Here is a 115343-nt window from a genome sequence, read left to right on the forward strand (position 1 = left end):
CCGTCTCTATGAGTTGATCTGGAAGAGAACGATAGCCTCACAGATGACAGATGCGACGGGTACATCCGTTTCGGTTCGGCTGAGTGCACCCTTAGCTTTGGACCAAAGTATAGGAAGTGACCAAGGCGCACGTTTGAATCCCACTCGCGCACTACTTTCTGCTAGCGGGCGAACCATCGATCACTTTGGCTTTCTGCGCGTCTATGTAGAAGATAGCGACGATGGCGATACATCTTCTGATGAAAATGACGTCATTCTTCCCCCTCTTGTTGAAGGTGAAGCGGTTCCCGTCCTAAGTACAAATTATGAAGGTCACACGACGAGCCCTCCGCCTCGATTTACAGAGGCCTCCCTCGTAAAGACGTTAGAGGAATATGGGGTAGGTAGGCCTAGCACCTATGCAAGTATTATCTCAACGATTCAAGATAGAGGTTATGCCTTCAAGCGGGGCAATACCCTCATTCCTTCGTTTGTAGCATTTTCCGTAGTTGCACTTTTGGAGCAATATTTCGGCGAACTTGTTGACTATAACTTCACTGCCGAACTTGAGAACTCATTGGACAAGATTGCCAATGGCGATATACCCGCGGTTCCGTACCTTCGTGACTTTTATTTCGGTGCAAATGATCAAGGTCTAAAATTCTTGGTAGATAGTCAACTTGACGCAATTGACCCTCGGGCTATTAACTCAATTTCAATAGGCGACGACGAAGAGGGAAATCCTATCGTAGTTCGCGTTGGTCGTTTCGGCCCCTATTTGAGCGTAGGCGACACAACGGCCCCAGTTCCCGATGGGATAGCGCCAGATGAGCTGACAACAAAACGAGCGATTGAATTGTTGGCTGCAGGCAGTGGCGATCGTTTTCTAGGTCTTCATCCGGAGATAGGCGATCCGATATTCGTCAAAGTAGGGCGTTTCGGCCCATTTATACAGTTGGGAGATCCCGAACTCCTACCCAAAGGTGAAAAGCCAAAGACGGGTTCTCTGTTTTCTACCATGACCCCAGAGACCGTGACTCTTGAAGATGCAGTTTCGATTCTCTCGCTTCCTCGAATTGTAGGGCGTGACCCAGAGACAGGCGATGACGTTGTGGTGTCGAATGGGAAGTTCGGCCCCTACGTCAAAAGAGGGCGTCTCTCTAGGAGTTTAACTAGTGAGTCGCAACTTCTATCTATTGGTCTGGAAGATGCTGTAGCTATCTTGGCTCAACCGGCTACGGGTCGCGGTAGACGAACTGCCACATCGATCGAACTTGGGGTCGATCCAGATGGACGATCAATCGTCCTTCGCTCGGGACGTTTTGGACCATATGTATCCGATGGAACTATCAATTGTACGGTAAAGCAGTTTGAAGTCGATGAGGGTCTAACCATGGAGCGGGCAGTCGAGCTTTTAGCCGAAAAGCGTGGGTCGATGCCCGAGGTTTCGAACGAAGATGGAGAAGGCGTAAAACCTAAAAAGCGCACAACTAGATCGACCGCTAAAGCCACATCGACCGCTAAAGGATCTACGAGATCTACCGGCGCAAGGGTTTCTGCTAGAGCGCCTCGCGCAACCACCCCAAAGACTCCCAAAAGTAAGAACTCCTAAGGATAAGGTCGTGGCCAAGGAGCTCAAGGGACGTTTTTTTGTTTTAGAAGGCCTAGACGGTGTTGGTAAATCCACCCAAACCCAACTTGTCTCTGAAGCGTTGCGCCAACGAGGGGTCGAGGTGGTTGAAACGCGTGAACCAGGTGGAACACCCCTAGGCGAGGCACTTCGGGATCTTATCTTTGGAAAATATAAGATAGGAGCTAGAGCGCTAGCCTTGGCGATGGCGAGTGCTCGTGCCCAACATTGTGAATCGGTGATCTTGCCGGCACTGGAACGTGGGGCTTGGGTCGTGTGCGACCGTTTTTCAGGGTCGTTCTTGGCTTATCAGGGATTTGGCTATGGGATTGACCTTGACAAGTTGATGCTTTTGGACTCCTTTGCCACCGACTCTCTGGTTCCAGAAATGGTCTTTTATATAATGGAACCGACGAATCGAGCAATGCGAGAGCTCTCTTCTTCGGATCGTTTTGAGGGTCAGGGACAGACCTTTCAGTCGCGTGTCAGGGATGGCTTTGGTCAACTTGCACTTAGATCTGGTTGGGTTTGCATAGACGGTGATGGTGAAGTCTTTGAGATTCGAGATCGGATTCTTAACGTTATTGACGGCCATAGATCGGATCCATAGGTGCTTATTTGTCAGATCTGTGACGTTGTTTCGTGAAAGTTACTAGCTTCGCCTAGAATTTTCCTTAGTAACTGTGGATAGTGATGGATTATGTCAGATTTTGAAAGCGATTCGCTCGTAATTTCGCCGGTATTGAAGTCGGTCTCTGTCCACCGTGATTTAGCACCTGTTTTAGGTGCTCACCTATCTCATCCGAATAATAGTTACCTTTTCTATGGTCCGCCTGGTAGCGGAAAAGAGCTTTGGGCTTTGGCCTTTGCGGCGGGACTTCTGTGTTCCAGCGGAGGGTGTGGAAGCTGTGGGATCTGTCTTGCGACCCTTGCACGGCGATCTCCGGATCTGAACTATTTTGAGAAGTTCAAGAGCTCGCTCTCGGTTGACACAATCCGCGATGACATAATCCGATTGGCTGTTTTGTCGCCAAACCAATCTTCTCGTAGGGTTGTCATCATCGAAGAGTTTGACAACATAGCAGAGGTAGCCCCTGTGCTCTTGAAAGTTATAGAAGAACCGCCGGCATCTACTGTCTTCATTATTGTGGCTCGCACCATCCACAAGGCCCTGGCCACAATCGCCTCTAGGTGTGTTCGGGTGGAGTTCTCGGGCCTTTTAGACCAGGAGGTCACTCAGTGGTTAGAAGATCAAGGACTGGGTTCTAAAGAGGCGAAGCTTACTTCATCCTTTGCTAGAGGAAATCTTGATTTAGCTCGAGATTTAGGTCTTGATGGAAGGTTGGAGAATCGCCTTGAGGCGTGGGGGGAGCCAGCTGGCAAACGCTACACAAATGCAAAAGAGCTGATTTTAGATGCGTCACGTGTAACCAATCTTATCGATAGCGTTACGGCTGATCTAAAAAAACAACAGGAGATAGAGCTTTCTAGCTTCAAGGCTACGAATCAAAAGAGTTCAGGAATGAAAGGGATCTTTAGGGAAGTCGAGAACGAACATAAGCGGATTTTGCGATTTAGACGGAAGGTTGAATTCGATGCAGGGATCTCTATATTTCTAGCATATTATCGTGGATCCCAATTTTTTGAAGGCGCAGACCCCGTCCAAGCAGCGGAAAACTATCAGAAAGTTGTTGACGCCTCGAGGACGACATTGCGCCAACTCAATGCCGGGGTTTCAGAAACCATTGCACTAGCTAGCCTTTTTGGCCAGAGACGCTAAATCGCTAAAAGTTCGCTATGATTAATACGGCGATAATGCCCGGGTAGCTCAGTCGGCAGAGCAGCTCACTCGTAATGAGCAGGTCAGGAGTTCGAATCTCCTCTCGGGCTCCAGGCCAGAGACTATTTTTACTCTTTTTACTTGACACCAGTACATAAAAAATACATAATTGTTTTGTGACAGGCCACAAGAAAGAGATACGACCGGGCGTCTGGAAACTGCGGGTAAGCGCCGGCCTCGATCCTGTGACGGGGCACGAAGCTGTTCGCATCTAGTTCGGCAGACATAAGTACTTATCAGTGTCGCACTGATGTATTGTACTTTAGGTCATGGGACAACTGGTACCTATCGCCATAGCAGCAAAAGAGCTTGGCGTGCATCCTGACACACTTCGGCGATGGGAAGTAGAGGGTCGCATAGTTCCAGCCGAGCGCACTGCTGGTGGCAGAAGACGCTACGACTTAGCCAAGATGCACCACCTCGCTCCACGCCAGAGACCATCAGCGAGAGCGACGATTGCCTATGCCAGGGTATCCACAAACCAACAGAAGGACGACCTGGTGCGCCAGGTGGCACTGCTCGAATCCTTCTGCGCGGCAAACGGGTGGATCTACGAGGTCATCTCCGATGTGGGATCAGGACTCAACTACCATAAGCGGGGACTCAAACAGCTTATCTCCAGGATCTGTTCAGGCGAGGTCGGTCGGCTTGTGCTTAGCCATAAGGATCGACTGCTTCGTTTTGGGTCAGAACTCGTCTTGTCCCTTTGTGAGCATTTCGGAGTTGAAGTCGTTATCATCAACGCTAGCGAGGATTCCACCTTTGGAGAAGACCTAGCAGACATGTCATCGAGATCGTAACCGTCTTCTCGGCCAGGTTGTGCGGGTCGAAAAGCAACAAGAACCAAAAAGTGATGGAAACACTCCAAGCGAAAGCCAGGGAGATCTCACCATGAGCGGTGTATCTGTGTGCTGGTGCTTAACTGAATGGTATTGAGGCTAAATCCATACCCCAGGCTAAAAAGAGGACCGTACGACTCGGAACGCTCCCTCTGTCCACACATAAGCGTGCGCAGATAGACGAGGCGCTCCGCAGTTACAGAGATGCCAAAGATCGTTTCTTGGTGGAGTTGGCTCCTATGGGGATGTGGAGTTTCCTCGATTCCAAGCGGGACTTCCGAGACGCTATGAAGAAGGCGGACGTCTACCCACAGGACGTCAACGTCCACTTGGTAGACCAGGCAGCCTTCGACGCTGTGGACACCTGGGTGCGCCACATCGAGTCAGTCCTGGCCATAGAAAACGTGAAGGCCAAGATCCATAAGCACTATAGAGACAACGAGATGCAGCAACATTTTGCCTATACCTGTCTCACTCGTTACGCATGGATCGGAGAAATCACACAAGGTAGAGTTCCTGCTATCAATTTGAAGGTACTTGTCGGCTTAGGAGGAAAGGAACGCGCCCAGGTTGTGCGTTACTTGCATCGGGTACTGCGTAAGGCACTCTCCAAGCACAAGAACCCGAGGGCACACGCGATGCGGTCGATGGCTCTGGCAGAAACCCTGTACGCGACATTCACCACGATGGCAATTCCCAAGAACCATACCTGTAACCCCGAAGACCGCAGGTGCAGGCAGCCCCATCTTTCGCAGTACGTGAAGATCATCGGAGCCAAGACCAATGCACGGATCGCACTTTCACTTGTTGGGGTCTCACGCGTGTCGGGCGACATCCGTCTCGTGGCGGAAAAGGGATCGAAGTGCGCAACGGTCCATGTTGTCTATGGCATCAAGGCCCCGGAGAAGGCGACCGGACCAATTGATGCCATCGACTGGGGTGTTACCGAGGTGTGCACGGACTCAAAAGGACACAAGCACGGGATCAGCCTCGGTGAGATCCTTGAAGAGTTCAGTGAAAAGAACAACGCAACAGGCAAGGTCCGAGGCAAAGCACATGCGAGGACCAGGTCTCTTCGCAAGGTAAACACCAAATCGAAGAAGGCCCCCAGGATAGCGAGGAACAACCTCGGCCACAAGAAGCAGGCTCGTCGACGTGAACGTGCCCAGGCCAGCGTACGCACGCTGTCGGGTCAGGCGACAAAAGAGGTTATCTACGGAAAAGGCAACCGGACCAGGGCGAGGGGTAAGGTTCCCCAAGACCCAACACAGCGCCCGCGCCTCCTCGCTACTGAAGACCTCTCGTACTTGCGCGGCAAGGCCAAGTCAAAGAAGATGTCTCGGATATGTTCCACATGGATGCGATCCGAGAACGAAGGTCGTATGGTGGTGCATACGAGCATCGGCGGTGTCGATGCCAAAACGGTAAACGCGGCCTACACCAGCCAAACGTGTCCCGAACCGACCTGGGGGTATGTCTCATCGGACAACCGCCAGGGGGACACGTTTCACTGGCGCAATCCATATTGGGATTGCAACTGGCAGGGTGATGCAGACCACGTAGCCGCCACGAACCTCAAATCCAGACTCACTGATCGACAGATCAGTGTCTTCACCGCCTACACCGAGGTGAAGGTGATCCAGAACGAGAGGTTCCGTAGCCGAAAGGAAAGCCGAGTTGGAGCACGTATCGTCCTTCAGGGGATCACCGGCAACGGTGTCCAGGGTGCGTGTATCGAAGACAGAGCTACCGCTCACGGCAGGACTCCAAGCAAACCACGAAGGCGCAAGCCCGTTGTGGAAGGTGGTAATGTTTTCGATGCCACCGACTCGCATAGTCCCGAGCACACGGTGTGAACGGGGGAGACTCAGCGGCTGGAGAGCGAAAATAAAAGGATACCTAGAAATGCCTAGGTTTTCTGGAGCGGATCAAGTAGATCTTAGCGGTCTTTCTGTGGGCAGAGAGAAAGCATTGGCAGAGATTCCAAACTTGCGTAGGAAGCTGAGCGGGTCAGGAAGTATACGAGAGTACTTAGAATATAATAAAGTTGTTATGTTTAGCAATATCTTAGGCAAAAACTCAGTGGGAGAGTATGGCAGAAACGCTGTGGTGCAAAGAAGCGGTAGCCGAATTCGAAACGCTGCCGGTCAGTGAGAAAAGAGCGATTGCAGATGCTCAAGTGAAATTAGAGACAATGGGTAGTGGACTACCCTTCCCCCATCAGAGTTCAATTCGGAAACTGACGGCCTGAGAGAGCTCCGACCAAGAGGAGGGAGAAGCCGTTGGCGGGTTTTTTACCGACGCGTAGGGCCTGAGCTGTTTGCAATCGGAGCGGTTGGACCGGAGGCCTCGGTGAGTCCGAAAGGTTTCCGACGGAGTGTTAGGTTGGCTGAGGAGCGTCTTAGCGGGTTTAAGGAGTACGGAGAATGATGGATAGGACACCAAAAGGAACAAAGACTGGCAAGGAGGTCTTAGAGGGTCTTCTCAAGGATCCCGAGTTTCAGGAGGAGTGGGAACGTACTGCCTTGGCGCGTGCCGTGGCGGTTCGAGTAATCGAGTACCGCGTGGAGCATGGCATTTCTCAGACGGAGTTGGGTAGAAGGCTCGGGATGCACCAACCTGCTATTGCGAGACTTGAAGAAGGAGAACACAACCCGAGTATAGATATGCTCAGACGACTTTCAGAGAAACTTGGGATTGACTTCAATATAAGCATCCATTTGGGATCGTTAGAAGTCGAGGGGTCAACGAAAGCATCAGCATGATTGCGGGCAGCCTGGCGAACTCTCCCAGGGATTCATAGGGTTTGGGAGTGCACACTCGCAGGTAAGTGTTTCGCGTTGGTCGCGGGTGGAAGCAAGTAGGGTACGCGTTATCAAGATCAGCGGCTTTAGGAAGCCTCACGGGTCTAAGCGAAAGAATATCAATGTCTTTGGCAAAGCTGGAAACCGCAATCTTGGAGGGTATTGCATCGAAACGACTGGATGAAATAAGGTTATAATTCCGCAGATTCTCGGTGAGAGTCAGGTCTTAGGCTCCATTACAGGTGGCGACCTTGTTGCGCGAATACGGATGCATATCGCACTCATGCACGCACTAGTGTCTGTAGCAAACAAACGCGTAGTTTTCCTTTAAGATGTAGCACACAAGTACCAGGAAAGAATTACGGAAAACATTGAAGCCCATTTACGGAAAGCCCACCTCTGACTTACAGTAGCCCGCTGCTTTGGAGTGCCGATGACCTACTCAAGTGGTCGACGGAGGTTTCAATGAGTCCAGGAAGATCGGGGGAGCTCCCGATCAAGGGTGAAGAGGGCCTTTATTATTCCCGTAAAAATCAGCACTACATAAATCAGTACATAATTTTTGTAAACAATAGCGTTCTTGGTTGTCCATATGTAGTTGGGACACCGCCTATGACATGCGTTTTTGTAATTTAAGGTTTCTTCTGATCTGATATAGACCTCACTCGTAATGAGCATGTCAGGAGTTCGAATCTCCTCTCGGGCTCCAGTCCAGAAGCCGTTTTTACTCTTTCCGATTGACACCAGTATAAGAAAATACATAATTATTTTGTGATAGCTGTGTCCTTGTGATCTTAATTCAATTAAATTCATTAATGTCCTGCCCTTCAGCATTTGATGACTCCTCCGTGGTTTTGAATGTTCCACAGACAAGTCTTACTGGAGGGTGGGTCAATTTAATGTTGCTGATCCTGGGTCAATTTAATGTTGCTGGCAACAGGAAGGTCAAGGCCCCATGGGCGTCGTCGTTGTTTACAGTCATTGACGGGTTAGGACACGTCTGGTTTCTGGGCTCGGGTGTCGGCGTATGGTCACTATCGATGGGTTGATAACTCACTTGCGGCCACCAAAAGCTTCGAAGCACCAAGGTGCGCCGAGTCTGTTGTGTTATACTTCATGGATGGGCGAATTCAACGTGTTGGGTGGTGAACTGGAGCCGTGCGGCACCGATCCGCTCACCGGCTTCTACCGGAATGGATGCTGTTCCACCGGACCTGAAGATCTGGGTAGCCACACTATCTGTGCCGTGGTAACAGCCGACTTCCTCGAACATCAGCGCAATATCGGCAACGATCTCGTCACTCCAGCTCCGCAGTATCGCTTCCCGGGCTTGATTCCCGGAGACCGCTGGTGCGTAACCGCGGCAAACTGGTTCCGGGCCCACCACGATGGTGCTGCGGCCTACGTGGTACTCGCATCCACCCACGAGCGCGTCCTGGACATCGTGCCGCTCGCCGTGCTGCAAGAGCATGCAGTCGACATTCCAGAAGGACCGGATTATCTCACGGGTTGACTATATTTGCTCGACTCGGCGCTGTTTTTCCCTCTTGAGAAGGACGGTTGATCTTCCGCAATCTGAGCCAGCCATACCCCAAACAGGCCGTGTCTGAACTGCTCCGGCAGAATAGAAAGGTCAATACCCAAACGGTTTGCATGGTGAATTTTGTCAAGCGCTCTAGTTCCCAACGTATCAGTGTCAGGGAATGATAAATCAGCGGCTATGGAAATCCCCGCACCCAGGATGAAGACATCCGGTGCCTCCTCGTCCCACGCACCTGTCAAGGTTGCGAATCCAGGTGACACCAACCGACTTCCTTATTATTAAAGCTACTTTAAATAGGACCTAGCTTCATCCGTTTCTTTCTTTCCCTGAGGCATCCTGAATTTGTAATGTTGCTGGTTCAAGATCATAACTTGAACCTTGGATTGCCAAGTTATCAAGCCGACGACTCCACCCATGTCGTGAAGGTAAACTCGTATTGCTTTGGCTTGGACTTACCTGGCTAATCACCATTATGCCGAATTGTATTACTGCCATTCTGGCAATAAGGTACACTCGAGGTTATGGAAACTGTAACTGTACATGGATCGGGAAGACTGACGGTACCAGCATCTGTAAGAAAGCAGCTTGGACTGACCGAGGGCACGGAGCTCGAGATCGAGGTGGACATGGAGCAAGAAGCCCTTGTCTTACGACGAGTCGTTTACCTAAGGTTAGAAGATGCTTGGGCGTACACTCCTGATCACCGTGAACTCATGGAGAGGGCACATCGAGATTCCAAAGAGGGCCGCGTCAAGAGACTTAGCGAAGAGGACCTGGAATCTCTAGGTAGCTGAGGAAGTGCTCCACGAATATCAATCTCTCGAATTTACAGAAACCTTCCTCCTGACGTTCGCGTCTCGGGATTTTACCCCCTCCGATCGCAAAACTTTCCTAAAAGCATTACGCCTTCTCGACGAAAACGAGAAACACCCTTCCGTCCGGGTGCATAAACTTGAAGGCGACCGAAGTGGATCATGGTCAGCGTCCGCGAGTGTTGTACTAAGACTAACGTTTGAGAGAGCAGACGATGGAACCAAGCGGTTACTAACTTGGTCAAAACACTATGACCGATAAATTTGGTCGGTAGTTGGGAAAATATTATCCTTGTACGCTAATAGTAGGTCACGATAGGTATTGCACGAAAGTACACTCGAATCGTTCCTGGTAAAAGCCCTGTAACTTATAACTGGCAGTCAAAAGGTGCACGTTTGCAGTTCTTTTTGGCGAAATTACAGCATGTAGCTTTTCAACGAGAATTCCCCGACACCACTCACCTGGTGCACCTGAGAGCATTTACGCGGTAAGCGGCAAGTTCTGTCTAGAACCAGGTTGGACTGCAAACTATGGTCAGGCACCGCTTGTCCGCACTCTTACCTAATACTTTGCCACCATCAACTATACGAATTTCCGAACATGCGCCGACGCTCATTGTCACAGCTAGCTCCACCAACATGGCGACCTCCTCGATGGCCAAGTATTAGGCAATCCAAGTGATTGCGTCGCCAATTTTCAAAGAAAAAACTGTAACACAGGTATCGGAGCCAGTGTCGCCCAGCTACCAAAGCCGATCTGGAAAGTGTAAAACAGGTGGTAAGGCCAATGTGTAACAGAGGTACCGAACTCTTACATTAGAAAAAACTCACAACTACCGACCAAACGAAAGTCAAAGATTGACGGGCTCCCCTAGAAATAGGCTTTTAGCTGGACATATGTAGCGAGTTCGGAGGGATTCGAACCCCTGGCGTTCTGATCCGTAGGTGCGCCGGGATAAACCGGTATGGAGGAAGAGATGAAAGAGCTCTACATCGAAGGTCTAGCGAACCACGATGACCCCGAGTCATGCGTCGGCGTCCGCGAGGACGCAGGCGAAGCGTTGACAGGGGCACGTGCAGGCCAGGCTATTGAGGCGCGTAATCAGAGAATTCGAGGTGCCGACGCTGTCTATGGAAGCGGAAGGCAACACCACCGCTAGCGCTATCGCAAGTTGCTTGTGGGCCCCGCGCGGTCAGAGAACCATGGCACCTACGGAACCTCCATGCGCGAGAACCGGGAGATCCCGCGCTCGCCAGTCGGGTTGATCACCCAGTGGGCCGCTCAGGAAAGGCTAAGGTCGTACGCCTGAGATGAACGAGCGCGGGAAGTCAGACAACCCCATATTACCTACGAAGCTGTCGAACAAAACCGGGGGACCGGTAGCGGAGGTAGTGGAGGAAAGGAGGTAGTGGAGGAAAGGGGGTTGGCCAAGGGGAACACGACCGACCTAACACGCCCCGGACTCAGAACCGGACCCACTTGCGGACAAGGTGTGTCAAACGGGCTGGATCGTGTGCGCGAAGTAGCAAGAAAGGACAAGCAAGCAAAGTTCACAGCACTTATTGCACCACATCGACTCAGACCGCCTGAAGGCCGCCTATTTAGCGATTAACCCGAAGGCTGCGCCATGAAATCGATAACGTGACATGGCACTCCTACGAAGAGAATCTGAGGGAGAACCTCGAAGATCTTCTTCAAAGGGTCCACAACGGTGCCTATCGGGCAAGCCCTTCTCGTAGGGTATACATACCAAAACCAGATGGACGACAACGCCCACTCGGTATCGCAACGCTGGAGGACAAAATCATCCAACGTTGGGTGGTGGAGGTGTTGAACGCTATATACGAGAAGACTTTCTCGGATTCTCCTACGGGTTCCGACCAGGACGTAGCCCCCACGATGCGCTTGATGCGCTGGCGGTCGGGATCTTAGAGAAAAAGGTGAACTGGATACTCGACGCTTATATCAGCGACTTCTTCTCCAAGTTGGATCGAACGTGGTTGAGGAAGTTTCTCGAGCATCGCATTGCGGATAAAAGAATCCTGCGACTGATCGACAAATGGTTGGCCGCAGGAGTCATCGAGGATGCGAAGTGCACAAAGACGACCGAAGGATCAGCACAAGGGGCATCGGTTTCACCATGCTCGCTAACGTGTACCTTCATTGTGTCTTTGACCGCTGGGTCCGACAGTGGAGATACAAGCATGCACGGAGCGACATGATCGTCTCGAGGTTTGCCGACGACTGTTGCCAGCAACCTATTTTTGACCCACCCCACCCATTCATGGTAGTGCGTTTGAGCAGATTGAGATATCGCTGGTTGTAGATTTTTGAATTCTCTTGGGTCAAAGTCCACTGCGATAACTGACATTTGCCACTGGGTTAAATCTTGACTGGTTGAATTGGATTGCTTGGAAAACTTATCCATTTAGGCGTTAGGACTTAGGCAAGGCACTGGTTGTCGTATATCCATGGATCAACTCGAGGCTCTATGGCTTCATAGTTATAGTCTTTGGCCCAAACGGTCATGATCCATAAGTATTGGTCTTCGAATTAATTGGATTGTTGGTTCTAGGACGTGGGGCTAATGCTACGGCAGCATCTTGATGATTAGGAAAGGAAGAACTTTTTGTTGATTTAGTAGTAGCTACGGGCTGTGGGTCTTGTTGACCAAGAGTCGCCGATTTCAACTCGGTAGGCGAAAGTTACAAATTTGACTACCTGTAATATTCTTGGTCCACAAATCCACAGTCCATTAGGACTTGTTGTAGTCATAGGATCTTAATATGTAATAGAAATATCTCAGAGTGCATTTTGGCAATCACTGATCACCTGTGATTGGGTTCTCAGCTTTGGAATGATCCTCTTGTTATCTCAAGGTCCATCCTCGATTCGACGGCAAATGTGTGGAATGCGACCCTTAGCTATCTTTTTCGATCGAGGGGCCAGAATGAGGTGCTTATCCAAAATGTCCTAAGACAAATGTCGACACAGGATGCTGAAGCGACCTAGCCCAGGAGATACCTCAGTTCCACGATGAATACTAATTGTACGTAGCATTCGAAGACGTAATGGAAGAGCACAGTGTATTAGATATATGATTTTGGCCATGGCCCGTTTCATTCAAAGTTGTGGAAAGTTCAGGGCGTCACATATTTCCAAAAGTGGAGCTGGCAGGTGGAAAAATTGCAGATTCTGATTTTGGGGTATCGTCTGTCTGGTACCCACCGGATGAGACTCCTCGCTGTCGGCTAGGCACTGCTGGCCGCCAGTTGTGGCACCACCAGTGGGAATACGCCTGCTGGTGAGTCTGTGGCGACCACGACCAGCAGAACTGCGTCTTCTGGGCTCAGTCTGAGTGTCTCTCCGGACACCGGTCTTGTCGGCGGTCAGCAGCTGCAGGTAGGCATATCCGGGTTCCCCCATGATGCCACTGTCATGGTCTACCAGTGCGCAAGTGCAGCATCGGCCACCAACTCGAATACGTGTAGTGGCTTTATCTACCTGTATACCGCAAGCAGTGGAGGTGCATCGGGGCTATTCATCGCGCAACCGTCGGTGGGTGGCGCACAGTCGAAATCGACGTGTCAGGATCAGTGCGTCTTGGTTGGCATGGTGATCAAGGAGGGCGCAGGAGTTCCTCCTAGCCCACCACCGATGGCTACGTCTCCGTTGTCATTCTCAACCACGGGGACGCAGGGCCTCAATGGTGCATCTCTACAGGACTTGAGCTGGATAAGTAGAACCGAGGGTTGGGCGATGGCCTCCCAGCCATGTGTCACAGGTTTGTGCGTCCGCCTCGAGCACACCACCGACGGTGGGGCGCATTGGCAGCCGCTACCGGATCCACCTGCCCTGGTCCAGGGCGGTCCAGTCAATTGTTCCAAAGCAGTCTGCGTAAGCCATGTACGTTTCGCGAGTTCAAAAATCGGGTACCTGTTTGGGCCTGGACTATTAATGACCACCGATGGAGGTCATACCTGGCAAGTGCAGCACGGCCTGAATGTGGAGACGTTGAAGGTATCGAGTGGCAGGGCGTACCGAATCGCTTACAGCCAGACGGGGTGTCCAGGTCCGTGCGCGCCAACCTTGCAAGAGTCAGAGCCTGGTTCCACCTCTTGGAAGACACTGATAAGCCAGCTCACCAGCCCGGACCGCAGCGCCACAGCGCAGATCGTCAGCTCTGGTTCAGCCATACTCGTTGCCCTATATGGCAGCTCCGCGGGACCGGTATTGGCGCAGGCTGTTGTCTACCGCTCAACCGACAACGGTGTTTCATGGCAGCCTATGAACGATCCATGTTCTGGTCTTGGCCCTAGCGGCAAAGGGCAAGAGGAGGACCTGATTGATCTGGCCGCAGCACCGCAAGGCCACTTTGCCGGCCTATGCAGTCCACATAGCGGGTTCGCCACTTTCGTAGTCAGCTCTGCCAATGACGGCCAATCCTGGAATATTGCCGGAATTCTGCCGAAGACGCAGGATCTGACCCAGATTGCTATGGTAAGTCCCTCTGTCATTGTCGTCTCCACTGGTTCAACCGGGGGCAGTGGAACTTTCACGGCCCGACTCCTGGTTTCGACTGACGTAGGCCAAAATTGGACTACCGCAGCCACCGATACGCAGCAGATCACTCAAATGGGTATTCCGGCTTGGCTGGGAGTCGAGACTTCACTGGTCGGTAGATGGATCAGTGGCCCCCACTCCATATGGAGGACCAATGATGGCGGACTGCACTGGACGAAAACCGCCTTCAGCTGAGTCCTATTGTTCGCCGATTCCCTAAACATTATTGCGCTGGTAGGTGTTGGTTTATCGTGCTCAACTCTCATGGCACGAAAGCGGGTATCGGGTCGCCTACGAAATCCGGTGCGGAAATCTAGGGCTAGTTGCCTAAACCCAGCGCAATCTCTAGAGCAGAGTTGAAGGCTTCTAAAGCCACAGGTCCGAGGCATCCACGTCTTCTTGTCAGCATGGTCTTTGGTAATGTGAAGATATTGTCGCAGTTTGTCGCTGATGTGTGAGAAAGTCCTTCTTCGCGACCAACCTCAACTTCAGCGACATGGCCTCGGTATTTCGAGGTCACCAGCACGCAAACTAGGTTGGTAAGGAGAGGAACTGCGGTATCTCTAGTTGCAATAACAACTGGGTGCCTACCCACTCCGGGTATTTCGGCATCCCAGATTTCCCCTCTGAAGATCACTTATTGCTTTCAATCGCTATCGTTGCCGAACTTATCCCCAACTTTGCGATCAGTTCCTGCTCGTCAGGGTCTATAGCCTCGTAGCGCTTCCGGTACGAATCCTTTATTGCCTCTTCAGAGTGATGGCTCAGCCATTCCCGTACAGCTCGAGATATTATCGCACCTCGGTTAGGAGCGACCCCACAAGCCACGGCATTGTCGATGGCTTGGACAACATCTTCGTCTAGGCGAGCTGTTATAGGCTGACTCATGAATACAAGTATACACATTGTACACACTGAATCCTCCAATGAATGAGAGAAATTACATATGGCGGGTGTGACGGTTGCAGTTCTCATAGATTTACGAACCGTGACGGATTAGCGTCCGTAACATTTTCGAAAAGGTTACAACTTTTAGGGCCATCTAACAGCGTAGGTTGAATCTGAGCTGGGCAATGGCACATGTGGTTAGAGCTTGATCGGTATATGCAGTGGCGGCGGCTTCAAAAGCTGGTTCGGCAATTGCTGCGCCTTGTTCAATTTCTGAGATGTAGGCCGGTCGCGCAAGTATGAGCGCCTCGGCAAATTCTTTATTGGTGTTGACTGCTTTGTGAATATCTCTTTTGAACATGTATGCAGGATTATCAGAAGTTGATGCGAAATTGCCTTTGTGAAGGTGGCATTGGGGCTGGAATAGGGGAGAAATTCAAAGACTCTAATGTGACCACACCTTTGCAGTTCTAAAACGCATAAAAATTAGAGGTGTCGTTTCATCGATAGCCCTTCAGAAAATACTGAGCATTTTCATCAAATAGGTTGCTTCAAGATGTCAACCGAAATAGCAAGAGTTTCACTTTGCTACGCTTTTGCGAGAAGCCCCTTTTAGAATGTTTTCCCCATAATATTTACCGAACCATTCCATGTGTCACTGCCAGAGAGGCTCGACTTCATTCCGTAAAAAATTCGACATATTAGGTTCACTGGCATTACAACAATTGAACGCCATGTGGGTCAACTTCCATAGACCTTGGAGACTCGCAACACGCTTATTAGTCCAACCGGAGCATGAGATACCTGTGTACTAGAAGGAAAGTCACCTATTCCACGTTGGCCCGCGGGAAATAATCTAACTTCAGTCGTTTTCTGATCAGCAATACAACCTGAAACGTTTATTGGCTTGGCGACCTCTATCGAAACTTGAAAGTTTCCAGTCTTCATATTGCCATTAGCAGCGGCCGAAAACAGCTTCTCACAGGAGCTTGAGTCATACCTAATGGAAAGCTTTCGACTAGTAGAGCCGCTCAGTTCCTGCCAATTAACTGACTCCACCACGCTAAGGGGCTCAATAGTTGGCCCTACAACCTTGCCTGCGCAGGGAAGCGGACCTTGATTCTTATAAACCACCGAATTGCTCTTTGAATTACCATTAATAATCACTGCAGTATATATCTGGTCTATTTCCGTATTTGGGCTTGCTTTCTGAGAGGAAACGCTCTGAGCTGGACAGCCAGTTGTACCTCCCCAGGCAATACCTATCCAAGCGGGCGTACCAGCAATTGCAGGTAACCCATGAGGCAGTGTCATAGAGCGGATCGTCGCTAACCCATATCCCAAGATGGCAATCTGATGGCTACCCTGGACAGCCGAAGCTGCTTTAAATATTGACTCTGACTCGCTCCAGGATATATTCGACTTTGCGTTTGCATTACCTTTTTGAATGGGTGATATTGAAAGGTTTCCCAAGGCAACCTTTTGGACATATAAAGTATTTGAAACCGCACTTCTGCTGGGTAATCCTGCTTTACTGGAGGCAGCCGTATTTCCACAGTCAGAAACCATAACACCTGGAACTAATAGCAGCAGAAAATAAAGTTTCAATGGCCATATTTTTCTATTCACTGGCACCGCAACAGGCCCTTTTCATCTCATCGCAGAATAGCCCCATTTCCCCCACTCTCTAAGCACTCGTTACAATCCCATTGAATCCCCGGTGAGACTGCAAAGTTCGGTCTGCAATTGGTTCAAATGTCATAGGATAAGTCCCCAAGCCCCCCACTGTTGGAAGTTCGATATATCGGATATTGGGAATTACCTAGAGCCCAGCCGTTCTTGCCCGGCGCAAATGCCATCGATAATATGCCCTGGTTTGCCAAAGTGGACGGCAGGGTGTAGCGAACAAATGAATGTCCACCATTAGAAGTGTGATAGAGATAATTACCGGCCCATACGTAACCGTCTTGAGTGCTCAGGAAATCAATCCCACCAATGGTTTGCCAATTTGTGACAAATTCATTCCAAGATTTTCCTCCGTTGGTTGAGTTATAGAGGTTCCACTCCATTTGGTAGACGTTCTTTGTCGGATTATTGGTAGCAGGAACCTTGGTTCCTCCCAATACCCACAGATCGTTTTTAGAAATTGGATCGACAACCAGTGGTCTAAAAGGAGTACTCACTTTATTCCAGCTAGTGCCCGCATTAGTTGTCCGGTCAATTGCCGCTGAACCGGCCGGACCATTATTGTTGGCAACGACAAAGCCCAAACTGGAATTGACAAACTTCCCTTGAAGCAAAGACCATCCCTTGGGAAGTGGAATCCGTCTCCAGTTCGTGCCACTGGTACTCTGATAGAGGCCACTAGTTCCAAGTGCCAAAAGCTTTTTTCTAAGGGGGTCAATTTCCGTAATTCCGGTAGGAGCATTGCCAAGTCTCTGCACTGAGCTGGTGTTACCTATTGTTGAAATCCCCTGACTAGGCGATAGCGCGTACAATCCGGTTGCACCTTCGAAGATGCTTTGCGCGCTATAGGGAGGATAGACAAGTGTCATCCGTCCTGAAGAATTGGTCTGCCAGAAATTGGAACATACTTATCAAATTTCGTAAGTTTCGCCTTCACCGAGACCAGATTGGAGCTAATCCTTAGTAGAACAGATGTTCTACTAAGGTGGCATGGTGGATATCTCAGGCTTTATGGTACGCTTCGCTTCAGAGGAAGCATGTGAAGATCATTTGATCAAATTGCTATTGCTATGAGGGATTTAGATGCCCAAAGTGTGACTCTGACCAGTTTACCTTAATCAGGCCAAACCATCGAAGAAATGCAGCATCTCGAGCTCCACTTTTTCAATGTAAATCTTGTCACCGTCAAACTAGCGTTACCTCCGGAACCATCTTCCATCGAAGCCATATCTCTTTATCCAAGTGGTTCTCCGCTATCTATCTATTGTCCAACGACAAGCGTGGTCTTTCGGCTACTACCATTGCTAAATTCGTTCAAGTATCTTATTCGACTGGCTGGTTGATGCTAAATAAGCTACGAAAAGCAATGGCTGACCGAAATGGTTTATATAAACTTGGAGGAAACGTCCAGGTAGATGAGTTCTTTTTAGGTGGTGAGAGCCATGGCGAAGGCAGAAGAGGAAAGGGAACAAAACAAACCAATGTCCTAATTGGAGTGTCGATTAGCAATGGTGCTCCTACTCATTGCTTCATGGAAGTAATCAAAGATACCACTGCTAAATCACCCAAAGATGTTTTTGTGAGACGTTTAGATTCCGATACCAAGCTGATAAGTGATGGTAACCCAAGTTACGGGGTATGTGCTGAAAGACCTTGGACTAGCGCATTCGATCACTCTATCCAAAGACGAACAAGCACATGTAACATTCAAATGGCTCAACATCCTGATAGGGAACTGCAAGAAATTTATCGACGGAACATACCACGGACGTGAGGAACATAAGCAACTTATGCCTCGAGGAATTCGCATACCGATTCAACCGAAGGCACTTTGAAATGTCCTTGGTAGAGCGACTTCTCAATACATGTGTGTTTGCGTCTCCACATCCGCTACTCCGCGAATCTGATTCCAAAATGGCTCTTGCTTACGAAACTTGATAAGTATGAATTGGAATTTGCTGTTACAAACGAAAAGTCTGTTCGGCTCCAGGCGGAAAAGCCCACCACATTGCGTAGAGAGTGAGCACTCATTGGAGTTTTGCTCATAAGGTTCCAAGTCAGCCCACCATTGTCGGTGGCATACATGCCGGAGCGTGCAAGTGCCATAAAGCCCAGTTGGGGTGAGATGAATTGAAGCTGCGTCACATAGCCAGTGGCAGGCATCACTCCGCTAGTAACTAGGGTCTGACTACTAGAGAATTTAGATTGAGCCGCCAGGCTCCAGCTTGATCCCCCATCTGTCGTTTTGTACAGATACTTATTCTCTGAGCCTGCTGAGGGTTGGATTCCAACCAGTAGCCATCCATCACTAGGTGAACTAAAACTAAACGATCCGTATGTAGCTGCGGAATAGAGCGGGGATGGAATGAGTGACCAACTTATGCCACCATTTACGGTCTTGTAGATTCCAGCTGAGTATGGCTGGGAGCTAGAACTGGGAGTGCGAAGCATGGCGAATCCGGTAGTTGGAGATAGAAACTTTATTGTTGAAATCGAACCGGCAAATATCTGATTCCAGGAGTTGCCACCATTTGTGGTTGAGTAAATATAGTTATTCGCTCCTCCATTGACCGGACGTGAAACGAGATAGCCGATTTTATTAGTGACGAAATCGATTGAAGAAACTGTACCTGGTACAGATGAAAGGTCTTTCCAGCTGGTACCTCCATTTTTGCTCAGCAAAATAGATGAGGTGGGACCCGAACCATTCTGCTGTGACACGTAAACAATCGATTTAGAGAGATAGAAAGCATCATTTACCTGCTGTGGAACGTTCTTCCCAGCCACGATCGACGAAGACTTGTTGGCCGATATTTGAAGGGTGCTTTCATGCTTTATGACGGCAGTGGTAGAGGTAGATGGATTCGGGGACGCTGCCGAAGTGCTACCGCATGCTGCGATTATCAGTCCAAAGCTGAGCAATAGTGCAGTCCCTGGCTCTCTTCGCATCAATACCTTCCTTGCTAAGTCGTTTTGTATGTTTTAGCTAAATTAGTCTTACCCGTGGATTTGATATTCCGGCGACGGTTCTAACTGTATGGGGTCCCGTCTCACTTCAGAAAGAGCTCACCTATTATCTCAGATTAACCTTCAATTGGACGAAGCAGGGTCTATGGATCAGTTGTTTAGATGGAGCGTTGGAGGCTTTTCTTCTTTTTCTTGATCGGTTTGGTTGCTTGTTTGCTGACTCCGGAGATCAAGTCTTTCAGAACCTCCACTTCGGCCTCTAATGCTCGGATGCCTTCTGGGCTTATTTCCACCATGGTCTGCGGTTTGCGCCCGGAATAGCCCTTCTCTACAATTACCAGACCGGCATTCTCAAGCACCTGGATATGTCTGCTGAGATTCCCATCTGTCAGTCCTGTTGACTGATGAAGGAGGCGAAAGTCTGCCCTTGATAGTTCATAAAGAACCGCAAGGATGGCGAGGCGACTTCGCTGATGTACTGCATCGGATAAGTTGATTACTGATTTTGGAGTTGTTGAGTCTGACATTGGTCATTCACCTTTAGGTTGATCGAGGCAATTTGGCTGGCGGTATTTGGTTTCTTCTGGCTCACCTAGACAACTAGCTGCAACAAGCGGCGGTCTTCTTCGCTTGTAAAGAAGTGCCGCTCCAGCAACGAGAACTAGTCCGGCAGCCATATCACTGATCGAGTCTGGAGGTATCCAGATATTGAGTCGGCTAAAGAACTCACTAGAGCATCTAGAGAGTGCGATTCCGACGAAGAAACTTAGTCCTGCAAATAGAGCAAGCATCTGACTGCGGGCTGCAAATCCAGCAATGCAGATAATCACCGCCACAGCTAAAAGGTGGGAAAGCTGACTTGGAAGACCCAATTGATCTGAAGCCAAAAGCACAAATACGCCGATAAGACCGGGAAGTAAGTAAGTGAGCGTAAAAGTCCGCAGACGACCACTGGAGTGCTGGCAAAGAATCGGAATAGTCAGGTGGCGTGATGGAAGCGATGTTAGGAAACCCCAACCAAACAGACGGAGCCAGAAGCCCCGTCCGTAAGGGCGGGGAGGTTCACCTGCTCCGGCCGAATAGAAAGGTCAATACCCAAACGGTTTGCTTGACTAATTTTGTCAAGTGCTCTAGTTCCCAATGTATCAGTGTCAGGGAATGATAAATCAACGGCTAAGGAAATCCCCGCACCCAGGATGAAGACATCCGGTGCCTCCTCGTCCCACGCACCTGTCGAGGTTGCGAATCCAGGTGACATCAACCGACTTCCTTACTACTAAACCTGGATCCACCGAAAATTTAGCCGATCGACTTTGATTTAGACATAGAAAAGGTGCTCTGAACATGTTGAATGATGTTTGAAGACACTTCAAATCTATCAGTTCAAGGAGCACCTTTTAGATGCGAGCATCTGCTAGTGCTTTAGAGTGTTTGATAGTCACCTTTGACGATTCGAACGCAGTTTCCAACAGTGGATTAATACTCCCTATCACCCTTGCTGAGAGACTTGGCCTTAGGGATCTCTTTGATTTACACATTGACCTAGAGGATCGTCCTGGACGAGCAAATGTTGGCAGAAAAGCTATGGCTATCGTCGCATCTATCTTGGCCGGTGGTGATTGCATTGATGACACTGCAATCCTTGAAAGCCCAAATGCACAAGTGATTCTTGGTCAGATAATGCCAGCACCATCTAGGTTTGGTGTCTTCTTGCGTAGTTTTGAGACCAGTGACATCGCAGATGTTGAACGAGTTGCAGCTTTGTTGCTAAAACGAGCCTGGCTAGCTGGAGCAGGTCCAGGTGATGAGCCGCTCACCATTGATGTTGATTCCACGATATGTCAGGTATATGGAAACAAAAAAGAAGGAGCTTACTTTGGTTATACCAACCTAAGGGGGTATCACCCACACCTAGCAGCAGTTGGTAAAACAGGTGACATTCTTGGAATAGTGACTCGTGAAGGCAATGCCAATACCGCTCGTGGTGCCGGGGAGTTTGTAACCCAGGTAATCAACAATGCCAGAGCCGCTGGAGCAACTGGTGAAATAACCATGCGTTTTGACTCTGGGTTCTACTCAAGAGCCGTAAGAGACACAGCCAGCCAAGGCAATGTTCGCTTTTGCATTACAACACGGATGTCAAAACGATTGAAGCAGGTTACTGCAGCCATACCAGAAGAAACATGGACTTCAATTCCTTATTGGCTTGAAGGTGGAGCTGATGTAGCCGAAGTTGAATACAGGGAAATACAGGGAAATATCGCGCATTTGCAAGAGATAGACAAGACGTTCGTCTTATCGTAGGAAGAACAAAGCCTACTCCAGGGTCTCAGCTGGCACTATTTAGTGACTATGACTATCACGCATTTATTACCGATCGACAAGGCGAAACGCTTTTCCTTGAGGCTGATCACCGAGCACATGCCCAGATCGAACTAGTCATCAAGGATCTCAAAGGAGGTTCTAGATGGAATCATGTTCCATCTAGATACATGAACGCTAATGCCGTTTGGTTGGCTCTGGTCTGGTTAGCTCTGGTCTGGTTAGTTATTTGTGTAACTACATAACCTGGCACGGTGCAACTGCACACAACCTGGCACGGTGCAACTGCACACAACCTGGCACGGTTCACTGCACGAATAGGTGCTATTACACAAACTGTTATCACCACACCAAAGCTTCGACGGTGTTACTTTCAGATCGCAGGACATATCACTCGTTCAGCTAGAAAAGTAATACTGCATCTTGAAGAACACTGGCACTATAAGGATAAGTTCTTAGAGGCTCTTGATCGGATCAGAAAGTTTGAGATCGCCATCACCTGAACATCTGGTTACCTAACACACTGAATATTACTTGAAGGAACTGCGCTAGAAGACAAGGGATTAGGTCGCTATACCCAAAATGAGATTTCACAATCTCAAAAATGACCAAACAGGCTCAACCACAAAGGGAATAGGTCATATTTGGCACTCTGAAACCAGATTTAAGCCATAGACCCTCCGTCAAACCTAAATCAGATCCTAAAAACCGACTTGGATTCACACCGAGGGGCTCAAGCTGGTCCATTTCTGTGGATTCAGGTTAAAGCTACGCTAGCTTGGATGCCGGGATAACTTTGGTCACAGTATAGGGGTCGAGCTTTCAGTCTTTAATTTAAGGTTGGAGACGCTTGGCGCTCAACCTTTTTATCTCGCACAAGGATCGCGCCAGCAACGCCCAAGCTAATCAGGAGACCGCCGATGATCGTTCCTTGGCTGATATGTTCACCGAGGATTACTGCTCCCAGGATGACTCCAGTCAATGGCTGGAACAGTAGCATCACGGCGCCTTTTGAAGCGTCAACGTGTTTGAAGCCCGAAACCCAAAGAAAGAAGGCAATGACCATGCCCATTATGGAGATATAGGCGACTTCGCCCCAACCTAAAAGGGTCGTTGGAAGTGGCGAGTTGGTGTTGGCGGCAGATATAAGGGCCAAAGGCAAACTGGTGATTGCTCCGACTGCCGACGCTAAGGCAACGACCGTGATTGCGTGGTAGCGATCGAGAAGGCGACGGCTCCAAATCGTATAGATCGACCAGGCAACCATGGCAATTAATAAAAGTACGATACCTTTGGTCGCTTGGCTACCTCCAGAGGGGGTTCCAAGGACGACTATCACTCCCACAAAGGCTATTGCAATGGCGATCCACCGCAATAGTGGAACGTGTTCTTTTAACACCAACACGCCCAACACTGCGATCAGGATAGGTGAGGATGCAGTGACCAGAGATCCAAGGCCCGCACCGGCATCGTGGGTTCCAGTAAATTGAAACCCGATAGAGATGGTAAATCCCACGAGGCCAACTCCAAAGAACGAAAGATAGTCTTCGCGCTGCACGTGCAACAGGCCACGCCTTTTTGCAATGGCGATTAGAACTATTGCAGCTAATAATTCCCTTAGTTCTAAAGCGACAAAGGGAGGAATTTGTCGCATTAGCGCATCGCTTGCTACGTACATCCCACCCCAAATTACAGATGCACTGGCAAGAGATACGAATCCACGTCGAGCGGGGGAATTAAACACGTCATCCATTCTAGAGCGAGGTTTTGGAACCAAATGGCGTAGTTGCTTGGGATAAAAATCCGGATTAGTCTTGGTGGGAAACCAATCAAGTCACCCAAGTCGTCTTTTGTCCTATGCGGATCAACTTTGAGTTTTGGCGGAATGTACACGACGGGATCCTTGGGATTTTGATAGTTGAGAAGAAATAAAGTGAGACCAAATTGCGAGAAATTAGCACTAGCTTCCAATAGTGGGAACTTTAAGGCTCAGGATCAGCTTTAATGTTTATTTGAGGATTTTTTAAAGGTGAGAGCGCCTTTATGAATTTTGGACGACCGGTACCTTTCACAGGATCTGCTTATAAAAGACCGTAGGATGTTTAACCATGGCAGAACAAATCAAGTTTGTTGAAGACGCGATGGGGTTTATGGACGCGTTATTTTCAGCAGCTTTACGTATGACGCGAAATGCGGCTGAAGCCGAAGATCTCGTTCAAGAAACTTACCTTAAAGCCTACAGGGGGTATGGTTCATTTCAAGAAGGCACGAATTTGAAGGCATGGCTCTATCGAATTCTGACAAATACATTTATCAACTCCTACAGAGCAAAAAAGAGACGACCAGACGAAAGTGATCTAGACGACGTAGAGGACCTATATCTATATCGTAGACTCGGAGGATTGGAGGCAGCCCAAGCAGGGCGCTCCGCCGAAGAGGAAGTGCTAGAGTCATTTACCGACGATGAGGTAAAGGCGGCGATTGAATCGCTTCCTGACCAGTTTCGTTTAGCCGTTTTATTGAGCGACGTGGAGGGTTTTTCCTACAAAGAGATAGCTGAAATTATGGATGTTCCAATTGGAACCGTAATGTCGAGGCTTCATCGTGGAAGAAAAGCGCTTCAAAAAGAGTTGTATCAGTTTGGTACGAATCGAGGATTGGTAGCAGGCCGAAGTGGGAATTAGTTTTAATAGCAACTCTATGATCGAGTGTCAAGAAGTGATATCTAGGTTGTATACATTTCTAGATGGGGAGCTCACGGAGGAGCGTCGCATTAAGATTCGTCATCACTTAGATGAGTGTTCACCGTGTCTAGAAGCCTTTGAATTTGAATCCGAGTTGAGACAGATGGTCGCCAATCGACTCCGAGATCGAGTGCCAGATAGCCTCCGGATAAGGATTTCTAATTTGATCGATTCGGAGCGAGGATCCGCCCGATAAAGGCGGAATATTTTTATTTAGTTTGAGTTAGTCCTAATATGGCAAATAGAACTGAAGCGGTGGGTGGAGCCCCGGCAAGCGGACTGTCGAGACCTTCTAAGGCATATCCAAAAGATCGGATATGCAAAGAGGTAAACTGCGACACAAAGTTATCCATATACAACAGTGGAAAGTTTTGTTACTCTCATCAGCCCCTTACAGTGCCGCGCACTAGGGGGCGTAAGATCAATTAGATAAGCCTCGTTGGCTCCTACGAGACTAGTTTAGGCAAAGCAACGGAGGTGCTAATTTGATAGCGTGGGATACGGCAGCCAAGGTTGCCAAAGGTCTAATTTCAACTTTTCCAAAAGAGGATAAGGTCGCGCTCGAGCGAATGAGCGATTCGTTATCCGATTTTGGAAGTCAAGCGCTTGATCTCGTTGAGAATGTGAGCGGGCTAACTCTTTTGGATAAGACTATTTCCGTAAGATGTACTACTCGATCCGAGTGGGTAGATTCAAATGTTTTGTCCATGGCTTCGCTAATGGATCCAATGTTGAATAAGTTTGCACCCAAGCTTCCAGGCGGTCTTTCAACCATTTCCGCCAACGCAGGTGCGGTTCAGTTTGGTCTCTTGTTTGGATGGATGTCCAAAAGGGTATTGGGACAATATGATGCGGCGCTCTTTGCCAACGTAAACCCTGACGAGAATACGACTGTGCCAATTTATATGGTTGGTTCTAACATATTGGATCTAGAGGCTAAATTTGGCTTCCCAAGAGCTCAATTTGAGCGATGGGTTCTGTTGCACGAGTTAACACACAAGGTCCAATTTGAATCTGTTAGCTGGATGAATAGTTATTATCGTTCACTGATATCTTCCTTGATTGACGGCGTCAACTTGGGTCCATCGGATCTTTTTGGGGCGATTGTACGCGTAGCAGAGGACATTAGAGTGGGTAGAAATCCCCTTGCCGAGGCGGGTTTAGCGGGAATCTTTGTCTCCGAAGAACAACGTAAGTCGCTCTCGAAGATAGGTGGCCTCATGAGCGTTCTCGAAGGACATGCCGATTTTGTAATGGCTCGTGCAGCAAGAGGGATAATTGAAGAGGCCGATCACTTCGAGGAGGTACTTCATGATCGACGTGAATCTCCGAACTTTGTTAGCAAAATCGTTTCGCAGCTCTATGGACTAGATGCCAAGGTGAAACAGTATGCGGCCGGAAGATCGTTCCTTGAAGCCATCGACGACGCAGCTGGCAGAGATGGCATCAAAACTCTGTTTATGGCGAGTGAAAATATGCCGACTTTGGATGAGATTTCTAGGCCAGATCGCTGGATGGAGCGAGTTTTGACGCCATTGGTCAAGTCCTGATTTTGATTTGATCTAGCCTTTTATCCGCCGTTTTTAGTTCGCCTTTCCTCACATCTCACACTGCTTGCATTAGCATGGTTGAGTTATGTCGATCGTATCGAGCCAAAGCCGAATTTTATCGCAAAGAGTCATTCGAATGGCAATCTCCCTTGAGGTTAAGCCCATCGATCAGATCTTGAAACGGTGTTTTTTCCCCGATCCATCGAATGGGATTTTGAATGTGGCAGTCTCGGGAGGCTCAGATTCGCTCTGTCTAGCCTCTTTGGCGGTCGCGGCGGGTCACAAGATCAAAATATGGCATTTGGATCACAAGATTAGGGACTCCTCTTTCGAAGAAGCACACTTTGTGAGCGAGTTTGCTGAGATGATTGGGGCTCAATTCCAACTGGTTGAAGTAAGCGTTAAAGGGCGATCCAATCTTGAAGCTCGTGCTCGCAACGAACGTAAAAGTGCATTTCCCCAGGGGATCGCGACGGGTCATACCATGGACGATCAAGCTGAAACGCTACTGCTAAATCTGCTCAGAGGAAGTGGGATGCGAGGCTTGAGCGCAATGGCGAGAGATCCGACTAAGCCTATATTAACGTTGAGGAAGTCCGAGACCATCGCTATTTGTTCTGCACTTCGACTAAATCCAGTTATAGATTCGTCTAATTTTTCACCTGATTTTTTACGGAACCGAATTCGAAATGAGGTCATTCCTCTATTGGCGCAAATTGCGCACCGTGACATAGTTCCGATTTTTGATAGAACCGCAACTCTTCTATTCGATGAAGATCGGTATCTAGATAGTCTTGCTCTTTGCCTTGATGTGACAAGTACAATAGCGCTTTGTGGTGCCGATTCAATTCTGAGGCGTCGAGCTCTGCGGTTGGAGATCGAACGGCGAACTGGATACCCGCCATCGTTAGCACAGATAGAGGAGCTAGAAGGTAAAGTTTTGGGACGTTTGGATTTTAGGATTCAATTGCCCCGGGGCTTGGAGATAGCGGGGCGTCGAGGAGTCATTGACTATAAGACGATTGAGTAGATTAAATCTGCGTTCAAATAGCCGAGACTCTTCTTTGCCTTGATCTTGAACTAATTAAGATTTATGGGCTCATTGCGTTGTAGCAGGTTCATAAAGCGACGAGACTCTCTAAGCAAAAGTATTCGGGATGGGGGTCCTTAGCTTTAGGCGATGAGTTTTCTCCTAAAGCGAGAGTTCCGCCAGAAAAATCAATGCGTAATTGTTGAATTCTTCTTCGAGATGTTGGGATTTGAGGATCTGAACAAGAGATCGTCCGCGGATATTGCCTAGGATCTTCTAGGATTAATCATTTATGATGAGCAGTTGGGATTTTTATGGTGTCCGGTCCTGAAGTGTGGAGTCGCAACGACCCCAATTTGGTTGGTGTTGTAGTCTCGCAGGAAGATTTGAATCGCCGCGTTCGAGAACTTGGTAAAGAGATCTCAGAGGTCTATAAAGGCAAGAATCTGCTTTTGATAGGGGTTCTCAAAGGAGCATTCCTATTTATGGCAGATCTGGCGCGCCAGATAGAAGTACCGGTGGAATTTGATTTCATGGCGGTCTCCTCTTACGGATCGGCTACGAAGACCTCGGGAATAGTTCGAATCTTAAAGGATCTAGATATCGATCTTACAGATCGCCATGTCCTGATCGTCGAAGATATTATTGATTCCGGCCTTACTTTGTCATATCTGATTCGTAATCTGAAGTTTCGTAATCCGGCCTCTTTGTCAGTCTGCGCTTTGTTGGTAAAAGAGGGTGTTGACGCGACCGAATTGGATCTTGGCTTTGTTGGATTTACAATTCCAAATGAATTTGTCGTTGGGTATGGTTTAGACGTCGCGGAGAAATATAGGAATTTGCCATATATTGCAACGCATAAGACCGATTGATTGTGGATCTATTTACTAAAAGCTCCAGGGTTGCTCTATGAGACGGTTAGGGGTTACCAGTGGATGTTAAACGTGTCGTTCAGGCGGCAGATGCATTTCTGGACGCCCTAGGGGTTCCCCTCGACGATGAGGCGCGTACTGCTACTGCCAGACGGGTAGGCGAGCTCTGGTGTGATTTGCTTTCAGGAGAGAGCGATGACCCATCACGATACCTAAACGGCGGATTTGGCGGTGAGTTCCATGAAATGATCGCAGTCAATGACATTACCTTTCATTCAGTGTGCGAACATCATTTGCTGCCATTTTACGGCAAAGTCAGCTTATGTTATCTTCCGGGAGAGGCAGGGTTGATCGCGGGTGCATCAAACCTGACCCGAGTCGTCGAAGTAGTTTCAAAACGCCTCCAAATTCAAGAGAGACTTTCAAGTCAGATTGCCCAGGCTATTGAAGATGGAATAGGTGCAGCCGGAGTTTTGGTAGTGGTGCGAGGTACTCATTTTTGCATGACAATGCGTGAGACTAAAGACACAGGTTCTTGCCTTGTGACTGTGGCATCCAGGGGAGTGTTAACCAGTAATAGCGATCTACGCCGTGAAGCTAGATCTCTTATCATGGATGATTTCCGATCTGACTCAGATGATCTTTAGCTTTTCACTTGGATTGGAATTGTGATTTTGCAAGGAAGTAACTCTGGCTCCTTTGTCGAGTTGTTTATGGAATTGGAAGAAGAGATCCGATGGTTGGTCAGAGCCATGGCTAAAGGTCAATTGAGGGGTGATTAAAGATGAAGTTAGTTATGGGCGTTGTAAATGTCACGCCCGACTCTTTTTCCGATGGTGGAGAGACCTTCGATACACAAAAGGCGATTTCTCGCGGGCTTTCTTTGGCTCAAGCCGGTGCAGATATCTTGGATATTGGCGGGGAATCTAGCCGTCCAGGGGCGCTTTCGATAGATGCTCGCGAAGAGATGAGACGGATAATTCCAGTCGTTGAGGCACTTAGCCCCATTGTGCGAGTCTCAGTTGATACCACCAAGGAGGAAGTGGCAAGGCGTGCCGTTTTGGCAGGTGCAACTTTGATCAACGACATTTCTTCAGGGCTAGCGCACGTGGCCGCAGATTTGGGGGTGGGATGGGTGGCCATGCACATGCAAGCTTCACCGGAGATAATGCAGCGCGATCCTCGCTATAGTGACGTCGTCTTCGAAGTTAGGAACTTTCTAATTGAACGCGGCGAATATGGGAGACGTCTAGGAATCTCCGAAGTGTGGATTGATCCAGGGATTGGCTTTGGCAAGACAATTGAGCATAATCTAGCCTTGCTGAGGGAGATTGACTTTCTTGCTGATTGTGACTTTCCGGTTCTGGTAGGCACCTCGCGTAAGACATTTATAGGAAAAGTAGCGGCGCGATATGAAGGTGAGATCCCCCCGCCAAAGGATCGTTTGGAGGGGTCGCTGGCCACCGCGGCATGGTGTTATCGCCACGGTGTATCAGCCATGAGGGTGCATGATGTCAAAGAGACCATCGATCTTTGTCGTCTTGCCGGCTACCGTTAATTGTTTATGACGAAAGGTACTAACAGCTCCTCTTTTGCCATTGAATTAGGAGTCGTTGAGGTCAGGGACTTAGTTGTAAGGGGAATTCACGGGTTGCTACCCTCGGAGCGCCTGACACCCCAGGACTTTTCCATCAGTCTCAAGATGAGGCTGAGCATCCAAGATGCGGCTCTTTATGACGATATCAGTGGCACCATAGACTATTCGCTAGCAGCGACGATAGTAGAAGAGATCGTCCAAGGGATGAGCTTTGATCTGGTCGAAAGGTTGGGTTACGTAATTGCCCTGACTTTGATGGAACGCTTCGATACTATCTTGTCGATTTGGGTCTTGGTCAAGAAACTGCGCCCACCTATGCCTTCTGATTTGGCCTATGTGGGTGTTGAGGTGACCCTGAACAGAAATGGAGAATCCGATTGACTTACTTTCTGTCCATGGGCTCCAATTTAGGAGATCGCAGGAAGTTTTTACGGTTGGGTTTGGATCAAATTCCCTTCCTCGTTGCCGTCTCTTCTTTGTATAGAAGCTCACCGATGCAAATGCGCGATGAGGCGGCGGAGTTTTACAATATCGCCGTTGAGATCGAGTGCGACATGGAACCTCATCTCTTGCTTGAGATGTTGCATCGAATCGAAGAAAGCGCAGGAAGAGTTCGACCCTATCCTAATGCTCCGCGATCTTTGGATATCGACATTATCTATTGGAGTGGCGGTGAGCTAAACGATAGTGATCTTGTGATTCCACACCCTAGAGCTCATGAGCGACTCTTTGTATTGGCGCCACTCTATGAGTTGTCGCCCGAGATTGCACTTAGGCTGGACCTCAAGGGGCGTTTTGACTTGTCGGCTACGATGGCAATTACCGACGATGAGCCGGCGATGGCAGATTCCTATGTGATTAGGTCTTCGGATTCGAGCTGGTATAGCTAGAGTCCTGGCGAACAATGATCCTTGTGTGCTATTTGGTTAAATCCAATTGATTTAGGTAGGCGATAAAGGTTGCAGGTAATAGACAATTGCGAAGAGCTCTTTGATTTTGCTCAGGAGAGCCGAGCCCAAGGCTTGAAGATCGGCTTTGTGCCGACAATGGGGGCGTTGCATCGAGGCCATCTTTCCTTGGTCTTGGCCGCTAAGCAAAAGTGCGACTTGGTTGTTGTCTCGGTCTTTGTGAATCCACTGCAGTTCAATAACCCTTTGGACTTTGAGCGCTATCCAAGAGATCTGGCACGCGACTTAAGTTTGCTTGAGAATTCTGGGGTTGCGCTGGTCTTTTCCCCAAGCGAAGATGAGATGCACCCAAAGCCAATGCAGATAGGTTTTAGAGTAGAGGGCATCTCTGAGGGCCTCGAAGGTAAGTTTCGGCCGGGTCACTTCGATGGCGTAGCCAATGTGGTTGGAAAGCTTTTCAATTGTATTGGTCCCGCAACGGCGTTCTTTGGCGAAAAAGATTACCAGCAGGTCAAGGTGATCAATCGGCTGGTGTGCGAGTTTCATTTTCCAATTGAGATTTTTGTGGTGCCAACCCTACGTGAAGTGGATGGTTTGGCTATGTCTTCGCGAAACCTTCTCTTGACGCCTCGAGCTAGGAATGCTGCAGCTGGAATATATGCTGCTTTTTCATTTGGCCGTGGCTTGGCGATTCAAAACGAACCTTCAGATGAGGTACTTGAATCGATGACTAATATTTTGATCGATCGCGCTGGGGGCGAAGGCGCCCAATGCAAGGTCGATTATGTTGCACATGTGCGAGGTGAGAGTCTCGAAGAGATATCGCTATTTGAAGATGGATCTCGCTTTTTTATAGCGGCGAGTTACGACGGAGTTCGTCTTATCGATAACATTGGGGTATTCGATAAGTAAGTTTTGGAGGCTAGGCGTCAGTGCTTCTCGTGATAGATGTTGGTAACTCCAACACCGTAATTGGAGTTTATGAGTCTCAAAGCCTCGTAATGGGTGAGGTAAAGGTTGGGCGGAGTGCTGATTTCGGCTTGACTCATCATTTCCGTGTCGCTACAGTCGCAGAGAAGACCGCGGATGAATACGCGCTCTTATTGGTGCAACTCCTAGGGATGAAAGGGCTCGATCGATTGAGCTCGATCAGTGGAGTTGTCATCTCCTCTACGGTTCCCTCGGTCACTCAGACCATGAGGGAGATGACGGATAATTGGTTCGGTGTCGTACCCTTGATAATTGGACCTGGAGTTAGGTCAGGCATGCCGATCTTGTACGATAACGCTAAAGAGGTTGGAGCTGACCGAATAGCAGATGCTGTGGCCGGAATGGATCTCTATGGTTCGCCACTTATAGTCGTTGACTTTGGGACAGCCACGACCTTTGATGCGGTCTCTGCCAAAGGAGAATATTTAGGGGGAGCAATCTGTCCGGGGGTTGAGATCTCCATGAATGCGCTGGTATCGAGGGCTGCGGCACTTAGAAAGGTCGAGTTGGTCGCTCCAAGGGGTGTCATTGGCAAATCCACCGTTGAATCGATCCAGTCCGGTGCTCTCTATGGCTTTGCTGCTCAAACCGATGGAATGGCCCGGCGCTTTAAAGCGGAGTTGGGTCAAGAGGCTAAAGTGATTGCAACCGGCGGTCTTGCAGTGGTGGTAGCGCCATATTGCGAAGAGGTGGATGCGGTGGAGCCATGGCTTACATTGCACGGACTGCGACTTTTATACGAGAAGAATTTCACACCGGTGCGTTGACGATTTTGCTCATTTGGCTCGTACGCGTTTTAGACTGGCAATTAAAGCTAGATGACAGTTAATTTTCGTATTCCAAAGGGGCTCCTGTGGCGCAGAATATCTCTGATATTGAGATTCCATATACTTTCGACCCCGACATGACGACAAAGCAAATTCGTGACACCTTCGGAGATATCGCCGATGGCGAGGTTACGACGCAACGCCACAGCCTAGCAGGGCGTGTAATGCTTCTTCGTAGACAAGGTAAGGTTGCATTTGCTGAACTGAGAGATCAGCATGGAGCAATCCAACTCTTTGCGCGATCGAATGATCTTGAGCGATTTGATGCTTTTGGCGATTTGAATTTGGGAGACTGGATCGGCGCTCGGGGTTTTGTAGGTAAGACCAAAAAGGGAGAACTTTCACTCTTTATAGATAGCTTTGTTTTGCTTGCAAGAGCGCAACGGAGCTTTGGCGATAAATGGCACGGAATTTCAGATGTAGATACTCGATATCGCCAGCGCTATGTGGATCTTTGGGCTAACCCAGAGACCCGAGTCGCACTGACTCGACGATTTCGCATGGTGTCGAAGATGAGACGTTACCTCGAGGACCTGAATTTTATAGAGGTAGAGACTCCTCTATTGCATCCAATTGCCGGAGGCGCTTTAGCTAAGCCATTCATAACTCACCACAACTCTCTAGACATGGAGTTATACCTTAGGATTGCTCCTGAGCTCTACCTAAAGCGATTGATCGTTGGTGGCTTCGATAAAGTTTTTGAAATTGGAAGGGTCTTTCGGAACGAGGGAATTTCTCCTCGTCATAACCCTGAATTTACCATGCTAGAACTTTACGAGGCATACGCGGACTATCAAGATATGATGACCTTGACTGAAAACTTGGTTGCCTATTTGGTATTTGATGCTTTTGGTACGACAAAGATTTCATATCAAGACAGAGAGATCGATTTTACAACGCCTTGGCGTAGAGCTACCTTAGAAGACCTAACGAGTGAATCTCTCGGGTATGAGATTTCGCTCGAGACCCCTATTGAAAAGCTCAAAGAGATCGCCGATGGACTTGGAATTGTGGGCGATAGCAAATGGGGTTCCGGGAAATATCTACTGGAGATATACGAGCGAACGACAGAGTCAAGCCTTTGGGATCCTGTTTTTGTTATGGACTTCCCCAGGGAGGTGTCACCACTTTCTAGGGACCACAGGTCCAAGGCGGATCGGGTCGAGCGCTTCGAAGCCATAGTAGCTGGGCGAGAGCTAGCAAACGCATTTTCTGAATTAAATGACCCGATCGAACAGAGAAGGCGTTTTGCCCATCAGGTTGAACTTGCTCAAGGCGGAGACGATGAGGCAATGAATATGGATGAAGACTATATTCGCGCCCTCGAATATGGCCTCCCTCCAACTGGAGGACTTGGAATTGGCATCGATCGTTTGGCGATGCTGCTGTGTGATGCCTCTCAGATTCGCGAAGTGATAGCTTTTCCGGCTCTGCGCAAGGAAACGCTATAGATCTACAAAAGACAAGCTCGGTCGTTTGGGATGACCTGATTGCGATCGAGTAGAGGTGATTTTGCCCTATCAAATCGATAGGGCAAAATTTATCCGGCGATGATCTCTAGCTGTGGTCTATTTTTGATCCTATATAGTCGGTCATTTATGTCGATGTAACCAGCCCGCACGAAGGCCGCAAGTGTCTTGTTGACTCGTTCTCTTGAAGCTCCGATTAGCCCCGCGAGTTCTTCTTGGGTGAGTGGAATTATGAACTCGTCTAAATTGGCTGCCAGCTCCAGGAGTCGTTTTGCGGTTCTACCGGTGACATCTAGGAACATTGCATCTGTGAGGGCGTCATCGGTTTGGCGTAGGCGATTCGCCAATAGCTCAAGGAGTGACCAGAGTAAGACGGGTCGATGCTCAATTGCGCTTCGTATCGGCGTGTAGGAGATGGCAGCCACCTCTGAGCGCTCAATTGCCCTTGCGGTAGCAGATCGTCCTTGTCCATCGAATAGGCCCAGTTCGCCAAAGAGATCTCCAGTTTCCATGATCGCCACCATGGACTCCTTGCGATCTAAAAATGCCTTCAAGATTGCGATTCTTCCAGAAGTTACTATGTAAAGCGAGTCGGCGAGATCATTTTCATGGAAGATTTCGTCCCCACGTTTGAGTTTGATACGTCGGTGGCTCGCTAGGACGAGTGCCATCGTTTGATTGTCTAGCGATCTAAAGAGCGATGTATTGGCTAGAAGCTCCACAATGTCCACAAAGACACGTTAGCGACTTTTTTCCGATTAAGGTGGCAAAAAAGAGTATATGATTGGATATCCTTGACGAATAGATGAAGTATTTGGGATCAAGGTGGAAATTTAGCTCTAAAATTAAGGGGTAAATCTATCTAGCTTCGGGAGAAATATGAAATTCGAGGTTGGCGACAAAGTTGTCTACCCCCACCACGGAGCTGCCATAATTCTAAAGCGCGAGGAGATGGACTTTCTTGGAGAAACCAAGGAGTACCTCGTACTAAAGTTAGCTTTTGGGGATCTGACATTGAAGGTCCCGGTTGATAAGGCCGAAGAAGTGGGAATCCGCGAGGTAATCAACGACGAAGAAGTTGAAGAGGTTTTTGCCGTTTTGAAGAAGAAAGACGCGCGTATGCCAACTAACTGGTCGCGTCGTTATAAGAACCACGTTGAAAAACTTAAATCCGGTGATATCTATCAAGTCGCCGAAGTCGTTAGGAACCTGACGATTCGTGATAACGATAAAGGTCTCAGTGCAGGGGAGAAGAGGATGCTCTCGAAGGCCCGCCAGATCTTAGTCTCTGAATTGACGTTCGCTCTAGGCGTTGCCGAGGCCGAAGCCGAGTCTAAGCTCGACGCAGCATTGGCCTAGAAGAGGCTGGCAAATGGCTCAAACTTCCACAAGGGGTGAAGTCTGGACCGTGGTTGTGGCAGGAGGATCTTCCTTACGGTTTGGTTCTCCAAAGATGCTTGAGCTGATTGAGGGAAAATCGGTTCTGGAGATCTCGATGGAACAGGCACGAAATAACTCGCATCGGGTGGTCTTGGTTGTGCCTGGGAACTTATTGGCTACCTTTGACTCTATGGCCGACATCGTCGTTAGCGGCGGTCCAAGCCGCAGTGCTTCGGTGAGTAATGGAGTCATGGCTGTTCCACAAAGCGCTAGGAGCATTCTTATTCATGATGGGGCTCGACCCCTAGCTAGTTCGCTTCTTTATCGTAGGGTAATAGCAAAGATTGACGATGGAGCTTTAGCGGTTGTTCCCGTTGTTCCAATCACGGACTCTCTCAAGTCAATTGACGACTTCGGGCACGTAAAATCTATTTCGCGCAGTGGTTTTTTTGGGGCACAAACACCACAAGGTTTTGATTTTAATAGTGCACGAGCAATTGCCCAGGCGACTTTGGATCAGACAGATGATATTTCAACGGCACAGGCACTTGGCTTGGAGGTCTCCTACGTAGAGGGTGAGACGACAAATATTAAGATCACGGTGCCTTCTGATTTGGTAGTGGCCAGAGCTCTCTATGACTACCTCCGACTAAAAGAATCAGGCGCCCAACCCGGAAGCTGAGAGGCGGTAATGGTGGATTTCTCAAAGTTGCGCATTGGTTCTGGGTATGATTTGCACCCGATTTCAGATGATCCAACACGCAAGTTTTACCTTGGAGGAGTGGAGATCTCCTCGGGCAGTGGGCCAATGGGCCACTCCGATGCAGACGTCGTCTGCCATGCAATAGCAGATGCCATTTTGGGGTTGGTCGGCCTTGGAGGTATCGGTGATCATTTTCTAGCTAGTGATCCACAGTGGAAGGATGCCAAGAGTACCTTGATGTTGGCGAGATGTCTTGATATGGTGACAGATCGTGGTGCGTATGTAATCAATGTGGATGTAACGGTTATCCTTCAAACACCTCGGATCTCGCCTTATAGAAGTATGATCGAGGGAGCATTGAGCGAGTTGTTGAAGGTCCCTGTATCTCTAAAGGCTAAGAGCCCTGAACACGTGGGTTCGCTCGGACGAAATGAGGCAGTGGTAGCCCAAGCTGTCGCTCTGGGGTATCTCAACCCCTAAATTCCACGAGGTCGAGACAATGCTATCTAGGACATTAGGATCTATCTAAATATTTTTTAATAAGCGAAACCTCTGGTTGGCGTCGCTTATTACTTTTTGGTTGTGTTGTAGCGCATGGCCATTAAGGACCATTTTCAAACATGGGCCCTATGGCTCCACTCAATCGTTAGGAAACTTAGAGTCAATGGCACAACGTAATAGACCTCCAGTAAACAGAGATCGTCGGGGCCGAGATCAACAATCTTTCGTTCAAAAACGACGCTCCTTGGGAGGTGAACAAGTCGAGGGACGTCAGGCCGTTCGAGAGTTGTTGATCGCCAAGCGGCGAACTGTCGAATACATCTGGATCGAAGAGACTGTAGAGCGAAAGGGTATAGTCACCGAGATTGTAGAGTTGGCGCTAAATCGTAGAATTCCGCTACTCACAGTCTCAAGACGCAAGTTCGAATCTGAGGTTAGATCTGAAGGTAGCCAAGGAATATTAGCAAAGGCGGCAGCACTTCGTGACGTTGATCTTGAGGATCTAGTCAATGGAGTGGAATCGCCGTTTTTGGTAGTTGTAGATGGAATTACAGACCCACACAACCTTGGCGCAGTTCTACGTTCTGCCGAGTTAGCAGGTGTAACCGGTATTGTTTTGCCACAACATCGTACTACGCATATAACCCCCACTGTAGCCAAAGCAGCAGCTGGAGCTGTTGAATACTTGAACTTTTCTTTGGTCTCTGGAGTCCCTAGTGCCCTTCGTAGCCTTGAAGAGCTGGGTGTTTTTAGAGCAGGACTTGATGTAAGAGGAAAATCCAGCGTATTTTCGATAAGTCCTATGGTGGTGGATAGACTAGCGCTAGTCTTGGGTTCAGAGGACAAAGGATTGTCGCGTTTGACATCTGAACGGTGCGACGAGTTGGTTCGAATTCCCCAGGCGGGTCGATTGGATTCTCTGAATGTGTCAGCGGCGGCCGCGATTTCACTTTTTGAGGTGGCCAGATTGAGGTCAGCCGCCACCCCCGGATAATCTGTTGATTGCCAAGGTATCGATTTGGGCGAGGGCGTGTCTTTTGCAGCCCTAGCCTTTGGTCGTCTGTTTTGATTTATTAATATCAATTCAAGCACTCTTTAATTCTCCACCAATGTAGAGATATTTTGGAACACGCGAACCCTTGAAGTCTTTTGGTGGGTCATTGTCGATACCTCCGAGGCGAAGAGGGGGGGATGTTGCTTTCTCGGCGTGGTTGATAGTCCCTTAGTCAACCTTAGATATCCCAAGCAGCTATGTGAAATTGAAAGTTCAGTCGTCGCTGTCCATCACTGAGCCTATAAGGTGGCCTTAGCGTGATGGCCTTGACTCTGAACTTTAGCGATCTAGTCTAAGGCCTATTTCTCATGCCATTGTTAAGCGGTTATGGCGGAGCCGTCAAGTCACTTGGTCATAGTTATTTTGGTCATAGTTATTTTGGTCAGAATTGTTTGGGTTGCGAGCCGAGGGTGGCATCTGCCCTGTTTAGTTGTCGGCCTCATTGGTTGAATGAGCCGGTGGTCGGACTCGAACCGACGACCTGACGATTACAAATCGCCTGCGCTACCAACTGCGCCACACCGGCATTGAGAAAAATATTCTAGCGTTAGGTGACCACTTTGGCTCCGTAGACATCAAAGTAAATTCTTTCCCTAAGGCCAACTCTTGGGTGATAGCGCCTTGGTGGCGTTGCGACTTTTGCTTTTATCGACCCAGCGTTATTCTTATCGTTTTCGGTTTGGCTTTAATATCTCTGGTTTGGCTGTCTAGTGTCTTTCAAATTACAGTATTGTTATTATTGAATATTCATTTTTAAATATGCTTATAAAGTTCGGTAAATCTGACTGTTTTTAATTTGACGGTGAAACAGGGGGAAGTAAATGGTTGATGGTAGGTTCCCCAACGACGAGATCTTCAAGAATCCGTTGGATCCCGGAAAAAGGCCGAAGCATCTTAGTCCTAACCCTTCTCGTTCCCGTTTGGGTAAGGTGGGAGTCTCCTCCGGATCAGCCGTTACAGGGGTAGCTATCTTGGCCTTTATAGCCCTTTTAGCCTTTGGCATACCCAATATTAACGCTTCGTCAAGTCGAACAACAACAACCAGCACCGTGCTGTCGGCCGCTCCACCTCTCCAACCTTCGCCTACGATTGTTTCCGCCTCCCCGTCGTCTTCGTCATCTAAATCGAGCGTTCAAAGTGGTACTTCATCGGTTTCCTCCGTAGCTGGAGGTGCCAAAGATTCTGCGCCTACGACCTTGCCACAGCATGCAACCACTTCTTCTCCAAGAGTTGCATCCTCCCCGACAACTACTGGAATTTTGGGCTCAACTCGAGGGGCATCATCGAGATCTACCTCTCCGACTACCTCTCCGACTACTTCTCTTGCGGCTGGGGTTAATCCGGCGAACGCCTTGATAACGGTAAGGGTTGCCAACGCAACATCGGTTGCGGGAGCAGCTGGTACGATAACTTCCAAGTTGGCGGCGCTTGGCTTTAATGTTTTAGCTCCCACAAATGCAGGAGCGTCAAATCTGAGCACAACTACGGTCTATTATTATTCGGGTTTTGTTGTAGCGGGTCAGGCTGTTGCTAGGATTTTGGGTCTTCCAGTCTCTGATGCCGTTCCATATTCGACCCAAGCTCCAATCGGCGCTGCAAGTCCTTCAGATATAAACGTTGTGTTAGGCTCAGACATTGCTGGATGACCTAGATGCGGTGCTTTTGGAATTTGCCAATGCATCAAGAACTGTGGGTGAGTCGGTAGGCTTTATCTTCGATTTCGATGGCACCTTGGCGCCTATTGTTGAATCGCCATCTAAGGCTCGAATGCACCCTCTCTTCGTCCCATTGCTGAGAAGGATAATTTCTTCGTATGATCTAGCAATTGTCTCGGGTAGGCCGATAGATTTTCTCCTCGAGCAGTTCAAATTTTTAGCTTCGCAAACGAGAAATTTTCGGGTTCGTCTCTTTGGCCACTATGGCTTTGAAAGTTCTGATTTAGAGGGTCTCTCGATTGAGCGTCGAGTGATCCCTGCTGGAGAATTGGAGAAACTAGAGGAATTTAGGAATCGATGGAAGCGCATGAGCTTCCCCGAAGTTGCCTTTGAGGATAAGGGAGTCTCTTTTGGTCTTCACTATCGAGGCGCCCCACAGATACGCCAGCCTTTGGGCGCATGGATCTCTCAAGAGCTCGCACAACTGCAAGGATTGATAATTCGTCCCGGCAAGATGGTCTTTGAAGTTGCTCCAGCATCAATGCCATCCAAAGAAGTCGTCGTAAATGAGTTGCTTAGCTTTACTCCGAGGGTTGTATTTAGTGGTGATGACTATGGAGATCTGGGAGTCTTTAGATTGCTACGCCTCGATAACTACTCGAAGCGATGCTTGTCTATCCTTGTGGCGAATGCAAGTGAGACCCCAGACGAATTGGCCGAGACGTGCGATTTAAAGACACAGTCGCCTGCTGAATTGGCTTTGGTTATCGATCGATTACTGGGGCTTTTGGACCAAAGCTAACTAGTCAAAAGCCCCAGGATGTTGTGATGGCTTTGCTTTTACCTAAGGTGCATTGAACCAATTGATCTGGTTAGAAAGCCACAACTGTGGATTGAACTCTAGGAATCGAGTTTTCAAATGCGAGTTGTGAGACTTTCTTTGTTCTTTGTTGAGCGCAAGCGACTGCGAGATTGCAAGAGCTGTCTCTTTGATATCGAATGGGTTGACGAGGGGGATGATCTCGGAAACGATCTCAGCAACTCCGGCGTTTTTGGAAAGGACCAGTACTCCATCGTGCTCGTTCAGTATTGTGCCCTCGCTTGCGACTAAGTTGAGGCCATCCCTGATTGGATTGACCAATAAGACGTCGTAGCTTCGAAGGATTGCTAACGATAGGGCAAAATTATCTTCCGAGAAAAGTACGATTGGGTCGCTCTCCAACTCTATCTTAAGCGGTCGTGCCAATTCACGGAGGTACTTATTGGCGCTTTCAACCTTTTCGTGGACCTCTCTGGCGTATTCGCCATAGTCAGGAATAGCCTCCCGGCTCGGGTAGCAGTTTGCAAAGTGCACTGTGGTAGCTAGAAGGTATGGATAGAACTTATACATCTCAACTATTGAATCGATTCCCCGGAGGATATTCTTGGATGGCTCCATCCTGTCTATTCGTGCAATTATTCTCCGTCCGTTAGCCAAGGCCCCTAATTTGTCTGCTGCCTCTTCAACTTGGGGCGTGTTGCCTAAGTTGACTATGTCGATAGCGTCGGTACCGAGTGGGTTAACCCAAGAATGTTTGGCCTGGTTGGCCCCAAAGGAACTTACGCAATCTAAGTAATTTTGCTGCCATTTGGCAGCATGAAAGCCAAGATGATCAAGGTTTGAAAGCGATTCTAGAATTTGTTTTGCTATCTCATTAGGAAGGACGTCAAGTTCAGACGGAGACGAAAATGGTGTATGTAAGAACATCGCCAGGGAGGAGTCAGGCCGAAGTGGTGCAAGAAAGTGTGCCACCATGAACATGTGGTAGTCCTGAAGGATAATCCGCGCTCCTTTTGGAGCGATTTCAGCGACACTTTTGGCAATTTCGCTGGAGTACTCGAGGTACTTTTTCCAACTTAAGTAAAAGACACTGTCGAAGGAGGGATTTCTTGAGGTTTGGAACATTCCATGGGTGAGATACCAAAGAACCTTATTGGAGATGTCGTTATAGGCGGCGTCGTAAACGTCAGGGGCTACTTCAATTGGCTCTAGCCCTTGCATGAATCTGCCAAAGAGACCATGGCTCTGTGCGTCGAGTTCGGCTTGGGATGAGATCGGAAAGCACCATTTTATGGCGCCATCTTGTGCCAGAGGGCTAAGCGCGCTCACAAGTCCGCCGCCGCCCCGTGAGAGAATAACATCCCCGCTGGGAGTGACTTTGGCCGAAGCGGGACCACGATTTGAAACGATAACTAATGGATCCATATCCCCTAAAAGCTAGTGCAATCACCACTCGATCCATTCGCAAATGCAATTGAGGTTCAATTTATTAAAAGCACGACACACTAGTGACTCGAACCACGAATGTCATTTTGGAATCGAATAGCCTTAGATGAGTGAAGGTTTTGATTCTTCCTGACAAGTTTCGTGGCACTTTGACTTCAGGTGACTTTATTGAAGTGGCGACAGCAGCTTTGACCCCACGCCATAGTGTGATCGCAAGGCAGATCTCCGATGGCGGGGAAGGACTTTTAGAGGCAGTTGGTGGTAGATCGCGCCCCTTGGTGGTAAGAGGTCCGCTAGGGAAAGATGTCGAATCCCGTTACCATCTGCTTCGAAATGGCGACGCAGTTGTTGAGATGGCACTGGCCTCAGGGCTGGCACTTATCGGCGGGGCAACAAAAAATGATCCTATTGCAGCTTCTACCTATGGGACAGGGCAGCTTATTAGGGCTGCGATCGAGGACGGTGCTACTCATATTGTGGTGGGCTGTGGTGGATCGGCAACAACCGATGGAGGCTGGGGCGCGCTTGTGGCGTTGGGGCCAAAGATCGATCTTCCAGGCTTGAAATTGACTGCGTTGGTTGACGTAGAGACGACTTTTTTGGATGCACCGGCTGACTTTGCTCCCCAAAAAGGGGCCACGCCTCTAGAGGTTCGGTTTTTGGAGCGACGTCAGCTGGCTATTGCCGGTCAACTTTTGGATCGATTCGGAAGAAGTCCCCTTGGTCTTCCCAAGACGGGCGCCGCAGGTGGGCTTGCTGGAATGCTCTATTGCGCCGGGGGTGACCTTGAACTTGGCTTTGATTACTTGAGCGAGCTTCTTGGCCTAGAGGAGCTGATATTGGAGGCAGACTTAGTCCTAACGGGCGAGGGGTGCTTGGACAATGAGAGTTTCAACGGCAAGGTGGTTGGGCGAATCATCGAGAGATGTACCTACCTGTCTCGCAGGATTGTAGTAGTCGTTGGAATGATTGCGAGTGATTTTGATCGCAATCATTTAAGTGAGGGCGTCGAACTTGTCTCTTTGGCAGAACGCTACGGCGAGGATCGATCTATTATCCATACCAAAGAATGCTTGAGAGATGCCATTGGCGCCGTCTCGTTAGACTAGCTCGCTTTTGAGGTTTTGGATCTAGGGTTTTATGCCATCTTTGATGTTTGTCTCAGCTCATTTGCGTGAATCGAGAGGCTTTTTAGATCGTTTTTGAGGCATCTTTCCATGGAGGTATAGTGTGCATCATTTGCCAAATCAGGCAGTAAACTATTTGGTCAAATAAAACTAAATGTCATCCAGAGCGGTTGAGGGACGGGCCCGAAGAAACCGCGGCAACCAGTGTTAATACCAGGTGCCAATGCCCGACCGATGAGGAGGTAGACGTACTTGTCATACGTAAAATCATTGACCTGTAAAGAGTGCGGTCAGAATTACGAGGCTAAGGCGTATCACGTATGTGAATTTTGCTTTGGACCTCTTGAGGTTAGTTACGACTACGATGCGATCTCTCGTTCTATATCTCGTGAATCAATTGCAAGCGGACCGCTTTCGATTTGGCGCTATCGTGATCTTCTTCCCGTAGAGGGGAGCGACTATGTCTCATTAGGGGCAGGATTTACACCGCTGGTTCGAGCTGAACGTCTGGGGAGGGCCCTTGGCCTAGATGACCTTTGGATCAAGAATGACACCTTGAATCCGACTGGATCTTTCAAGGATCGTGTAGTTTCAGTTGCATTAACTAGAGCTCGAGAACTCGGATTAAAGGTCGCCGCCTGTGCGTCGACTGGAAATTTGGCTAACTCCGTAGCAGCGCACGCAGCCTGGGCGAATATGGACTCTTACGTCTTTGTGCCAGCCAATTTGGAGCGAGCTAAAATTATTACTACCGCCATCTACGGCGGCAACTTAATTGCAATTGATGGAAACTATGACGATGTAAATCGACTCTGTGCAGAGATTGCATCTGAAGTTCCAGATTGGGCTTTTGTCAATGTAAATGTTCGAACCTATTACTCTGAAGGCTCTAAAACTCTAGCCTTTGAAGTTGCAGAGCAGCTTGGCTGGCAAAGTCCTGACCATGTTGTTGTTCCGGTTGCATCTGGAAGTCAGCTGACAAAGATCCACAAGGGGTTCAACGAGCTCTATCGCGTAGGCCTCTTGGATAAGGAACCTAAGGTCAGGATATCTGGAGCTCAGGCCGCCGGGTGTTCACCGGTGGCATCGGCATTTGATCAAGGCGTGGATGTTATTCGCCCAGTGAAACCAGATACAATCGCTAAATCGCTAGCGATTGGTAATCCAGCAGATGGCTACTATGCGTTAGATATTGTGCGAAAGACCGGCGGAGCCTTTGGATCGGTAAGCGATGATGAAATTTTAGATGGTATCCGGCTTCTAGCACGAACTGAGGGAATCTTCGCAGAGACCGCAGGTGGTGTAACTATCGCGACGTTAGCCAAGTTGGTCAAGGCGGGCGTTGTGCAAAAGGGGGAAAAGACCGTTGCTTACGTGACAGGCAATGGCCTAAAGACTGTAGAGGCGTTGGCCCCCACGACGGGTCCCACCATCACAATTGGCCCCTCACTCGATGGGTTTTTTGATTTTTTAAATTCACAAAGAAGGAGCTCAAAATAATGGCTATTACGGTTCGTGTACCTACTCAACTTAGAAGTCTTACTAACGGTGTGTCAGAGGTAACAGTAAATGGCGAAAATGTAGGTGAAGCACTAGCCGATCTAGGAGATCAATTTCCGGGATTGAGTGATCGTATCTTTGATGATTCAGGTGCGATCCGGAGATTCGTCAATATCTTTTTGGCCGATGAAGATGTGCGATTTCTCGATGGCCCACAAACCAAGGTGAGCGATTCCCAAGTTATCTCAATAGTGCCAGCGGTGGCTGGCGGTGCTTTTTGACCTTGATTGTCAAGCATTGAGATTCAGATCGAGTTGCTTTGAGATTTGTGGCCTTGAGCGGCCTTGAGCGAAGAATTTCTGACTCTCTTGGGTGATTAAAGATCCAGGCACATGGAAGGTACCATGGTGATCCATAGTTCCTATCTCAGAACCTTCGGCGTTGTTATCAACTTTTTTAGGTAAGTTCCATGGTGGCAATGGGTGTCGCATGCCAGTGGTGTGGGTGAAGTTGTAAGCACCACTGGGATTTAGTCGGTTTTGCAGTGTCGGTTGCACATATCTAGATTTCAGAGGAAGTAGCGTTGGCGAGCTTTTATTAGAGAAAGCTACATTAAATTTTAATTAGCACTCTAGTATTGAGAGTGCTAAACGGTGACCCAATGGAGGGAGCAATAAATGCCAAAATTGATTGCTTTTGATGAAGAGGCTCGAAGAGCCCTAGAGAGCGGAATGAATCAGCTAGCTGATGCCGTACGTGTTACCCTTGGACCAAAGGGACGAAACGTTGTTCTCGAAAAGAAGTGGGGAGCTCCCACTATTACTAATGACGGCGTCTCTATTGCCAAGGAGATAGAGCTTGAGGATCCATATGAGAGAATCGGCGCTGAACTCGTAAAAGAAGTCGCCAAGAAGACCGACGATGTTGCCGGAGACGGAACTACCACGGCGACCGTGCTTGCATGGTCGATGGTACGTGAAGGTCTGCGAAATGTTGCTGCTGGCGCGAACCCAATGTCGCTCAAGCGAGGTATTGAGGAAGCTGTAGAAGCAGCTGTTATCTCTCTCAAGGCGCTTGCTCGCCAAAGCGAGTCCAAGAGCCAAATCGCACAGGTCGCATCGATCTCAGCTGCAGACAATGAAATCGGTGGCCTTATCTCTGAGGCGATCGATCGAGTTGGAAAAGATGGAGTCATCACGGTTGAAGAGTCTCAGACCTTCGGCATGGAGATGGATCTTGTAGAGGGTATGCGTTTTGATAAGGGCTATGTTTCGCCCTATTTCGTTACCGATCCAGAGACGATGACCGTCGCAATGGATAACCCCTATATCATGTTGGTTTCTTCGAAGATCTCTTCGGTTAGAGACCTTCTGCCCGTGCTTGAGAAGGTAATGCAGACCTCGCGCCCACTAGTCATCATCGCAGAAGATGTCGAAGGTGAAGCACTAGCAGCTCTAGTAGTGAACAAGATTCGCGGAACCTTCAAGTCAGTAGCGGTCAAGGCTCCAGGCTTTGGCGAACGACGTAAGGCTATGTTGCAAGACATAGCAATCCTTACGGGTGGTCAAGTGATCTCCGAAGAAGTTGGATTGAAGCTTGAGAATACAACTCTAGATCTTCTTGGTCATGCCAGACGAGTTGAAATCTCCAAGGATGAGACGACGATAATCGAAGGCTCAGGCTCAGAGGACGACATCAAGGGTCGTGTAAGCCAAATCAAGACAGAGATCGACAATACAGATTCTGACTACGATAGAGAGAAGCTGCAAGAGCGCTTAGCGAAGCTTTCGGGCGGCGTTGCAATCATCAAGGTAGGCGCCGCTACTGAAGTAGAGCTCAAAGAGAAGAAGCATCGCATTGAAGATGCGGTTTCTACTACAAAGGCTGCTATTGAAGAGGGCGTTGTTCCTGGCGGCGGCGTAGCCCTTCTAAGATCGCAAGTGGCTATTCTAGAGCGAGCTGAGAAGCTTGAAGGCGATGAAGCTACTGGTGCTCGAATCGTAGCAAAGGCTGTAGAAGAGCCATTGAAGCAGATCGCTATAAACGCTGGCCTCGAGGGTGGCGTAATAGTTGACAAGGTTAAGAACCTCAAGGGTGCCGAGGGGCTAAATGCGGCAACTGGAATTTACGAGGATCTCTTTGAGTCTGGTGTTATCGACGCCGTCAAGGTTACTCGTTCAGCTCTTCAAAACGCCGCTTCGATCGCCGCACTGTTCTTGACAACTGAAGCAGTTGTTGTAGACAAGCCAGAGCCAAAGGGTGCAGCAATGCCTCAAGGTGGCATGGAAGACTACTAGGAGTAGCTCAAGTGCTTTTTTGAGCGCTTCTTTATTCGAAATTACTTGATCTTTGTGGGTAGGAACTTGTTTGTTCCTACCCACAAAGTCTTTTTAACTTTGATTGATTTTTCAGCAGAATTACAGTAAATGCCACTATCTATTAGTGTGCAGGGTTGAGTATCGTTGAGTTATGATATTCGACACAAGGGTTTCGGAAAAGGTTGAATTTGTCCGACTATAGGATCCGCAAGGTGACAAAGAAGTTTTTGCCGCTACGGCCCCTATGGCGCCCACTGTTTGGCGTGGGTCTATTTGGCCTGGCCCCAGTAATATTGAGCGCATGTGGTTCTAGCTTTGGGTTCTATAACTTCAAAAGCGCGGCTGGCGCCGATATGTACTTTAAGGTTCCATCGAATTGGACCGACTTTGGACCAAGGCAAGTCTTTTCTACTACCCAGACGACGATCTCTCAAAGTCAACTGTCGGCTATCGAGACGGGTAACTGGGCGAATGTATTCACGGCGCAGAAAATTAGCAACATAGCCAATTTGAACGGTGTCTTTTCTAATCAGCCTTTTGGAATCAGCCAAGCCACAAAACTTTCTGCGAGCCAGCGAGACACCTTCTCATTGGCCGGTATGAGGAAGTTGTTGTTGCCAGTTGACCCGCTCTCTTCGAGTAATACATACTCTGGGGCAACATATTCGTCACAAAGTTATAGTGAATTTGTGACACCATCGGGAATGCGGGGGTCGAAGATGCTTGTTTACATAAAGCAAGCTGGGAAGCCCACCGCAGTGCTAGATCAGGTCGCCGAAGTTGATTCCGGAACAAATTGGGTCTACCTAATTGGCGTTGGATGCGATTTGACGTGTTACAAAGCTAATAAGGCAACGATCAATGTAATAGTTAACTCTTGGAATGTTAGGAGCTGAAATTGATGAGGCCAAAAAATGGTCGTCGAGGTATGGGTAATCCATACGATGACGATGACGATTTCGACTCGCCAGAGTACGTAGAGATGAAGACACGCCCCAAGATGGAGCTTTGGGACCGAATCAAGTTTCTTTTGATTTTAGGAATTCTGTTTTTGTTTCTAACTGTTGGGGCTTCTTCGGCGAATCCGCTAATGTCAACGTGGCAGTCGATAATCCATGAGGCTAACGCCGCTTGGTGGTTGGTTCTTTTATTTGCCATCGAAGGGATTCGACAACTTCACTACCTCGTGGCCGAGCAGTCCCCAGAATGGAACACCTTTTTTAGCCAAGTACTTTCTTCAGGAGTTCAGCGACGCAGCGCGAATATGAACGATTGGACTAAATATAGGATGAGCAGAGCCCTAAAATACATTGGGGTTCTAGCGATTCTCGATATCTTTCTAGCAGCTCATTACCACCTTTCGGTCTTTACTGCTCTGTTCCAAGCTCCAGCTGCTCTAGCCTCCTCTATGCCCTTGGTATTGCAATTGGCCTTCGGCTTCGTCTTTGTCATTCTTCAATTTGTAGGCCTCTTTTGGTTTCTCTCCAAGGGTGGAGTAGACGTCTATTTTCCGGGTGACGTAAAGACTCGTTTTTCTGACGTCTGGGGCCAAGATGCTGTTTTGGAGCGCATCAAAGAGAACATCATCTTTCTAAAAGATCCTGATGCTATAGAAGAAAAGGGTGGATACGTCCCAGGAGGTATCCTTTTATGGGGTCCGCCTGGAACCGGTAAGACCCTCATGGCTGAAGCGGTGGCCGGTGAGACCGAGAATCCCTTTGTCTTTGTAGACCCAGGAGCATTCATCAACATGTTTATGGGCGTAGGCGTGATGAAGGTCAAAGGCCTTTTTCGCAAACTGCGCCGATTGGCGGTACGTTACGGCGGGGTCGTTGTCTTCTTCGATGAAGCGGATTCCCTTGGTTCTAGAGGGTCGCTATCTGGTGTGCAGGGAAATGCAAGCAACAGACACTCTTTTTCGTCCCATGTAACGGCCTGTAATGGCAGCTCATACTTAAGTCCAGCCTCTCTAGCAGAAGTTTTGCGTTCTTATCAAGGCGATTCCATAGCAGACCAGCCAGATTCTAGGGGTCGGTTATCCAGATTTATTGCTGGCGCAGGTGGCATGGGTGGGGGTGGCATGGGTGGTTCCGGGACCCTTCAGGCCCTTCTGACTGAGATTTCAGGCCTCAAGAAGCCTCGTGGATTTTTTAATCGTACAGTACGACGGGCCTTTGGCCTAAAGCCCAAGGATCCGCCCAAGTATCGTATGTTGATTATGATGGCCACCAACATGCCTGAGTCTCTTGATGAGGCATTGCTTAGACCTGGGCGTATTGATCGAATATATCGAGTGGGTTATCCGTCTAAGGTCGGACGTATTAGAACATACAAAGGTTATCTTGAAAAGGTCAATCATGAACTTACTGAGGACGAGATCGATCGCTTGGCAACCATTACTCCATATGCCACCGGAGCTACGATCAAGGATTTGGTAAATGAGTCTTTGATTATTTCGATTCGCGATGGCAGGGATTCGATAACTTGGAGGGATGTCGTTCGAGCTAAGCAACTCAAGGAGTTCGGACCGCCTGACGATGTCGAGTATATCGAACGTGATCGCCATGCTGTGGCCATCCATGAGGCGTGTCACGCTGTAGCTGCCGTCAAGATTCGACAGCACCTAACTATTGATATTGCAACCATTGAAAAAGGAAGTAATTTCCTTGGTCTGGTCGCATCGATTCCACCAGAGGATCAGTTCACTCGTTGGAGAAGCGAATACGAAGCCGACATTATGGTCTCGCTAGCTTCGTTGGTCGGGGAGAGAATGTTCTTTGATGGCGATAACTCTTCGGGCGTCTCTGGAGACCTTGAGTCGGCTACAACCGTGGCGACACTCATGGAGGGCTATTGGGGAATGGGGTCGACGATCTCCTCTCACGCTATATCTCAAAAATCAGGGACCGGATCGGCACGGCCAGGGGGCAAGGGTTCCGGTAGGCGCGAAGGCAAGGATCTTCCAGTAATGCTTGGCGATCGTATAGAGGCTAAATTGGACGAACTCTACCGTCGGGTTCGGATTTTGCTCGAGGACAATAGGGATAAAGTTTTTTCTGTAGCCCATGCACTCGAGGCATACAAGACCGTTACAGGAGAGGACATCACCGCGATAATCGAAGGACGACGCGGTCCTTTGCTTGACGGATCGGTCTATGGTGACTCAGCCTTTATAGCCAAGTTGGAGCACTATCACAATGCTGTGTTAGCAGCTCATCGCGACCATAGGACTCCTGATGTAAGCCTTCCTATGCCGCCTAATACTGCGGCATTGATATCTGGCGATTCGACCCTTCTTGTTCAAGACTTTGCTCTTGATGTTGTTGCTCCAATGACTAAGCCTGAAGAGGCTTAGACGGTAAGTCAGTGTCATTTAGACGAAGCTACAGTATTTACATGGTGCGGACAGACGGTTTCGAGCTAGGTTTTCGAGTTACAAGGCACTTGGTCGCCCTGTTATTGCGGGTGACCAAGGTTATTTTATCGATCGCAATATTATAAGGAGACAGTTATGTCTGAAGTGGTCTTTCCGCCCCTAAGTTCCCAAGATGAATCGTTTAGCCCCAAGGAGGGCTGGTCTGTTTTGCATCTTTTTTGTAAAGGCACTGCAAACTTGGATTTCGCGAGCGTCATGGTAGCTCATAAGTCGGCTGTTGCCGATGGATATCAGATTATCCCCTTTGGCCTTTTGGGGCATAAGGCGCAGATTGGTTTTCTAGCACTAGGGCCTAGTTTTGTTCGACTAAAGGAGTTTCAACGTGATTTAGAGCGCTCTGGATTGTCTGTGGTGGACTCCTATGTCTCTATGACCGAGGTCTCTGAGTATGCGAGCGGCATGCCAAAGGATCGCAAGGAGCCCAGACTTCATCCACTCCTACCTCCGAGTGGGATGTACAATATTTGCTTTTATGGTATGTCGAAAAAGAGAGGCGAGAAGGATAACTGGTACTCCTTGTCATACGAGGAGCGCGAGCGAATGATGTTTGGTCATGGTGCATCTGGCAGAGCTTTTGCCGGTAGAGTCGTCCAGTTGGTTACTGGCTCCACGGGAGTGGATGACTATGAGTGGGGAGTGACCCTTTTTGGAGCTCGCCCCGACGATCTAAAGGAAGTTGTCTACACGATGCGCTTCGACGAAGCGTCTGCACTCTATGGCGAGTTTGGCCCATTTTACACCGGAGTGATCGGGGACATCGAGAGTGTCTTAGCCGCCTCTTTCTAGCCCTAGATAGTGGTTGATTTTTCCTTTTGCCCCTGGATTAGCACCCTAGGGGCAAATTTATTTAGAAAGTGGGTTTTGGGGCGTGGTTGATGAACTAGATAGTGCCCTTGATGTGCTAGAGGAGATTCTTCTAGCCATGGGGTCGGTTGTGGTCGGATTTTCGGGAGGAATTGATTCCACGTATCTTGGTGTCTTTGCGAATAAGGTGCTCGGCCCGGAGAACGTTCTCGTTGTAACTGCGGATTCACCCTCTTTGGCAAGAAGTGAGTTTGAAGAGGCTAAGTCACTAGCTCTGGAGCTAGGTCTATCTTTCGAGGCAGTCTTGACGAGGGAATTTGAGATGGCGGAATACCTAGTCAATGATGAATTGCGATGTTATTACTGCAAGTCAGCGCTAATGGATCGACTGGGTCCGATAGCTAAAAGTCGTGACGCAGTCGTTATTCTGGGCGTAAACGCTAGCGACGAGGGTGATTATCGGCCGGGCCAAATTGGAGCAAGAGAGGCCGGAGCCAGGTTTCCACTACTGGAGGCACGGATGTCTAAAGAGATGATTCGTCAGCACGCTCTTGCCCTGGGAATTCCTATTCATGATAAGCCAGCCTCTGCCTGTCTATCCTCTCGTGTACCATATGGTACTGCTATAACAATCGCAGTTCTTAGCCGGGTTGAGCGTGCTGAGCGGGAGCTTCGATTGCGGGGCTATCGTCAAGTAAGGGTCAGGGACTTTGACGAGACTGCGAGGATTGAGGTTGAAATAGAGATGATGCCACAGCTGATACAGGAGGCAGATGAAGTCGTTCGGGCCCTAAAGAAGCTGGGTTATCTCTACGTTACCTTGAGCTTAGAGGGGTTTGTTTCGGGAAATCTTAACCGAGCTATCGGTCGATAACAAATAAGGTGAGAGAAGCGACTCGTGACCGTTTAAGCTCTTGAATATGGCACATCAGCGCGTTAAATTGATCTACCCCCCTGGTCTGGTTACTCAGCCCGTATTGGCTCACTTGGCTTTGGATCACAGGGTCATGGCCGACATTAGAAGGGCCAACGTTGAAGACGGCACCGGTTGGTTGGTATGCGAGCTAGAAGGCGATGCTATCGACCTTACCTCTGGATTGGCATGGCTGGTTGAGATTGGCGTTGAGGTGGAATCCTTGGGTGACGTAGTCGAATCCTGATTCGTGGTCGGCTTTTACCTAGATGGGTTTCACAGACGTAGCCGTCGTTTCTTGGCATAGCCAATGGTCGCTTTAGATCGCTTTAGATCGCTTTAGAGTGGTTTTTATGGCATGCATGGTGCTGGTCTAATTGGCTGGGTCGGTGGATATCTTATTTTGCACCCACAACTCCAAGTTCAATTCCCAACTTCTTGCTATCGTGTAGTTATGACTGAAGTCTCGTGGATTAGGCAGAACCCGACAGCATTGGTGAATCCTTTGCTTATCGCGGCCTTTGAAGGGGAGGATGATCCGGCACGCGGTGGTTTCATGGCGCTGGCGTACATGAGAGATGCATTTGATGCTGTGAGAATTGCAGAAGTCGACGTCGATCGTTTCGTGGACTATGATTCAACACGCCCATTTATATCAACTACCGATGGGATCGACCGTCATATAGAATGGCCCAAGATTGAGATCTACCAAGGCAAGGATGTCTCGAGCAATCGCGATATTATCTTGGTTCATTTTTTGGAGCCTCGCGTTGAATGGCGTAGCTACTGTGCGTTGGTCGTGGATGTCATCAATACCTTTAATCCAAATGACACGATATTTTTGGGTGGCCAAATTGTGAATGCGCCACATACCTCGCCATCTGAAGTTTCGGTTCGATCAAATAGCCCTCGGCTGATGAGATCCTTGGGGTTGATGTCAGATAACTTCGTAGGTCCTACAACTATGATGGGCGCCGCCCAGATAATATTGGATGGCAAAGGTGCCTCTGTCGCTACCATGTGGTCATCTGTTCCTCATTATTTAGTACAGACGCCTTCACCCAAGGCCGCTCAGGCTTTGGTGGCAAAGATCGGCGAGCTTTTCCATCTCGCCCTTGATGCATCGGAGCTAGATGGGGCGGTTAGCGATTACGAAGATTCCATTACCAAATTGGTGGAATCCGACGATGAAGTATTTAATTATCTAGCCCGACTCGGAATTTCTGAGACCGATGATGACGAGGCTGACGAAGATGAATTTGCAGCCATGGATCCGACTGCATACGCCTCTGAAATGATTGATGAGGCCGAGAGCTATTTGCGTTATATCCTGCGTGATACGGATAGGTGATAGGTGATAGTTCGATTCATCTGGTGATGCAATTCGGGTGATGCAGCTCGGGTGCTAGATGGTCGAAGCGACCTTTTGGAAGATGGCTTGTTGCTGGAGCTATCTATCTTTGGGAGATGTGACTCTTTGTTCATGATTAGCAATGGTTCATAGATAGCCATGTAGCCATGGTTGATTATGAACTTCGTATTGGCTCTATTACTTTACTCTTCGCGCCAGAAGGGGGTTCTCACCGTGTCAAAATGGGTCTCATCTATAATTCCGTCTATTGCGCGAAAGGCCATAGGGATCCACGATTCAGGGCGAACCATTGGAGAAGGGAGGTTGTTACGAGAAAACCAACCAACGTCCCGGCATTCAAGAGGATGCGCCTTGAGCTCTCCTCCTATGCTTCGACAGTAGAACATAGTTGAATACAAGGGAACCGCGGTATATCCCCTTCGCATACCATCGATAATGGCTAAGACCCGAACTACCTCGATATCGATTCCAGTCTCCTCTTTGACTTCTTTTGTGGCTACTTCGGATGGCGAATATCCAACGTCAGCCCATCCAGTAGGGTATAGCCAAATTCCAGAATCTGACCTTTGGATAAGGAGGATCTCGCCCTTTTCGTTGCCGACGATCGTGGCGATTGCACTTTTGGGAGTTACGTAACCTGGAATTCCATCCCCTACGGATTGGAGCCAATGGTCAAAAATCTCATCACCGCTCGACTCGGGGTCTATACCAAGGCCACTGATTTGGGCGCAACTTCGTATCTCTGATGCAATCTTTAATATCTCTTCGAACCTCTCGATCTCATAAAGGCTTTTTGTAAAGCCGAGACCAGTCCGAGCTGATCCTCCGAGGGCTTCGGCCCATCGTAGCAATGTAGTTCTAGAAATATCCACAACTCAAAAACTACCAACGATTTTATAATTGCGGTCCAATAATTCCAGAGATCTCCAGATAGCGTCCCAACTAGGATTTTTGAATCGATACTGTCATTGACGACTTTTTACCATTCGATCTTGGGGCTCAAACGATTTAGGCTGGATCGCTCAAAAGCCATCTTTGGATAAAGCCACCCAGACGACTTATAAGATAAAGCAATAACCTCCAGTTTGATCAACCAGTCTCTATGCAAATGCTGTCGGCCAGGACCCAAAGGCCATTTATCCTTGCCCGCTGAATTGAAAACTACCTCTTTTGGTTCTAATCGTGGCAGAGATGGTTCATTCTTTTGTGGCAGTGGCACTGATTCTTGGAGCTTTGCTCAGCCATGGCTAGGTGTTCTCAATGAATGGATGGTTTTCATCTGAAATATGGTTTGGGCCCCTGTGGGATCTGAATGAAAAGTGTGGATCCTCATAGACAAGGAGAAATTTGCACCGAGGTAGTTTTCAATTTGAGATATTCCCGAGGTGCTATGACCGCCATTGGGACCGATTGCACAGGTGGTCGGTTAGATTTTGTAAACCAGATCGGCCATATTGCGGCCTTTGGATCTGGAGTGGTATTTGAAGTGTTGGACATCTCTTGGTCTGGCTACTTTAAATGGCATCAATCTATTGGATCTCTAGAGTGTCAGTCTCTGGCGCTAGAGAGTCTTATAGATGAGTAAGAGGCGCTAAGTTTGATTCAATGCGAGAGCGAATCGCTCCGAGAGAATCTAGAGATAGTAAGTGATTTACCAAGGTGGTAGTGGTGGCCGAAGATGTGATGATTGAGTTGGCGAGGTCAGCTGATGGTGAGACTCTAGCGTCGCTTAACGCTTTGATTCCTCAACTTTCTTCTTCGGCGAGGCCGCTCGAAGTTGGAGACCTAAAAAAGTTGATCGATGATGATAATATCTCGCTCCTTTTGGCCCGCGATCGCAACGGTGAAATATCCGGGACGTTGACGTTGGTAACCTTCTCGATCCCTACGGGTATTCGGGCCATCATTGAAGATGTGGTTGTGGATGGTCAAAAGCGTGGCATGTCGATTGGTGCCAAGTTGGTCGATTTTGCACTTGATCTTGCTCTCTCGTTGGGTGCAAAGACAGTTGACCTAACTTCGCGTCCGGATCGAGAGTCAGCAAATCGACTTTATCTCCGAAAGGGATTTCAGATCAGAGAAACCAATGTCTATCGTTTTTCTTTTTAATGATAAGGGCTGAATTTCAAGCATTATATTCAGAATAAACCTGCAGAATCCTAGAGTGTGATTCGACTAGGAGCTCTTAGTTGAATTTTGTGACGTTGTGTCTAGTGCGGTTGTGACTGGAAAATGCTGGGCTTTTGCCGCGGGATGAGGTTACGGCCAGTACTTGTTATCTCTGTTATTTGCCTCATAAAGGGTGCCCTGGCTAACATTGCGAAGGATTAACTACGTTGATGGCCAGGGGTTTCTTTGGCGCATTATGTCCATAGGCTTCAGTCGGAGTAGGGCCAATGATAAAGTGCCTAGGATAAGATAAGGGATAAATAATTCGCGTAATTTAGTGTCGAATACTTTGATAGATGAGACTAGATGTGTGTCAATATTATTGACCTATTTGTCTATTTGATTCGATAAAGTAACTTTTAGGTGGTGGATTTTGTCGCAAATGACCAAATTCTTGGGCGCCAAGAAGGTGCGGCTCGAATCAACTATATCTTTACTTAATGGGCTAGGTTGAAAAAGAGTGGGACCGCGTCTGCTGTAGATGGGTTAATGCAAGATTGTATTAACTGTTTTTAATTCGTCAACTTGCAGTAAAGATCGAATGCTGTTTGGGCGATTTTCTGATCGGGCCTTCTGCAACAATTTGCGCTATTGATTTTTTCTCAAAGAATGAAAGTTATCTCGATTTTGAGCCTAGGACTTCCCTTGGATGAGCCTTGGGTCATCGGCGATGGCTTTTAGTGCTTTAGATCCCTTTTTGATGGTCGGGCGGCTTTGCCAAAGCGAACTTTGACTTTTTGGTGAATCCTGACTCTAGGGGAGTCGGAATGGTATTTGCCGTAGAGTTATTCTGATTGGAATGTTCTTTCTCGCATCTTTCGCCACCCAGCGCTTTTTTGCTGCAGGCCATTGGATCTCATGGTTACAGGTAAAGGTACGACGATGCTTAATCAGCCGGTGGCTTGGTCATGAGGATTTTTGAGGAAAGAAGCTTAACTTGATTTAACGGGTCGCCATTTTGGCAAATAATATATTACTCTCAGGAAAGTTATGGTCGATAGATCCAAGAGCAAGCGCGTGGTAAGACGCATTGAACCAAGATCTTGGCATCCTTGTTCAAAGTGGATGACTGGGCGTTTTCACCTGATGCCGACTCCTTTTTTTTAAATGTTTTGTGACAAATTGGTCAAATGCGTCAAATGTGTTTAGTCTTAGGGGTGGACATCATACGGTAATTTGCAGAGTGATTCCAAACTTGTTTATACTCAAAAAAGTTTTGAGCATTTCCACGTAAAGAGTAAACGGAGGCCATTAGTCGTGCCAGAATCGATCACGATCACCGATAACCGCAGCGGTAAGTCGGTTGAGATCCCTATTGAAAACGGTGGAATATCTTCAGATGCTTGGCGAAGTATTCTTCCCGGTACTTGGTTTTTCGACGCTGGTTTGACCACTACGGCCATGACCGAGAGCGCGATAACCTACTTAGATGGCGACGGGGGAGTGTTGCGTTATCGCGGCTATCCAATTGAGCAATTAGCCGAAGAGTCAACTTATCTCGAGGTAGCGTATCTGTTGCTGAAGGGAGAACTCCCCAATAAAGTTCAATACGACGCCTGGGTGAATGATATTACCCATCACACATTTATTCATGAAAACGTTAGAAAGCGCTTTCTGGAAGGGTTCCATTACGATGCACACCCGATGGGTATGCTTGTCTCTGCGGTAGCCGCCCTGTCTACCTTCTACTCTGATGCCAAGGATATTCACAATCCTGAGGTGCGTGAGAAGCAGATCGTGCGCTTGATAGCAAAGATGCCAACTTTGGCGGCTGCAGCGCACCGTTTTAGCGTTGGAATGCCCTTCGTCTATCCAGATAACGAGCTTCCATTCCCAGCTAACTTCTTGTCCATGATGTGGAAGGTTGCGGAGCCGCATTACAAGGCGAACCCGGTTTTGGTAAGAGCGATTGACGTCTTGTTTATCCTTCACGCCGACCACGAGCAGAATTGTTCTACGACAGCGATGCGTACAGCAGGATCTGCCCATGCCGATCCATACTCCTCAGCTGCCGCAGCTTGTGCGGCTCTCTATGGCCCACGCCACGGCGGAGCCAACGAGGCGGTCGTGAGGATGCTTACCGAGATTGGCTCGATCGATAATGTCGACGCCTTTGTTGAATCCGTGAAAGCCGGTAAGACCCGTCTTCAAGGCTTTGGCCATCGTGTCTATAAGAACTATGATCCTCGTGCGAGGATTATCAAGAAGGTCGCCTATGACGTCTTTGAGGTAACGGGAAAGAACCCGCTTCTAGATATCGCATTGAAGTTGGAAGAGACTGCATTGAGCGATGATTATTTTATCTCGCGAAAGCTCTATCCAAATGTTGACTTTTATTCTGGTTTGATCTATCAGGCGATGGGCTTTCCAATTGACATGTTCCCAGTCCTTTTTGCTATTCCGCGAATTTCTGGGTGGCTTTCTCACTGGTCTGAGCTCTTGGACCAAGACGCTAAAATCGTTAGGCCACGCCAGCTCTATACGGGTGCTCCTGAGCGAAATTATGTAACTATTGAGCAGAGGTAGCCTCGAGCCAACTTGTTGATGTAGCCCTATTTGTGAGTTAAATGCTATAGGGCTCCTTGTCTTTGAAGGAGCCCTATAGTTTTAATTGCAACTATCGCTGGTCTTTTGGCGTTTTTAGGTGGATCGTGATTTAGAAGTCCTGAATCTCTTGATTTATGATTCGCACTAACCCTTCCTGAACCACAGAGACGACCAATCGACCATCGCTCGAGAAGATCTGACCGCGAGCGAGTCCTCGTGATCCAGAGGCGGTTGGGCTCTCCTGGTCGTACAAGAACCATTCATCGGCCCTAAATTGGCGGTGAAACCACATAGCATGATCGAGGCTCGCTACCATTACGCCAGGTTGATCCCAAGATACTTTATGTGGAAGCATCACTGAATCCAAAAGGGTCATATCTGAGGCGTAGGCTATCACGCATGCATGTAAAAGTGGGTCATCTGGAAGAGTTCCATCTGCACGTACCCATACCCTTTGATAGGGTTCGCGCTTTTCTTGGGTCTTGAACATGTTTGGTTCGGTGATGTAGCGCTGGTCCAATGGCCGTGGCCTAGAGTACCACTCGCCCATCCTCTTGGCATATGGCGCCATCTTTTCTTTAAAGGTAGGCAGCGAAAGTGGATCTGGCACGTCGGGCATCTCGCTTTGATGATCGATTCCTGGCTCTTGAATATGAAAGGATGCAGAGAGGTTAAAGATCGCTTCCCCTCTTTGGAGAGCGATGACTCTTCGGGTCGTAAAGGACTTGCCATCACGAATTCTATCGACTAGGTAGACGATAGGGATTCTGGGATCGCCGGGCCTTAGAAAATAGGCATGTAAGGAGTGTACGTTTCCCTTAGAAACGGTTCGTCCTGCGGCCACAAGAGCTTGTCCAGCCACCTGTCCGCCAAAGACCCTCATTCTGTGCTCTTCGGGCGAATAGCCCCGAAAGATATTTTCTTCTATTTGGTCTAAATCAAGTAGCGTAATTAGCGCATCGAGAGAATCTGTCACACCTACATCTTTGCCTAAAAATCTGCAGCATCGGTCGGAATACTCAGAACATGGTGAGATTTTGCGCTTCAATAATTAATATTTTACAAAATGACTACTAAGTTTCGTAAGTTTTATCTGTACTGAAAGCAAAATGGAGCCTATCTTTACTGGAGGATATGATTGAAGAAGGCGGCAAGGTAGATATTTCTGGCACCTATGGAGCACTTCGCTTAGCAAGAAGCCGATAAAAGTTCATGAGATCAAATTGCAGTGGTAAGGGAGCTTTTGCCGCCTACCATATTTGCATCCACCGATATGACTTTCATCCATTCGCCTTATTTAACCCAAACTTGTACCACGCGTGCGGTATTTCGAATTTCATCACTTGACAGGGCGTCTATTAAATTGACACTTTCTATCTTTTATTCACTTTCAATTTAGAATATTGAGCGATCCACCTCCCTTGGGATGAGTAGATAGAGATCCTTTTGGAATCTTTTAAGCTGGCGTGTACGCAGCGGGTGAAATGTTCTTTTTTGTACTCCGTTTCATCGCAAGCGGATCGGCTACGAAGTTGGCAGGCGGGCCAAAGAGTTCTTCAAATGCGAGTTGAGGATGGCGCATTGCCTTACTCTGGCATCTGGTCAGCCTTTTGTTTAAACACTGGGATGTTGGCCAGTTCAGTGCGCTAACCACCGAGGAAATTTCCGGCATTGGACAAAGCCTATCCACATCAATAATTACTGATCGATGAATTCCAAAGGATTTCGTCGCCGTCACTTGAGGCTTTAGCTAACAAGAGGGAGACGAAGCTCTAGTCAACATCAAAGAAAAGGGACTAATTACGAAGGAGAGCCTCATCGGTAAAGTGGGAGCAATTACCAAAGAAAAAATTGAGGAGACCACAGGTCGCCTACTCTCAAGCTTCATAACTGCGCCAAGAGATGATTCATGCGAGGTGCTCAGTCTTTTGATAGGTATCTCTTTGGTCATTAGGAAGACAGATGGCCTACCCTCCTAACTGAGCGTCCGAAGGAACTTGTCTAACTTTTTCTAAGAGAAATTATCTAGTAAAGATAGCAGCACTTGCTTATGAGAGTAGGAAAGAGAGGCTTTGGGCAACCTAATTTTAGGAGTCAAAGACTCTTGGCGTAAGTTGAGCCATTGTTAGCGATTATCTTTATGGCCGTGATCATCGGAGTGCGTATGGATGAAGCCGTGATAACGTGAAGAGTTCCGGCTTTTGGAACCATGTAGCTACCTGCCCCATCTTGTACTTTACCGCTTTCAACGACAATCTGATAGGTCTTGCCAGCCTTTAGCCCATCCACTGTCAAGACCAACTGCGACCCCCATCCTCGCGGTTCAGCCACAATTGTTCCCACGGGTGAAGCCGCCTTATTGTTAGAGACGAGATTTACTACCATCGATGATGGAGAGGACGTTACTGTTGCAAGGTAAGACGGTGCCTTTGGTCTCAGGGCAAGCGTTGACAGCGAGACTACTGCAACTATCGAAGCTGCTATTGCTCCATATCTCATATTTCTATTTGACCTTCGCAACTTCGAAATCTCGACGAGAGCCAGATCACGGTCGACCTTAGATGATCGTTCTTCAATAGCCCTAGGTGGCACTATGAGTGCTACAGAAGCAGGTGTCGCTGAATGCGACCTTCGAATGATAGCGATTGTGGAGCGTATTTCACCTATCTCGCTCTGGCACTCAGTACAACTCATTAAGTGATCTTCGAGTTCAGGATTGCTTCCCGGCCCTTCTATCACATAGCCGCCAAGAGACTCTTTGAACTTGAGGTGTTCGTCCATCTGCACCTACCTCACCTCCTCGCCCATATTTTCTCGAGCCTTCTTCAAGCCATAATAAATGCGCGACTTGACTGTCCCAATTGGAACTTTCAAGATCTCACTTGCGTCGAACAACGATAGGCCCTCAACTACGACTAAATCAATAACTATGCGATGGTCGCTCGATAGAGCATCTAGTGCGTTATTGATCACGATACGGTCAACAACCATCGTATCTAGGTTGTAGAAGCCATCCAACTCTGTAGCATTGTCACCGTTACGACTATGGTTTGGGTCAGTATCGGTCGTGGCAGTCGAGACGTTTTCTTTACGTCTAAAGTTGTCCACCACTAAATTCCGGACCACCTTAAAGAGCCACGGTCGAGCGCTATCTTCATTTAATAGCGTTGGCGAACGTTGAAGTTGTGAGATCAATCTCACAAAACTCTCCTGAACGACGTCGAGAGCTTGACTGCGATCACCGCAGAGTGAGAATGCATATCCAACGAGATCATCTGAACATGACCTCCAAACTACATCCACCCGTTCTGATGCTAGCAATTGTTCCCCTAAACGTCTCGCAGAGTGCCGTATAAGAAAATAGAACACCCGTTGTGGAGATTAACCTCGAAACGGGTGTCCTATTTCAATCTAGCTAAAGATTTACGGTAAAATTGATTAGCCGACTACTGGGGCAGCCAGAACCATTCCACCAGTCGAACCCATGTAGCTTGCATCTCCGTAACTAAAGACGCCGCCATCTTGGGCAATTAGCCAATATCCGCCACCATACGGGGTTGCGAGTATGCCAACTATCGGCTGATTTAGCTTCATTGAGGCGGCCCCGCCATAGTAGCTTGCATCTCCGTAACTAAAGACGCCGCCATCTGCTGCGACCAACCAATAGCCTTTGCCATCTGGAGTAGAAGCAATGCCAACTATCGGCTGATTTAGCTTCATTGAGGCGGCCCCGCCATAGTAGCTTGCATCTCCGTAACTAAAGACGCCGCCATCTGCTGCGACCAACCAATAGCCTTTGCCATCTGGAGTAGAAGCAATGCCAACTATCGGCTGATTTAGCTTCATTGAGGCGGCCCCGCCATAGTAGCTTGCATCTCCGTAACTAAAGACGCCGCCATCTGCTGCGACCAACCAATAGCCTTTGCCATCTGGAGTAGAAGCAATGCCAACTATCGGCTTATTTAGCTTCATTGAGGCGGCCCCGCCATAGTAGCTTGCATCTCCGTAACTAAAGACGCCGCCATCTGCTGCGACCAACCAATAGCCTTTGCCATCTGGAGTAGAAGCAATGCCAACTATCGGCTTATTTAGCTTCATTGAGGCGGCCCCGCCATAGTACTGACTATTTCCAAAGTTAAATACTCCGCCATCGCTACTTGCAAATCGATACCCACCGGGAGTACTGCGAGTTACAAGTTCGTGGACACTGTTTTGAGTATCATTTAAGTAGTAGATAGCTAGCGAACCATCGCTTAAAGTGACAGCTTGGATTCCAAAGAGGCTGCCTGGTGGTTCGTTTGGAGCAACATTTCTCATGGCGTCAACCATTTTGGTCATGGGGTTGATCTCAACGATTGTATTGACTCCACCATTTGCAACTAGGAGGTCACCGTTGAGGGGGTTTATAGTAATCCCAACTGGCACATTCAAAGCACCGTTGCTAACAACCAAGCTTGTTGTGGGTGACGACGTCGATACCCCAGAAATTGCATAGACGCTGTTGTTATATGCATCAGTCGCATAGAGGGTGTCGTTGGCTTTGGAGTAGACGATCGCCGATGGCCCTAAATTTGTAGCCGACGAACTTGAACTTCCAGGGGCTGGTCCCCATGGAAGGCTGGCGAGAAGAGTAACTCTGTCCGCGCCAAAGTTTGGCGCGGTGAGGTTGGAGATAGAGTAGACCTTCCCGTCGTTGACATTACTCCAGTAAAAGACGGGAGATGACCCGTTGCCGTTGAATGCCTGACCCCATGGCCCGTTGAAGGAGTTGGTTACCTTATTGGATGCAGTGGTTTTGTTATTTATGGTTCCAGAACCATTGGTAGAAGCTAACGCTGCTCCGTTTGGGTTATTGTTGCCTAGAACGATTGATACGTCGCCGCTTGGCATCCCACTCGGAGTTGGACCAATATCACTCGTCCAAAGGGCCGCACCATTAGCGTTGAAGGCCAGCCCTGCTGTTCCAAAGAGCTGCCCTTGTGAAATGGTTGTCGTAACACCATTTCTAATCCGGACAATAGAACTGCCTGCTCCATTAGTACCGGCGCTGTTATTGAAATCGCTTACGATTACGTCGCCAGGTTGCCAAAGCGAATTTGAAGTAGGCACATAGTTTTGAGGTACGATAGCGATACCGTAAGGATTTGTATCGCCATTTGCCGAAATAGTTGAGCCAATATTTACATCAACTAGTGATGAAAGAATCGAGCTAGGTGAAGCCATTGTCGCAGATGCTATCTGTGGGGCAGCCACCAAAGTAGCTGCGCCTGAAATTAGCCCAGCGATAGATGTAAGGCCAGCTGCAGCAAGGGGCGGCATTAAGCCGAACCTCGAGACAGACCTAGCCCGCGTTGTTGAGTGTGGTTTTATTCTCATAGGCCAACAACGTCTTAGGTGGCCAAAAGGTTCAATCAATTTACGGATATTTTGCAAAATGCATTTCAACCTTTCTAACTCTTACCTCTGCTGAGACCAAAATGGTGCTGGACGTGATTGATCAGATATTCGATGAAGCTGGCAAGTGGATAGGTGAGGTCCTATGGCACTCTTAGATTTGTAAGAAGTACAAAGGATTTTTTGATTCGATTTCGATAAAAAATGGGCGTTAGTCACCTAAAGTGCGACTCCGGCCATATTGCCTCAGCTGAAGGTAGTCCGTTACCACAAACGCGACACCTCGATCGCCACACTTCAAACGTTTCTCAAGTCAAGTGTTGTGTGACGTCGGGGCTATCTTTCAAGAAAGTCATACCCCAATATCCGATAGACATCTTTGTCATCTTTCTGTCATCTAACAACAAGCGTGGTAGGTTGTCGACCCGACCTGCCAAATCCCTCCAAGTGGCGTCTTTTCCTGACTTTTCTTTATCCAATACTGGCTGGTTGACGCTAAGCAAGCTAGATATTGCAGTGGCAGAGAACCATTTATTGACAGGGACTTGGAGAAAATCCCATATGGGACCGGTACACAATTCCAAGATTAATTATTTCGGAATAGTTTTTGGCTCAAGTTACCGTTGCTATTCCTTTTGTGCCAGTGGGTGCGGGGCTTAGAATTCAAAAAGGTTTAATATCTACTTTTGCAATTGTCTTCTAGGTGGATGAGCTCTTGCCTTGAGGGATCAGTCGTAGGTGAAGACAGGGTAAAAAGGGCAAGAAAAGTGGCGACCCAAACCAATTTCCCCAGTGGCCTATGAATTAGCATTTGGGGTGGCGGTTGCTTTGCTATGTTCAGGTCACCCTAGGTACCTCTGCAAAATCACCTGAAGATGTTTTTGTCAAGGGTCGATATTTTCAAGACTATTTCTACACGAAGCCGACCAGCCTGATGCGATCTAAGGCGTGGTTAATGTTTTCAAAGAACTTGGATTTGCACAATGGGCTACTTTGTCAAAGGACGAATCGTTGCATGCAATAATTAGATGGAGCAGCACCTCAAATTGGAAATTACTAAAAATTTATCGTCAGACCGTCACGGACTGACCGCAAAAGAAGATATGCAAGTTACCCATTGGGGAATTTTAGATATCGCCCTAACCGATGGACAGCGAAACGTCATTGGTAGAGCGACTTGCAAAAAGATGTGGCTTTGTTGTCCTACAGCCATCAATCCTAGAACCAAACTCCAAGATGGTTCATACCTGTGAATCTTTATAAGGAGTTTTTCAATTCCAACTCTCCAACTCGTTACCTTCCTACCGCCGTGTTTAGGATATAAAGAGTTCATTTTGTCGTGAATTGTTTCACATTATCGCTATAGAAAATCGCAAAAGTTGTCGACTCTGATCTAGACTGATATTATTCATATATCTGTGGGCGCAAAAATGTGGTAATGGAATCTTGGGCCCGACGAGGTTTTATCGAAAGTGTTTAATTTGAAAAAGTTAAGTTCCCTGCTGCTTGAGGTTCGAGCATCCGGTAAATATGTAAAGGCGTTTCGATACGTTGTGACCTCTGGCGTCTCCGTAGTAGTTGCCCAGGTCGTTCTCTTTGTTTGCTTTGGTCTTACTCGACGTTTTAGCGCCACCACCTCAAATTTCATCGCAACTGGGGTTTCGGCAGTTCCTGCTTATTACATGAATCGCAATTGGGCGTGGGGTAAAAGCGGAAAGTCTCACTTTTGGCGCGAAGTCTTCCCTTTTTGGTTCTTGGCGTTTTTGGGCCTTGGTCTATCGATGGGTATGATCGCCCTGACCACAAGATTTGCTACCACTCATGGCTATACCCACTTTAAGACAGCAATTTTGGTAAATCTTGCTTCGATATTTGCCTTTGGAATTCTTTGGGTTGGCAAGTTCTTTATCTTTAATAAGTTTATGTTTACCAATGATGACATCAACTCGACCCTAGTTGCCAGTGGTGCCTTTGAAGCTGAAGCGGTCTGATCTGGTAAATTCGAAAGTTTTGGCGTTTGTTTTAAGGTTAGTTGATGGATGTTTTTGAAGCTGCAAAGCTAGTCGTTGGTATCGATACCAAGTCTTTCGAGGAAGCTAAAGCTAGGCAGTTGACCCTTACAAAGCCGCCTTATGCGCTTGGAGCCTTAGAAGATGTTGCGGCTCAAATTTGTGGAATCGCCTCATTGGTGCCGGCTAGAACTCCCTCTCGTGGAGCCCTGGCTATATTCGCCGGAGATCACGGTGTGCTAGAAGAGGGGATCTCTCCATGGCCAATGGAAGTGACTGCCCAGATGGTCGGAAACTTCCTAAGCGGAGGAGCCGCTGCCAATGTTCTGGCTAAGCGAACATCGACCAAGGTCCTAGTTGTCGACGTTGGAGTGGCTCTAGACCTTGTGCCAACAGAGGGTCTCATTATCCAGAAAGTTGCTAAGGGTACCTCCAACCTAGCTAAAGGTGCTGCTATGACAAGAGAACAAGCAGCCAAAGCAATTCAAGTTGGCTTTGATGTCGCCTGTGACTTAGTTTTAGATGGCCATGACATTCTAATCGCGGGCGATATGGGAATTGGGAATACAACCCCTTCAGCCGCGATTGTAGCCTTTATGGTCGGTGCCCCCGTGGCATCGGTGACGGGCTATGGTACTGGTATCTCTTCGGAGTTGTTTGAGAAGAAGGTTGCAATCATTGAGAGCGCAGTTTCTAGGACTGCTAGTTCGATAGATAGAAGTGACGTATTGGGAGTTCTAAGTTCGATCGGAGGCTTTGAACATGGCGCAACCGTTGGCTTTATAATCGGGGCTGCATTTTCAAAGGTTCCACTTGTATTAGATGGTGTGATATCAAATTCCTCTGCACTTCTTGCTCGTGAGTTGTCTCCTTTATCTCTCCAATATTGTTTTGCCGGTCATGCATCACGAGAAGTTGGAGCCAAGGTGGCTAATTCCGCGCTTGGCATGGAGCCTCTTTTGAATTTGGATCTTGCTTTGGGCGAAGGTTCAGGCGCACTCCTTGCGCTAGGACTGATTCAAGGTGCCACAGACCTCTTGGCGGATATGGCGACCTTTGATCAAGCCGGAGTTACCGAAAAGTAATCTTTGAAAAGTAATCTTTGAGCTTGGAGCGAAGCTATTTCTTGGCAGATCTTTAGGATAGGTGGATCGATCAAATGGCCGTTACCAATTCATTTATTTGACTAGATTTGGTTAGTCTTAGCTAGCAAGCTCAGCTGTAAGTTTTGCGCTGATGAGAGCGTCGATTCCATCTAGGAGATTTGGGGAGAGATCGCCCAAGTATCGCGAAACTGGGTTATTGAGAGAGAGTCCTATCTCGGCCGCTTCGTCGCAATATGTCCGTGCGATCTCGACGCTTTGTTCTAGCGCCCCAGATATTAGAATTTCGCGTCGCGCAAGGGAGAGTTCACCTAAACCAAAGGCACCTTGGCGGTTGGAATCTAGTAGCCGTCGCAATTTTGAGGATTCGCCTGCGTTTTCTAGGGCAATTATTGTTGGAAGTGTGTAGATTCCTTCAAGTAGATCTTGGCCAGGGGCTTTTCCGAGTTGGTCGTCAGAGCCTATAATGTCCAATACATCATCTCTTATCTGGTATACCATTCCAAAGAGATATCCGACTCGATCGAGTTTTTTAGCGACATCGTCCTCCAACCCGGCAGCTAACGCACCGATCTTGCAAGACGTTGCCATCAAAGAGGCGGTTTTCCCCGAGATAGCTGAGAAATATTCCTGTTGGGTCCGATTGGTTTCAAAGGCCGAGTTAACTTCGAGGATTTGGCCCTCACATAGTCGAGCTAAGGTGTCTGCAAGGAGTTCTGCTATCGATTGGCTAAGTCGAGCTGCGATGCCAGCTGCTCTTGCTAGAAGGAAGTCGCCAGCTACGATTGCTATGAGGTTTCCCCACTTTGCATTTACGCTGGTTACATTGCGACGGGTGGTTGCTTCGTCCATGACGTCGTCATGGTAGAGCGATGCCAAGTGTACTAGTTCAACCGCCACTCCGGCTAAGAGTATCGATTCATTAAGTTCACAACCGCCAGCGATCGCGGATGCCATCGCAAGGGTAGGTCGTATTCTTTTGCCACCAGCGTTTATTAGATGGGTGGCTACTTCGGATAGGCGAGGATCATCAGATGCGACAGATCGAGCTAGTAAAGCTTCGATTCGATCCATTTGAGCGGGATAGCCTTCTATAGGTATGTCGTAGAGTAAATGCACTGTATTCTAGGCTATGTGAAGTTAACCATAAAGTAGTAACGTGCGCGAAAAAAAAGCATTTAGTCCATTGTTTTAGTGACGAGATCGGGGTAATACTTCTCGTTGAAATGGATTATCTAGCAAAAGGTGTGTCAACTTTCACAGCAAAATGTTAGTTGATTGTTAACTGAGCTCTACTCTAGGTCGATAAAAGTTCGATACTTAGGTAGAAGGTGGTTCTCGGCGATGGCAAAGCTGTAGGTGCCCGGTGCGAATAGTGCGTTATTGTTGATTCATAGAGGATCTAATTTGGTAATTTGTTTGGCATTTTTAACCCTTTTGAGTCAGATCGAGGTTTTGATTGAAAAGATCTCCTCGATAGGGAAAGAAAACAGCCAAGTGAGTGTTTCAATACTTACGAATAGTTAATGAACAGGTCTGATATGGGTTTTAGCGAAATCGAAATTACAATTGATAGTGTTCTATCAGCCCTAGCGGGGAGGCAAAGTCTTGTTTGAAAGATTCACAGATAGAGCTAGACGAGTTTTAGTGCTTGCACAAGAAGAAGCTCGCCTTCTCAATCACAACTTCATTGGAACTGAGCACATCCTACTGGGCTTAATCCACGAGGGCGAAGGAGTGGCCGCAAAGGCACTCGAGTCCCTTGGGATATCTTTGGATGCTGTTAGATTTAAAGTCGAGGAGCTTATCGGCCCAGCAGCCGGCCCAGCAGCCGGTTCTCCGCCTTTTACCCCGAGGGCCAAGAAGGTTCTCGAGCTTTCACTTCGTGAGGCACTTCAACTCGGCCATAATTACATTGGCACCGAGCACATGCTTCTGGGATTGGTTCGAGAGGGCGAAGGTGTAGCCGCTCAGGTTCTAACCTCCCTTGGAGCCGATCTCTCGCGTGTTAGACAACAGGTCATACAGATCCTCTCTGGTTATCAGAATCGAGAGACCGCTGGAGCTAGCGTGGGCGGACAGACCTCTCAGGGCGAAAATTCAACGGGATCCCCAGTTCTAGATCAATTTGGCCGAAACTTGACGCAAATGGCTCGCGATAAGGAGTTGGACCCTGTAGTGGGTCGCGATAAAGAGATCGAACGTGTAATGCAGGTCTTATCGCGACGTACAAAAAATAACCCAGTTCTAATCGGAGAGCCTGGGGTCGGAAAGACTGCCATAGTAGAGGGTCTTGCCCAAAAGATAGTGGCTAACGACGTCCCAGACACTCTTAGAGGCAAGCAGCTTTACACTTTGGATCTTGGTTCATTGGTAGCAGGTAGCAGATATCGTGGTGACTTTGAAGAGCGTCTGAAGAAGGTTCTAAAAGAGATTAAGACCCGCAAGGACATCATTCTCTTTATCGACGAACTTCATACCTTGGTAGGTGCTGGTGCTGCAGAGGGGGCTATAGATGCCGCTTCGATTCTCAAGCCTATGCTTGCGCGTGGTGAGTTGCAGACGATAGGTGCTACAACCCTAGATGAGTATCGTAAGCATCTTGAGAAAGATGCTGCCCTAGAGCGACGTTTTCAGCCCATAAAGGTGGGAGAACCAGCCCTTGAGCACACCATTGAGATCTTGAAAGGTTTGAGAAATCGCTATGAATCCCATCACAATGTCACTATCACCGATCAAGCGATAGTAGCAGCTGCAAATTTGGCGGATCGTTATATTGCTGATCGTTTCCTTCCTGATAAGGCTATCGATCTAATCGATGAAGCCGGGAGCCGCCTGCGAATTCGTCGTATGTCGATGCCACCTGAGCTAAAGATTATCGAGGACGAGATAAATGGTCTAAAGCGTGACAAGGAGGCAGCAATCGAGCGTCAAGCATTTGATGACGCCAAGAGGATTGCCCTTCGTGAAAAGGAACGCCAAGAGGCAAAGACTGCGCTAGAGCTTGAATGGAAAGCCTCCGGTCAAGATCTCTTTGACATTGTCGATGAGGATGTAATAGCTGAAGTTCTTTCCAATTGGACAGGGATTCCGGTCTACAAGCTAACTGAAGCTGAGACAGCCAAGCTTTTGCGTATGGAAGACGAGTTGCACAAGAGGGTTATAGGCCAAAATGAGGCCATAAAGGCACTTTCTAAGGCGATTCGCAGAACTAGAGCAGGATTGAAGGATCCTAAGCGACCGAGCGGTTCCTTTATCTTTTTAGGGCCGACAGGCGTTGGAAAGACGGAGCTGGCTAAGACCTTAGCTGACTTTCTCTTTGGTGATCAAGATGCTTTGATTCAACTCGATATGAGCGAGTATATGGAAAAGCACACAGTTTCTAGGTTGGTTGGTTCGCCTCCAGGATATGTCGGTTATGACGAGGGTGGTCAATTGACGGAAGCTGTCAGACGAAAGCCGTTCTCCGTCGTCCTCTTCGATGAGGTAGAAAAGGCTCACCCTGATGTCTTCAATGCTCTTTTGCAGATCTTAGAGGATGGTCGTCTTACCGATTCGCAAGGGCGAACAGTTGACTTCAAAAATACCGTTTTGATTATGACTTCGAACCTTGGAACTGGCGATCTGCGCAAGTCCAGCGTCGGTTTTTCTAAATCAAGTGACGATGTGACCTATGAGATGATGAAGCGTCGAGTGAACGATGCTCTCAAGGCTCACTTCAAGCCTGAGTTTTTGAACCGTATTGACGACGTGATCGTCTTCCACGAGCTGACACAAGAAGAAGTTACAGAGATCGTTGATCTAATGATCATGCGTGTTCAGTCGCAGCTTGAGGCGATGGGAATTGGATTGGTCCTTACCCTTAGCGCGAAGGAATATGTGGGAAAGAAGGGTTACGATCCAGCACTTGGTGCCAGACCGTTGCGAAGAGCGCTCCAGAGGTTGATCGAAGATCCGCTATCTGAGAAGCTCCTTTGGAAGGAGTTCAACGCCGGCGATACTGCAGTTGTGGATGTCGAAGGTGATGAGTTGGTCTTTAGGAGAGTTGAGGGTCTACAACCGCCAGAGATCGAGCTAGCTGAAACTGGTTCTGGACAAGAACAGCAATAGATCATAGGTATTATTTAGGAACCGCTGAAATTGGCATCTTTATAGTTTGCATGGATCTTCAGATAAATCTTTGAGACCAAAAGATGAATTAGGATCTAAATTTTTGTCAGGTTTTCAATATGTTTAGATTGCTTCCCCTCTCACATCTGTGAGAGGGGAAGCTTTCTTTAAGATCTCTTTTGTAACTTCTTGAGAGTGAAAGGTCGCATTGGTTTTGGCCATTGGGTTACAACAAGCTGATAGCGTCTAAGGCAATGAAAGCTAATTCGAAAAACTCTCCCAAGTATGCATGTGGCGATTGCGGATCAGGATATGCGACTTGGCTTGGACAGTGCGGGGTCTGTGGGGGATGGAATACCATAGCACCCATAGTGCGGCCAAATAACATAAGTGGAGCCGACAAAAGAGTTTCGGTTGCTCCGAGTGTTCTTTCCCAGGTTGCAAATGGTCCGAGTGTTCGGATCTCTAGCGGACTGAGTGAATTTGATCGAGCGCTCTCTGGTGGAATTGTCATGGGTTCGACGACCTTAATCGGTGGCGAACCAGGAATCGGTAAGTCGACTTTGGCCCTAGTGGTTGCCAATTCAATTGGTAATGCTAATTTTCGAGTACTTTATGTAAGCGGTGAAGAGTCTGGCGCTCAAGTGGCAGGTCGTGCGAGCCGCATGGGCCTTGATTCAGGGGCAGTTGACTTTTTGCATGCCGTAGAGCTACAGGAGATTTTAGGGGTAGTCGCTAACTACGATCTGCTCATAGTGGACTCCATACAAGCTATTTACGACGGCGAGAATACAGGAATGGTTGGTTCGGTAATCAGGTCCGCCACTGTGCGACAACCCTAAATGAGCTTGCCAAGGCGAATGGGATATGTGTTTTGATTCTTGGCCACGTAACAAAGGATGGCTCGATAGCAGGTCCTAAGTTGCTTGAGCATCTGGTAGATGCCGTTTTCGTCCTTGAAGGTGAGAGAAGTGGGCAAGATCGCTCGATTCGTTGCGTGAAGAATCGCTTTGGTCGCGTCTCTGAGGTCGGTTATTTCAAGATGGTCAACCAGGGCCTTGTGGATGAGCCTGATCCTTCAGTAGCACAGCTTCAAGACAGACTAGAGGGTGCTAGCGGTTCTGTGATTAGTGCCATTCGAGATGGTCTTAGGGTGAGGTTGGTTGAAATCCAAGCCTTAGTTGTCCTCAATTCGCGTGAGATCCCAAAGCGAGCTTTTCTGGGTCTCAGTGGCCAACGATGCCAGGTGATAGTAGGTTTGATTGAACATTTCGCAAAGATTCGTCTCGACAAGTTCGATATCTTTGTTTCACTTACCGGAGGCGTTGTCTCGGACGATCCCGGATTGGACCTTGGCATAGCAACTGCCATTGTTTCGGGAGTTTTAGGTCTTGCACTACCCCAAAATGTTGGAGTATTGGGTGAATTGGGGTTGACGGGTGAAGTTCGGCGGGTGAGCGGCGACGCCGAGCGTATTACAGAACTACAGCGCCACGGCTTTGATCGATCGATAGTGCCGAGACTCGCTGAGGCGAGCCGTGGGGCAAGATCTGTAACAACCCTGAATGAAGCCTTAGCGTCGCTCTCTCTAATCAAGAATAAAAGCTCCACAAACCATTAGAATACTTGTACATGTTTTCTAAGACGGGGCCCGAAATATCATCTACGCTGGCGCTTGTATCGCCAGGTGCTCCTCTTCGTGATGGTTTGGATAGAATTCTGCAAGCCCGCATGGGAGCTTTGGTCGTCGTTGGAGATAGCGCTGACGTTCTTTCGATTTGTACGGGCGGATTTCTCTTAGACACCGAGTATTCCCCTCAGCGTCTCTATGAGCTTGCCAAGATGGACGGAGCCATAATTTTATCGGGGGATGCGCGCCGTATCGCTCGGGCCAATGTCCATTTGATGCCGGATCCAAAGGTTGTAACCTCTGAGACAGGAACGCGCCACCGCACAGCTGAAAGAGTCGCTAGAAGCCTTTCAATCCCGGTATTATCCGTCTCAGAGGAGCAGTCGGTAATAACAGCATATCGTGGTGATAAGCGCCATTCTCTGGCCTCAATAGGGGCTCTGCTCTCGAAATCGAATCAAGCACTAGCAACCTTGGAACGCTATGGACAACGCCTAGATGAGGTATTGGCACGACTGGATCAATCGGAATATACCAACCAAGTTCATTTTCGAGATGTGGTCCTTGTCTTACAAAGGTACGAGATGGTTCGACGGATTGCAGAGGAGATTGAGACATCCCTCGTCGAGCTTGGTGTCGATGGGCGCTTAGTCTCGCTCCAACTCAATGAACTTTCAAGTGGTTTTGAGCTTAACTATCGGGCGGTTATCGAAGACTATATGGGTGCTTGTTCTATTACTGAGGCCGATGCGGTAATAGAGTTTTTGGGATCAATGGAGACCGACGATCTCTTGATTCTTGAAAAGGTAGCCAAAGGCCTTCTTGGGATATCGCTGTGCGCAAAGGTCTGGGGTAACTTCGATCGTCGCGACCACAGGCTCGAAGAGAGCCAGGTCTCGGGACGAGGAATGAGAGTTATGGCAAAAGCCCAAGAGCTACCCGTTTCGGTTCGATATGCCATTTTAGATGGCTTTCCCGCCGGGAGAAGTCTTGCTGAAGCCTCGGTTGAAGATTTGGTAGAGATACCAGGAGTTAGTCAGATCTGGGCTAGAGCTGTGGTCGACATCTTTGCTGGCGAGGACCCCAAAGTCCATTAGTAATTTAGTAATAAAGTCCATTAGCGATTTACTTTCAGGGAGCTAGAGGTTATTGGCCCCGACCGTTGCATGAAGGCGTTGTGCTGCTTTTTGGCCTGACTCAATGCAAGACGGAAGACCGACGCCGTCGTATGCAGCTCCACAAATTTCGATAGCTCCGACCTTGGAAAGCTCTTCTCTCGCTGAGGCGACTAGCTGGGAGTGAAAAGGACGATATTGCGCAAGTGCATCCTTCCACCTAAAGACGACCGATTCTATCGGTGCAACTGTGGCACCTAAGACCTCCCCAACTTCTTGGCTGACAGCTCTAGTGAGATCTTCGTCGCTCATCGATTCGAACCTAGTATCTCGGTGGCGTCCAATCGAGACCTTTAGTATCTCAAGGCCTGAATTATCGAGGTGGCTCCACTTTCGACTTGCAAATGTGATTGCTGTGATGAGCCTATTGTTTATCTTGGGAACTAGGACGCCACTTCCTTTGAGAGGGGCTTTGAAGCTTCCCTTCTTGTAGGCCAATAGGACGATTCCCACTTGTGAGTAGTCGATTCTCCCAATTAGTTCTGCGACCGCTTGAGATACTCCACCAAGAAGTGTGGTGGCTTGAGGGGCTGGCAGCGCAAGGATTAGAGCATCGGCGCTCAACTCTTGTGCTATCTCTGAGTCGTTCTCGGTTGCAATTGCCGTTGATTTGGTTCTAACGTGAAATTTAATGCCATCGCTAGCCAGAGCTATAGCTTGAGTAGACGTCATTATGGTCGCTCCCTCTTTGAGAAGATGGGCGACACCTCCTTGAACTAAAGTTTCAAGGCCGCCTCCAAATGATGCGAAGGGTATCTCACTCTTTGTCCCATCGGCCGAAGGTTTAGGCGGTGCGATCTTTATTAGCGATTTTGCTAGCGAACGTCCACTTTGGCTGTTATAAGACTTTAAAAATGCAGGCGCTACTGAGGCGAGTCCCAAATACTTGGTGGAGCCGGCGTTGATCCCACCCACCATGGGGTCGACCAATAGTTCGTCAACTTCGTGGCCAAAGCGAGCACGGATTAGATGAGATATTGTGGCGTCATCACCGATCTTTGTCTTAGGGAGTACAAAGTCCAACCCTGCGCGAAGTCGACCTTTTAAGCTGAGCATCGATGCGCTACCCAGAAAGGCCCTGATATCGACTGGAACACCCAACATGATGCCCGAGGGCACATCATGAAGACGCCCTTTGGCGAAGATGGTTGCTGAGAAAGTGCTGGGTCGAACGACTTGATCGAGGATATTAAGTTTCTTGGCGAGGTCGATTCCGGCCTGGCTTCGGGTGAGGAAAGAATCGGGGCCAACGTCGATGGAAATGCCCGCGATCATCTTTGATCGGATCTTTCCACCACAGCGATCTTGAGCCTCTATTAGGGTAATTTTGGTAGGGTCGACTCCCAAAGAGATTAGCTCTATCGATGCTGCTATGCCGGTGATTCCGGCGCCAACTACAAGGTAGTTCACTTGATGTGTTCCTCCCTGTTGGCTAAAGTTGCGCTAGCCCTTTCGTTTTTTCGAATCTCTTCTCCGTTTTGATGGAGAAACTCCACAAGTTCAACAAGTTTTGTGGGGTCTGTTTCTGGAAGCACACCATGGCCAAGGTTGAAGACATATCCAGGTGCGAACGCTGAATCCATAAGCACTTGGCGTGCCTGTGAGATAATATTATCGACTGAAGTCAGACAGACTACTGGATCGAGGTTACCTTGAATCGCCACCTTGTCGCCGAGGCGTTTGGTTGCAGTTGTAATTTCGGTATTAGAGTCGAGGCCAACTGCACTTGCCCCAGCCTCTACGAAGAGTCCGAGCAGTTCAGAGGTATTGGTTCCAAATGAAATCATGGGAATGTTGAACTTTGAGAGTGATGAGAATATCTCTGAGGCACAGGGGGTAATAAATCGACGATACTCTCTAGGAGAGAGGGCGCCCACCCAAGAGTCAAAGAGCTGAATTGCATTTACTCCGGATTGAGCTTGGGCGCTGAGAAAGTCCACGGTAATCTCTGTCAAACGCCAAAGGAGTGATTCAAAGAGCTTTGGTTGGGTGTACATCATCTGCTTTGTCTTTATGAAATTTCGACTTGGCTTTCCCTCGATAAGGTAACTGGCTACAGTAAATGGACCTCCGGCGAAGCCGATTAGCGGGACTTCAAGCTCTTTTTTTAGAATCTCAATCGTCGAAAGGACATACCCGGTATCGGTTTTGGCATCAAAATTGGCTAGGCGCTTTAGATCTGATTCGCCTTCAAAAGGTCGATCGGTAGTTGGACCGGTACCTGGAATAATATCGATACCGAATCCGCAGGCATGGACCGGAACGATAATGTCCGAATACAATATTGCTGCGTCTACCCCGTATCTTTTTACCGGTTGCATGGTGATCTCGGCGGCGAGCGATGGGTTTGCGACTGCATCTAAGATCGAACCTACTCCCCGAATTGCTCGATACTCAGGTAGGGAACGTCCTGCTTGACGCATGAACCATACGGGAGTTTTTTCTGTTTTGCCAAGGCTAAGTGCCTGAATAAAGTTTGACTCGCTAAAGTCAGCCATTTGGCTGGTTGAATCCATCTGTATCTTGCCTTTTATGGGAAATTGGTGGTCGAAATTCAAAACACCCTCTAGAGAGCGAGTGCCATCAGAAAGTTTTGAAGAGCGCCTTCGATTTCTACGTCTTTAAATTATCTATCTTCGAAGAGATCCTGGCCATTTAGAACCATCTTCAATATTCTAGATGGCAAGGCCCAACAAGTGATAAATGATCCATGACATTTTGTTTGCCTATTCCTGTAGTTGCTCTTATCGGCCTGGCCTTGCCATCTAGAAGTCAGTGACTGATACTTTAAATGCTCAACTAGCCTTTAATGGCGCAATTATGACGGTGTTGTTGAAGGGGTTTCAAAGAGGTCATCTCTCCTCTTTTAGCGCGGGGCATTTATTTGAAAATCGGTTGCAGCTTGAGTTTTGGCTTTAAGACCCATGAGAGGATCAATTCGTTTGAATACTCATCCCGATCTCGCACGTGAGCGAGACTACATAAAAAGGGCCTATGAGCGTTTGGACGAGATCCGTGCCGGCCTCAATAGCACTCTTTCGGATGCTTTTGAGCAAGAGCGCGGTGGAACCCATCAGGCTCGTACGGAGCGAGACATGGTCGTACGAGCGACACTCGATCGCCTAGAACATCTAGAATTTGGCATCTTGGCGCTGTGCTTTGGCCGGATTGACAGGGATAAAGATATCATTGGCCCATCTGAAAGTTTTTATCTTGGGCGAGTCGCTGTCGCTGATTCTGACATGGAGCCCTTGGTAATCGATTGGCGGGCGCCGGTCGCGGAACCTTTTTATAGAGCAACTGCTCGAAATCCTATGGGTATTTCCCTAAGGCGCCACTTTGAAATTAAGGATCGAGAGCTGATCGCGATAGAAGATGAACTTCTAGGTGATCTTGATAGTTCTGGTGGCCAAGGGGTGGAACTTTCGGGGGCAGGTGCGCTCTTTAGCGCCATGGACCGTGTTCGAACTGGCCAAATGGGAGATATCGTTGCTACGATCCAGGCTGAGCAGGATGAGATTATTCGTGCCCCACTTCCTGGAGTTCTTGTCGTTCAGGGTGGCCCAGGTACTGGAAAGACGGCAGTCGCACTGCACCGTGCAGCCTATCTTTTGTATACCTATCGCGCGAGGCTTGAAAATCAGGGGGTTCTCGTAGTAGCTCCAAATGCCACATTTGCGCGTTATATCGAGCGCGTCTTGCCTTCGCTTGGTGAAACTGGTGTAGAGATTACAACGATCGCGAATCTTATTGACTTGAATGTGGAGCTTCGTCGGGCAAACGATCAAGAGGCCCTGATTAAATCGGACCAAAGGATGGTTTCGGTAATTTCTAAAGCAGTTTTAGATCGAGAGCGCCCGCTCTCTAAGGATCTATCTTTTTATCTTGGTTCGGTTCAGCTTTGGGTTACCAGAGAGATGTCGATGAAGGCTATACGCCAGGCCAGAAGGAGAACGGGAAGCCACAACGAGAGGGCAAAGATTGTCGAGGCAGTACTCTCCCGTCAGCTGGCCAAGATCTATATAGAGCTTACAACAAGGTTTCAAAGAGATGAACTAGCAAAGTTTAACGAAGAATCTCAAGCATACGACCAGGAGCATCAAGACCTGATTATTGAGGCAGTCGATCCCGAAGAAGACGACGAGGCCGTGATAGCAGAGGTCGTAGGATCCATAAAATCTGAGTCGGAATTTATTAGAATCGTTACCCGAATTTGGCCGCGTCTGACCTCGCTTGAATTGGTGAACGACCTTTTTGCTCACCCTGCATTGACCCGTTTGGCATCAAGAGGAGTCCTAAACGAGAAAGAGGTTGAGGTCTTGACCTCTTCTCACAAAAGAGGCTACTTCTCGAGGTTTGATCTTGCCCTGGCGGACGAAGCTTATGTGCATCTGGGTCCAGTTTTGAAACGAAAGGGCCATCAGTCTGAGGTCAATCGTTATGGCCATATAGTCGTCGACGAGGCGCAGGAACTTTCATACATGGAGGCGCGCGTTCTTGCGCGTCGATCAATTAGCTCTTCTATTACTTTGGTAGGTGATCTATCTCAGACGACATCAATCTATGGTCAACGGGATTGGAATTTGATAGTAGCGCCGCTGTGCGGCGCAATTTCAAAGTGGAACTATAACGAGCTCAGTATAAACTATCGCACTCCCATCGAGATCTCGGACCTCGCCTATCGCCTCTTTGATCCAACTTCCATGGGTCTCGCGCCCACGGTGTCGATTCGCTCTACAGGTGTTGAGCCCAAGATCATAGAGATATCTGGCAAAGTTGAAAGTGAATCGATCTGGCCTTGGGTTGAAGCTGCCGCCACTGAGATTGGTAGTGGACTAGTTGGAGTAGTGGTTCCCTCCAATTTTGAGCTATATGAAGATTTGGAAAATTGCAGAGCTCTATGGATGCAAGATCACCAAGAGTCAGCTTTAATTGAGATTAGGGAACTCGATTATGCCAAAGGTCTTGAATTCGATTGTGTCGTGATAGTTGAGCCCACTTGTTTGGTCAAAGATGAGGCATCGGCGGAAGCCGCCCTCTTTACAGCGATAACTCGTGCCACCAAGAGGTTAACGATTATCTATGGCGAATACGAGAGATCGAAATTGTTGGAATGGAAGATTATTGGAAGTTAACTGAAAGGCTGCTCTGATCAGGTCGATATGAAATTATTTGTAAGATTTGATAGGCATAAAGAGGTTTGATTGATTTAGTACGATTTTATTTTATAGAACAGAGATCCTGACTTTCGGGTTAGTCTAGATTCTGCAATACTGAACAAGATGTCAGCTTTAGGGGTGACTGTGGCCGTCTAGGTCAGTTTGAACGTATTTTACGGGTAAGAATGGGGTATATGTCTCAAACTATCGCTACGCGCAGTGGCGCTGAAAGCGAACCAATTCGCTTTAATCGTCCATCGATGCTTGGAATTGGCACGATGGTATGGTTGTCGTCAGAATTGATGTTCTTTTCGGGTCTGTTCGCTGCATATTTCACCTTGCGCTCCAACGCAACGGGACCATGGCCTCCTGGTGGCATCAAATTGGATGTCATTCAGTCGGGTATCTTTACAATAATTTTGGTTATGTCTTCGGTGACGATGCAAAAGGCTGTATTTGAGGCCGAGCATGGTCGCAGAAAGTCCGCTATTTGGTGGATCGTATTGACGATCACCATGGGCGGTTCATTCGTGGCCAACCAAGTTGTTGAGTGGACGCACGTTGCCTTTAGCGCATCCACGAACTCCTTTGGATCTTTGTTTTTCGTGATGACCGGCCTTCATGGTCTCCACGTCATTCTAGGTCTAGTGGCAATGATCTTTTTGATTGGCAGATTGGCTGGTCGAACAGACGATCCAGGCGCTCTGCCTGTTATCCAGTCGCTCAGTTACTATTGGCACTTTGTAGACATCGTATGGATTGCTCTATATGCCGTGCTTTTCTTGACTCATTAGGAGTGGCGAATGTCAATACGCAAGACCTCTAAGACGTTTCTGAAAAGAGCAGGTTTGATTCCAATTGCTGTTGGGACCTTGACTGTGGGTGGGAGCATTTTGGCCCTTTATCCTCAAGCTAGTTCAGCTCAATCAAATAACACTTCTCATCTTTCAAATAACGCTTCAAACTACGGTTATACCGGTTCGTATATCTATGGTTCTAAGACAGGTGGCGGATCATCCAATAGTGCTGCCATCACTAATTTGACTCTAAGCGCCTCCTCGATTCCATTGGGGAAGTCGCTCTTTCTGGAGAACTGCTCGAGCTGCCATGGCACTCAAGCCCAGGGAAGTTCCAGGGCGCCTAACCTTCAAGGCCTAGGTGCAGCGACTGTCGATTTTTGGGTCTCAACGGGGCGTATGCCCTTAGCTGATCCTACTATACAAGCTGTTCAGAAACCCTCTCGGTTTTCACGGAGTCAAACTCTCGCCATCGACGCATACGTAGCTTCACTATCGAGTGGTGGTCCGCTGATACCCAACGTAAATCTATCTCTTGCCAGTGAGTCCGCGGGCGCAACGTTGTTCTCTACGAACTGTGCCGCCTGTCATACCATTACTGGAGCTGGGGATGCGCTAGCTTCTGGGGTTTACGCCCCAAGCCTCTCGGTCGCAACTCCTACTCAGATCGCTGAAGCCATTCGAACTGGTCCAGGAAACATGCCTCGCTTTGGTCCTTTAACTCTGTCCAACCAACAGGTTGCCGATCTAGCAAAGTATGTTGGTTACCTCCAACATCCTAATGATCGAGGCGGAATTGCACTAGGGCATGTTGGCCCTGTTACCGAAGGTTTTGTTGGAATCCTTGTTGGACTTGGCTCTATCATGCTCGCAGGTTTTTGGATCGGAGGAAAGAACAAATGAGCAAGGTCGATAACGAATCCCCTACTCCCCCTGAGGTTGCCAATTCACAGGTGCCAGAGCGCTCAACAAGATCGATTGAGATCTTAGTGGCGGTGTGTTTTGTGATCTCGGTTTTGGCAACCGTTGGTTTAGCTGTTACCTACTGGCTTGGTGGACAACCCCAAGTTGAAGGTGGACTTTTATTTGCCACACTTGGTGGAATAGGCGTTGGAATGGTTGCTTGGGGAAAGTATCTAGTTCCACAAGGACCATATGTCCAGGAACGCGATACCATCAAGAGCGAGATCTTGGAGCGTCAAGCTCTCTTGGAAAGTCTTGATCGAGGTTCCAAGGCGGTCGGGCGTCGACCCTTCCTTGGAAAACTCATGGGAGCTTCGATAGCCCTCTTTGGGCTGATAAACCTGTTTCCTTTTCTGCGATCACTGGGTCCCGTACCTAAGAAAGCTTTGACGACTACACCTTGGAGGAAAGGGTCGGCAGTAGTTGGCCCAGACGGAAAGCAAGTTACCTCTTCTACCCTTGAGGTCGGTGGCGTTATGACTGTCTTTCCATCAAATGACGTAGGTGGGGCCATCTCACAAACCGTCTTGATCAGAGTGGGCACGGCAAACTGGACCACAAGACCGGGGCGCGAGACCTGGGGGCCACTGGGATATCTGGCCTTTTCCAAGGTATGTACTCATGCTGGTTGTCCCGTAGGACTATATGAGGAATTGACACAGCAGTTGCTCTGTCCCTGCCATCAGTCGTTGTTTGACGTTTTAACTGGAGCAACTCCAGTCTTTGGGCCCGCCCCACGTCCGCTTCCTCAGCTTCCGATTTATTTTGATTCAAACGGTAATATGCACGCACAGGCTGGTTATGACCAACCTGTAGGCCCCGGATATTGGGAGCGCCCATGATTACTCAAACTACAGATTGGTTTGATGAGCGTTTAGGAATTGCTAAGTTCACGAGGAAATCTCTAAATAAGATCTTCCCTGACCACTGGTCGTTCATGCTCGGTGAGATCGCGATGTACTCCTTTGTGATATTGCTATTCACAGGGGTATTCCTCACCTTCTTCTTTGTACCCTCTAGCAAGCTGATTACCTACCATGGCGCCTATCTCCCAGATCGAGGCCACAAAGTCTCGGAGGCATTTGCTTCAACTTTGAATATCTCATTCTCGGTTAGAGCGGGATTGGTAATGCGCCAGATGCACCACTGGGCCGCCAACGTATTTATAGCTGCGATAATCGTGCACGTATGTCGTATCTTTTTCACGGGTGCCTTCCGAAAGCCTCGAGAGATCAACTGGTTCGTTGGAACGGGACTATTGGTATTGGCAATTGTCAATGGATTCCTCGGCTACTCTTTGCCGGATGATTTGATCTCTGGAACTGGCCTTAGAATCGCCTATTCGATTGTTTTGAGCGTTCCGGTGGTCGGAAGTTACTTGGGATTCTTCTTGTTTGGTGGGACATTCCCTGGTAATGCCATCATCCCACGCTTTTATACATTGCATATTCTAATTATTCCGGGATTGATCATTGGACTGCTGACGGCACACTTGGCTATTATGTGGCATCAAAAGCACACTCAGTTCAAGGGTAAAGGAAAGACCAATCGAAATGTTGTAGGTGTGGCGATGTGGCCTGCATATGCATTTCAAGCTGGTGGATTTTTCTTTGTAACTGCGGCGGTCATTGCTGCGCTGGGTGGATTGGTCCAGATTAATCCGATTTGGCTCTACGGGCAGTACGTTCCCTATCGGGTCTCATATGCGGTTCAGCCAGACTGGTACATGGGTTGGTTGGATGGCGCTTTGCGACTGATGCCTTCTTGGGAGATACAGGCCTTTGGCCATATGATCCCTAATGTCTTTTTCCCAGCGGTTCTATTGCCGGGTATTACTTTCACACTTCTTGGTGCGTGGCCGATGATTGAGCGCAAGATCACCAAGGACTATGAAGAGCACCATTTGCTCGACAATCCGAGAGATGTGCCGTGGCGGACGTCGCTTGGAGTTGGAATATTGGCCTTTTACGTAGTGCTATTCTTTGCTAGCTCCACAGACGTCTTGGCTAATAGCTACAGCCTCTCGCTGAACTTTGTCCTGTGGGCCTTTAGAGTCCTGTTGTTCGTGGTTCCTCCTCTGGCGGCATTTGTCGCATACAAGGTTGCCTCCGAAACGGGTGCGGTATCGACTACGGGTCGACGCAAACGGATACTCATTATCTCTCGTTCGTCTGAGGGTGAGTTTTCCACTACTGAGACTGCGCTAAGAGCTCCAATGCACGAGGAAGTTATAGAGGAACTTCCTGAAGAGATTAGGTATCACGCCATCAAAGACGGTCATGAAGAGTTGGCTTCGGCGATTGCCGTTGGTGCCCCTTCTGGAGGATCAACGATCTCCACAAACGATGTCGACCTTGGACCGCTACAAAGCGGTGGGACGGGAGTCTATCAGATTCCTCGAACTCCAAGGGGTGGAACGGGCGACCCCCGAGGGCGCATTTCTAGGCGAGATAAAAGAGAATAAGAGACTACGGACATTCGTTCTAGAGTTGCTAAATTTAGCTTTTCGATTTAACAACTCTAGAACTATGGACGCTGAGATGCTATGAATAGTGAATTATAAGTTGCGAAATGAATATAAAAGGGTTTGGTTTGAACTGTGAATTCTTATAAGAGAGAATCAGCGTTCGATGAGACGTCAGAGGCTTTGGATGGTTCTGGGGTACCATTAAAACGTACGCGAACGCTTGGCACGTTGGCTTTGGGCGGGTTGATTCTTAGTGCGTGTGGTCCAACTTTTGGTGCCTTTCGAGGTGCTACCACCCAGGGTCAGAGTATGTTCCATCTGTACCAAGGGTTTTTCTACACTGCTATTGCCGTTGGCGCAATTACTTTTTCCGGCCTTTTGTATGTCGTTTTACGCTTTAGACGCAGGACCGATACAATTCCACACCAACGCCATTCGAACGTTCCAATTGAAGTGATCTATACTGTCATACCGACATTGATCGTGATTGCCCTTTTTGTCTTTACAGTTCGATCCGAGAATAAGATCACAGCGGTGAGTTCTACGCCGAATGTCTCTGTGAAGGTGACGGCTTTTCAATGGGGATGGCGATTTACATATGCAAATGGTGTAAGTATCGTCTCGCAAGGTGCGAACTATCCGCAATTGGTTTTACCCGAAACTGAGACTACCAAGATCACTCTGGTCTCCCAGGACGTGGTGCATGGATTTTATATTCCAGCATTTAATTTCTCGCGCTATGCGCTACCAGGGGTTACGAATTATTTTGACTTCAATCCGACGACGACAGGGACATTTGTGGGACGCTGTTCCCAGCTTTGTGGTCTGTACCACGGCGAGATGTTATTTAGTGTGCGGGTTGTAACTCCCGCTCAGTTCCAAAGTTGGCTTACACAGCAGAAGGCGGCAACGGCATGACGATAGCTGAGGAAAAAAGAGTTGATCATGGCTCCGATGACCATGGCCATAACGAGCCCAGAGGCATCTATCAATGGCTGACATCCACTGACCACAAGGTCATTGGTAAGAGCTATATGTATACTTCGTTGGTCTTTCTTTTGATCGCGGGTTCTATGGCGATGTTGATTCGCATTCAGCTCACCGGACCAAACAACCACTTTATCTCCCAACAGGCCTACAACGAGTTGTTTACGATTCACGGCTCGATAATGCTCTATCTATTTGCGGGTCCTTTTGCCTTTGGTGGATTTGCAAACTTCATACTCCCACTGCAAATAGGTGCACCAGATATGGCATTTCCACGATTGAATGCTCTCTCTTACTGGCTGTATCTGACCGGTGGAACGACGATGTTGCTGGGGTTCTTTACAGCTGGTGGTGCTGCTGCCTTTGGGTGGGTGGCATATGCTCCTCTTTCGAGTTATACTAACGCTCCAGGAGTTGGCCCGGATCTCTGGATTATAGCGATTGCGCTTACGGGTTTTTCTGGTATCTTCACTGCAGTCAATCTGATCACTACCGCGTTCTATCTTCGAGCGCCGGGTATGACGATGTTTCGTCTGCCTATCTTCACTTGGAATATGATCGTGACCGGAATGCTGATTCTTATCGCTTTTCCGATTTTGACCGCAGCAATGATAATGCTCTATGCTGACCGTCACCTTGGTACTCACTTCTTCACGGTGGCTGGCGGAGGATCTCCTGTTATGTGGCAGAACTTGTTTTGGTTCTTTGGCCATCCGGAGGTTTACATCTTAGCGCTGCCTTATTTTGGAATCGTATCTGAGATTATTCCCGTCTTTTCTCGTAAGCCTGTCTTTGGCTACAAAGGACTTGTCTTTGCGACTTTATCTATAGCTGCTCTCTCCACAGGGGTATGGGCACACCATATGTTCACTACGGGTACGGTTCTGCTCCCCTTCTTCTCGGCGTTGTCTCTTTTGATTGCGGTGCCCACGGGTATAAAGGTCTTTACCTGGCTCGGAACAATGTGGGGTGGAAATATTGCCTTTGATACTCCTATGTTATGGGTTATTGGATTTATCGTAACTTTCGTAATGGGTGGAATTACTGGAGTCATGCTCGCATCTCCGCCGATTGACTTTGCAGTTCACGATACCTATTTTGTGGTTGCCCACTTCCATCAGGTTCTTGCAGGCACAGCGGTCTTTGCCGGTTTTGCTGGTTTTTATTATTGGTATCCAAAGCTGACGGGGCGTATGCTTCGCGAGAGACTGGGCAAAGCCCAATTTTGGCTAGCCTTTATTGGGTTTGGACTTACATTTATACCGCAATATCTGATCGGACTGCGGGGAATGCCACGACGCGTACCTGTCTATCTAGTTAGCGATCATGTAACCTTTCTTAATCGGGTCTCGACCTTTGGGGCAGCCCTTACCTTTCTCTCCTTCGTTGTGTGGTTGGTAAATCTCTATGTCTCCTGGAAAAAGCCGGTGAAGGCGAGTGGAAACCCATGGGATGGCCACACTCTTGAGTGGGCAACAACTTCTCCGCCGGCACATCATAACTTCACCTCAATCCCTCCGATTCGATCCCAGAGGCCGGTTTGGGATGCTAATCATCCCGAGTATGCCGATTATCTCGAAAGTCACGACCCCAAGGGTTCGAAGTCTTCAGAAAGGACGAAGAAGCAATGAAGGTAGAATTTCGAATTTACCTAGGGATTGGGCTTTTTGTCCTCGTAATAACTACCATCTATCTCTTTTGGGCTAGAGAATATGGTGGTGCCACCATGCTGTTTGGCACCGCAGGTCTAGGAATTATGCCAGCCCTTTATATGGGTTGGTGGCGGAAGCGGATGGATCCTCGTCCTGAGGATTCTAAGGATGCTACGATCGCCGAGAGCCAAGGAACTATCGGAACCTTTCCAGGTCATACGATTTGGCCATTTGTGCTCGGTATGGGTGTCTTTTTTAGTGCACTATCCTTGGCCTTTGGAGCCTGGACCCTAGTTATAGGTGGAGCGCTCTTGATCTTTGCAGCTACCTCGGTCGTGCTTGAGTCAAGGCGGGGCGGGCTAGTGTAGCCCTAACTGGAGATTGCTCACGGGCTTTTAGGTTTTTCTTTTATGTCCGCCTTTTGATTGGGCGATTGACAAGTGAGAGGCTAAGGACATACGTCCTTAGCCTCTCATCATATTCAAAGTTGTTTTAGGTTATCATTACTATGTGTCTTTTATTACAAATAACCTTTTGACCTTGAGCGGCTGGACTGCCATTGCATTGATCTTTCTTTTGCCGGCATTGGAGTCTTCGGTATTTCTTGGTTTTATCGTTCCAGGGGAGACAGCAGTACTAGTCGGTGGTGTCTTGGCTTATGAGCACCATATCTCTCTATGGGCTGCACTATTAGCCTCGGTCATGGGAGCGATAATCGGTGATTCAATTGGATACTTCGTTGGCAGGAAGTTTGGACGACGAATCCTGGCTTCGAAATACGGTCGGTTTGTAAAAGCTCGCCATATTAAACTGGCCGAAGACTTTATCGCCCGCAGGGGAGGACTGAGCATATTTATTGGTCGATATGCTGCCACGCTTCGAGCGATAGTTCCTGGTCTAGCTGGAATGACGGGTATGCGCTATAAGACCTTCGCGATCTTTAATGTCTTAGGCGGAGCTACTTGGGCTATCTTATTTTCGCTAGCTGGATATTTAGCGGGAGCGAGTTTTCATCGCGTACAATCGATTTCAGGGATTGCGGGTTATGTCCTCATGGCCTTGATACTAGTGATTTTGGTCGTTGCTTACCTGCTAAAGCGGCGCGTTGGCAGGAAAATGCTGGGGGCCGAAGCCATTTTCGTCGGTCGGCCAGACGATGGCGAAGAGAGATCTAGCGAGGCGGAATAGGCGGCTTCGGCGAAGGAGAGTTGAGCAGATAGAGGGTATATCTTAGATTTCTGTTCTTGGTCGACATCTCCTTTGAGGTACGTTTGGTGTGATTTTGGAGTGCCTTCGATGGCGCCGTTAGCTCAATGTGAAGCGCACGCGTCTGAAACCCTTGCCTTTGTTTTCGATCTTGGTTATCGTCATTTGGCCAATTTTGGAGGTGGAGGTTACGTGGGTTCCTCCGTCGGCTTGGGTGTCTAGACCGACAATATCTACTATCCGAATGATCTCTAGCTCCGGCGGTAGCAAGTTGGTGGCTGTCCTTATGATGTTGGGAATCGAAAGAGCGATTTCGCGGGGTTGGCGTGAGGTTAGAATCTGGTGGTCCTCAAGAATTTCGCGACTACATGTCTCCTCTAGCGTCTCCTTGAAGCCCGTAGGTATTTCAGTTAAATTAAAGTCGGCGCGAGCCGATAGTGGTTCCATGTTGCCACCAGTTACCAAGGCTCCAAAGTCACGGAAGATGACGCCTGACAGTAGGTGTAACGCTGAGTGAGTGCGCATAAGAGCTAACCGACGTGGAGCATTGATGCGAGCGGTCACTGTCATGTTGACTTGTGGTAAGGGGTCCCCTAGGGCTGGGATCAATCTGAGGTCGTTCTCTTTTTGGACGCCGATTATTGAAGTGGTCTTGTCCTCGAAGGTTAGCGTGCCCTCGTCTGGAGGTTGTCCACCACCGCCGGGATAAAAAGCGGAACGATCAAGTACTATACCTTCTGGAGTTGCTTGGAGCACCTTGGCCTCGAACTCCAATAGATCAGGGTCTGATAGCTCCAGGCGGATTGTTCGGCCAATTCTATCTTCGTAGTCGCTCATAACTCTTCAATCTTAGCCCACAGGGTTGATTACAAGAGAGGTTGTGGACTGGTTGCACTCGCTCATTGGGGTTTTGTTATCTATGATTTTGGTTTAGTTCGTCGCTTTAGCCGCTCCATCAGAAATGGAACTGTATATCGTCTAAATGCGGCGATCTGGTCCATGGGCCTACCGGCCCGAATCGAATTGGGAATCATCCCTAAAGCTTCTAAGGGGTGCTCTGATAGCAATTGACCTATTATTAGGCGGTGTTGATGCCAGATTCGAAGTTCTCTCAGCAACTGTGGATCTAGATCTTGGCTTTGAGATTCCCTGAGCATTATCTGATCTGCCTTGCGCGCCAGTTTGCGAAGGTCTTTTGATACACCTTGGGGGCTATCCCTGTAAAAGACCAACGGTGCTCCGAGGACAAGAGAGTATCTATCTTTAGTAGCTCTAAGCCACATGTCCCAATCTTCGGCGGAGTCCAGTTCTGAATCGAAGCCATTGATTGACCTAGCGAGTTCTCTTTTCATCATTACAGTGGAGGTCTGGAATCGATTTAGAATTGCAATATCTTCTGCAAAATATCTTCTTTGTGATTTGATATGGTCGTCGAGCTTGGATATCTCTCTAGACCAATCAGTTGCAATTATTTGAAGATCGGGATTTTGTCTGGATGCCTCTATCTGTAATTCGAGTTTTTTTGGGTGCCAGATGTCATCGCCATCTAGAAAGGCTAACCAACTTTCACTGGCTAGTTCTATCCCATGATTTCGTGCTTTGGAGGGTCCACCATTTTCACGAAAAGCAATTTGAATTTCGCCAGAATAGCTATTTATTATCTCTTTTGAGCCGTCGCTTGAACCGTCATCTACGACAATAATCTCTTGGGGCTTGAAGCTCTGAGCTAGGACTGACTCAATTGCTGGGCCGATCGTTCCTTTTGAATTATAGGAGGTCACTATGGCCGATATAGATTCTTGATCGCTGGCTGGATTAGGCATGAGCGCAGTTGTCGCTTTGTGAGAGCTGCGATGTTGAATTGAAGTCGCTCTTGTTTTTTGCGGCAAGCAACCTAGCTGCCCTTGCCACCTCTTCTCGGTCGTCGAGGTGAGAGGTGGTTTCGCCGATTCTGATCGTTGTCTCGTGGCCGCGTCCCACAATTACTACTCCGTCGCTTTCGCATGCATTCATGACGGCATATTCGATTGCGCTGGACCGTGAGAGTTCGATGTGGACCTTTTGTGGGGGCATATCGAGAGTTCCAAGAAGTAGTTGTGTGATGATCGCTTCTGGGTCTTCATTGCCTGGGTTATCTGTGGTTAGTATGGCGCAATCGGCACTTGCTAGGGCAGCACCGAGACTTGGTCGTTTTAGGCGATCTCTGCCACCTCTGGCGCCTCCAACCGCAAAGACCTTGCCATTGGGTGGAAGGAGCGAGCGCACCGTTGAGATCAGATTTGCTATGGAGTCTGGGGTGTGAGCGTAGTCAACGACGACCATTGAGGGTTGGCCGGCCTCAACCAATTGGAATCGACCATCGACAGAAGAACATTGTGAGATTCCTTGGATGACTACCTCCGCAGGAGCGCCAAGTTCGGTGGCGGCGATGAAGGCGGCTGTAGCATTTAGGGCATTTATTGAACCAACGATATGGGTTGAGAGATCGAAGATTGAGTCCTTATGGATCAATGAAAATTTAGTGCCATCGGTGCTTACTTTGGTGTTTTCTATTCGATAGTCAGCATCGGCTGAAGTGCCAAAAGTTACCCTCGGCACTTGGACCTGGTGAGCTAGGCGGCGTCCCCATGTGTCGTCGATGTTTATGATCACAAAGCCGCAACGGTTTGCTTCAAAGAGCCTGGACTTTGCATAGTAATATTGCTCCATCGTTCCGTGGTAGTCAAGGTGCTCGGGGGATAGGTTGGTGAAGATTCCTATTCGAAACGACGTGCCTTCGATGCGCATTTGGTCAATGCCATGCGAAGAGACCTCCATGGATACGGTTTCTACATCGTTTTCAACCATTTCGGCCAAGACCGCCTGTAGATCAGGGGCCTCTGGTGTTGTGTAGGTGGAGCCATAGCGCTTATTTGCCGATCGAACTTCTATGGTGCCGATTACCCCAGTGCGGATTCCGCTTGCCGATAGCGCTGAATCTAAAAGGAAAGATGTTGTTGTCTTACCGTTAGTACCAGTAATCCCAACCAAGTTGATCTTTTTGGATGGGTTGTCATAGATTGCACAGGAGATAATACCTAGGTTTTGGCGAACCGATGGAACTATGAGGATTGAGATCTCCTCAAGTAAAGAGATCGTATCTAGATTTGCCTGTGCGACGACTATTCCAACCGCCCCCATGTTCAGTGCGGTTTGGATAAAGTTATAGCCGTTTTGGTTTGAACCTTTCATCGCAGCGAAAACAAAGCCTGGTTCGACCTTGCGTGAATCGTGTGATATCCCATGCACGACCTGATCACTACCGATAAGTCTTGCTCCATCAATCAGAGCTGCTATTTCGGAGAGTAGAATTGCCACTTATTGCGCTTCCGACTAGATCAAGCTTATACTTCAATCTAGCCTATTGTCTGAATTTAAAATTAGCTGAAAATCTCGTCATTTGAGACTTATATGATGGATTCGATTCGCATAAGTGGCTATTTCGTCCATTTTTTTGATGCTATTGGCTCTCTTTATCGATAAAAGCCCATCGATAGGTGGATGTGCTTGGTGGCGAGTCGCAATTTTTCCATAAGTTGATAGATGATTTTTCGTGGATCCACAAAGGAAGCCTAATTAGCAGTCGCATAAGTATTAGGGGTGGAAGGGTTTGTCTCACAGGGTCAAGCTCTTTTGTCTTCCCATATTTGTTGTGACAAATAAGACCCCAAATTTATTGTAATGCCAACTGTTCCTTATTGAAGAATCGATGTTTTCTTCACCTCTAGAGTCTTGCCTAAAAGTCAAGGCATTGACCTTTAGGCAAGGCCGTCATAGAAATGCGGTACAAGGATTCGTGGCGGTGGATGATTATTTGTTACCAGGTTAAGAGAATTGATGAAGCCAGACAAGAGTTAAATCTCCGTCATCCGCACAATGGGCATAGCTCATTTTCTGCGAGCAATATGGTTTGTTTTTTAGATGGCACATTTCACATGGACTAGGCGCTTTAGATAGAGAGCGTACCTAGTTCTTTCTGTGTGAGGGCGGCCGGGCCGTTCTAAGGTTAGCCCATTTTCGTGTTGGAGGATTTGGGTCTATCTTCTTTTGTCAAGGGATTTGGCTGCCTTTGGTCTCTAATAGAGTCTGAACTGCCGATAATTCTGAGCGGTTATGGCTTGACTTTTCATTGAGAGAGAGTTCTTTATAGCCAGCGATCGACCTTTGGGCGATGGTTGGCTGTAAAGGCGACGATGGCTAAATTTCAAGTTCGCATGGAGATTTCTTTGCCGATTCAAAAGGCTAATGCGGCTTCGAAGATAGTTCTCCAGTAAAAACAATCAATGGTTGACTTTTTGGCTAAGACAATATGTAGTTGTTTTATCTCAGAGAAGCGGGTAACTATTAATTCACTGGTTGTGTCTGTTTTTGATGATGACCGAGATGGTGAGGCGCCTGATAGGCCTGCATCTACAACTAAGGCGAAAAAGGTTCTTGAGCTGACCGCACGCGCTGCGAGAGGACTGGGCCACGATTGGATCGTCACGGAGCATCTGTCGCTTGGACTAATTATTCAGGGGACCTCGCTCGCTGGGGAGATCTTGTTGGAAGTCGGTGTTACGCGTGGACGGGCCGAGTCGGTTGTCATAAGGGTAATTACTCAGGAGCGTCAATTTCATCAAAGGCCAGGTGAATCTGATATAGCGCTTAGCTGAGAGTCCAAATAAAAATACGATAGAGGTTGAAATTGATGGCAAGGTGTTGCTTAGGTCGGAGTTCACTCAAGCAATGGTGTATATTTTTTATATCTTGATCGCAATTTGGCAAGGATCGTTTCTCCATCTGTAAATCTGGCTTTTAAAACAACGACTTGCCTACAAATAGGGGACTCTTCGATTTATTTTGTGAAGATCAGGGCAAGAGGCCAATAGCGGAGTGGAATGGTTGGAATTGATTTATGAATTGAAAAATTGCTGATTTTAATTTGTGGAGCTCTACTAAGTAAATTGGCGCAATTGACTTAATGGATGAGAGTGCGCCCTCGGCAGGATTCGAACCTGCGCCACCGGCTCCGGAGGCCGGTGCTCTATCCCCTGAGCTACGAGGGCAATCGTAATAGTCCTTGGAGTATCTCTTTTCAATCCTAATGGCTTCGTGACTTGGACTTGAGCCTTTTTGCAATCTCCCGTAGAGATCTTAAAGACCAGATCAACGACTTGTTTTGATATTGATCTGCTTCAAGAGGCATTTAGGGTTGTGCCATTTGGTTGAGATAGGACCAAAATTCTCGCTAGGATCCTAGTTTTTTGGCGATTATCTTGAGGCGCACGTAGTCGATAGATTTGTTTGGTAACTTCTCAGCCACTTCTTGGATAATCTTTTTTTGATCTATTGATTCGTATTTGGCAATCTGATCTTTTAATACGATTGTTCGAAGAAAGGTCTCGAGCTCGTCCTTGTTCTTTAGATAAAGTGGATCTTCCTCCAGAACTACAGATTCCGGAGAAAGACCAGCGGCTTGGAGATTGTCTATAGCATCAGCCACTGACGAAAAGTTCCAAATCTCTTTTGCATCTGCGCTCGTTTTAGAGACCTCTTCATAGCAAGCTATGACTTGAGCGATATTTGTCTCCCCACCACAGTCAGCCACTAGAGGGCAATCGTCTTTTAGGATCGCGGCGATATTTTTAAAAAGAGTGAGATGATCGTGAATCCAGTGAAATGCAGCAACGCTAATTGCTCCATCGCAGCTATTTGGCAGTCCAAATGGCGACAATAGGTCGGCCTCAATAACTTCAAAGGTGCCAGGGTGGTCCTTTAGCTGCTCTCTTAGGGTCGCTAGCATCGCCCGGGATCGCTCGACCATTATGACTTTTCCCTTTGGTAGAAGTTTGGCTAGGGCAAATGAATCTCGACCAGTCCCGGCTCCTAGGTCTGCAATGGTCTCATTCCCAGCTAAGTCGAGGTGGCCTATAGCTTTTTTGCCCCAATTCAAATGGGGTAGTTCTAGGGTCGAGTAGGTCTTTGAATCCCAGTCATTTAACAAATAAGTTACCGCCTTTTGCTTTTTTACAAGGATAACATCCAAGTGTGGTCACCGGATGCACCTCGACAAATAACGCTTTTTTGTCATCGGGGTTCGATCTTCGTAAAAGAGGCAATTTCCTAATAGGATGATTTTTTAGATGTTTAGGAGAAGACCGCTTTGTTAAGGATTAAAGACCATCTAAGAGGACTCGTTGTTCAGGCGTTGGGCGACCTCGGAGTCGACCTTTCCACCGTAAATTTTGATGTCACAGAACCCGCTCGGGCGGAATTTGGAGAGTTCGCCACTAATGCAGCCATGGTGGGCGCCAAGGTATTGGGAACCAACCCCCGAGATTTAGCCAGCAGACTTGTGGAACAGATTCTCAACTCATCAAGCCCATATCTTAGGGGAGCTGAACTAGCGGGACCAGGTTTTGTCAATTTTCGACTCAACAACAGCTGGCTCTATGAGGACGTGAGCGCTGCTTTATCTATGGGGGTTGATGGCTATGGACGAAGCGATATCGGCAAGGGTAAAAGACTTCTCCTAGAGTTTGTATCGGCTAACCCAACGGGGCCACTTCATCTTGGAAACGGGTGGTGGGCTTCCTATGGAGACTCTTTGGGACGACTCCTTGCCTTCGTGAACTATGACGTATCGACTGAGTATTACGTAAATGACACAGGGGGACAGATTCGCGCACTAGGTGAATCTCTGTTGGCGCTCGCAAAAGGGGAGGCGGTTCCCGAGGGGGATATAGCGGGGAGTACGTCTCCACATTGGCTAGAGGCTACGATGGCGACCTCAATGATGTCACTGCCGCTGGTAAGTTCGCATCCGACAAGATCCTAGTAATGATCAAAGAGAGTTTGTCGGATTTGGGGATTACCTTTGATACCTGGTATTCCCAGGCCTCGATTGAAGAGTCTGGAGCTGTTGGCGAAGTAGTTGAGCTTTTGAAGGCAAATGGCGCCATAGAGATTCAAGATGGTAAGTCGGTCTTTATGGCGACTCGTTATGGAGACAATCGTGATCGATTCTTGACAAAGGCAAACGGAGACTATACCTATTTAGCTGGCGATATTGCTTATCACTATGACAAACTTGTCCGCCGAGGCTTTGACTATGCGATTGATATCTTTGGAGCTGACCATCAGGGCCAAGTCCCGAGTCTCCTTGGGGCGATGAGTGCGTTAGGTTGTGAGTCGTCGCGCCTTGAAATACTCCTTGGTCAGATGGTCTCTCTCCAAAGAGGGGATGAGGTTGTCAAGTTTTCAAAGCGAAAAGGTAACGTTGTGGATCTTCAAGAGGTGACCAAAGAGATTGGCGCTAGCGCGATGCGGCTTTTGTCGTTACAGACTTCAATCGATCGCTCTAGCGTAGTTGATTTGGCAGTGGTGACCTCTAAGTCAATGGACAACCCTGTCTACTACATCCAATATGCGCATGCTCGAATGGCTGCGATAGAGAGGATGCGCATTGAGCGAGAGATTCCAGAGCCACAGATAGAAGATGTCGATCTTTCGTTATTAGTGCACCCCCGAGAGTTGGAGCTTCTCAAGATACAATCTCGCCTAGATGAAGTGGTCTCGATAGCTGCTACAGAGCGAGCTCCCTACAAGATTGTAACTTGGCTGCGGGACTTCGCAGGAGCCTTCCACGGCTTCTATCACGATTGCTCTGTCTTGGGGGACGGGCCGGAGTTGACTCAAGCACGCCTATGCATGGTGCGGGGCGCTCAGGTCGCTATCAAGGTAGCTCTTTCATTAGTTGGAGTCGAGGCTCTGGAGCGGATGTAGCTAGATTCTAAAGGTGCCTTGGTCCAATCTGGCGAAGTTACTTTTATTGGCGATGGCCAAATATATATGGTTTGAAATTAATTTGAATGGATAGAGTCTGATGACCAATTCGACCGCGATCTCACCGCATCTCTTGCCTTCAGGCTGTTCGATTCGTGAAGATGGAAGGGTGGAGATGCATGGTGTGGCGCTCCTAGATATAGCCAAGGAGTTTGGTACCCCTTGCTTTGTCTACGACTTAGATCACATCAAAGCTCGCGCGAATGAAGCTAGGGGTGCTGCTCCTTGGACTGTAGCTTATGCCTCTAAGGCATTTCTATGTCGAGAGCTCGTGAGAGTCTTGGATCGAATGGGCTTGTCGATGGATGTGGCCTCGGGAGGCGAACTCGCGGTGGTCATCTCTGGAGGTCTCGATCCAGGGCGAATTATATTTCATGGCAACAATAAGTCGCAGTTGGAACTGAGCGAGGCAATTGACTACGGAGTTGGGTTGGTCGTGGTCGATTCCATGACGGAGCTTGAGCGACTCGAGTCAATTTGTCGAAGCCGGGGTGTTGTGGCGCGGATCCTGATTCGCATAACCCCTGGAGTAGAGGCACACACCCATGAATTCGTCATGACTGGTCAGGAAGATACCAAATTTGGCTTCTCTCTCAAATCAGGAGAGGCCGAACAAGCGATCGAGAGGTCGATCCGATCTGACTTTCTTGACTTTGTTGGAATCCATGCACACATTGGGTCTCAGATATTTTTACTGGATTCGTACTACAAAGAGGTGGAGGCGCTCTCGGGGATCATCGAACGCTACCAACCCGCTACAGTGAATCTAGGTGGTGGCCTCGGTGTCGCGTACCTTGGTGATGAACTAACACCGACATTTGACGAGTGGGCGAGGGTCCTCTATGGCGCCTTGAGCGATCTTAGGGTTGATTCAAAGACGCAGATAATCGTTGAGCCCGGCCGTTCTTTGATCGCATCCTCGGCCCTAACCCTATATCGGGTCGGAACGATCAAGGTTTTGCCTGGTCTTAGAACATATGTATCTGTGGATGGCGGAATGAGTGATAACCCTCGCCCTGTCCTGTATGACAGCGGATATGAAGCATTTATGCCAGGCTATGGGAGCGCTATCAGGGATAGCTGCGTAACCATCGTCGGAAAGCATTGTGAGAGCGGTGATGTCTTGATTAGGAATGCCTGGTTGCCAAGGACTTTGGCGGAAGGCGATATCATCGCAACTCCTGTTACTGGCGCATATGGATATTCCATGGCTTCAAATTACAATAGAGTTCCACGCCCCCCAGTCGTCTTTGTCGATAGCGATGGCCCGCGACTTGCAATTCGCGGAGAGACCTACGAGGATCTGCTTCGACTCGAGATTTAGTTTTGTTACTCGGAGGGAAGCTCCTATCTTCTTGGGCGTTACTTGTCACTATGCCTAGAGATCGATTTTGGCCCGTTGGGTATCGCTCTTAGGAGAAGGCTAACCATGCTCTAGAGCTTTGGCGATTATGATTTTTCACCAGTAGGAGCGAAATTGTTGCTAATTAATAAAATTTCATCGATCAGGCGGTGAGTCAAATTCCAGTACGTATAGGTCTTCTTGGCTGTGGAAACGTTGGAGCAGAGCTTCTGAAGTTGCTTACCAGAGATAGTGAATTGATTCACTCTCAAACAGGTGAACGATTCGTTGTTACTGCCGTGGCCGTTCGGGACTTAAATCGGCCACGTCCCGATTACGTCGATCGTGAACTGCTTACAGATCGTCCTGAGGACGTAGTCGCCTCCAGTGATGTGGATATCGTTGTCGAAGTTATGGGGGGAATCTCTCCTACGAGAGAGTTGATTGAAAAGGCACTTTTGAGTGGCAAGACGGTTGTGACTGCCAATAAGGCGCTTTTGGCAGTGGTTGGAGCTGAACTCACACAGATCGCAAATAGTGTAGGTCGAGATATCTTTTTTGAAGCAGCGGTAGCTGGCGGAATTCCTCTGATACGCTCGCTTAGAGTCAGCTTGGCTGGCGAGCGAGTTAGACGTATCGCTGGAATTGTCAATGGCACTACAAACTTCATTCTTTCAGCGATGTCTGACTCTGACTTGAGTTATGAAGATGCATTGGCGCTGGCGATGGAGGCTGGATATGCAGAGGCTGATCCATCTGCTGACGTCGAAGGTGACGACGCTCGGGCCAAAGCGGCAATTTTAGCGACTGTGGCGTTTGGTCGGCTGGTTCGCTTTGAGGATGTGTATCGAGAGGGAATTACCAAGATAACCTCTATGGATATCGACTTTGCTAAGCGACATGGTTTTGAGATCAAGCTTTTGGCTATCTGTGAGGTGCTGGATCAGCCTGGCGACTCATCGCAAAAGATTGCAGTTCGAGTCCATCCTTCCCTCGTTCCTAAGGATCACCCCCTTGCACTGGTCAGAGATTCGTTCAACGCGGTATTTGTCACCGGAGAAGCGGTTGGCGAGCTGATGTTTTATGGCCGAGGAGCCGGAGGGCTTCCAACTGCAAGCGCGGTTTTAGGCGATGTGATCGATGCGGCCCATAATTTACGATACGGCGTTACTGAAAGGCAACTCGATAGAGAACCAGCACATCTCGTCTCTATTCATGAGATGGAGAATCGTTTTTATATAGCTGTGGATGTTGTGGACAAGCCAGGCGTTTTAGCTGGGGTTGCTTCCCTCTTTGGAGAGAACAACGTCTCAATTCGTTCTATGGAGCAGCTAGATATGAACGAAGAAGCAAGACTGGTCTTTATTACTCATATGGCTCCAGAGAGCGCTATAAATGCGACGTTAGAAGGAATTAGGAGCCTGGATTCGGTACGTCGGGTTGCAGGGTTTATTCGAGTCTTTGATCCTAGCTAGGTAGCCAGTAAGCTTCTAAAACTTAATTTGATCGATGGCGAAGGCCAAAAGGGTGTGAAATGCAAAGTTCGACGGGAAAATTGTCCTCATCTTCTCTCAATTGGAGAGGGCTGATAAATGAATATCGGCACTTTCTTCCGGTTGCTCCAGATGTAGAGGTGGTTACCCTTGGAGAGGGGGCAACTCCGCTGATTTATGCGCCAGTTCTCTCGGGGATGACAAATGCAAGTGTCTATCTTAAATTTGAGGGAGCCAATCCAACTGGGTCATTCAAGGATCGCGGAATGACAATGGCTATTACTAAGGCCAAAGAAGCTGGATCGAAGGCAGTCGTATGTGCCTCGACTGGCAATACTTCCGCCTCGGCGGCTGCTTATGCTGCCAAAGCTGATATGTCTTGTCTTGTCCTTATTCCAGCTGGCTACATTGCCCTTGGAAAACTCGCTCAGGCCTTGATCTATGGAGCAAAGGTGATCCAGATTAAAGGGAACTTTGATCGAGCGCTCGAGATCGTTCGAGAACTTGGCGAGACTAAGGCGATAACTGTCGTGAACTCGATCAATCCATTTCGAATTGAGGGCCAAAAGACCGGCGCCTTTGAAGTGATCGATCAACTTGGTTTTGCCCCGGACTATCATTTCATACCCGTAGGAAATGCTGGCAATATAACTGCATATTGGCGTGGCTATAAAGAGTATGAAAAGGCTGGCCTAAGTCACTCGTTGCCTAAGATGATTGGCGTGCAGGCTGCAGGCGCTGCGCCAATCGTTCTAGGCCATCCAGTTTTGGAGCCCAATACCATAGCCACTGCGATTCGAATTGGAAATCCAGCCTCATGGGAGCAGGCTCTTGCTGCCCGCGATGAATCTGGCGGAGATATTTTTGCCGCCACCGACGAGGAGATACTTGCTGCATATCGCCTTTTGGCCAGTCGCGAATCCATCTTTTGCGAACCAGCCTCCGCTGCATCGGTAGCTGGTCTATTGAAGTCTAAGGTGCCAGCGGGTGCCAGGGTTGTTTGTGTTCTGACCGGAAATGGTTTGAAGGATCCCGATACTGCGATCTCACAAATTCAGGTACCTACAGCATTGGATGCAACTATTGAGGCAATTTCAGAAGCTGTAGGTATCTAGTATTCTTGAACTGAGTTTTTCCCATGAAGACCTAGTCAAAGATTAAAAGACTGATCGACCAAGAAGGCCCCACTGTCACTTAGGAGTACAGCTGAAGTGGTAAACCAATAAGATTTCGGGATATTTGCCATAGGGGTTGGACTCGGTGGGTCTTCCTTGATTAAATGGTGACGATTTGCTATCTATCTTCACTATGGCCACGAAGGAGACATATCGTCAATTAGTTGTCTAAATTGTGGGGTCTCAGGAGTGTTCAATCCAAAATAGCGAAATTGCTCCGATTCTGGTGGTGCTAAGGCACCAAAGACCATCAACCGAGAGACTGAACAGATGCGCCAATCGCTTATAACATTTACCTCTCGCGACACGATGGAGCGACCAAAGTTATGGTCAACTTGATGAAGGTGACCATAGCGTGTTGTGTTTTTATTTGACTTGCTTGTACAGCTTCACACATTCGTACACTCCTTGTCGGTGGAAAGTAAATGCTGTCAGGTCTTTGCCTCTTATTCAACCTTCGCACAAACTGTTGCATCTAAGCAAAGCAACCTATCTCTGACCAATGAAAACCTTTTCCAAATGATAGAATTTTGAATTGTTCGTTTGTTTCGCAGAGCCAGGGTGCTCGGATGAACTAAAAATATTCCCCACTTTTCCTCCCAGAAGATGGTTTTTTCAGAAACTGTGTTATATTCAATAAATAGTAAGTGTTCCTGATTTGGAACGACTCCCGGTTTTACCGAGCCGTCTTTGGCGGCTGTCGAATCAGTCACTAAGCTCCTTTGTCCTAAACGGACAGTTCAATTGGTTTTTCAAGCGACATTGGAACACGCACTTTTTATGTTTAGACGTCAGAGCTAAGAGAACTAATACGACAAATATCTCTTGCCTGACGAATGTGAATTGAGGTTTCATATATGACAACCCCTACTATCTCCGATAAGGCCGTTTTGGAGAAGAAGAAAAATGATGAGCTCATCGGAATAGCGAATTCGTTGGGACTTTCTCCATCTCCAAGAAGCAAAAAGGCTGAATTGGTTGAGCTAATAGTGTCGACGGTAGTTGTCTCCCAGCCGGTAGGTTCTCCCTCATCTGATCAAGGTTCCACCTCACAGTCGCCCCAGGAACAGGCTAATAGGCCTGCGAGGCCCCGAGCGGGTATGGCAAGCAGGAGGGCCCCGGTTGCTGAATTATCTGATGGCGATCTGTTTTCTTCTACTGAGCCAAAGCAAGAGAAGGCGTCGACGACATCAGTTGTAGGTGATTCAGAGGATTCTGTGGATCAAAGTCGTAATGCACGACTAATTCGCTCGAAACGACCGGCGAATGCAGTAGTGGAGACGGCTCCAGTTTGGAACGACGATCTCGTAAAGACGACTGTATCGCCTCTGGTAAAGTTCGAACCAGTCGCGATTCTACCTCCAATCGTGGTTGAGCTTGATCCAGCTACCGCTCCGTCACGTAACCACAATCGCACTAACTCGAATCCTCAGCAGCCTCGCCGCCGTGGAAACGATAATCGCACAAGTGGTCAAGATCGGTCGGCCAACGAAGGTGATAGTGAAAGCAATTCACCGCTCGAGGAGGTCGTCCTTGGTGAAGTGGCACCACGTGAGAGCCAAAGGGAGTCCAATGGCCGCGAGAGTTTTGCTCGAGAGGGTTTTTCGCGCGATAACCAAAGCCGCGATAACCAAAGCCGCGATAACCAAAGCCGCGATAACCAAAGCCGCGATAACCAAAGCCGCGATAACCAAAGCCGCGATAACCAAAGCCGCGATAACCAAAGCCGCGATAACCAAAATAGAAATGATGGTCAGAGGAACGATTCAAATCGCTCGATGGATTCAGACCGTGGCGGCGATCGGGACATTGATGCCAATTCAACCAGGCGTCGCGAAAAGCGTCGCAATGGCAGGACTAACCCGAGACAAGAAGGGCGAGATGGCGAGACCAGGGGGTCTGTTGATGCTTCGAATGCAGAGTTAACCGATTTTTCTGGTTTGTTAGACTTGCGCGACGAAGGTTTCGGGTTTATCCGGGCTAATGGCTACCTACCTTCGCCAAAGGACGTCTATGTCTCTGTAAACCTAGTTCGAAAGTACTCCCTCAGGCGAGGTGACATGCTCGAAGGTGGTGCTCGAAGCGCGATAGGATCTGAAAAGTATCCAGCTCTAGTTCGCCTCGATACGGTAAATCGTCTTGATCCAGATGAGGCGAAGCTGAGGGCAAAGTTTGAAGAACTTACCCCTCTCTTTCCAGATGATCGGCTAAAACTTGAATCCTCGATTGACCCCCTCAATGTTACTGCTCGGATTATTGATCTCATAGCGCCTATCGGCAAGGGTCAAAGAGGGCTGATAGTCTCCCCTCCAAAGGCCGGCAAGACTACGATAATGAAGGAGATCGCCCATTGTATCGAGGCGAATAATCCTGACGTATATCTAATGGTTCTACTCGTTGACGAGAGGCCTGAAGAGGTCACTGATATGCGTCGATCTGTGCGTGGTGAGGTCGTCTCCTCTACCTTTGATAGACCATCAGAGGAACACGTAGCCGTAGTCGAATTAGCCATTGAGAAGGCTAAGCGAATGGTTGAAATGAAGCGCGATGTCGTTATCATTTTGGATGGTATAACTAGGCTCACCCGAGCCTACAACCTTGCTCTTCCTGCGACCGGTCGTATAATGTCAGGTGGAGTTGACTCAGGTGCGATCTATCCTCCGAAGAAGTTTTTTGGTGCGGCAAGAAATGTTGAAGAGGGTGGAAGTCTCACCATCTTGGCGACTGCTTTAGTGGAGACCGGATCCAGGATGGACGAAGTTATCTTTGAGGAGTTCAAAGGGACCGGTAATATGGAGCTACGTTTGGATCGCCGCTTGGCAGAACGGCGAATATATCCAGCAATTGATGTAATTTCATCTTCGACGCGTCATGAGGAACTCCTCTTTCAGCGAGATCAACTAAATCAAGTCTGGAAGCTGCGCCGAGTTCTCAATGCTCTTTCATCTGAAGGATCGAGTGCTCCGGGCCTTGAATTGCTAATCGACAAGATCAAGCAAACCAAGTCGAATAACGACTTTCTGGCTGAGATCGCTAAGAGTCCAGGGGCATAGGAGGAGTCACTTTTGTTGGTAATGAAGTCCTGGACCCTAAAGCTAAGGTTTTTTGATTTCTCCCACTATACTCCTTAAGGCTATGAAACCGGAAATACACCCTCATTACGCTGACGCACAGGTTGTGTGTTCATGCGGCAACACCTTTACAACTAAGTCAACCAAAGATTCAATGCACGTTGAACTCTGCAATGAATGCCACCCGTTTTATACGGGCAAGCAGAAGCTTGTAGACACCGGAGGCCGCGTAGAGCGCTTCCAGCGTCGATATGGTGTTCGTCGGGGTCAGACACCTGTTACAGCTGAGTAAGTGACTCTTTATTAGGGTCAAATTGCGCTCAAGGGAGATAAGTCCATCGTGCAAGGTAACAATGTTTCGGCCTTGGCCCTTGCATCCATTGCACGATCTGTGGCCAACAAGCTTGGCTATTCAAGTATCACGGGCGATGTATCGCAATTTATTAATAGTTCAAAGATAGCCGGAGTCGCCAGTGGCGACTCCTTGGTTATTGTAGTGGGTGGCCGTATTAAATTTGATGCCACCGCTTTGGTGGTCGCATCGCATAGAAGCTTTGTTCGACGGCTAGAGATAGTATTTTTAGATCTTGGGGCTCAACGTTTTGATCGCCAGACTATCACACTTGCGGCGGGTTCGCTTCGTGCTCAGATGAGTGGCTTTGACCTAGATGTGCAATTTTATCAAGGCAGATCGATCGAATCTATTCACCCGATCGATTGCCTTACACTGCTGGAAGCACGAGACTTTACCGACTTAGAGCTGTCATTTGTCCCAGAGGACTTTCGCAGGGACGTCTCGATTCGTTTTGGCGAGAGATACCTAGAGTTTGAGGGTATCCCTTATGCCAGGATAGATGCAATAACTAACGAGATCTATCCAGGAGTCTCCTTTGCAGAGGCTCAATTGATCGAAGAGGTCAATAACTATGATTGGAATTTGAACCGAATATTGAGTTCATGCCGTGATGTAATTGCACGAGACCGGCGCTCTGGTGGTTTTAGAGAAGTTGCGACAGCTCTAAGTTCGCGGTGGCTGGCATCTCGTATGTGTTCGGAACCGAGCGATTTTGCAATGGTCTCGTTTCGACGAATTGACTTTCATCTAGCAGGCCACGAAGGCGTGGACCCGTTTGGCGACTTGGAAGCTATCAAGTCGGGGTTTTTTGGCCAGGGTCGGGATCCTGTAGATTTTTTAGTCGGAGTCAATGCCCAAGGAGACGCTGAACTATTTGCGATTAGCGCGTCGATGGACATATCTGTTCTTGCCAAGCTGCTTCAAGCGGCCGCTTCGATTCGCTCTTTATATGGCGATTTGAGCCTTAACCTTGTCGTAACTGTAGAGTTAGTTAAGGTTGGCGTCTTCTTTGACTTATTAAAATTATCCAAGGTGAAGGTAACACTTTGGCAAATCTTGGCTTCTTGGCGAGAGAAGCTTGAAGTGGAAGTGGTGGATTTTGGAATACAGTGATCGGGTTGCGAGCCTCGAACGAGAATATGAGAACGTCGTAGTAGAGCTTGGCGATCCCTCTGTCTATGGAGATCAGAAGCGCTTCAAAGAGTTGAGCCGTCGCCACAAAGAGCTAGAGGCGATAGTCCTTACCTATAGAAAGCTCAACTCCATAAAGGAAGATATCGATTCAGCACGAGAGATAATTCAGATCTCAGAGGCCGACGAGCTTAGCGCCATGGAAGACGAGTTGAAAAACCTCGAAGGCCAACAACGAAATCTAGAGGAGGAGCTTGAGCTCTTACTCTTGCCTAGAGATGCCAACGATGGCAAGAACGTTATTTTAGAGATTCGCGGAGCTGAAGGAGGCGAAGAGGCAAACCTCTTCGCAAAGGATCTCCTCGATATGTATCTCCGATTTTCTGATCGCATGGGTTGGAAGGTGGAAGTGCTAGGGGCTGACCCGTCTGAGCGTGGAGGGTATAACGAGGCAGCGCTTTTGGTCAAAGGTGAAGATGCTTGGCGCCGACTAAAGCATGAAGGTGGCCCGCACCGAGTGCAAAGGGTGCCAGTTACCGAGTCCCAAGGCAGGATCCACACTTCATCGGCGACAGTTACAGTTCTCCCAGAGGCCGATGAGGTCGATGTCCATATTGATCCAAATGACCTGAGAATCGATGTCTATCGTTCAACCGGTCCTGGTGGACAGAGCGTCAATACAACCGATTCTGCAGTTCGAATTACTCACCTTCCTTCTGGAATGGTGGTTGCCATGCAGGATGAGAAGAGCCAGATTCAAAATCGCGCTAAGGCCCTCCAGGTGTTGCGTGCTCGACTGCTGAAGATGGAGCAAGACAAGCAAGCTGAGGCGCTTTCAAGTGCCAGAAAGAGTCAAGTTGGCGGTGGTGGTCGAAGTGAGAAGATCCGCACCTACAACTTCAAGGAGAATAGGGTAACCGATCACCGTATTGGGCTGACCTTGTACAAGTTGGATAGGATCTTGCTTGGTGAATTGGACGAAGTCTCTGATGCTCTTCTTATCGACGAACGCTCTAAGCAACTTTCGGGTAATGAGGGGTAGTAATCCTCCTCGGTATCGTTGATCCCTATACCTTATCGATGGGCCTTAGCTGCTAGGTGAATGTTTTGAAATTGATTGATCTTGCGCGGCACTACAGCGATCTCTTTGATGGATTGACGCCTTCTATATGGGTTATCTCTGCAGTGGCACATATTCAATACGAAGATGTTGTTTCTGGTGAGATCGAGTCGAATGGCGCAATAGAGAAAGAAGTTAGAGACCGTTCAGCGCGCTATGTCGGCGGCGAACCTCTGCAATACGTGATTGGATCGTGGCCATTTGGATCTCTTGAACTTAAATGTGATCGACGGGCCTTGATTCCACGGCCTGAGACCGAATATCTCCTTGAGGTGATATTGGATCGTTTTCTGCCAAAATTAATTCATTCAGTTTTAGATCTGGGCACGGGTACTGGAGCGATCGGACTGGCTCTTGGAGCCTCAGGCAGATGCGAAGAGGTTGTATTGGTCGATTATTCCAATGATGCGCTTGAGCTCGCTCGGGAAAATTTGGAACTGAATCGAGAATTGATTCGAGCCAGCGTCGCCTTCGAACAAGGCTCTTGGTACGAGGCGCTAAGTGGCCGGGAGTTCGAACGATTCGACATGATTGTCTCTAATCCACCCTATATCGCGACTTCAGAGTTGGATCTTTTAGATCCACGGGTGAGAATGGAACCCCACCTTGCGCTGGATGGAGGTGGTACCGGAATGGTTGAAATAGAGACAATCGTCGCCGGTGCCCCTCAATTTCTGGCTCCAGATGGGATCTTAATTCTTGAGATTGGGGAATCACAAGGGGAGCTTGCTTGCTCGTTGGCCAATCGCGCTGGTTTTCGATCTGTGAGAATCGAGCGTGACCTTGTCGGCAAGGATAGATACCTTATAGCTTCTTGACCTGGTCTCCGTGATTTATTTAGGATGATTAGATCAGCCCTATTACTACTTTGGCGCACGCCTTGATTTGTAAATTAAAGTTTGGCACTTATGGGCATTTAGATCGATCTAGAGTCATCCGAGTTCCATCTCAAAAGTTGGCCGGTCTCGGTCTATTTCACTTACTTTTGGACCAGTGGTGTTTACGATATTGATGAAGATCCGCTGTAGAAGCTCCACTCCTTCGTAGGGCACTTTATCGATAAAGAGTTCCTTGACTATGGAGTTATAAAGGGGCGACGTGTTTTCGTAGATGGCCATCCCTCTTTCGGTTAGAACTGCGATTTGTGACCTGCGGTCATTTGACGACGATTTACGCTCCACCCATCCAGAGGTTTCGAGACGTCCAATAAGATGGCTCAGCCGACTCCTTGAAAATTGGGTATGTGCTGCTAACTCGGTCATACTCTTGCCAGATCCGTTGGATTCAGCCAATAGGGAGATTACGATGAATCCGCTGTGAGTTATTCCCGATGCTGCTTGCAGGCCGGCATCTATGTAGGCGTCAAGCAGAAGATTGGCTCTCATGAATGCGCGCCAAGTCATTGATTCGCGCTCGCTTACTATCAGGTCTGTTGTCAAAATGCCTCCTCCATGGCTCAGCGATTGCGACTCGAATCACCTATGACTATTTGGGTTGATAATTCTTTCAAGTCGATAAAGCTCTCCTAGTTGGGACCTCTCGAGGGGTAAAAGCTGCTCAAAAGGGTCCAACAATTGAAGTAGTCGACCGATATCGTATCCCCCTTGAACTTAGGGATGATTATTTGGGTAATTCTCTAATTATAAGGCCGCCTTTTTGCTCTTCTGGTTTGCTGGATCGATTATTCAAGTTAAGATTCCTATGAATTTAGGGATTGGTTTTTTGATTTCATGGAAGGTGAGGGGAGTCAGAACCGAAAAATTGGTGCTTAACATTGCGGCTAAAGACCGCGAGGATTCTATTTGATTTAGGACAATCGGCAGTTGAAAATAGATTTTGAAGAGGTGCGATTGAACAAGCAGGCTGATTCAAAGGACTAATTTCTATGCCAATCGCAAGAGATACAAGGTGTAGTGTCGCTCGATATCTTTTAATGTGGCTAAATCATTCTTTTATTGCGTTGTCGGTGGCCCATTAACAGGTGCCAACATCGAGATCTTTTGCTGACCTCCCTATGAATTTGAAAAGGGGAAGACGACATTTTTGGTACTTGAGTTTTTAGGAGGTCGGGCTATGATTTTCTGAGCTGCTTGAAAGATCGCGTCTAGCGGGCGGCCGATAAAGGTTGGTTGGTCGTACTCGGTGGAGCTTGAATAGTTGAGCCTGCCCATTTGGCGTTGGAAGCGGTTTATTGCACTTAGTGGGTCACTATTGATTCAAGGGAGAATTGGCCCGATTTCAAGATTTGAGTAGATGTGCGATTGTATCGATGGTGTCGACTATAACGTCTGTTTCGCTCAATAGTACGGCAATTGGTGAGTCGATCTTTGCGAGGTCCTTCCTGTTTCTCCTTGTTTTTTCTAGGTCGCTAAACAGCGCGATTTGAATGGACCTGAGGTCGGGGAAGACGACTGTGGCTGCGTTTTGATCTCTTATGCGCGCGATAATTATCCCAAGTGCTTCATCTATTGCGTTCGCGAGTTCCAAAAGGGTAGGGAGATTGAGATCTGAATTGGGAGCGCTGACGCGTAGCGCCAGAGAACTCCATGCGAGCTGATCTGCACCAGAGATGATACTCGCTGCGATATTTGGTTGGATCTGAGCTGGTTTTTTTGGTTCGAAGAGCCAGCGCTCCATAGAGGCATCTGCATTGGATCGGGACAGTCGTGCCTCTAGTCGAGCGCTTTGAATCGCTCCTCGATCTTCATCCGAGGCCCTTTGCCAGTAATTTAGGACCCGTTGAAGGTATATTCCGTGGCTGGATAGAACAGTTGCTAACATTTCAGGGACGAAATCGCGCTCCCAGGTGGGAAAGACGAGATAGACAATTATTGCTATCACAACGCCTCCGAGGGTGTAAAGCGCTCTTTCGCCAGCGAGTGCCGTGTCCGGCTGCCCTGTAAAAGATAAAAGAGAAACGATCAGTGCTCCCATTAATCCGCTAAATAGCGTATAATTTGCGCCAAGTACACTAACTGAAAGTGCATATAGAATCACTGATATGAGGGCTAGCTCACTAGGTGATGGCGAAGTGAGCGCAATCAAAAGGGTTAGTAAAGTCACCCCCAGAACCGTTCCTAGACTTCTTGAAATACCATAGGTGACAGTTGTATAGAAGTCAGATTTTAGAACGAGTGCTAGCGTAACTATTAACCAATAGCCATGACCAATTGGGGAGATGTGAGAAAGCGACTGCGCTATTACTAATGCTCCGGCGAGACGGACGCCATGTCTCAGTGGGCCAGATGTCGGTGTTAAATTGGCACGCAGAGTGGAGAGTGAGGATAAGAGGGAGACGGTACTAGCTCTTAGCCATCGAGGGCTGGGCGAAGTTGGTGCTTTTCCGACAGGGCTATAGGGGATCAAGGTCATTCCAGAGGCTGCTTTGGCCAATCTTACAGAACGCCTAACTTGGCCGGTAAGCGAGTTCGCGATTCTGATGGATTCGCTAATTTGAGCGTTTAGCCAGGGTTGTTGACTTGCAGCCAGAGACTCGTCTAGCTTTTCCATGATTCTTCCGATTCGCCCACGAGGTAATTCTGGTGATCGAGCCTGGGCAATCGCACCTGAGATCACAGAGAGAATGGAGCCAACAATTTCTAGAAGTTCACCCACCAGGGCTGAAGCGGCTTCGCCCTCGAGGTCATCTAACCTTATTCGAGCACGGGCCAGACTTGTGAGCTCGGTTCGAAGGCGATCTGTTACATCTGCTAGTTGTCGATAGGCTGCCATCTCTGATCGCCCACCAAAGGGCTTGGGATCAGTTAGGATCGCTCGAATATCGGTTGAGAGTTGCAGTCTGTTCATTGTAATTGGTGTAGCACCAAGATCGCTGGAGTATTTTGATAACGAGTTGAAGACATCAGACAATGCTTTTCGTTCTACCGGAAAGCGCGAAACTGGCCAAATAATTGCGACAAGGACCGCCTGAAGAACTCCACCAGAAAAGATCCATAACGATTGCATTAGGGCGGCTTTTGGAGTTAGCACAATTTGGCTAAAGAGGGCGAAGCCGACAATTGATTGTACGCCAACGGTGGTCGCGCTTGCACCAAGTGCACTAAGTAGTCCTGCTAGAAGACCCAGTAAAGCAATAACCAAGAGGTCGATACCTACAGTTCGACCAATTGTCGAACCTAGGAATGCAACTATTGCCATACCCAGACTTACTGCAAGCATTACGTTAATTCGACTGCGGTAGGTGCCTTGCAGCGAGGCCATTCCGGCAATTAGTGCGCCAATAGCCATTGTTACGCCGCCAAGCACATGTTTAGTTAATATTGCGACGGCCAGTGGAATAGCCATCCCAACTGCTGCTCTAAGTCCAGTTCCTGGTGAGAACTTGCTCGAGTCGAATCTTCTAATCTCGTTTACAATAGAAATGCTGCCGCTCCTTTGGCTGGATCAATAACTGTCCGTGGTGATGAGCTCGGGTTTGGGCTGTTAGTCGCATTTGTAATTTTAATTTCACAGCGTTGTTTTGGCAGCCAACGATTTGATTAATTGATTTGTCGATACTCAGAATGGGGTAAGTATTATGGTAAAAATGCTACCATTGGCATAATCTTTAAACGACGTGATGGATATATGCTCGGCAACATCGAGAGATTACCAGTATAAGCATTTAGCCAGTTTAGGATTTCCACTGCTCTAAATCTGCTCTCGAAGGGTTGTCACTCAGCGTAGAATTCGGCAGGACCTTTTGGAGGCAATGTCTCGAATGCCATAGCGGTCGTACTTGTCCCTTTGGATTTGACACTCCTGCTAGTGACCCCATAATGAGCAAGCACGCTTTGGCCCTGTAATAGAGATTGCGATTGCAAAGCAGGCATCTCGAGACAAAGTGGAGATATGTTATCGTTCCCTTAGACACCTTCGCCCTCCCGTTGACTTCATTGTCTGGCTTCGAGGAGGTAGCAAGTTCGGGAGTTGACGAGAAATTGTGCCATCTTACCCAACCATCGTACCCTAGGAGCAGGCAAATCTCACTCGGGAAGATCTGAAGCATAAGAGGCTCTAAGGTGATGATAATCGTTATGACACATAGGATCAATTCCTTGCCAAAGATATCCAACGCCGAGGTGATTGAGGCTCTCGGGGCAATTTGAATAGTCGTTTTGATAGCTGCGTCTTTGTCTCTTAGATGTCATGTGAGCGGGATTCACCGGGTAAATCAGCTATGATGTTGTCTGACGCGCCTGTAGCTTAACGGATAGAGCATCTGACTTCGGATCAGACGGTTGGGGGTTCGAATCCCTCCGGGCGCGCAATTCGTCCCTTATTAAGGTTTCTTCACTTTGTTTTAGTGAATCTTTTCCCGTTGTCGCAATGATTTAGATGAGTCTCCCCGCTGCAACAATGAATAATGAGGGTTAGCCTTCTGAGAAGAGTGAAATGTTGTCGGTGAGATCCAGTTTCCGCTCCCTCGTGCTCTTCGGGTGCTCTTAAGTTAGTTCTGCGCGGTTTTATTCAGGTTTGGGATAACCTTTCTAGCTTTCTCAATACTTGATTTGCTAGGGTTACTTCTCCAGTTGAAGTAGTTGCTTGCACTCCGGTTGTGCGAGACGGATAGTCCTTTCAGCTATGTCTTGTGAGCCGTATTTGTTTGATAGACATTTAGGGACGCAAGGTAAGTTGTGTGAATCACAGTTCCTATATAATGAATGTTCAAGGTTAGACGTAGTTTCCAGTTTGCTTTTCAATTTCATTCGACTAAGCAACGGCTACCGCGACCGCTGTTCCTTCTCGTAGGCCATATCCGTCGTTGGTATTTGTAATTTCCTATCTTCTTCCTGTTCGGAGCGATCCTCATTTAGCGATGGATCATCGATGAATATGGCCGTGACTTGTTTCAAAAGGAGGATCGGTAGTCTGTGATTTTTACATAATTCACCCCATGATTGGTTAGCGTTATCGCATTACCTCGGTGAAATCGTAATGATTATTGCGGGGATATTTCGATTTGTAATTTTTTATGTATCGCGAAAAGATAGATTCTTCCAAATGGCTGTAGTTCGTTGGGCATTCTACTCGCATGGGGGGCACAAATAACGTTGTCCGGTCCTGTCCCACGATGCCCTGTGCTGCGTTCACGACTATCGAAGATTGCTTTCACCATCCAATGACGCGGTAATTTTTGGACCGAAAGCGCGCAGAATTTGAGTATCAAATTTGGTTGGTCCGGTTCATGGATGTACTGAGACTTTGAGTTACTCCAAGATGGACAAGGTTCATGGCTTGGGTTGAAACTTCCATTTAGAAGAGATCAATGTGACATTAGGTGCAATATTTATCTTTGGAATACGTTTATTCTTCCTTTGGAGAGAGCCATTGGCAATTTTATCTATGGCTGGAAGAGATAAAATTACGTAGAAATTTAGTGGACTCGCCCGCATACAGTCCATGGATAAGCTTTTAAGGTTCTATAACCTTAATTGTTTTTGGTGTTTGCCTGGACCCGGTAGTAAATGATAACTTCAAATCTAAATTGATTCTCACACGTCGTTCACTGTCTCTTACTGTTAGGGCGAGCATAATGAGAGTGGCTAGGAAATTTGCTAGTCGAATCTTTTGAGGATCGATTCGTCTTTGTGGCCTAGACCCCTGTGTGGATAGAGGTTTGATAAATGAAAGATATGAAAAACGGACAAGCGCCCAGAGCGCACGGCTTTAATCGGCTTGGAAGCTCCATGAAGCGACGGCCATTTGTTTTTCTAGTAGGTGGAGCTGCTTTAGGAGCAGTTGGCCTTTTTGCGGGACCAACCATTGGGATACAGCTCGCTTCTTCGACAGCTACAACTGTCGGAACTTCTTCGCTAACTCCCAATGTCGCCGCCGACCAAGCTGCAACTAACTGGGCTAATACCAATGCTCCTGGGACAGGGCAGGTCGTTATTGTAAAGACCGAGTCAGATACCGAAGGGGCATTAAACACACCGGTCTTTGATGTGAAATTGATTGCGGCCAACGCAAACACATATTCAATTACCGTTCAGGCATCCAACGATGCTATATTGTCGGCGCATCTGGCTGAAAATTCGATATCGCCAACTAGCTCTACAGTTGCGCCAACTAGCTCTACAGTTGCGCCAACTAGCTCTACAGTTGCGCCAACTAGCTCTACAGTTGCGCCAACTAGCTCTACAGTTGCGCCAACTAGCTCTACAGTTGCGCCAACTAGCTCTACAGTTGCGCCAACTAGCTCTACAGTTGCGCCAACTAGCTCTACAGTTGCGCCAAGTTTGCTATCTACAATTTCGGGAGCGGACCAGGCAGCGACAAGTTGGGTAAATGCTAACGCACCAGGTGCAGGATCTGTTCAAATTATAAAAACTGAGCCGGATACCGAAGGCTCATCACATATACCTGTTTTTGATGTCAATGTAATTGGTGGGAATGGGCACGAATATGCCGTTACCGTAGCACAAGCCAATGATGCTGTGATCAACGCACATCTCACAGAGAGTCAACCTAAGGTTTTTACATCTGTAGATAAGAGCAAGACCTCTAGTAGTGATCACTGATTATTTTGGTTCCATGACTGAATCAAAGCGTTATCCTTGCGGGGCAGAGCTTTAGCTCGACAATTCAAGTGGACTAAGAGAGCCCAAGGACCGGTCGTGATCGGTTCCTTGAGCTCTCTTTTTTAACAGAGGATATATTCGGAGCCTCTGTTTCGTGGCGTGACCGTGGCAAAGAAGCTCATCTGAAGGTCGATTCGAGGTCTCAGAAAATTCGATCAAAGTATTTTAAGACGATGCTCTTCGAAGATGATCGGCGAAGTAAATGGTGCGGATAAAAGCACAATCTGGCGAACCCTGAGGTGACAAACCTTGAAGATGAGTGATAATCTTGTATGAAGCCGTTAGTATAAAATCCGGAATCCTTGGCGAATGAGAAGAATTGTTCGGAAGCCGCAAGTGGGCTTCATCGTGAATAACGTATGATTGTGGATAAAGTAGGAATCTACTCAAATCTTAAGTCAAATCTGCCCGATGAACTGGGGTTAATCTTTGGCATGAGCGATTCTAGGCTCTAAAATCGCGTACGGCGTCACCAGCAATTGTGACCACGTTTCTGCAGAATTACCACCGTTTGCCAAAGATAGAACGTCGTCTAACCCAGTTGGATCCGGTCTGGGTGATTGCTTATGTAGAAAATTACGCGATCAAAAAACATTCGTCGCTAATTTTCACCTCGACTTTCTGCCACCGACCACCTCGACATATTTGCGTAGTGCGTCGATCTGCAGGCGTTTGATGTCGCCATGGTCGATCGGTGAGACGCGATATGGGCAATCCCAGAAGCCTCACGTAGCTCGCGAGGATACGACCGGACTTCCTCTAGCATTCGTTTTTGTGAGCGTCCCGTCAACCGCAAGGTTGACGGGACGCCTTGCGGGTAGGTTTTGCAAACTGATATCACCTCTTCCAACTTCTCGATTTATCTCCCGCCACAAGTAGAACTATATGTCTTTTGAGCTTGAAGCCGAAGAGAATCCTCAACTCGCAAATGATCCCTAGAGTCCGGCCTTACCTCTCGCATGCCCTTTTGATATGGTGTTTTTACGGTATCGACCAATGGGCTTTCAAGCTTTTGGTCTCGACCACACAGTAGCAATCACCGGTTTTCAAATGTTCCATTCAAGGTAGTTGAGCCAGGATCTCACGAATTTGAGATTCACTTCCCAGATGTGGTTAGTCCGCAACGTATAGGGTTTAGAAGCCAAGGGTTTTTAGGATTTGTCAAATAAAGTGGCGCTTCTGTGAAGATTCGATAGCAACCGTTAGGCGCGATACTCGTCCCTCCCTAGGAGCTAATAAGTTTAGGTATGAGCGCGAGCAGAAATAGAGATGGCGCGTCTAACAGGGGGAATGTTTTTAGTTAGATTACGAGTGGAGGTGAGCGGACTCGAACCGCCGACTTCTACGATGCGAACGTAGCGCTCTTCCAACTGAGCTACACCCCCGTTATTTACTTATTTAGCTTAGTAGTAACCAACTTTAAGAGGATCCCCTTTTTGGAGTTGGCCCTCTAGCTCAAAGTAGCTAACATCCTCATTTAGTGCCTGTCTTGACAGATATGGAGCTCTTTGCGGACTATCTTCACGTGGCGAGCGAGGAGCCGGCGACGGATATTGAAGTTGGGCGTTCTGCCGGCGATAATGGGATCCTTTGCGGTTTCGCTTGATTGAAAGTAGAGCCAAGATGTAAACGATTACCAGTGCCAAGACTCCGACAAATCCTAAAAGTGCAAAAAATGAGGCAGAAATTACAAGAGCTAGGGTCATCAATAGCAGTGCTGTCAAGAGTGCGAAAAGCGTACGAGTTCTTCGCTCAACTGCGGTGATCGGATGATTTCTCACGGTTGAGTCAGTGGCGCTTTGTGTCAGGACCCTATGAGGCTGATGATTATGGCTATGAAGGTGGGTTTGTCGCATGTAAAGGGTGTGAGTCGTGGAATAATTATCTTCACCGTTATGCAGTGTTGAGGTCCTGCCAAGTACTAGCAATTGTTCGTGAAATTGTGATACTGAGGTTACGACGCCTCTATTATGCACTTTTACAGCGCTAATTGTAACTAGGGCAATAAACCACCCTGAAAGTACCAAAATAATATTCATTTTCAGCCTTTTAGGAATTCCTCGTTAACCTAATAAATTACACTAGTGTAATTTATTAGGTTTGTCCATCTCTATTTTGGAATTAGCCTTTAATTGACGTTAAAAAAGCGGATCTGCGAGCTTATCGTGGCCGGGTCGTTTCCAGGTTCCAGATTTCCCGCCCACCTTCTCCCAAAGAGCGAGATCTGTTATGGTCATCGATCGATCTATGGACTTGCACATGTCATAGATCGTTAGCGCAGCGATAGAACACGCCGTCATGGCCTCCATCTCAACTCCGGTTCGATCGATCGTCTCAACCTGGGCCTCAACCTCTACGAAGTCGTCTCCAATAAGAAAGTTTACGTAGATGGACCCTACCAAGAGTGGATGACAAAGGGGTATTAGGTCCGAAGTTCGTTTTGCTGCTTGAATCCCGGCGATTCGTGCCGCACCGAGCACGTCACCCTTATTTATTGCGTTACTGGCAACTTTAGCCGTTGTCTCAGCCTCCATCACAACCCGGCAGCGCGCAACCGCTCGTCGGTGTGTTGGCTCCTTGGGTGTGACGTCTACCATGCGAGCGCGTCCAAGTGGGTCTAGATGGGTCAATCCGGAGTCTGTCATAGGGGTTAAGCCTAGATCGTATTTTTGCACTGTGATGCCTTAGCGCGATCTTTGCGCGATTTTATCCCCCGATTTGGCTCATTGAACGATTGGGACGTAAGAAGTTGACGTTGCCGATCTGGTGCCCTGCCCATTTGAGACCCACAGCTCGTTCCATTTCCGCAGCCAATTCGTCGTCACTGCCTCCGCGTCGCATGATCTCACGAAGATCGTATTCCTCGATAGCAAAGAGACAAGTTCGAAACTGTCCTTCGGCTGTAATGCGAACTCTGTCGCAACTCTCACAAAATGGTTCTGTTACAGTTGGGATTACCCCAAACTCGTGGTTGGTATCTCCTAAGCGATATCGGCTAGCAGGGTCTGAACCGTTGTTTATCTTTGTCAATGAGTATTTGCTAGCTATAATGTCGACTATCTCATCGGAGGGCACTACCTTATTTTCAGACCAAGCGTCGTCTGCATCAAGAGGCATAAATTCAATGAAGCGTGGTGTGACACCCAGATCTACTCCAAATTCGATGAAATCAAGTATTTCGTCGTCATTAATTCCCCTCATTACTACCACGTTTAGTTTTACGGGATCGAATCCAACGGCTTTTGCAGCTTGAATTCCACCTATTACTTTTAGTAGCTGGTCGCGTCGGGTAACTTGAGCGAATTTTTTCCGGTCCAAAGTGTCAAGGGATATATTGATTCTGTTCAACCCAGCTTTTTTTAGATCTTCAGCCAAAGTGGAGAGTGTGGCCCCATTGGTCGTCATTGCGATATCGACTGGTTTTGAAGTAAGCGGATTTCGCAAGGACGAAAGCTTTTCCACAAGGAGTGGAAGTTGTGCGCGAACTGTCGGTTCTCCGCCTGTCAAGCGGATCCCGTCGAAGCCGTATCTTTCGACTCCAATTCGTGCAATTCTAACGATCTCTTCGAAGGTGAGCACATCTTCTCGACGTACCCACTGCATCCCCTCGGCAGGCATACAGTAGAGGCACCTAAAGTTGCATCGATCGGTAATTGAAATTCTTAGATCTTTTACGACCCTTCCGAATGAGTCCACCAAAGCTTTTTCCTGCATAGTATTCAAAGCCTATCACTATGGTTGGAATTCGGAGTGTGTTTGGTTGGTTCTGGCACTATTCGCATAACACTCTGAAATGCTCCAATGAGCCCTTTTAATTTCTTGTAAAGTGTGTTAATCTTCTCATGACATGCTTACACCCGAGGAACTCGCCACTATTGAAGCATTCATGGCGAAGACTGAAAACATCGACGAATATAAGCGGGCGCTGGCAGTTCTCACCCTTGAAGAT

At 48.2% G+C, this 115343-nt stretch carries 105 protein-coding genes, 5 tRNA genes, 1 pseudogene and 1 riboswitch (2 of these 112 running past the window's edge); of the genes and pseudogenes, 76 read left to right on the forward strand and 35 right to left on the reverse strand.

From position 1 onward, the window contains the following. The 5 genes and pseudogenes from topA to ACIDITHRIX25_RS99640 all read left to right on the forward strand — a co-directional run. Positions 1-1591, forward strand: the 3' portion of a protein-coding gene (topA, locus tag ACIDITHRIX25_RS99620) for a type I DNA topoisomerase (RefSeq protein ID WP_201731856.1). The gene continues 1187 nt to the left of window position 1, outside the view; only the last 1591 of its 2778 coding nucleotides appear in the window; its start codon lies off the left edge, out of view; its stop codon occupies positions 1589-1591. Positions 1592-1601: 10 nt separating this feature from the next. Next, positions 1602-2219: a dTMP kinase gene (gene tmk / locus ACIDITHRIX25_RS99625; protein WP_201731857.1), complete on the forward strand. Its 618-nt coding sequence runs from the start codon at positions 1602-1604 to the stop codon at positions 2217-2219. 90 nt (positions 2220-2309) lie between these two features. Then, positions 2310-3389, forward strand: coding sequence for a DNA polymerase III delta subunit-related protein (locus ACIDITHRIX25_RS99630; RefSeq protein WP_201731858.1), 1080 nt, complete (start codon positions 2310-2312; stop codon positions 3387-3389). A gap of 37 nt (positions 3390-3426) precedes the next feature. Next, positions 3427-3502: transfer RNA gene (locus ACIDITHRIX25_RS99635), tRNA-Thr, on the forward strand. Positions 3503-3718: 216 nt separating this feature from the next. Beyond that, positions 3719-4344: pseudogene (locus ACIDITHRIX25_RS99640) on the forward strand (IS607 family transposase). Here ACIDITHRIX25_RS99640 and ACIDITHRIX25_RS99645 read toward each other — a convergent pair. Beyond that, positions 4336-4617 carry a hypothetical protein gene (locus tag ACIDITHRIX25_RS99645; RefSeq protein ID WP_201731859.1) on the reverse strand — a complete coding sequence of 94 codons (282 nt, stop codon included), beginning with the start codon at positions 4615-4617 and terminating at the stop codon, positions 4336-4338. The pseudogene ACIDITHRIX25_RS99640 and the gene ACIDITHRIX25_RS99645 overlap by 9 nt on opposite strands. Here ACIDITHRIX25_RS99645 and ACIDITHRIX25_RS99650 point away from each other — a divergent pair, their 5' ends adjacent. The 7 genes from ACIDITHRIX25_RS99650 (at position 4618) to ACIDITHRIX25_RS99680 (ending at position 11670) form a co-directional block, all read left to right on the forward strand. Continuing rightward, on the forward strand, positions 4618-6144 hold the full coding sequence (locus tag ACIDITHRIX25_RS99650) for a zinc ribbon domain-containing protein (RefSeq protein ID WP_201731860.1): 1527 nt from the start codon (positions 4618-4620) through the stop codon (positions 6142-6144). A gap of 570 nt (positions 6145-6714) precedes the next feature. Then, on the forward strand, positions 6715-7053 hold the full coding sequence (locus tag ACIDITHRIX25_RS99655; protein WP_052604020.1) for a helix-turn-helix domain-containing protein: 339 nt from the start codon (positions 6715-6717) through the stop codon (positions 7051-7053). Positions 7054-8212: 1159 nt separating this feature from the next. Further along, positions 8213-8605, forward strand: coding sequence for a DUF2237 family protein (locus ACIDITHRIX25_RS99660; RefSeq protein ID WP_082058359.1), 393 nt, complete (start codon positions 8213-8215; stop codon positions 8603-8605). 551 nt (positions 8606-9156) lie between these two features. Then, on the forward strand, positions 9157-9429 hold the full coding sequence (locus tag ACIDITHRIX25_RS99665; protein WP_052604016.1) for an AbrB/MazE/SpoVT family DNA-binding domain-containing protein: 273 nt from the start codon (positions 9157-9159) through the stop codon (positions 9427-9429). A 995-nt stretch (positions 9430-10424) separates the two neighbouring features. Continuing rightward, a complete protein-coding gene (locus ACIDITHRIX25_RS99670) occupies positions 10425-10607 on the forward strand; it encodes a hypothetical protein (RefSeq protein ID WP_201731861.1) in 183 nt (60 codons plus the stop codon). A gap of 482 nt (positions 10608-11089) precedes the next feature. Beyond that, a complete protein-coding gene (locus tag ACIDITHRIX25_RS99675) occupies positions 11090-11380 on the forward strand; it encodes a hypothetical protein (RefSeq protein ID WP_201732154.1) in 291 nt (96 codons plus the stop codon). Between the two features lie 8 nt (positions 11381-11388). Beyond that, positions 11389-11670 carry a hypothetical protein gene (locus tag ACIDITHRIX25_RS99680; RefSeq protein ID WP_349632174.1) on the forward strand — a complete coding sequence of 94 codons (282 nt, stop codon included), beginning with the start codon at positions 11389-11391 and terminating at the stop codon, positions 11668-11670. A 901-nt stretch (positions 11671-12571) separates the two neighbouring features. Here the strand turns inward: ACIDITHRIX25_RS99680 and ACIDITHRIX25_RS99685 are convergent. Next, positions 12572-12874 carry a hypothetical protein gene (locus ACIDITHRIX25_RS99685; protein ID WP_201731863.1) on the reverse strand — a complete coding sequence of 101 codons (303 nt, stop codon included), beginning with the start codon at positions 12872-12874 and terminating at the stop codon, positions 12572-12574. Between ACIDITHRIX25_RS99685 and ACIDITHRIX25_RS99690 the strand changes: the two genes are divergently transcribed. Further along, positions 12761-14206, forward strand: coding sequence for a neocarzinostatin apoprotein domain-containing protein (locus ACIDITHRIX25_RS99690; RefSeq protein WP_502756223.1), 1446 nt, complete (start codon positions 12761-12763; stop codon positions 14204-14206). The genes ACIDITHRIX25_RS99685 and ACIDITHRIX25_RS99690 overlap by 114 nt on opposite strands. 124 nt (positions 14207-14330) lie before the next feature. Here the strand turns inward: ACIDITHRIX25_RS99690 and ACIDITHRIX25_RS99695 are convergent, their stop codons facing one another. From ACIDITHRIX25_RS99695 to ACIDITHRIX25_RS99715, 5 genes are all read right to left on the reverse strand, one after another. Further along, entirely contained in the window at positions 14331-14648 is a 318-nt protein-coding gene (locus ACIDITHRIX25_RS99695) for a type II toxin-antitoxin system PemK/MazF family toxin (RefSeq protein ID WP_201731865.1), read from the reverse strand. Next, positions 14645-14917 carry a ribbon-helix-helix domain-containing protein gene (locus ACIDITHRIX25_RS99700; RefSeq protein ID WP_152626222.1) on the reverse strand — a complete coding sequence of 91 codons (273 nt, stop codon included), beginning with the start codon at positions 14915-14917 and terminating at the stop codon, positions 14645-14647. Before ACIDITHRIX25_RS99700 ends, ACIDITHRIX25_RS99695 begins: the two co-directional genes overlap by 4 nt. A 136-nt stretch (positions 14918-15053) precedes the next feature. Then, positions 15054-15260, reverse strand: a complete 207-nt coding sequence (locus tag ACIDITHRIX25_RS99705; RefSeq protein ID WP_052607245.1) for a hypothetical protein — start codon at positions 15258-15260, stop codon at positions 15054-15056. 380 nt (positions 15261-15640) lie between these two features. After that, a complete protein-coding gene (locus ACIDITHRIX25_RS99710; protein ID WP_152626221.1) occupies positions 15641-16507 on the reverse strand; it encodes a hypothetical protein in 867 nt (288 codons plus the stop codon). 143 nt (positions 16508-16650) lie between these two features. Further along, a complete protein-coding gene (locus ACIDITHRIX25_RS99715) occupies positions 16651-17454 on the reverse strand; it encodes a WD40/YVTN/BNR-like repeat-containing protein (protein WP_201731866.1) in 804 nt (267 codons plus the stop codon). 395 nt (positions 17455-17849) lie between these two features. Here ACIDITHRIX25_RS99715 and ACIDITHRIX25_RS99720 point away from each other — a divergent pair, with 395 nt between their 5' ends. Further along, positions 17850-18359 carry an IS1595 family transposase gene (locus ACIDITHRIX25_RS99720; protein WP_502756224.1) on the forward strand — a complete coding sequence of 170 codons (510 nt, stop codon included), beginning with the start codon at positions 17850-17852 and terminating at the stop codon, positions 18357-18359. A gap of 116 nt (positions 18360-18475) precedes the next feature. Here the strand turns inward: ACIDITHRIX25_RS99720 and ACIDITHRIX25_RS99725 are convergent, their stop codons facing one another. The 4 genes from ACIDITHRIX25_RS99725 to ACIDITHRIX25_RS99740 form a co-directional block, all read right to left on the reverse strand. After that, positions 18476-19534 carry a WD40/YVTN/BNR-like repeat-containing protein gene (locus tag ACIDITHRIX25_RS99725; RefSeq protein WP_201731867.1) on the reverse strand — a complete coding sequence of 353 codons (1059 nt, stop codon included), beginning with the start codon at positions 19532-19534 and terminating at the stop codon, positions 18476-18478. 176 nt (positions 19535-19710) lie between these two features. Continuing rightward, positions 19711-20079 (reverse strand): winged helix-turn-helix domain-containing protein, encoded by a 369-nt coding sequence (locus tag ACIDITHRIX25_RS99730; RefSeq protein WP_082058896.1) that lies wholly within the window; start codon positions 20077-20079, stop codon positions 19711-19713. Between the two features lie 3 nt (positions 20080-20082). Beyond that, on the reverse strand, positions 20083-20445 hold the full coding sequence (locus tag ACIDITHRIX25_RS99735) for a hypothetical protein (RefSeq protein ID WP_052607242.1): 363 nt from the start codon (positions 20443-20445) through the stop codon (positions 20083-20085). Between the two features lie 110 nt (positions 20446-20555). Then, entirely contained in the window at positions 20556-20810 is a 255-nt protein-coding gene (locus ACIDITHRIX25_RS99740) for a hypothetical protein (RefSeq protein ID WP_052607241.1), read from the reverse strand. A gap of 143 nt (positions 20811-20953) precedes the next feature. Between ACIDITHRIX25_RS99740 and ACIDITHRIX25_RS99745 the strand changes: the two genes are divergently transcribed. Then, positions 20954-21856 carry a transposase gene (locus ACIDITHRIX25_RS99745; RefSeq protein ID WP_201731868.1) on the forward strand — a complete coding sequence of 301 codons (903 nt, stop codon included), beginning with the start codon at positions 20954-20956 and terminating at the stop codon, positions 21854-21856. A gap of 272 nt (positions 21857-22128) precedes the next feature. After that, positions 22129-22377 carry a hypothetical protein gene (locus tag ACIDITHRIX25_RS99750; protein WP_201731869.1) on the forward strand — a complete coding sequence of 83 codons (249 nt, stop codon included), beginning with the start codon at positions 22129-22131 and terminating at the stop codon, positions 22375-22377. A gap of 326 nt (positions 22378-22703) precedes the next feature. On the opposite strand, the gene ACIDITHRIX25_RS99755 is transcribed toward ACIDITHRIX25_RS99750, so the two are convergent. Further along, positions 22704-23618, reverse strand: coding sequence for a DMT family transporter (locus ACIDITHRIX25_RS99755; protein ID WP_160291739.1), 915 nt, complete (start codon positions 23616-23618; stop codon positions 22704-22706). 364 nt (positions 23619-23982) lie between these two features. Here ACIDITHRIX25_RS99755 and ACIDITHRIX25_RS99760 point away from each other — a divergent pair, with 364 nt between their 5' ends. The 12 genes from ACIDITHRIX25_RS99760 (at position 23983) to lysS (ending at position 33843) form a co-directional block, all read left to right on the forward strand. Beyond that, positions 23983-24558 (forward strand): sigma-70 family RNA polymerase sigma factor, encoded by a 576-nt coding sequence (locus tag ACIDITHRIX25_RS99760; RefSeq protein ID WP_052604828.1) that lies wholly within the window; start codon positions 23983-23985, stop codon positions 24556-24558. 16 nt (positions 24559-24574) lie between these two features. Continuing rightward, the gene (rsrA, locus tag ACIDITHRIX25_RS99765) at positions 24575-24814 is read left to right on the forward strand and encodes a mycothiol system anti-sigma-R factor (protein ID WP_152625880.1); all 240 of its coding nucleotides are present in this window, start codon (positions 24575-24577) and stop codon (positions 24812-24814) included. 289 nt (positions 24815-25103) lie between these two features. After that, on the forward strand, positions 25104-26168 hold the full coding sequence (locus tag ACIDITHRIX25_RS99770) for an Rv3626c family coenzyme F420 biosynthesis-associated protein (protein WP_201731870.1): 1065 nt from the start codon (positions 25104-25106) through the stop codon (positions 26166-26168). Between the two features lie 136 nt (positions 26169-26304). Further along, a complete protein-coding gene (gene tilS / locus ACIDITHRIX25_RS99775; protein WP_052604835.1) occupies positions 26305-27198 on the forward strand; it encodes a tRNA lysidine(34) synthetase TilS in 894 nt (297 codons plus the stop codon). 314 nt (positions 27199-27512) lie between these two features. Further along, complete coding sequence (gene hpt / locus ACIDITHRIX25_RS99780; RefSeq protein WP_052604837.1) at positions 27513-28070, forward strand: hypoxanthine phosphoribosyltransferase; 558 nt, start codon at positions 27513-27515, stop codon at positions 28068-28070. Positions 28071-28129: 59 nt separating this feature from the next. Continuing rightward, the gene (gene folE / locus ACIDITHRIX25_RS99785; protein WP_052604839.1) at positions 28130-28717 is read left to right on the forward strand and encodes a GTP cyclohydrolase I; all 588 of its coding nucleotides are present in this window, start codon (positions 28130-28132) and stop codon (positions 28715-28717) included. A 137-nt stretch (positions 28718-28854) separates the two neighbouring features. Then, complete coding sequence (gene folP, locus ACIDITHRIX25_RS99790) at positions 28855-29628, forward strand: dihydropteroate synthase (protein ID WP_052604842.1); 774 nt, start codon at positions 28855-28857, stop codon at positions 29626-29628. 6 nt (positions 29629-29634) lie between these two features. Then, positions 29635-30048: a dihydroneopterin aldolase gene (gene folB / locus ACIDITHRIX25_RS99795; protein WP_201731871.1), complete on the forward strand. Its 414-nt coding sequence runs from the start codon at positions 29635-29637 to the stop codon at positions 30046-30048. Then, positions 30045-30557: a 2-amino-4-hydroxy-6-hydroxymethyldihydropteridine diphosphokinase gene (folK, locus tag ACIDITHRIX25_RS99800; RefSeq protein WP_052604847.1), complete on the forward strand. Its 513-nt coding sequence runs from the start codon at positions 30045-30047 to the stop codon at positions 30555-30557. Before folB ends, folK begins: the two co-directional genes overlap by 4 nt. 69 nt (positions 30558-30626) lie before the next feature. Continuing rightward, positions 30627-31487 (forward strand): pantoate--beta-alanine ligase, encoded by an 861-nt coding sequence (gene panC / locus ACIDITHRIX25_RS99805; RefSeq protein WP_201731872.1) that lies wholly within the window; start codon positions 30627-30629, stop codon positions 31485-31487. Positions 31488-31507: 20 nt separating this feature from the next. Next, on the forward strand, positions 31508-32332 hold the full coding sequence (locus ACIDITHRIX25_RS99810; protein WP_052604849.1) for a type III pantothenate kinase: 825 nt from the start codon (positions 31508-31510) through the stop codon (positions 32330-32332). An 86-nt stretch (positions 32333-32418) separates the two neighbouring features. Further along, positions 32419-33843: a lysine--tRNA ligase gene (lysS, locus tag ACIDITHRIX25_RS99815; RefSeq protein WP_052604850.1), complete on the forward strand. Its 1425-nt coding sequence runs from the start codon at positions 32419-32421 to the stop codon at positions 33841-33843. An 89-nt stretch (positions 33844-33932) separates the two neighbouring features. Here the strand turns inward: lysS and ACIDITHRIX25_RS99820 are convergent, their stop codons facing one another. After that, the gene (locus ACIDITHRIX25_RS99820) at positions 33933-34592 is read right to left on the reverse strand and encodes a Crp/Fnr family transcriptional regulator (RefSeq protein WP_235347629.1); all 660 of its coding nucleotides are present in this window, start codon (positions 34590-34592) and stop codon (positions 33933-33935) included. Positions 34593-34740: 148 nt separating this feature from the next. Here ACIDITHRIX25_RS99820 and ACIDITHRIX25_RS99825 point away from each other — a divergent pair, with 148 nt between their 5' ends. From ACIDITHRIX25_RS99825 to rlmB, 4 genes are all read left to right on the forward strand, one after another. Further along, complete coding sequence (locus ACIDITHRIX25_RS99825) at positions 34741-35220, forward strand: CarD family transcriptional regulator (protein ID WP_052604851.1); 480 nt, start codon at positions 34741-34743, stop codon at positions 35218-35220. A gap of 13 nt (positions 35221-35233) precedes the next feature. Then, the gene (locus ACIDITHRIX25_RS99830) at positions 35234-35923 is read left to right on the forward strand and encodes an IspD/TarI family cytidylyltransferase (protein WP_201731873.1); all 690 of its coding nucleotides are present in this window, start codon (positions 35234-35236) and stop codon (positions 35921-35923) included. 9 nt (positions 35924-35932) lie between these two features. After that, positions 35933-36424, forward strand: a complete 492-nt coding sequence (gene ispF / locus ACIDITHRIX25_RS99835; protein WP_052604853.1) for a 2-C-methyl-D-erythritol 2,4-cyclodiphosphate synthase — start codon at positions 35933-35935, stop codon at positions 36422-36424. Positions 36425-36608: 184 nt separating this feature from the next. Next, positions 36609-37439 (forward strand): 23S rRNA (guanosine(2251)-2'-O)-methyltransferase RlmB, encoded by an 831-nt coding sequence (rlmB, locus tag ACIDITHRIX25_RS99840; RefSeq protein WP_052604854.1) that lies wholly within the window; start codon positions 36609-36611, stop codon positions 37437-37439. 513 nt (positions 37440-37952) lie between these two features. Here rlmB and ACIDITHRIX25_RS99845 read toward each other — a convergent pair. Next, positions 37953-38025: transfer RNA gene (locus ACIDITHRIX25_RS99845), tRNA-Thr, on the reverse strand. Between the two features lie 295 nt (positions 38026-38320). Between ACIDITHRIX25_RS99845 and ACIDITHRIX25_RS99850 the strand changes: the two genes are divergently transcribed. Together ACIDITHRIX25_RS99850 and otsB are read left to right on the forward strand one after the other, a co-directional pair. After that, on the forward strand, positions 38321-39145 hold the full coding sequence (locus ACIDITHRIX25_RS99850; RefSeq protein ID WP_201731874.1) for a LytR C-terminal domain-containing protein: 825 nt from the start codon (positions 38321-38323) through the stop codon (positions 39143-39145). Beyond that, complete coding sequence (gene otsB, locus ACIDITHRIX25_RS99855; RefSeq protein ID WP_201731875.1) at positions 39135-39956, forward strand: trehalose-phosphatase; 822 nt, start codon at positions 39135-39137, stop codon at positions 39954-39956. Before ACIDITHRIX25_RS99850 ends, otsB begins: the two co-directional genes overlap by 11 nt. A gap of 42 nt (positions 39957-39998) precedes the next feature. Here the strand turns inward: otsB and ACIDITHRIX25_RS99860 are convergent, their stop codons facing one another. Next, positions 39999-41399: a trehalose-6-phosphate synthase gene (locus tag ACIDITHRIX25_RS99860; protein WP_201731876.1), complete on the reverse strand. Its 1401-nt coding sequence runs from the start codon at positions 41397-41399 to the stop codon at positions 39999-40001. 131 nt (positions 41400-41530) lie between these two features. Between ACIDITHRIX25_RS99860 and ACIDITHRIX25_RS99865 the strand changes: the two genes are divergently transcribed. The 10 genes from ACIDITHRIX25_RS99865 (at position 41531) to ACIDITHRIX25_RS99910 (ending at position 52869) form a co-directional block, all read left to right on the forward strand. Beyond that, positions 41531-42529, forward strand: a complete 999-nt coding sequence (locus tag ACIDITHRIX25_RS99865) for a glycerate kinase (protein ID WP_201731877.1) — start codon at positions 41531-41533, stop codon at positions 42527-42529. A 172-nt stretch (positions 42530-42701) separates the two neighbouring features. Then, a riboswitch (SAM riboswitch) is annotated at positions 42702-42788 on the forward strand. An 11-nt stretch (positions 42789-42799) separates the two neighbouring features. Continuing rightward, positions 42800-44047, forward strand: coding sequence for a threonine synthase (locus ACIDITHRIX25_RS99870; protein ID WP_201731878.1), 1248 nt, complete (start codon positions 42800-42802; stop codon positions 44045-44047). After that, entirely contained in the window at positions 44047-44328 is a 282-nt protein-coding gene (locus ACIDITHRIX25_RS99875; protein ID WP_052604860.1) for a MoaD/ThiS family protein, read from the forward strand. Before ACIDITHRIX25_RS99870 ends, ACIDITHRIX25_RS99875 begins: the two co-directional genes overlap by 1 nt. 396 nt (positions 44329-44724) lie before the next feature. Continuing rightward, entirely contained in the window at positions 44725-46344 is a 1620-nt protein-coding gene (gene groL / locus ACIDITHRIX25_RS99880) for a chaperonin GroEL (protein WP_052604861.1), read from the forward strand. A 233-nt stretch (positions 46345-46577) separates the two neighbouring features. Further along, positions 46578-47261 carry a hypothetical protein gene (locus tag ACIDITHRIX25_RS99885; protein ID WP_052604862.1) on the forward strand — a complete coding sequence of 228 codons (684 nt, stop codon included), beginning with the start codon at positions 46578-46580 and terminating at the stop codon, positions 47259-47261. A gap of 5 nt (positions 47262-47266) precedes the next feature. Next, on the forward strand, positions 47267-49720 hold the full coding sequence (locus ACIDITHRIX25_RS99890) for an AAA family ATPase (RefSeq protein WP_200891194.1): 2454 nt from the start codon (positions 47267-47269) through the stop codon (positions 49718-49720). A gap of 156 nt (positions 49721-49876) precedes the next feature. Next, positions 49877-50587, forward strand: coding sequence for a chlorite dismutase family protein (locus ACIDITHRIX25_RS99895; protein ID WP_052604863.1), 711 nt, complete (start codon positions 49877-49879; stop codon positions 50585-50587). Between the two features lie 82 nt (positions 50588-50669). After that, positions 50670-51479: an ATP-dependent sacrificial sulfur transferase LarE gene (gene larE / locus ACIDITHRIX25_RS99900; protein WP_052604864.1), complete on the forward strand. Its 810-nt coding sequence runs from the start codon at positions 50670-50672 to the stop codon at positions 51477-51479. A gap of 46 nt (positions 51480-51525) precedes the next feature. Next, on the forward strand, positions 51526-51765 hold the full coding sequence (locus ACIDITHRIX25_RS99905; protein ID WP_152625882.1) for an NIL domain-containing protein: 240 nt from the start codon (positions 51526-51528) through the stop codon (positions 51763-51765). A 207-nt stretch (positions 51766-51972) separates the two neighbouring features. After that, positions 51973-52869 carry a PAC2 family protein gene (locus ACIDITHRIX25_RS99910; protein WP_160291741.1) on the forward strand — a complete coding sequence of 299 codons (897 nt, stop codon included), beginning with the start codon at positions 51973-51975 and terminating at the stop codon, positions 52867-52869. A 203-nt stretch (positions 52870-53072) separates the two neighbouring features. Here the strand turns inward: ACIDITHRIX25_RS99910 and ACIDITHRIX25_RS99915 are convergent, their stop codons facing one another. Further along, positions 53073-53762: an NUDIX hydrolase N-terminal domain-containing protein gene (locus ACIDITHRIX25_RS99915; RefSeq protein WP_052604867.1), complete on the reverse strand. Its 690-nt coding sequence runs from the start codon at positions 53760-53762 to the stop codon at positions 53073-53075. 497 nt (positions 53763-54259) lie between these two features. Between ACIDITHRIX25_RS99915 and ACIDITHRIX25_RS99920 the strand changes: the two genes are divergently transcribed. From ACIDITHRIX25_RS99920 to ACIDITHRIX25_RS99930, 3 genes are all read left to right on the forward strand, one after another. Beyond that, a complete protein-coding gene (locus ACIDITHRIX25_RS99920) occupies positions 54260-54475 on the forward strand; it encodes a hypothetical protein (RefSeq protein WP_052604869.1) in 216 nt (71 codons plus the stop codon). An 83-nt stretch (positions 54476-54558) separates the two neighbouring features. Further along, positions 54559-54999 (forward strand): GNAT family N-acetyltransferase, encoded by a 441-nt coding sequence (locus tag ACIDITHRIX25_RS99925; protein ID WP_249685802.1) that lies wholly within the window; start codon positions 54559-54561, stop codon positions 54997-54999. Between the two features lie 1317 nt (positions 55000-56316). After that, positions 56317-57585, forward strand: coding sequence for a citrate synthase (locus ACIDITHRIX25_RS99930; RefSeq protein WP_052604870.1), 1269 nt, complete (start codon positions 56317-56319; stop codon positions 57583-57585). Positions 57586-57715: 130 nt separating this feature from the next. Here ACIDITHRIX25_RS99930 and tesB read toward each other — a convergent pair whose 3' ends face one another. From tesB to ACIDITHRIX25_RS99950, 4 genes are all read right to left on the reverse strand, one after another. Next, positions 57716-58582: an acyl-CoA thioesterase II gene (tesB, locus tag ACIDITHRIX25_RS99935; protein ID WP_052604871.1), complete on the reverse strand. Its 867-nt coding sequence runs from the start codon at positions 58580-58582 to the stop codon at positions 57716-57718. A 1118-nt stretch (positions 58583-59700) separates the two neighbouring features. Beyond that, entirely contained in the window at positions 59701-60393 is a 693-nt protein-coding gene (locus ACIDITHRIX25_RS99940; RefSeq protein ID WP_052604872.1) for an anti-sigma factor, read from the reverse strand. Then, positions 60394-60927 (reverse strand): sigma-70 family RNA polymerase sigma factor, encoded by a 534-nt coding sequence (locus ACIDITHRIX25_RS99945; protein WP_052604873.1) that lies wholly within the window; start codon positions 60925-60927, stop codon positions 60394-60396. It abuts the gene before it with no gap. Between the two features lie 117 nt (positions 60928-61044). After that, positions 61045-62925, reverse strand: a complete 1881-nt coding sequence (locus ACIDITHRIX25_RS99950) for an NHL repeat-containing protein (protein WP_201731879.1) — start codon at positions 62923-62925, stop codon at positions 61045-61047. 1556 nt (positions 62926-64481) lie between these two features. On the opposite strand from ACIDITHRIX25_RS99950, the gene ACIDITHRIX25_RS99955 reads away from it, so the two are divergent. Together ACIDITHRIX25_RS99955 and cobT are read left to right on the forward strand one after the other, a co-directional pair. Further along, a complete protein-coding gene (locus ACIDITHRIX25_RS99955; protein ID WP_052604877.1) occupies positions 64482-64991 on the forward strand; it encodes a GtrA family protein in 510 nt (169 codons plus the stop codon). A 44-nt stretch (positions 64992-65035) separates the two neighbouring features. Next, the gene (gene cobT / locus ACIDITHRIX25_RS99960) at positions 65036-66094 is read left to right on the forward strand and encodes a nicotinate-nucleotide--dimethylbenzimidazole phosphoribosyltransferase (RefSeq protein ID WP_052604878.1); all 1059 of its coding nucleotides are present in this window, start codon (positions 65036-65038) and stop codon (positions 66092-66094) included. Positions 66095-66211: 117 nt separating this feature from the next. Here cobT and ACIDITHRIX25_RS99965 read toward each other — a convergent pair whose 3' ends face one another. Continuing rightward, positions 66212-67186: a polyprenyl synthetase family protein gene (locus ACIDITHRIX25_RS99965; protein WP_052604879.1), complete on the reverse strand. Its 975-nt coding sequence runs from the start codon at positions 67184-67186 to the stop codon at positions 66212-66214. 534 nt (positions 67187-67720) lie between these two features. On the opposite strand from ACIDITHRIX25_RS99965, the gene ACIDITHRIX25_RS99970 reads away from it, so the two are divergent. The 4 genes from ACIDITHRIX25_RS99970 to disA all read left to right on the forward strand — a co-directional run bounded on the left by ACIDITHRIX25_RS99970 (position 67721) and on the right by disA (position 72949). Continuing rightward, positions 67721-70222: an ATP-dependent Clp protease ATP-binding subunit gene (locus ACIDITHRIX25_RS99970; protein ID WP_052604880.1), complete on the forward strand. Its 2502-nt coding sequence runs from the start codon at positions 67721-67723 to the stop codon at positions 70220-70222. 254 nt (positions 70223-70476) lie between these two features. Next, complete coding sequence (locus tag ACIDITHRIX25_RS99975) at positions 70477-71064, forward strand: ATPase domain-containing protein (RefSeq protein WP_201731880.1); 588 nt, start codon at positions 70477-70479, stop codon at positions 71062-71064. A 32-nt stretch (positions 71065-71096) separates the two neighbouring features. Further along, on the forward strand, positions 71097-71843 hold the full coding sequence (locus ACIDITHRIX25_RS99980; RefSeq protein WP_201731881.1) for a magnesium chelatase domain-containing protein: 747 nt from the start codon (positions 71097-71099) through the stop codon (positions 71841-71843). An 11-nt stretch (positions 71844-71854) separates the two neighbouring features. Beyond that, positions 71855-72949, forward strand: a complete 1095-nt coding sequence (disA, locus tag ACIDITHRIX25_RS99985) for a DNA integrity scanning diadenylate cyclase DisA (protein ID WP_201731882.1) — start codon at positions 71855-71857, stop codon at positions 72947-72949. A gap of 42 nt (positions 72950-72991) precedes the next feature. Here disA and hemG read toward each other — a convergent pair whose 3' ends face one another. Together hemG and hemE are read right to left on the reverse strand one after the other, a co-directional pair. Further along, on the reverse strand, positions 72992-74437 hold the full coding sequence (gene hemG, locus ACIDITHRIX25_RS99990; RefSeq protein ID WP_201731883.1) for a protoporphyrinogen oxidase: 1446 nt from the start codon (positions 74435-74437) through the stop codon (positions 72992-72994). Beyond that, entirely contained in the window at positions 74434-75543 is a 1110-nt protein-coding gene (hemE, locus tag ACIDITHRIX25_RS99995) for a uroporphyrinogen decarboxylase (RefSeq protein ID WP_249685805.1), read from the reverse strand. The genes hemG and hemE overlap by 4 nt, the downstream gene beginning before the upstream one ends. Positions 75544-75969: 426 nt before the next feature. Between hemE and ACIDITHRIX25_RS000000100000 the strand changes: the two genes are divergently transcribed. The 9 genes from ACIDITHRIX25_RS000000100000 to ACIDITHRIX25_RS000000100040 all read left to right on the forward strand — a co-directional run bounded on the left by ACIDITHRIX25_RS000000100000 (position 75970) and on the right by ACIDITHRIX25_RS000000100040 (position 86240). After that, complete coding sequence (locus ACIDITHRIX25_RS000000100000) at positions 75970-78162, forward strand: HelD family protein (protein WP_201731884.1); 2193 nt, start codon at positions 75970-75972, stop codon at positions 78160-78162. Positions 78163-78380: 218 nt separating this feature from the next. Next, complete coding sequence (ctaE, locus tag ACIDITHRIX25_RS000000100005; protein ID WP_052604885.1) at positions 78381-78980, forward strand: aa3-type cytochrome oxidase subunit III; 600 nt, start codon at positions 78381-78383, stop codon at positions 78978-78980. 9 nt (positions 78981-78989) lie between these two features. Next, entirely contained in the window at positions 78990-79886 is an 897-nt protein-coding gene (gene qcrC, locus ACIDITHRIX25_RS000000100010) for a cytochrome bc1 complex diheme cytochrome c subunit (protein WP_201731885.1), read from the forward strand. Next, entirely contained in the window at positions 79883-80788 is a 906-nt protein-coding gene (locus tag ACIDITHRIX25_RS000000100015; RefSeq protein WP_052604887.1) for a ubiquinol-cytochrome c reductase iron-sulfur subunit, read from the forward strand. Before qcrC ends, ACIDITHRIX25_RS000000100015 begins: the two co-directional genes overlap by 4 nt. After that, positions 80785-82410 (forward strand): cytochrome bc1 complex cytochrome b subunit, encoded by a 1626-nt coding sequence (gene qcrB / locus ACIDITHRIX25_RS000000100020; protein WP_052604888.1) that lies wholly within the window; start codon positions 80785-80787, stop codon positions 82408-82410. Before ACIDITHRIX25_RS000000100015 ends, qcrB begins: the two co-directional genes overlap by 4 nt. A gap of 135 nt (positions 82411-82545) precedes the next feature. Then, the gene (gene coxB, locus ACIDITHRIX25_RS000000100025; RefSeq protein ID WP_052604889.1) at positions 82546-83331 is read left to right on the forward strand and encodes a cytochrome c oxidase subunit II; all 786 of its coding nucleotides are present in this window, start codon (positions 82546-82548) and stop codon (positions 83329-83331) included. Next, the gene (ctaD, locus tag ACIDITHRIX25_RS000000100030) at positions 83328-85031 is read left to right on the forward strand and encodes a cytochrome c oxidase subunit I (protein WP_201731886.1); all 1704 of its coding nucleotides are present in this window, start codon (positions 83328-83330) and stop codon (positions 85029-85031) included. The genes coxB and ctaD overlap by 4 nt, the downstream gene beginning before the upstream one ends. Beyond that, positions 85028-85420 carry an aa3-type cytochrome oxidase subunit IV gene (gene ctaF, locus ACIDITHRIX25_RS000000100035; protein WP_052604891.1) on the forward strand — a complete coding sequence of 131 codons (393 nt, stop codon included), beginning with the start codon at positions 85028-85030 and terminating at the stop codon, positions 85418-85420. The genes ctaD and ctaF overlap by 4 nt, the downstream gene beginning before the upstream one ends. Before the next feature lie 142 nt (positions 85421-85562). Next, positions 85563-86240: a DedA family protein gene (locus ACIDITHRIX25_RS000000100040; protein ID WP_082058510.1), complete on the forward strand. Its 678-nt coding sequence runs from the start codon at positions 85563-85565 to the stop codon at positions 86238-86240. A 117-nt stretch (positions 86241-86357) separates the two neighbouring features. On the opposite strand, the gene ACIDITHRIX25_RS000000100045 is transcribed toward ACIDITHRIX25_RS000000100040, so the two are convergent. From ACIDITHRIX25_RS000000100045 to ACIDITHRIX25_RS000000100055, 3 genes are all read right to left on the reverse strand, one after another. Next, positions 86358-87095: an alanyl-tRNA editing protein gene (locus ACIDITHRIX25_RS000000100045; protein WP_052604892.1), complete on the reverse strand. Its 738-nt coding sequence runs from the start codon at positions 87093-87095 to the stop codon at positions 86358-86360. A gap of 80 nt (positions 87096-87175) precedes the next feature. Continuing rightward, positions 87176-88081 (reverse strand): glycosyltransferase family 2 protein, encoded by a 906-nt coding sequence (locus ACIDITHRIX25_RS000000100050; RefSeq protein ID WP_052604893.1) that lies wholly within the window; start codon positions 88079-88081, stop codon positions 87176-87178. Then, positions 88074-89615, reverse strand: coding sequence for a UDP-N-acetylmuramoyl-L-alanyl-D-glutamate--2,6-diaminopimelate ligase (locus ACIDITHRIX25_RS000000100055; RefSeq protein ID WP_201731887.1), 1542 nt, complete (start codon positions 89613-89615; stop codon positions 88074-88076). The genes ACIDITHRIX25_RS000000100050 and ACIDITHRIX25_RS000000100055 overlap by 8 nt, the downstream gene beginning before the upstream one ends. Before the next feature lie 977 nt (positions 89616-90592). Here ACIDITHRIX25_RS000000100055 and ACIDITHRIX25_RS000000100060 point away from each other — a divergent pair. Beyond that, positions 90593-90952, forward strand: a complete 360-nt coding sequence (locus ACIDITHRIX25_RS000000100060; protein ID WP_160291743.1) for a Clp protease N-terminal domain-containing protein — start codon at positions 90593-90595, stop codon at positions 90950-90952. A gap of 321 nt (positions 90953-91273) precedes the next feature. Here ACIDITHRIX25_RS000000100060 and ACIDITHRIX25_RS000000100065 read toward each other — a convergent pair. Together ACIDITHRIX25_RS000000100065 and ACIDITHRIX25_RS000000100070 are read right to left on the reverse strand one after the other, a co-directional pair. After that, positions 91274-91345, reverse strand: a tRNA-Arg gene (locus ACIDITHRIX25_RS000000100065). 182 nt (positions 91346-91527) lie between these two features. Beyond that, the gene (locus tag ACIDITHRIX25_RS000000100070) at positions 91528-92283 is read right to left on the reverse strand and encodes a class I SAM-dependent methyltransferase (protein WP_201731888.1); all 756 of its coding nucleotides are present in this window, start codon (positions 92281-92283) and stop codon (positions 91528-91530) included. A 159-nt stretch (positions 92284-92442) separates the two neighbouring features. Between ACIDITHRIX25_RS000000100070 and ACIDITHRIX25_RS000000100075 the strand changes: the two genes are divergently transcribed. The 5 genes from ACIDITHRIX25_RS000000100075 (at position 92443) to thrC (ending at position 98074) form a co-directional block, all read left to right on the forward strand. Then, positions 92443-93117 (forward strand): DALR anticodon-binding domain-containing protein, encoded by a 675-nt coding sequence (locus ACIDITHRIX25_RS000000100075; RefSeq protein WP_201731889.1) that lies wholly within the window; start codon positions 92443-92445, stop codon positions 93115-93117. Continuing rightward, on the forward strand, positions 93045-94064 hold the full coding sequence (gene argS, locus ACIDITHRIX25_RS000000100080; protein WP_201731890.1) for an arginine--tRNA ligase domain-containing protein: 1020 nt from the start codon (positions 93045-93047) through the stop codon (positions 94062-94064). The genes ACIDITHRIX25_RS000000100075 and argS overlap by 73 nt, the downstream gene beginning before the upstream one ends. A gap of 100 nt (positions 94065-94164) precedes the next feature. Then, positions 94165-95448: a diaminopimelate decarboxylase gene (gene lysA, locus ACIDITHRIX25_RS000000100085; protein ID WP_052604898.1), complete on the forward strand. Its 1284-nt coding sequence runs from the start codon at positions 94165-94167 to the stop codon at positions 95446-95448. A 188-nt stretch (positions 95449-95636) separates the two neighbouring features. Then, the gene (locus ACIDITHRIX25_RS000000100090; RefSeq protein WP_082058511.1) at positions 95637-96941 is read left to right on the forward strand and encodes a homoserine dehydrogenase; all 1305 of its coding nucleotides are present in this window, start codon (positions 95637-95639) and stop codon (positions 96939-96941) included. A gap of 59 nt (positions 96942-97000) precedes the next feature. Next, positions 97001-98074, forward strand: a complete 1074-nt coding sequence (gene thrC, locus ACIDITHRIX25_RS000000100095; RefSeq protein ID WP_052604900.1) for a threonine synthase — start codon at positions 97001-97003, stop codon at positions 98072-98074. A gap of 506 nt (positions 98075-98580) precedes the next feature. On the opposite strand, the gene ACIDITHRIX25_RS000000100100 is transcribed toward thrC, so the two are convergent. Continuing rightward, positions 98581-98847 carry a hypothetical protein gene (locus ACIDITHRIX25_RS000000100100; RefSeq protein WP_052604901.1) on the reverse strand — a complete coding sequence of 89 codons (267 nt, stop codon included), beginning with the start codon at positions 98845-98847 and terminating at the stop codon, positions 98581-98583. Between the two features lie 144 nt (positions 98848-98991). On the opposite strand from ACIDITHRIX25_RS000000100100, the gene rho reads away from it, so the two are divergent. The 5 genes from rho (at position 98992) to prmC (ending at position 104629) form a co-directional block, all read left to right on the forward strand. Beyond that, positions 98992-101187, forward strand: a complete 2196-nt coding sequence (rho, locus tag ACIDITHRIX25_RS000000100105) for a transcription termination factor Rho (RefSeq protein WP_082058512.1) — start codon at positions 98992-98994, stop codon at positions 101185-101187. An 82-nt stretch (positions 101188-101269) separates the two neighbouring features. Then, entirely contained in the window at positions 101270-101497 is a 228-nt protein-coding gene (rpmE, locus tag ACIDITHRIX25_RS000000100110) for a 50S ribosomal protein L31 (protein WP_082058518.1), read from the forward strand. Positions 101498-101545: 48 nt separating this feature from the next. Beyond that, on the forward strand, positions 101546-102673 hold the full coding sequence (locus ACIDITHRIX25_RS000000100115; protein WP_052604902.1) for a hypothetical protein: 1128 nt from the start codon (positions 101546-101548) through the stop codon (positions 102671-102673). Continuing rightward, complete coding sequence (gene prfA / locus ACIDITHRIX25_RS000000100120; protein WP_052604903.1) at positions 102660-103733, forward strand: peptide chain release factor 1; 1074 nt, start codon at positions 102660-102662, stop codon at positions 103731-103733. The genes ACIDITHRIX25_RS000000100115 and prfA overlap by 14 nt, the downstream gene beginning before the upstream one ends. A gap of 65 nt (positions 103734-103798) precedes the next feature. Then, on the forward strand, positions 103799-104629 hold the full coding sequence (prmC, locus tag ACIDITHRIX25_RS000000100125) for a peptide chain release factor N(5)-glutamine methyltransferase (protein ID WP_052604904.1): 831 nt from the start codon (positions 103799-103801) through the stop codon (positions 104627-104629). A gap of 114 nt (positions 104630-104743) precedes the next feature. Here prmC and ACIDITHRIX25_RS000000100130 read toward each other — a convergent pair whose 3' ends face one another. Beyond that, entirely contained in the window at positions 104744-105250 is a 507-nt protein-coding gene (locus ACIDITHRIX25_RS000000100130; protein ID WP_052604905.1) for a MarR family winged helix-turn-helix transcriptional regulator, read from the reverse strand. Between the two features lie 799 nt (positions 105251-106049). Then, positions 106050-108116 (reverse strand): FUSC family protein, encoded by a 2067-nt coding sequence (locus ACIDITHRIX25_RS000000100135; RefSeq protein WP_052604906.1) that lies wholly within the window; start codon positions 108114-108116, stop codon positions 106050-106052. An 889-nt stretch (positions 108117-109005) separates the two neighbouring features. On the opposite strand from ACIDITHRIX25_RS000000100135, the gene ACIDITHRIX25_RS000000100140 reads away from it, so the two are divergent. Then, a tRNA-Arg gene (locus ACIDITHRIX25_RS000000100140) sits at positions 109006-109078 on the forward strand. 1359 nt (positions 109079-110437) lie between these two features. Further along, entirely contained in the window at positions 110438-111334 is an 897-nt protein-coding gene (locus ACIDITHRIX25_RS000000100145) for a hypothetical protein (protein ID WP_201731891.1), read from the forward strand. Between the two features lie 1372 nt (positions 111335-112706). Here the strand turns inward: ACIDITHRIX25_RS000000100145 and ACIDITHRIX25_RS000000100150 are convergent. The 4 genes from ACIDITHRIX25_RS000000100150 to moaA all read right to left on the reverse strand — a co-directional run bounded on the left by ACIDITHRIX25_RS000000100150 (position 112707) and on the right by moaA (position 115108). Further along, positions 112707-112779, reverse strand: a tRNA-Ala gene (locus ACIDITHRIX25_RS000000100150). An 18-nt stretch (positions 112780-112797) separates the two neighbouring features. Further along, on the reverse strand, positions 112798-113433 hold the full coding sequence (locus tag ACIDITHRIX25_RS000000100155) for a hypothetical protein (protein ID WP_052605808.1): 636 nt from the start codon (positions 113431-113433) through the stop codon (positions 112798-112800). A 99-nt stretch (positions 113434-113532) separates the two neighbouring features. Further along, on the reverse strand, positions 113533-114039 hold the full coding sequence (moaC, locus tag ACIDITHRIX25_RS000000100160) for a cyclic pyranopterin monophosphate synthase MoaC (RefSeq protein ID WP_052605809.1): 507 nt from the start codon (positions 114037-114039) through the stop codon (positions 113533-113535). 61 nt (positions 114040-114100) lie between these two features. Further along, a complete protein-coding gene (gene moaA / locus ACIDITHRIX25_RS000000100165) occupies positions 114101-115108 on the reverse strand; it encodes a GTP 3',8-cyclase MoaA (RefSeq protein WP_052605810.1) in 1008 nt (335 codons plus the stop codon). Positions 115109-115241: 133 nt separating this feature from the next. Here moaA and ACIDITHRIX25_RS000000100170 point away from each other — a divergent pair, with 133 nt between their 5' ends. Then, positions 115242-115343 carry the 5' end (the start) of an IS630 family transposase gene (locus ACIDITHRIX25_RS000000100170; RefSeq protein ID WP_201731892.1) on the forward strand. 924 nt of this gene lie beyond the right edge of the window, so only the first 102 of its 1026 coding nucleotides appear in the window; its start codon is at positions 115242-115244; its stop codon lies off the right edge, out of view.

This window comes from Acidithrix sp. C25, assembly GCF_904848545.2.

Excerpts from the sequence above, each read along its gene's own strand:
- ACIDITHRIX25_RS99630 (WP_201731858.1), top strand. The coding sequence starts at position 2,310 with ATGTCAGATTTTGAAAGCGATTCGCTCGTAATTTCGCCGGTATTGAAG.
- ACIDITHRIX25_RS99655 (WP_052604020.1), top strand. The coding sequence starts at position 6,715 with ATGATGGATAGGACACCAAAAGGAACAAAGACTGGCAAGGAGGTCTTA.
- ACIDITHRIX25_RS99660 (WP_082058359.1), top strand. The coding sequence starts at position 8,213 with ATGGGCGAATTCAACGTGTTGGGTGGTGAACTGGAGCCGTGCGGCACC.
- ACIDITHRIX25_RS99665 (WP_052604016.1), top strand. The coding sequence starts at position 9,157 with ATGGAAACTGTAACTGTACATGGATCGGGAAGACTGACGGTACCAGCA.
- ACIDITHRIX25_RS99670 (WP_201731861.1), top strand. The coding sequence starts at position 10,425 with ATGAAAGAGCTCTACATCGAAGGTCTAGCGAACCACGATGACCCCGAG.
- ACIDITHRIX25_RS99685 (WP_201731863.1), bottom strand. The coding sequence starts at position 12,874 with ATGGGGGAACCCGGATATGCCTACCTGCAGCTGCTGACCGCCGACAAG.
- ACIDITHRIX25_RS99700 (WP_152626222.1), bottom strand. The coding sequence starts at position 14,917 with ATGTGTATACTTGTATTCATGAGTCAGCCTATAACAGCTCGCCTAGAC.
- ACIDITHRIX25_RS99705 (WP_052607245.1), bottom strand. The coding sequence starts at position 15,260 with ATGTTCAAAAGAGATATTCACAAAGCAGTCAACACCAATAAAGAATTT.
- ACIDITHRIX25_RS99715 (WP_201731866.1), bottom strand. The coding sequence starts at position 17,454 with ATGACACTTGTCTATCCTCCCTATAGCGCGCAAAGCATCTTCGAAGGT.
- ACIDITHRIX25_RS99725 (WP_201731867.1), bottom strand. The coding sequence starts at position 19,534 with ATGCGAAGAGAGCCAGGGACTGCACTATTGCTCAGCTTTGGACTGATA.
- ACIDITHRIX25_RS99730 (WP_082058896.1), bottom strand. The coding sequence starts at position 20,079 with ATGTCAGACTCAACAACTCCAAAATCAGTAATCAACTTATCCGATGCA.
- ACIDITHRIX25_RS99740 (WP_052607241.1), bottom strand. The coding sequence starts at position 20,810 with ATGTCACCTGGATTCGCAACCTCGACAGGTGCGTGGGACGAGGAGGCA.
- ACIDITHRIX25_RS99745 (WP_201731868.1), top strand. The coding sequence starts at position 20,954 with ATGCGAGCATCTGCTAGTGCTTTAGAGTGTTTGATAGTCACCTTTGAC.
- ACIDITHRIX25_RS99760 (WP_052604828.1), top strand. The coding sequence starts at position 23,983 with ATGGCAGAACAAATCAAGTTTGTTGAAGACGCGATGGGGTTTATGGAC.
- rsrA (WP_152625880.1), top strand. The coding sequence starts at position 24,575 with ATGATCGAGTGTCAAGAAGTGATATCTAGGTTGTATACATTTCTAGAT.
- tilS (WP_052604835.1), top strand. The coding sequence starts at position 26,305 with ATGGCAATCTCCCTTGAGGTTAAGCCCATCGATCAGATCTTGAAACGG.
- hpt (WP_052604837.1), top strand. The coding sequence starts at position 27,513 with ATGGTGTCCGGTCCTGAAGTGTGGAGTCGCAACGACCCCAATTTGGTT.
- folP (WP_052604842.1), top strand. The coding sequence starts at position 28,855 with ATGAAGTTAGTTATGGGCGTTGTAAATGTCACGCCCGACTCTTTTTCC.
- folB (WP_201731871.1), top strand. The coding sequence starts at position 29,635 with ATGACGAAAGGTACTAACAGCTCCTCTTTTGCCATTGAATTAGGAGTC.
- ACIDITHRIX25_RS99825 (WP_052604851.1), top strand. The coding sequence starts at position 34,741 with ATGAAATTCGAGGTTGGCGACAAAGTTGTCTACCCCCACCACGGAGCT.
- ACIDITHRIX25_RS99830 (WP_201731873.1), top strand. The coding sequence starts at position 35,234 with ATGGCTCAAACTTCCACAAGGGGTGAAGTCTGGACCGTGGTTGTGGCA.
- ispF (WP_052604853.1), top strand. The coding sequence starts at position 35,933 with ATGGTGGATTTCTCAAAGTTGCGCATTGGTTCTGGGTATGATTTGCAC.
- rlmB (WP_052604854.1), top strand. The coding sequence starts at position 36,609 with ATGGCACAACGTAATAGACCTCCAGTAAACAGAGATCGTCGGGGCCGA.
- ACIDITHRIX25_RS99850 (WP_201731874.1), top strand. The coding sequence starts at position 38,321 with ATGGTTGATGGTAGGTTCCCCAACGACGAGATCTTCAAGAATCCGTTG.
- ACIDITHRIX25_RS99860 (WP_201731876.1), bottom strand. The coding sequence starts at position 41,399 with ATGGATCCATTAGTTATCGTTTCAAATCGTGGTCCCGCTTCGGCCAAA.
- ACIDITHRIX25_RS99875 (WP_052604860.1), top strand. The coding sequence starts at position 44,047 with ATGGCTATTACGGTTCGTGTACCTACTCAACTTAGAAGTCTTACTAAC.
- groL (WP_052604861.1), top strand. The coding sequence starts at position 44,725 with ATGCCAAAATTGATTGCTTTTGATGAAGAGGCTCGAAGAGCCCTAGAG.
- ACIDITHRIX25_RS99890 (WP_200891194.1), top strand. The coding sequence starts at position 47,267 with ATGAGGCCAAAAAATGGTCGTCGAGGTATGGGTAATCCATACGATGAC.
- ACIDITHRIX25_RS99895 (WP_052604863.1), top strand. The coding sequence starts at position 49,877 with ATGTCTGAAGTGGTCTTTCCGCCCCTAAGTTCCCAAGATGAATCGTTT.
- ACIDITHRIX25_RS99905 (WP_152625882.1), top strand. The coding sequence starts at position 51,526 with ATGGCACATCAGCGCGTTAAATTGATCTACCCCCCTGGTCTGGTTACT.
- ACIDITHRIX25_RS99910 (WP_160291741.1), top strand. The coding sequence starts at position 51,973 with ATGACTGAAGTCTCGTGGATTAGGCAGAACCCGACAGCATTGGTGAAT.
- ACIDITHRIX25_RS99950 (WP_201731879.1), bottom strand. The coding sequence starts at position 62,925 with ATGCCGCCCCTTGCTGCAGCTGGCCTTACATCTATCGCTGGGCTAATT.
- cobT (WP_052604878.1), top strand. The coding sequence starts at position 65,036 with ATGGATGTTTTTGAAGCTGCAAAGCTAGTCGTTGGTATCGATACCAAG.
- ACIDITHRIX25_RS99965 (WP_052604879.1), bottom strand. The coding sequence starts at position 67,186 with ATGGATCGAATCGAAGCTTTACTAGCTCGATCTGTCGCATCTGATGAT.
- ACIDITHRIX25_RS99975 (WP_201731880.1), top strand. The coding sequence starts at position 70,477 with ATGAAAGCTAATTCGAAAAACTCTCCCAAGTATGCATGTGGCGATTGC.
- disA (WP_201731882.1), top strand. The coding sequence starts at position 71,855 with ATGTTTTCTAAGACGGGGCCCGAAATATCATCTACGCTGGCGCTTGTA.
- hemE (WP_249685805.1), bottom strand. The coding sequence starts at position 75,543 with ATGGATTCAACCAGCCAAATGGCTGACTTTAGCGAGTCAAACTTTATT.
- ctaE (WP_052604885.1), top strand. The coding sequence starts at position 78,381 with ATGTCTCAAACTATCGCTACGCGCAGTGGCGCTGAAAGCGAACCAATT.
- qcrC (WP_201731885.1), top strand. The coding sequence starts at position 78,990 with ATGTCAATACGCAAGACCTCTAAGACGTTTCTGAAAAGAGCAGGTTTG.
- ACIDITHRIX25_RS000000100015 (WP_052604887.1), top strand. The coding sequence starts at position 79,883 with ATGAGCAAGGTCGATAACGAATCCCCTACTCCCCCTGAGGTTGCCAAT.
- qcrB (WP_052604888.1), top strand. The coding sequence starts at position 80,785 with ATGATTACTCAAACTACAGATTGGTTTGATGAGCGTTTAGGAATTGCT.
- ctaD (WP_201731886.1), top strand. The coding sequence starts at position 83,328 with ATGACGATAGCTGAGGAAAAAAGAGTTGATCATGGCTCCGATGACCAT.
- ctaF (WP_052604891.1), top strand. The coding sequence starts at position 85,028 with ATGAAGGTAGAATTTCGAATTTACCTAGGGATTGGGCTTTTTGTCCTC.
- ACIDITHRIX25_RS000000100045 (WP_052604892.1), bottom strand. The coding sequence starts at position 87,095 with ATGAGCGACTACGAAGATAGAATTGGCCGAACAATCCGCCTGGAGCTA.
- ACIDITHRIX25_RS000000100050 (WP_052604893.1), bottom strand. The coding sequence starts at position 88,081 with ATGCCTAATCCAGCCAGCGATCAAGAATCTATATCGGCCATAGTGACC.
- lysA (WP_052604898.1), top strand. The coding sequence starts at position 94,165 with ATGACCAATTCGACCGCGATCTCACCGCATCTCTTGCCTTCAGGCTGT.
- thrC (WP_052604900.1), top strand. The coding sequence starts at position 97,001 with ATGCAAAGTTCGACGGGAAAATTGTCCTCATCTTCTCTCAATTGGAGA.
- rho (WP_082058512.1), top strand. The coding sequence starts at position 98,992 with ATGACAACCCCTACTATCTCCGATAAGGCCGTTTTGGAGAAGAAGAAA.
- rpmE (WP_082058518.1), top strand. The coding sequence starts at position 101,270 with ATGAAACCGGAAATACACCCTCATTACGCTGACGCACAGGTTGTGTGT.
- ACIDITHRIX25_RS000000100135 (WP_052604906.1), bottom strand. The coding sequence starts at position 108,116 with ATGGCTATTCCACTGGCCGTCGCAATATTAACTAAACATGTGCTTGGC.
- ACIDITHRIX25_RS000000100145 (WP_201731891.1), top strand. The coding sequence starts at position 110,438 with ATGAAAGATATGAAAAACGGACAAGCGCCCAGAGCGCACGGCTTTAAT.
- ACIDITHRIX25_RS000000100155 (WP_052605808.1), bottom strand. The coding sequence starts at position 113,433 with ATGAATATTATTTTGGTACTTTCAGGGTGGTTTATTGCCCTAGTTACA.
- moaC (WP_052605809.1), bottom strand. The coding sequence starts at position 114,039 with ATGACAGACTCCGGATTGACCCATCTAGACCCACTTGGACGCGCTCGC.
- moaA (WP_052605810.1), bottom strand. The coding sequence starts at position 115,108 with ATGCAGGAAAAAGCTTTGGTGGACTCATTCGGAAGGGTCGTAAAAGAT.